Source organism: Bacillus cereus group sp. N6 (genome assembly GCF_016483705.1).
GTDB classification, from domain to species: Bacteria; Bacillota; Bacilli; order Bacillales; family Bacillaceae_G; genus Bacillus_A; species Bacillus_A wiedmannii.
Genome location: NZ_JAEHBI010000017.1, coordinates 1 through 98,494, shown reverse-complemented (window position 1 = coordinate 98,494; position 98,494 = coordinate 1). Strand labels below are relative to the sequence as shown.

Genomic DNA, 98,494 nt, shown 5'->3' with positions numbered 1-98,494 from the left:
CCTTCGTAAATTTTGTCATACAAAAAACTGCACCTCCAATTGTTAGACTGTGTCTAACAATTGGGGTGCAGTTCATTCAAGTAGCTTTTTTATTACTCTGCTAAATACATAAATCCGATTGCACCCGGACCTGTATGAGTACTAATAATAGGCGTTGTAAAGAAAATTTCTGATTGAGCAAATCCACTCACTTTTTCAACAGCCGCTTTTACATTTTCAGCTAAAGGAATTGCTTTCGCATGCGGAATTGCAACAGCTTTTACAACTTTTCCAGCTGTATCTTCCTCAAATAACTTAGCTAACGTTTTTACAATTTGACCTTGGCTACGCACTTTCGTTACAGGGTTATAAACACCATCTTCAAGGCTAGCAATTGGCTTTATATTGAGTAGCGAACCGATAAACGCTTTTCCTTTACCGATACGCCCACCCTTCACTAAATTTTCTAATGTATCTACTACTACATATAAACGAGTATTCTTTCTCACTTCATCTACACGTTTTAAAATTTCTTCTAGTGAGCGTCCTTCATTTGCCATTTTTGCAGCTTCTATTACTTGATATGCTAAAGCATGTGTAATAAATTGAGAATCAACAACTGTTACTTTTGTGTCGGTCATTGATGCAGCACTATTGGCAGTTGCCACAGTACCACTCATTCCACTTGTCATATGAATGGAAAGTACTTCACTTCCATCTTCACCTAACTTGTCATACATTTCTACAAATGTACCCATTGCCGGTTGTGATGTTTTTGGTAATTCCTCTGATTTGATCATTTCTTCAATAAATTCATCAGGTTGTAAATCAACGCGATCTAAATATGTTTGTCCATTTACAGAGATTGATAATGGTAGCACATGAATGCCATACTTTTCGATTACATCCTGCGTTAAATCTGCAGTTGAATCTGTTACAATTTTAATTTTTTGCATATTATATTCTTCCCTTTCCAATACGCTCTCCTTGTTATTATACTAGCATTCCCTGTGCTTTCAACAATTTCGAACAAATTTCACCAAATTAATTATATTTTTATACCTAAAATGAAAAAGACAGAGTTTACTAACCCTGTCCATACTTTGTATCATGCATTTTTTTCAAGGGTATTTGTTTTATATACATTTAAATAATCATTCCACTTCAAACAATTTTGCAAATATTCACGGAAAGAATACGAAAATCTTGGGTGCTTTTGTTTTTGAATTTTTGCAATAAATAATTGAAGACGAGACTGAATTAGAAACGATAATGGATGCTGTGCCTGTAGGACAGGGATTTCGAATATTTTAATACAATCCCCTGTTGAATGAGTGAAATAAAAACTTTTCGTAATCACAATATCAATCCTCTTTTTCATTGGATTTTTGAACTTCCTCTACTTTACGCTGTAACACGTTGTTTAAAGTGGAGACTTCTATGAATACAAAAGTATCCTTAGTCAATCCCTGTAGTCCTTTTGGTTAGAAGATTTATACTCTATTCATCCTCCATCCTAAATATCCGATCAGACAGGAATCCCGCTATCCGTATATTGCTTAATAATTTTAGTATAAACTTAGCAAAGCGCAAAGTTTGTCTAAATTTTGGAGATTCTATAATTTTTTTCTTCTATATATTGTATACGTTTATGTCTAAAGTATAACAAATAAATAAAAAAAGTGCCTTTATAACGAGGCACTTTTCGACTGTATTTCTTCTTCTCTTTTCTTTTTCCGCTTACTGACAATCTTTGATAAAGCGATACTAATTTCATAAATACAAATAAGCGGTACCGCTACTAAACTATGTGATAAAAAATCCGGCGGTGATATACACGATGCAATGATAATCAATGCTACGTAAGCATACCTTCTTATTTTTATTAGCAATTCCGCCGTTAACAGTCCAATACTCGTTAAAAACATGACAACTACAGGTAATTCAAAAATTACAGCAAATGGAACTGTTAAATTAAGAACAAAATGAAAATACTTTTCTGTCGTAAACATCGTATTAAACATTTCATTACCTATCGTAGTTAAAAAATGAAATAAAAACGGCATTACAACGAAATATCCAAAACATAAACCTGCAATAAATAATATAGACAATACCGGTATATACATTACTGTCATTTTTTGTTCATTTGGATGTAAACCCGGTTTTACAAATAACCAAATTTGTATAGCAGCAAAAGGAATTGTACAAACGATAGCAAATACTGTAGCAATCGAGAAAAAAATCCATAATACATCACTTGGACCGAGAACAGTTAATTTCATTGGTAAATCTTTTACTAGCCAAAAATAAATATCCTTCGTAAAAGTAAATCCGATAATTAAAAATAGGACAAAGGATAGTACTGTATATATTACTCGTTTGCGAAGCTCAACAATATGTTCTACTACGCTCATTTCCCGATCTTCCATCTCGTTCACCACACTTTATTTATCCATTTCGAGGAAAATTCATTACATTTTTTCTTTCTTTTCCTTCTCTTGAAATGCATCATCAGTCAATTCTTTCGTTGATTTTTTGAATTCTTTTAACGTTTCCCCTAAAGCCTTTCCGATTTCCGGCAATTTTTTCGGCCCAAACAAAATGAGTACAGCTACTAAAATTAAAATTAATCCTGGAAAGCCAATATTTGAAAACATTTCTCCATCCCCTTTATTAGTAGATTCCTTGTCCTACTATTGCATAATTTTATTTTGTCAAAAAAGTTTGAAAACGTCAACAAATCCATTGCCTTTTGTCAAAAAAATTCAAAAATATAATCAATTATACAAATTTCATTTTCTATTGCCCTTGTGTATGATATGGTAAGGGAAGTGACATATTATTTTATGATAGTAGAAAGGATTTGCATTATGACTGAAAAAATGACACGAATGACACATTTTGTGAAAGAAGAAATTGCAAATGCAATTACACATGGTATCGGTGCCATTTTAAGCATCCCTGCCTTAATTATATTAATTATTCATGCCTCTAAGCATGGTACCGCATCTGCTGTAGTTGCATTTACGGTTTATGGTGTAAGCATGTTTTTACTGTACTTGTTTTCGACCTTGTTACATAGCATTCATCATCCAAAAGTAGAAAAATTATTTACTATACTAGATCACTCAGCCATTTATTTATTAATCGCTGGCACATATACTCCTTTTTTACTTATTACGCTTCGCGGACCATTAGGCTGGACGTTACTCGCTATTATATGGACACTAGCACTCGGAGGTATCATCTTCAAAATTTTCTTTGTACGTCGCTTTATTAAGGCATCAACATTATGTTATATCATAATGGGATGGCTCATAATCGTTGCTATTAAACCACTTTATGAAAATCTAACTGGACATGGTTTTTCACTACTTTTAGCAGGCGGAATTTTATATTCTGTAGGGGCTATATTCTTCCTTTGGGAAAAGTTACCTTTCAATCATGCCATTTGGCATCTTTTCGTTTTAGGTGGTAGTGCGATGATGTTCTTCTGCGTACTCTTTTATGTCTTACCTACAGCATAAAAAAAGGTTTCAGCTTATATTAAGCTGAAACCTTTTTTTATTACTTATGTAATTGTGATGCGATAACATCCTGTGTATGCTTCGTTAATTCTTTAATATCCATATTCGCATACTCTTCAGCTGTAATCGGCTTAGAAATTGTTACTGTTGCATGAGCTGGTTTCATACGGTTTCCATTCGCTTCAAACATTTTATATGTCCCATCTAATGTTACAGGTAAGATTGCTACACCAGATTTTACTGCAAGGTGAAAACTCCCAGCCTTAAACTCTCCAATTTCGCCACCCTTACTTCTCGTCCCTTCTGGGAAGATTACGATTGAATGCCCGTTCTTTAACAGCCCAATTCCATCTTTAATCGCTTGAAGAGATTGACGACGATCATTACGAACCATAAATACACAATTCATAAGTTCCATCCAAGTTGGTACAACTGGAAACTTCTTAATCTCTGCTTTTGAAACAAATCCAATTGGTTTATTTAAGTAACCTAGTAAAACAGGAATATCCATATTACTCTGATGATTACTTACAACTAGTACCGGCTTATCTTTTGGAACATTTTCCAGTCCCTTTACTTCAACTGTCCCACCAGCTACACGTACCATTTTCTTACCAAACCAATTTGTCGTTTTATACACAACATTATCTTTTTCTTGTGGCGACATCGTATTTACTTGTCTTTTCAGACGCCACATTCTCGGTGTAATCGCAATTACGATTAAAATTAAATAAAAGATTTTAAAAAACGTTTGAATCATACAGAACCCCCACCTATTATCATTCCGACCTTCATTATACTAGACAAACGAAGGAAAAAGAAGAAAAAATGTCCAAACAGCAAGTGCTTGGACATTTTCAAGTATTCTATATTAGAAACGTTTTGCTAATTCACGAGCATTAGCAATTGCTGCTTCTTTAATTTCTGGTGCTTTTTCAGGGTTTGCATTCATACCTTCAACTGCAATGTATTCAGTTTCATTTACACCAATGAATCCTAATACTGTTTTTAAGTGATTGCGGCCGAAGTCTACAGCTGCGTATGCTCCTTCAGAATAAACGCCACCTGTTGCTTGAATGTGAAGTGCTTTTTTGCCTTCTAATAAGCCAACTGGGCCATTTTCAGTATACTTGAATGTTTTACCTGCGATTGCTAAGTTATCTAAGTATGCTTTTACTACTGGTGGATAGCTAAAGTTCCACATTGGAGTTACGAATACATAACGATCCGCATGCATAAATGTTTCTAAGTTTGTGTTCATTGCTGCAACTTTTTGTTGTTGAACTTCAGTTAAAGTTTCAAAGCCTTCACCTGCTGCAAATTTACCCCAAGCAGCAAATACATCCGCATCGATTGCTGGTACTGTAGTGTTGAATAAATCAATTGTTACAACTTCGTCTTGTGGATGTTCGTTTTTATAAGCTTCGATGAAAGCTTCTCCTACTGCCATTCCGAAAGAACCTTCTGCTGAATTTGGATTTGCTGTAATAAATAGTACTTTTGTCATTGTATTCTCTCCCTTTTACACATCTTATCTTTAATTTGAGATTTATAATTCGAAAGTAAATAACTTACCTTATGTAAGTATAATACAAAAAGTTATGTTCAATGTCAATAAAAAATAGCTACTTTTTTTTCGTAAGTTAATAAACACTATCTTTTCAATATGTTTTTGGTGAAACAAAAAACTACCTCCACATTCCATGGAGATAGTCTTCATCATTTTCTATTTTTGAAACACATGTTTCACTTTTTCAGCTGGAATATTACTTCCGCCTCTACCTTTTACATCTTCAATCATCATTGTAATGACCATATCTGGTGAATTTAAATCAAATGCAGCGAACCAGCCTAGTTCTTTTCCTTCGGCCTCTTTTGATACTTTTAATTCCGCTGTACCTGTTTTTCCAGCAAGAGTCATTCCATCAATTTTAGCAATTTTCCCAGTACCATCTGGATCATTAATTACTTTCGTCATAGCAGTTTTTAATATATCCTGATTTCCTTTTGAAATGACATTCTCTTTCCAAACTTTCGGTTGCTTATCTGTTTTAATAATATATGGAGAAGGTATGTTTCCATCATTAACAATTGGTGCGTACGTTAACGCTAGATGGAGTGGCGTCATTAATACTTGCCCTTGTCCATAACCTGTGTCTGCCATTTGAATATCATTTTTAATACCACCATTTGCGATTTTAGAAGCTGGGAATCCATATTCAATTGGTAATTTCTCATCGAATCCGAACTTTTTCGCTTCACTCATAAATTTATCTTTTCCGATTTTTAAAGCCTCTTGTGCGAAATAAATATTATCCGAGTATTTCATTGCCTTATCAAAATCAATTGGATTTGCATCTTTTACACGTGTTACATAATAATTACCCCAAGAAGAATCTTTCGTCCATTTTAATCCTTCAATTTTTAACTCTTCTTTTGGATCAATTGTTTTCGTTTCAAGACCGATTGCAGCTGTAATCGGCTTAAATACAGATCCTGGAACTGATAATTGTGTAAATCGATTCGTCATCGGTTTTTTCGGATCATTATATACCGCATCACGTTGCGCTTTTGACGCCCCTCTTGTAAGGGTATTTGGGTTATAAGCTGGTGTGCTCACTAGTGCAAGTGTTTCTCCAGTCTTTGGATTAATTGCTGCACTTGACCCTACCTCATTTTTCATTTCATTATAAATTTCGCTTTGAACTGCACTGTCAATCGTTAAAGTTACATTTTCTCCATCAACAGCATCTGTTTTTGCTAAATTTTTAATTTCTTTTCCTTGTGCATCTTCTATGAAGACACGGCCGCCTTTTTTACCGCGTAGCTTTTCTTCCAGTACTTGCTCTAAACCAGCTTTACCTACTGGATCATCTGCTTGATAGCCTTTTTTTTGTAGCGTTTTTAAATCTTCAGCATTCACTTTTCCAATATAGCCAGTAAGATGTGCTGCTTCTTCTCCTAATGGATATGAACGAATATTGACTGGTTTTGTTGCAACACCCGGTAAATCTATGTACGTATTTTGTGTTGCTCCTTCAGGCAATATTCCCATTGGTACAAGGTAATTTGGTTTTACCCATTTAGCTGCTAGTTTTTGATCAATTTCTTCTACAGACATATTTAGCAACTTCGCTACCGTTTCTTTCGTTTGCGGAGCAGCATCCCCTAACTGTTCAGGAATCAATCCGATTTCAGAAGCTTTACCATTTACCGCAAGATATTTACCATTGCGGTCATATATTTCTCCACGTTTTGGCTCTGTCGTTTGCATGCGCACTTTACTATCTTTTGTCATCCCTGGGAAGATAAAATCAGGAGTCCAATCTATTTTCCAAGATTCTTTATCTCCATCTTTTTCTTTCACCATTTTTGCTTCATGACCAAAAGTGATTTTACCGCCAACTGTATCCATACTTACTTTAAAAGGAACAGGACCTTCATCTTTTTTATCTTCTTTTACTTCCCCTGTTTCTACTTTTAAATCTTTCACTTCAATGCCAGCATAAATTTTTTCATATTTCTCAGTGAAATCTTTCTTTGAAATATCTTTTTTTGCCTTTTCTGATAATTGATCATACATTTCTGCAAATTTTTGTTTATTCCATGCTTTTGCATATGTATCAAACGCTTCTTGTGGTTTTTCTTCTTTACCACATCCAACTAACATGAATGTTAAGCAAAGAAAAAGAATCCCCCATATCTTTCTCAATCGATTCTCCTCCTCTTTCTACATCAATACTTTAGAAAATATTAGCATTTTTACATGCTACCATTCATTATAGCACTATCGAATCTCATCTATAAACCTATATTGATGGATACAAATAAAAAGATTGATGCGAATATTCACATCAACCTCTATTATTATTGTTGCTTTTCATATACATGATAATAGTACGTATACGGATTTTTTTCATCCGTTAACCCTTTTTCAACAAAAATTTCTTTCCAATTTGCCATATCGATTTCTGGGAAGAATGTATCTCCTTCAAATGCATGATGAATTTTTGTTATATATAACTTGTCTACGTATGGTAAAAAGAGATCATAAATTTGCGCTCCGCCAAAAATAAAAATCTCTTCTTCATTTTTGCATAGCTCAAACACTTCTTCTACAGAATGTGCTACTTCACAACCTTCAACATGATACCCTTCATTACGAGTTACAATGATATTACGTCTTCCAGGCAGTGGTCTACCAATCGCTTCATAGTTTTTTCTTCCCATAATAAGCGAATGACCCATCGTTGTTTTCTTTACATATTGTAATTCACTCGGTAAACGCCAAGGTAAATTATTATCTTTACCAATTACTCTATTCTCGTCCATTGCGACCATAAATGAAACTATCATCTTTTCATCTCCTCTACAATTACACTGCAACCGGTGCTTTAATTGCTGGGTGTGGATCATATCCTTCAATCGTTAAATCTTCCATTTCAAATTCAAACACAGATTTCACATCTGGATTTAATGCAAGTTTTGGGAACGGACGTGGTTCACGTGCCAATTGCTTTTCCACTTGCTCAAAATGATTCGTATAAATGTGTGCATCTCCAATTGTATGAACAAATTCTCCCACTTCAAGTCCGCATTCATGTGCAATTAAATGTGTTAGTAGTGAGTAACTTGCAATGTTAAATGGGATTCCAAGGAATATGTCACCACTTCTTTGATATAACTGACAAGAAAGTTTGCCATCCGCTACATAAAACTGGAATAGCGTATGACAAGGTGGTAATGCCATACTTGGTACATCTTCAGGATTCCAGGCAGAAACAATTAGGCGACGGGAGTCTGGCGTTTTTTTAATCATTTCAATTACATCTTTTAATTGATCAAGCGTCTCACCAGCTGTCGTTTTCCAGGCACGCCACTGCTTTCCGTATACATCTCCTAAATAACCATATTTATTCGAGAAATCATCATCTTCTAAAACGTTCTTTTTAAACAATTCCATTTGCTCATCGTACTGCACTTTAAATTCCTCATCTTGTTGTGAGCGAAGACCGAAATCAGTCATATCAGGACCAGTATACTCATCGCTTTCTACCCAGCTCTTAAATGCCCATTCATTCCAAATATTATTATTATGCTGCAATAAATAACGAATATTTGTATCACCTTTCATAAACCAAAGCAGTTCACTTGCTACAAGGCGAAACGGCACTCTCTTTGTCGTTAATAAAGGAAAACCTTTACTTAGATCAAAACGCATTTGATATCCAAATACAGATACAGTGCCTGTCCCTGTACGATCTTCTTTCTTCGTACCATGCTCCATTACATGGCGGCATAAATTTAAGTATTCATATTCAGCATGTTTCATATGTAGTAAAACCTTCTTTCAATCTTATATGAAATTTATCATAACATGAAAAACAGTGAATTAAATAATCCTAATGAATAAAAATATATTTCTATATAAACAGAATTCTACTTCAATATATTTTTACAAAATGTAAATTTATAATCACCTGATCCTAAATCCCTTCCAACGTCATGTTCTGCTTTCCATTTTGTTTCGTCTATCCGTAATGTAGCGCTTGTATTAGCTGGTACAGAAATATATAAAAAGGCTTGTTCCTTTTCTACACGCCACTCAATCTTAATTTCTCCATAAGCTGTCTCACGTTTTACTTTAACCCATTCTATATTCGAATCAAAATGTGGTTGTACATAAAAATGTTTATATGCAGTTTTTGTCTCATCCATTTCTAATCCAATAATATATCGGTATATCCATTCAACAATAGAGCCATATGCGTAATGATTATAAGAATTCATGCTATCATTCCAAAGTGTTCCATCCTCTTTCACGCCATCCCAATGTTCCCAAATCGTTGTGGCACCTTTTTTCACTTGGTATAACCATGATGGATAATCTTCATAAAATAGAAGCTTACAAGCAAGGTCATGCCGGTTAAACTTGCTTAATATTAAATTCAAATACGGTGTTCCTATAAAACCTGTTGTTAAATGATTTTTATTTTCTTTTAATAGCTCAATTAAGCGATTAAATACTTTCTCATTCACATCATCTTTCACTAGTTCAAAAAGAAGTACTAATATGTGAGCTGTTTGTGTATTTGAAATTAACCTACCATTTGGTGTAACGAATTCATTTTGAAATGCTTGAACAATATTCCCATGTAACTCTGCATATAATTTAGCATCTGTATTTTCACCTAAAATCTCAGCAATCCTTCGTAAAAGCGATGTAGAATAGGCATAATAAGCTGTCGCAATAAAATGCTTGTCTGTTCCGCCTTCATATACATCTGGTTTCGTATCTAATGCGAGCCAATCCCCTAAATGATAGCCTGTATCCCATAAATACTCGTTCTCACCTTGTGAACGTATGTAATCTATATACTTCTTCATACTGTCATATTGTTCTGTTAAAATCGATACATCTCCGTAATGTAAATAATGAACCCACGGGCATATAATTGCTGCATCGCCCCAACCACCAGAAGTATGTAAATCAAAATCCGCTCTTTTCCCAAAAGCATCTGGAATAACTAAAGGCACAGCTCCATTAACATTTTGATCTAATGATAAATCTTGGAGCCACTTTTTAAAGAATAATTGTACATTCATAATTTGCGTAGCTGTCCCAATGAACATTTGTGCATCTCCGGTCCATCCAAGTCGATCATCTCGCTGCGGACAATCTGTTGGCACATCAAAAAAGTTCCCTCTTTGAGACCATTCCACATTATGATGAAGTTGATTGATTAATGGATTAGACGTTTCAAATTCAGTCGCTTTTTCCATATCCGTATGTAATACAACCCCTTCAAAATCTGCTATTTGAGGTGGCTGGGTTAATCCACTTATTTTCACATACCTAAAGCCTTGATATGTAAAATGAGGTTCAAACGTTTCCTCTCCTTCTCCTTTTGCTATATACACTATTTTTTGTTTTGCCTTTCGGAGATTTCCGGTGTAAAAACTACCGTCTTTATTCAATATTTCAGCATGATGCAATTCTATCTTTTGGCCAATATAAACATGACGGACTGTAAATTGAACCCAACCTACCATATTTTGCCCCATATCAATGAGCCATTCGTGATTCGGTAGTTTTGAAATAGAAATCGGTTTAATAATTTTCATTTTACGAATTGCTTCGTTTTCTTGCGCAACAATTATTTGTTTGGAATGCTCAATTACTTCAACATCTTCTAGCCCTTGCCTACTTTCTTCTATCCTAGCGTCGTAAACCTCCCCTTCATAAATTTCTGAATACAAAATTGGGCTTGGAGTTACCTTCCATGTTTCGTCTGTTACAATTTTTTCTTTCGTTCCATCTTCATACGTTATATGTACTTGAGCAATTATCACACGTCTTCTACCGTAATAATTACGTACATGATGCATGGTAAGTGGTCCCTTATACCATCCATTACCTAGCAGAACCGAAATAGTATTGTGCTCACCCTTTAATAAATGCGTTATATCATACGTTTGATACAGTACTCTCTTATCATAACTTGTCCATCCAGGGGTAAAATAACAATCTCCAATGCGCTCTCCATTTATAGAAGCCTCGTATAATCCTAAACTTGTGATATATAAACGCGCTTTTTTAACTACTTTTTTAATAGTAAAATTTTTATTAAAGGACATAACTTGCGCTCGTTCTTTTTTCGCGGCAATCCAGTTCCCGCTCCAGTTATCTTGCCCTTGTAATCCAGTCTCCCAAAATGCTACTTCTGACCACGATGATTCTTCTCCGTAATTATCCCATACCTTTACCCGATAAAAATAACGCGTTTCCGCTCTGTATGAAAATGAATTGATTGGTATATGTAAACTTTGATCTGTTTCTACTTTTCGCGAATCAAACATTATAATTTCAAAATCTCTATCTTTCGCAACCTGCAATTGATAAGCAAGTTGTTTTACATTTCGGTTACTCGACTCAAGCAGCCAACTCATTTTAACAACTTTTGAATCTATACCTATCGGATTTTTTTTATTGTCGCAAAGCACTCTCTTTATTGTTAGCACACTTCTTCACCATCTTTTCTATATCTTAATTTAAATTAATTATAATAAAATTAAAATTCTAAATAAATAATAACTTTATTCATTCTTACAAAATTATTAACTTTCCAAATTTATAAAGGTTTTCATTTTCTATTACCGAAAGTATAGTGCGGTAGGATAAAATTTATATTTGGAGGTTAGAAGTATGTCTAAAATTGAAACTCCTGTTATGACTTCTTTACAAACAACGGTTGAAAAAATGATGAAGGATTTAAATGTTCCTGGCACTGCTATAGCTGTTATAAAAGATGGTGAAGTCATTATTTCAGAAGGATTTGGCTATCGTAATATAGAGACAAAAGAGGCTGTTACACCGAATACTCGGTTCGCAATCGGTTCCTCAACGAAAGCTTTTGGTACACTTTCATTAAGCTTGTTAGCACAACAAAATAAGTTTAATTGGGATACTCCTGTCCAGACTTATATACCTAACTTCTCTTTATCTGAACTACTTGCTAGCTCACAAGTTACCGGACGAGATTTAGCTTCTCATCGAACTGGTGTAAGCCGTCATGAGGCTCTTTGGTATAGCTCTTCCTTATCTCGAAAAGATCTCGTTGAAAAAATAAAACATTTACCACTTGATGCTCCGTTTCGTACAGCATTTCTTTATAACAACTTAATGTATGCGACAATTAGTTATATTGTAGAAAACATTACGAATCAAACATGGGAACAATATGTTGCAGAACATATTTTAGAGCCTTTAAATATGAATCAAACAAACTTCTCTGTTACAGACTCACAAAATACAGCTGATTATGCATTACCTTACGTTGAAAATGACGGGAAAATAAAAGAAGTTCCATTCCATAACATCGATACAGTCGGCGCTGCTGGGTGTATTAATTCTACAATTGAAGATATGGCAAATTGGGTCCTTCTTCACTTAAACGAAGGGAAATTTGGAGATCATGAATTAATCTCCTCTGAATTATTACAACAAATGTATACACCACATAATTCCATTCCAGATCAACCAGTTTTATCACTTCCGGAATCTCCATTAAATAGTTACGGTCTTGGTTGGTTTATTAGCGCTTACCGTGGTAATAAGGTAATTCATCATGGCGGTAATATTGATGGGTTTTCAGCACTTGTTTCATTCATACCAACAGAAAACATAGGCCTTGTTATTTTAACGAATGCTGGAGGCACATTACTACCTACTTATCTCGCTAATCAAATTTATGACGAACTACTTGAATTAGAATCCATTGATTGGCATAAACGTGCTGTAGAAGATACTGAAAAAATGAAGGAAATGATGAAAGAAGCAACTGAATCCATTCCTGAACAAATTAAAGGGACTACACCTTCTCACAAGTTAGAGGATTATACCGGTACTTTCGAGCATCCTGCATATGGAACATTACAAGTATACAAACGAGATGATTCGTTATATGTACAATTTATGGAGATGGATATTCAATTAGCTCATCATCATTACGACATCTTCTCTGCAAAAGTTGATTTATTCCAAATGAAAATGAGTTTATTATTCGCTTATGAAATGAATGTAAGTGGTGAATTCCCATCCCTTCAGTTACATGTACCAGCTATGTTAAGTACGCAGCCGCTTGTATTTAAGAAAATTAAATAAATATTTTAATAGAGGGAAGATAACACTTCCCTCTATTCCCCTTTTCTCTATGCAAAAAAAGGATAATACGTAAAGGATACAGAATTCTATTATTCAACTAATTAAATTATCAGGAGGAAAAGCTGTGTATACAGAAATTTTCAAAGAAATTGTTTCGATCACTCATCACGATTATTCAGGTTGTATAGATAAGAAAGGATGGGACGATCCTACTACATATTTACAGACAGTTGAGAAACTAGAGAAACAAGGAGAACTAACACCAATACAATTTACTGAAATTGTACGTGATTACTTACTAGACTTTAAAGATAATCATATGTTTTTCAAAATGAACTCTAACAATCAACCACTTAACAGTGCTGGCTTCCAAGTGAAAAGATACGAAGACCGCCTATATATTACATCCACTTCACAAGAAATAAGAGTGAAAAAAGGGCAGTCTATTCTAGCATTAGATAATATGAAAATCCCTGAGTTAATAATAAAATATAGGAAATATTTAAATGCGAATACATATGAACGTGAAAAATGGGATTATGTTTTATTACAATCATCAACTTGTACACTTATAAATGAAGATGGCGTAATCAAAACCATTACTTTACAAAAGTATAAACAAAATGAATACACGCCTATTTATTCATTTAAACAGCATAATAAAGACACACTCTTAATTACTTTGACTGATTTCGCAAATACTGAAGCGATTAATAAATTATTAGACTCACACAAAAATGAGCTTAATTCTTTTCCGAACTTAATTATTGATGTGCGTTTGAATCGTGGTGGAAGTGATGATGCATTTTTTAAATTACTTCCTTACTTATTCGAAGACAAAGAGATCTCCCTTTTAGATTCTTCAGATACAATGCAATTAAATCATACAGAACGAAACTTTCATTTACGTATGAAAGACATCAAAATGGAAGATTACGATTCTTTAGACGAACTTTCCAAATTATTCACTGATATATTTATTCAAGATTTAAAAAAGAATTATAAAAAAGGATTCGTTACATTTGATACTTCTGAGTTACCAAAAGAACTTCAATCATTAAAAATACACGGGAGAAAATCACCTAATAGAGTAGTTATATTAACAGATGTTACATGTGGAAGTTCTGGTGATTCTTTTGTAGAAGTTGCAAAAAAATCATTGAAAGTAAAAGTAATAGGTCGTCCTACTGCTGGTTTAAATGATTATTCTAATTTAGCGGTAATGGAATGGGCTGATACATTCGCACTTTACTACCCTACTTCACGGCTCTCTATTATAGATAAAGGCGAAGGAATGTCCGGAATTGGTATACAGCCGCATATACATATCCCGTGGACTCCGGAACATATACAAGAAGATGTTGATTTAAAATTAGCATTACAACTGCTTCAAAACGAAGAATGGTAAAAAATAAAGGTAGATGTGAATCACACCTACCTTTTCTATTTCATCTTAATCTTCTCTGGTTGAAACCAAATTGGCTTTAATGACTCAAAGTCTTTATGATCTTCTAAAACGATAGTAAGACGCTCTAACGTATCCTCTAACATATGTGGTGCTGCTCGTAAGGACCACACAACTGATGAGAAAACTGTCATGCCAACGTACAACGCATATAAGTTCCAGAACTCCTCTGGTATTCCCCCATTAAAGTAGCCTTCTATTTGTCCGATTGAATACGGAATACTAATGTCTCTTGCAAATAGTGCAATTTTTACGAAATCATGAAGTGGGTCACCCCAATCATAACCATTAAAATCAACAACACCTACATATTTCGCATCACGTACAATTATATTTTCTAAATGAAAATCATCGTGTTGAAATCGATTTGGGCGGTTCTTTAAATATATTCCATTTTCGTCTATAAACTTTATGATTTTATCATCATTTTTTATTTTTATTCCACATGTTTTATATGCCTCTACATATTTTCGATGTTTTTCCATTGCTCTTTCATACCATGGAAGGATATCCTTAGGAGCTTCATATGTATGCATTTTTGCTAAATCTTTTCCTGCTTCTATACCAATATCATATTGTTCTTTTGGTGTATATGTAGGCAATAGTTTCTTCGCATCTTCCCCTTCTAAATATGAAAAAATACCATAGCATAAGTCTTCCTCTGCCAATAAACCCATTTCAATTGGTTTTTGAGCTTGCACACTACGTTTTTGCATTTCATTTAAAATTTGAAACTCTATTTTCTTTCTTTCATACTCTTTTATATCGCCTGTCCGTAATAAATATTTTTCATTATTCGCTTTCGTAATGATATATTTCTTATCAGGTGAGAAACCTTTAGAAATTTCTTCAATATTAACTGCATCTTTTACTATCTGTATATTGTTTTGCCATGCTGTAATTGTTTTCATTTTTATTCCCCTTACATTTCTACATTTGGTGTATACGCTACTTCTACAATAAACCCATTCGGATCTTAAAAAGAAATGGACTCCTCTAAATCCGATACCCAAAATTCAATATGATGAATAGCTGATTGAAGTGTATTCATATTAAGAATATGCCCCTTGTACTATTTGCACAATTTCCATTGGTGTATTGACCATGTAATCTGGTGCATCTTTTTTCACTGTTTCAATAACATCATATCCCCAAGATACCCATATTACATTCACCCCAGCCTTTTTACACGCTGCTACGTCTCGCTGTTCGTCACCGACGTATAACATATCTTTCTCTGTTATTTTTTTCGATTTTAAAAATCTTTTTATCATTTTATCTTTACCGAACAAATTTTTAGAACAATATACCTCTTGTATATTTTCTATATCATTATTGTGTAAAAATGCCCGAATATGCTCTTCTGAGTTAGAAGATATAACGGCAATTCCGTATCCTTTTTTATGCAGTTCATCTAATACATCCTTCATCCCATGAAACAAAATAAGATCTTTTATAGCGGGTTGATACAATTTATAAAACTCCAGCGCTAATATCGGTAGTTTATACAATGGTACATCAAGTTGTTTACATCTCTCTGGCATCGTTAATTTACGTAAATACTCAATTTCTTCTTCCCTTACCGTTTTATATCCGTGCTTTTCAGCAATTTGATTATAAATTGGTACAAATATATTTTGTGAATCTACTAATGTGCCATCAAAGTCAAAAACAATATATTTTTGCATCCCCATACTCCCTTTGCTTCTTTTTCTAAACCTATCTTATTCAACACCGTAGTTGTCTAAACCTTCTATATACATAAAAAAGAACAAGATTTTCTCTTGTTCTTTTTAAGAAAGCCACTTTGGCGGTATATTCGTATTCCAATAAATATTCCCTAATTCATGGTGTCCTGAGTACCCATCATCAAAACGGTGATAGTGGAAATTAAAATAATAACCATCTTGCGGTGGATGATCTCTTCTTACATGAAATCGCAATAAGTCATTTCCTGATTTCGTGTCATACACATGAAAAATCTTTTCATTATTTCCGCCAGCTGGTCTTTGAGAAATCGCTAATGATTGCAATGACTCCTCTGACACATCACTTGCAAGCTCAGCAATTGCCTCTTCAATTTTCGGTAATATTACATCTTTAAACTCATCTTCAATTACTGGACCAATTTTAGTGCCAAACTTTTGCATTGACTGCTTCTCTGCTTCTTGCATTGCGTACGTAATAAAAGTATCAGTGGTTAACCTGTCATTCGTTTCTTCATATGTATAGGACGTACTCTCCAAATTTTGTTGCCCAGCTGTGCTCGTAGGCTTGTCCGCAGCTTTGGCATTATCAAGCAATATGGAAGGAGGCGTCACTAAACCAAATGTAAATACGGTAATTAATGCGACTAAGGTTTTTCTAAACCAATTTGGCATGTATGTTCCCTCCCCTTTCACTCATTATATTTTATATAACGGTTGTTCCTTCTATTATACAAAATGATTGTAATTTTTGCACTTTACAATTTTGTTAACGTTCACATATTTTTCACTTGAATATGAAATTGTAAGATTTCATACAATATAAATACAACAACAATGAGGAGGCAATCCGATGACTTTAGATGTCATGTATTCCGCCGCAAGCATACTCGTTTTGGTATATTTTCTTTATCAATGCGTAACAGATTAAAAAAAGAGCCATTTTTCGGCTCTTTTTCTATGGTAAAAATACAATCCAACCAATCCATACTATAAAAATAATCCCGGCAATTACAGCTAGTAATAAATAAAAATGAGAAAGTATAACTATTCCATACAAAAGCAGTACTGGAAATAATAAATAGCGATCGGCCTTCCATCTTAACAATAATAATTTTCCTTCATCACAATATAGATGGAGAAACATTTTTTTCGTAAATTCATTCCAATAATCGCGCGCATAACGAGAAATTCCAACTAAAGCAAATGCAAGAATAATAGCTGCAATCCACCTCGGACTCATAATAATACTGACGGTGCTTATACATACAATTTGAATATAAAATATTCGTGCACTACTTGTACGGAAAAATTCTTTTAAAAAGGATTCAACAATACGAGATTCCTTTTTCTTCCCTAAAAACTTTTTAGAACGCGGAAACATCCACGGTTTTTTATTCGAACTACTCGGTTTAGCTGTATGACCACCAACTTGCATAATCCCACTCGTCCAGCGCATACTTTCTTCTTTCTCTTTCTCAACTTCTTTAAAAAAGCAATTTTTATAATTCAATTTTTCTTTTCTCAACCCGATAATTAGAAAAACTGCTAGACCGATACTTAGTATAGAATAAACTGGATTTGTATAAATAAGAAACAGACTCAATCCAAAAAAGGTTAAACTTATAGAAAAAATTACATTTTTTATAATCCATAGTAGCCATCGTTTCCCCACACGTACATGAATAAATCTCGTTAATAACGACAACAGAAATCGAAATACAGTAAAAAATAGCCAAAATAATACGACTTGTATTTTCGTCACTCCGATGCTTTTCATCAACACTGGTAACATAGTAACTACTACTATTACATTCGTTATAGCTATTCGAACAAACGTATATGTCATACCATACTGGATTAACTTTTGCATGTGAGCGGGATACGAAATTAAAAATAAACTATCTGCTTGTTCAAAAAATGAACGAACTCCTCTTGAATATGTAATCACATAAAATGCGAATAGACCTAATCCGAAATAAACTGTCTCTCCCATCGATAATTCTTCTATCCATAGTGAACGATAATAAATCCCCATAAATATAAGTGCTGGAATAATAATATATAGCGCAACTGTCCAATCAGTTATAGAACGTATGGACTTCCATTTACGCCTCAGTTCATGACGCAATCTTTTATAAAATTGTTGTTTAATCATGCTGTTCACGCCTTACGATTACATCAAAGCAGTCTAATAATGAACTCCCTGGCATTTCTGCTAACGCTTGGATAGATTCTAGATTTCCATCTGCGACTAATGTACCTTGTGAAATGAGTAAAAATCTCTCACAAATTCTTTCAGCTGTGTCTAATACGTGCGTACAAAGTAATATACCTGCGCCACCTTCTTTTTCTTTATATAAATAACTTAAAAACTCTTTCGTAGCTACTGGATCTAAACCGATAAAAGGTTCATCAATGATATAAAAATCTGGTTCAGTTAAAAATGCCAAAATGAGCATCGATTTTTGTTTCATACCTTTTGAAAACTTTGATAAATACTCATGTTTATGTTTATCCATTCGAAACATATGTAATAACTCTTCTGCTTTTCTTTCCCAGCTTCCTACTTCGTTCTCGCGAGCAGCCATTAATAGTTCGATATGTTCCCAAAGCGTCAAATAATCATAATATGTCGGGTGTTCCGGCACGTATGCATAAGGATTTTTCTTTTCACCAAATGATATTTCACCATTCATATTTACAAGTAAACCGAGCATCGTTTTAATCGTCGTACTCTTCCCGGCACCATTCGCACCAATAAGTGCAACTAATTCACCTTTTTCAATTGAAAAGGCAATATCATGAATTGTCTTTTCCCCTATATCATATCCGGCAGAGCGAATATTCACTTCTAACATACATTCCCCTTCTTTCCATTTCCAATACAATCAAGGAAAAGAATAACATATAACCATCTATATATCATTATAAAATATTTATTTTCATAGCAGGAATACATACTTTTTAACAGAATATTTAATGTTTGATTACATTTAATTGGAGTGGATAATATGTCTTTTCAGATTCGTGAAGCTACGATAGACGATATAGATGCACTTTGTTCTTTAACAACAGAATTAAAAGGTTCCTCTATTTCGTATGAAGATATGAACAACCGATTGCAATTCGTACAAATGAGTCCCTTTGATTTTTTATATGTTTATGAGGAAGAAGAAACCATATGTGGATTACTTGGGTTTCGTATTCGTGAAAATTTAGAAGATGTAACTCGTTATGGGGAAATTTCAATTATTAGCGTTGATTCTACAATACGACGAAAAGGCATTGGGCAAGTATTAATGGATTATGCTGAGCAATTAGCAAAGACACATAATTGTATAGGCACATGGCTAGTCAGTGGAACAAAAAGATTAGAAGCACATCCTTTTTACAAAAAATTAGGATATGAAGTGAATGGATATCGATTTGTGAAACATTTTTAAACTACTTATAAATGGAAAGGACTATAACTATGACAAACATCGAAGCTATTTTTATTGATCGTGACGGTACAATTGGTGGTGACACTACAATACATTATCCAGGCTCTTTTACATTATTTCCTTTCACAAAAGCAGCTCTGCAAAAACTAAAAGCTCAAAATATAAAAATTTTCTCTTTCACAAATCAACCAGGTATCGCAGATGGGATAGCAACTGTAGCTGATTTTGCACAAGAATTAGAAGACTTCGGTTTTGATGATATATACGTATGTCCTCATAAACACGGTGATGGTTGTGAATGCCGTAAACCAGGTACAGGTATGCTGCTGCAAGCAGCTGAAAAACATGGGCTTGATTTAAAAAAATGCGCTGTAATTGGTGATCGTTGGACTGATATCGTTGCAGGCGCAACAGTACATGCGACAACGATATTAGTTCGAACAGGCGCTGGATATGATGCTTTACATACGTACCGAGACAAATGGGCACATATTGAACCAAACTACATTGCAGAAAACTTTGAAGATGCTACAAATTGGATTTTAAATCAACAATAATACAAATTAAAAGAGACGTTTTCACAATGAAAACGTCTCTTTTAATCTTATATTTTTTTAAAACGTTAATTCATAATGGAAATAACGATTATCTCTCAAATAACCATTTTCAGCATATAATCGCTGTGCTGATAAATTATCAATCTCCGTTTGTAATTTTACACCTTTTGCACCATTTTCTAATGCAAATTCTTTAGCAGCTTCTAATAATTTTTTACCTGTTCCTGCTCCGCGCTTAGTTGCTTGTACAAATAAATCATTTAAAATCCATAATTCTTTCATCGAAATGGAAGAAAATGATGGATATAATTGTGTGAAGCCAATATATTCGCCGTCTTCAACTGCCACAAAAATAACGGATTCTTTTCTCTCGATTCGACTTCGCAAAAATACTTTTGCTCCTTCTAAATCGGAATCTTGTCTATAAAACATACGATAGTTATTAAAAACTGATGCTAGTCCATCTAAATCTGCAATTGTTGCCTCATATATTCTCATTTTACTCCATTCCCCTTCCAATACTGTCTCATTATATCCGTTGCCCATTTAGGCTGTACAATTTCTTCTTTCGGCATAAACTCTTTCATTATCGGCTTTATATCCAATATAGGTGTGCCATCAATAGCATCTAACCCCTCAACAATAATTGATTTACCCTCTCTTTTGATCACCTTTACAATTGTTGCTCCTATGCGATTCGGACGATTTTTCCCGCGCTGTGCAAAAATGCCTACTTTAGGATAATCATTATTATTTCTAGGATGTCTAGCAAAATATTGAATTTGTTCATCAGTTACTTTATGAAAATAAAAAACAACTTCAATATGAGAAAAATCTTCAATCCCTTGTATACTTTCCTCAGTATATATTTCAGTTAAAGTAATATAGGATCTTACTTCTCCCCACTCATCATCTTTTATTTCCTTTCTTTCATTATGTACAAATGCGATTGGTTGAACTGAAAACATACGCATTCCCCCTTAAATGTAACCACTTACATTATAAAGTATTTTCAGAATGTTTTCCACAAACGTGAACTAGGTTACATAATATAATTATGATCTATTTCGTAAAGCGAAATTAACTGCTTTAACTGCTTCAACTGCATGTATATAAGTTGTGTCGAATATCGGAACTGATACGTCTTCCTGCTTTATTAATAATCCTATTTCTGTACAACCTAATATAATTCCTTGGGCCCCTTCTTGTACTAGCTCTTCTATAACTCTTTTATAATACTCTCTAGATTGAGATGTTATCTTTCCTAAACATAATTCTGTATATATTACTTCGTTTATCTTTTCTCTATCCTTTTCTGATGGAACCATTACTTTTATACGATTCTCTTCTATGCGTAATTTATAAAAGTCTTGCTCCATTGTATATTTAGTTCCAAGCAAACCAACCCTTTGAATATCTTTCCTTTTAATTTCTTTCGCAGTTGCATCAGCGATATGTAAGACTGGAATATGAATATTCTCCTTTATTTTCTCAACTACTTTATGCATTGTATTTGTGCAAATAATTATAAAATCTGCTCCTCCCCTCTGTAACGAATATGCCGCATTTCCTAATATTTCTCCTGCTCCATTCCAATCTCCGTTAGACTGGAATCGTTCAATCTCTTCAAAGTCCACACTATTAATCATACATTTTGCTGAATGTAATCCTCCCAATCTCTCTTTTATTTCTTCATTTATGATTCGATAATATTCAGAAGTTGATTCCCAACTCATACCACCAATTAAACCTATTGTTTTCATTACACAACACCCACCTTATACTGTTTTTTAAAACTAATCACAACATTTTATTATGTATATTATACACAATAAAACAAGACTTTACGTTTATAATATAAAGTCTTGTTTTAACTATTTCCAAGGAAATTTTATAAGAATATTCTGAAATTATTTTTTTGATGTTTTTATAAAATCTTCATATTGATAATGAAAACATTCTCGATACAACTGTTTAATTTCATCATATGATGGCACACGTGGATTATTTGCTGGACTTCCACTTTCAATTGCATCTGATGCCATTTTAGAAATAGCTGTTTCAAATTCAACTTCACCAATTCCGTATTCTTTTAAATTTGGAATACGAAGATCAAAACAAAGTTTTTTTATTTCCCTCAGCGTGTAGTCGGCTACTTCTTCATCACAATAGGAATACAAATCTTTATTTAAACAACGTCCAATATCCGCTAGTCTTTTTACTGCACTAATTTTTGTATATTGTAAAACTGTAGGTAATAGTATTGCATTCGATATACCATGTGGTACATGAAATAACGCTCCTACCGGCCTTGACATTCCATGAACTAACGTAACAGATGCATTGGAAAATGCGATTCCAGCTTGTAAGGAAGCAATCATCATCGCTTCTCTTGCCTCCATATTCTCTCCATCCTCATATGCAATACGTAAATATTTCATAATACTTTCAATAGCGGAAAGTGCAAGTACATCGGTAAGTGATTGTGAAACTTTAGAAATATATGCTTCGACTGCATGACATAATGCATCTATCCCTGTTGCTGCTGTAATATGAGGTGGTACCGAACGTGTTAATATTGGGTCAATAATCGCTACTTGCGGTGTGAAATTTGGATGCTTCATCATCATTTTTACATCTGTTCGTTTATTCGTAATTACTGCTACACTTGTTACTTCCGATCCAGTACCAGAAGTTGTTGGGATTGCAATTAGTGGTAGCGGATCGTTGTCTATTTCCATATCTTTTTGGACATAATCTTCCACTTCTCCACCATTTGTATATAACACCGCAACTGCTTTCGCTGCATCAATACAACTTCCACCACCAATACCAATAATAAAATCACACTTTCCTTCTTTACAAAGTGTTAACGCTTCTAACACGTGTATATTTGTAGGCTCAGCATTTACTTTATTATATGTACTAACAGTAATACCTTTCGTATTTAATTGTTGTATACACCTCTCAACATATCCTAAATTCTCCATAATTGTATCCGTAACTATAAACGCTCTTTTCCCCAACTTCTTAGATTGTTCCCCCAGCTTTTCAAGCGAATTTCTTCCATATAATACGGACTTCGGCATACGAAACTCAGCAACTTCTTGCAAGTACTCCACCCCTTCTTACCCTAATTAATGTTTTAGTTTATAAAATATCGACTTAATAAATTCCTGTTGCAGTATAGAATGCAATTACTAAAAATACGGCAACCGTTTTCAAAACTGTAATGGCAAAAATATCTTTATATGACTGTTTATGTGTTAAACCTGTTACTGTAAGAATAGTAATAATAGCTCCGTTATGTGGTAATGTATCCATTCCTCCCGATGCCATTGACACGATACGGTGCATTACTTCTAATGGAATATCAAATTGATTGGCCGCTGCAATAAACTTATCTCCCATCGCACTTAAAACAATTCCCATTCCTCCTGATGCAGAGCCTGTAATTCCAGCTAAAATATTCGTCGTTACAGCTCCATTCACTAGAGGATTCGTGAATGTGGCAGAAATGCCGTCTCTCATAATCGCGAAACCTGGAAGTGCTGCGATGACACCACCGAATCCAAACTCAGCACCTGTATTCATCGTTGCAAGTAACGCTCCACCAATACTTGTATTCAATCCAGCTTGAAACCCTGTTACTACTCGTTTCCAATATAATAATAACGTTGTTACAATACCTATAATAAGTGCCAATTCTACTGACCAAATTCCAACTACTGCACTTAATTCTACTTTTCCAAATGCTTTCATACCAATTGCAGAAAAATCAAAACCATTCGGATACCACTTCGGTATCATAATAGTGAAAACTTTATTCATTACACCTACTAAAATAAGTGGTATAAAAGCAATCACTTGTTGAACTCTTGTAATTTCAATGCTTTTCAGTAATGGCATATCTTTTTGTTCTACTTGCACTTGCAAAGAAGCTGCCATTTCAGTATCCCCATCGTTAAAACCAAAATACCCTTCTCCTGCCGCCTTCGCCTTCTTACGTCTACTCTCTAAATATAGTAATCCTAACGTGAGTACAAAAATTGCCCCTACAATACCAAGTATCGGTGCAGCATAAATGTCCGTTTTAAAAAAGGTTGTAGGTATTACGTTTTGAATTTGTGGTGATCCAGGTAGCGCATCCATTGTAAACGTGACCGCTCCAAGTACAATCGTTCCAGGAATTAAACGCTTCGGAATATTCGCTTGTCGAAACAGCTTAGCTGCGAACGGATATACCGCAAACACTACTACGTACACACTAACGCTACTATACGTTAAGATAGCACCCATTAATACAATCGCTAAAATCGTACGTTTTTCACCAACTAACTCTATAATTGTCTTTGCAATCGAGTCTGCAATTCCTGACATTTCTACTACTTTTCCAAATATTGCCCCAAGTAAAAATACAGGGAAATATAGTTTAATAAAACCTACCATTTTCTCCATAAAGATATTCGAAAAGAAAGGTAATACAAAACTAGGCTCTGTTAAAAATACCGCAAATAATGCAAATATCGGTGCAAATAAAATAACAGAAAACCCTCTATATGCTACAAACATTAGTAAACTAAGTGCTAATAATATAATAACTAGCTCCAATTATACCCCTCCTTTAAACAGAAAATTCAAACTTTTATAAATAAACTTCTACTAATCTTTTGATTCTGACATCCCTCCTCTTATTCATACAAATTTTTCATGCTAAAAATGTCTAATTATACATATTCGATTACATATGAAAAATCCCTTTAAGCAGAAACGATTTCATCGTCATACATTATAAAGGGATTGTTAGTCTCAATATTTACTTCTTTATCAAACTATTTTCTAAACAAAAATGATGTAGTTCGTTTACATCGTTTACTATATGAGTCGCACCAACTTCAGTCAACTCTGTTTTACTACCATAGCCATATAAAATACCAATAGAAGGCTTTTTCATGCCTACCTTTTACTATACTATCATTATTTATCTTTTCGAAAAATTATTTCTTCTATGTCACATACTTTCAGTTACAAAGTGTAATACATATGATAAAGTAAAAAAGTTATAATTATTTTAATAGAAACTGGTGAATCTAATGTCAATAACGTTAATTGTTATAATGGTTTTCACAATTATTATTCACGCGGTTGAAACAAGCTCTTATAGTATTCGATTAGCTGGAGTACGTTTAAAGCGAATTGCTGTTGCTTTGTCTGTCGTAGGCATGGTGTTACTTATATCAAGAACATCTAACATGCTACAAGCCTTTTTAATTGGCGGGATTGTCGATGAGGCAAAACGAGACGCTTCCATTAATTTAGAACATACTATACGGCTCGTTCTATTATCCGCCTCTGTCGGTACTTTACTTGCGATTATACTGTATCCAACTTTGACCAAATTATTTGGATACGTCATTCAAAACTTTGAATCAGATGGTTCTTTCATTCGAATGATGAAAACAAATAACATTCAAAAATTAAAGTACACAAGAAAATACGTACGCTTTCCAAAATTAGAAATGATTCATAGACTGCGTATTGGTGGTATTCCAAAACGTATTATGCTTATCAATATGTTTGCTACTGCAATTTATACAGCTGGTGTTCTTTCAGCCCTATACGCTTCTTTTTTACTTCCAGCTTACGCAACAAAAGCTACTACAGCTTCTGGCCTTATTAATGGTTTTGCAACTATTTTATTAACAGTGCTGCTCGATCCACGTATCGCTCTTTTAACAGAGCGAGCTCTTCAATCAGAAGAAGGTGCAGAAGCAATGAGTAAAATGTATGGTTGGCTAATGATTTCTAGACTTTTTGGTACGTTATTAGCACAACTGTTATTCATACCAGGTGCTTACTGGATCACATGGATTATTAAACTGATGAATTAGTCCTCTATAAAAATAGTAGGTGGGATAACAAATGACTATACAAACAGAGCAAGATATAATTCGCTTAATTGAAAACGACGAATGGATGATGAACGTATTACAAATGGCAAAATCACTAAATTTACCTGATTGGTGGATTTGTGCCGGGTTTGTTCGCTCTAAAATTTGGGATACTTTACATAACTATGAAGCTAGAACAACCATGCCTGATGTTGATGTAATTTATTATAATAGTTTACATAAAGACGAGATATACGAACAATCATTAGAAACGAAATTAATGAATATTGATGCTACGATCCCTTGGTCGGTAAAGAATCAAGCTCGTATGCATGTAGTGAATAATATGCCACCGTATTCTTCTTCAGTTGATGCTATTTCTAAATTTCCTGAAACAGCAACGGCTTTAGGGGTTACATTAGACGAAAAAAACAATGTTATATTAACAGCTCCGTGTGGTATTGAAGATGTGCTTTCATTACAAGTGAGACCAACAGCTCATTTTCTTGAAACAAAAGAACGTATTCTTATGTACAAAAATAGAGTCCATAAAAAGAATTGGCAAATCAAATGGCCTAGTATTACAATCACTTATCCCAAAATCTAAAATAAGGAGCTTCGTATTATACGAAGCTCCTTATTTTATTTCAAAAACTGAATGACTATTTCAGCAAATCTATCTGCTTCTTCATAATGCGGTGTATGACCACTCTCTTCGAATACAATATAATCCCCATTTCGAACATCTTTATTAAATGTTTCAATTTGTTTTTCACACGTTACTACATCATGTTTTCCTACAATTAATAACATTGAATTTTGCACTTCTTTTATTTTAGATAATAATGATGTATGACATGCTCCCTCTAATTTTAATCTATCAAAGTGAATTTTGGAGCGATTTGAAAATACTTCCCACTCTTCATCACTATATAAACTTTCGTCAGTTTCATCTTCCTTATAATTGTAAATCTCCATTCTTTTTTCTTCTAATTCAGTGCTTAATCTTATATAAGCTTCTAATAACTCTTCTGAACTAGAATTACTAGATACATAAGCGACGCACTCTTCTACCGCTAATTCTTTTCCATACTTTTTTAATAAATCCCCTGTCTTTTGTAACAAAGCTCTACTTGTTAATGCAAAATCGAAAGTTGGTCCTTCAAATATGATTTTCTCTATTGAACTTGGATATATCGACGCATATAACAATGCTAAATATCCACCGAAAGAATGTCCAATGACAGACCATTTCTCAATTTGTAATACTTTTTTTAGTTCCTCACAGTCTTCAATCAAATCATTTAATCCAAAAGCTTCGTCCTCAGTAATTTCTTCTGAGCGACAAACACCTCTTTGATCTATCATTATTACATATAAAGAATCTTTTAAACGTTCCGCTTGATGAAATGAAAAATCATAGCAACTTTCTCCTGGTCCACCATGCAAGTATAGGACTGGTTTATTTTTAGGATTTCCATGCGTTTCAACGTATAGTTTTTTCCCTCTAATATTCATATATTTTCCTACTTCTATCAAATTCGCTTTTATGACCATCACCTTCTTTTTTTACTGAATATTATAACATTTAATTTTAAATAATCCCTATTACATTTAAAAAGACGATGATTATTGCAAGTGGTGCTATAAATCGAAGTGAAAACGCCCAACAAATAAATACTTTCTTTCCATAATTTCCACCTACAAAAAACTCTGCTTCTAGTACCTTCTTTTCCATTTTGAATGAAACGAAAATACTAATAAATAGTGCACCAAGTGGCATTAGTATATTACTAGATAAGAAGTCTACTGCATCAAAAATATTCTTTCCGAAAATCGTAATATCACTCCATACTCCAAATGATAACGCGGATGGTATACCTACTAAGAAAATGCCGAAACCGATTATCCATGATAATTTCGTTCTTTTTTCTTGTTCACCATTTGCTAATGCTGAAACAACTGTCTCTAGTAGAGAAAATGCCGATGTTAATGTTGCAAATGTAAATAGTGCAAGAAATACTGTTAAGAACAACCCACCGAATGGAATTTGACTAAATACAGATGGTAATACGATAAATAGTAATCCAGGTCCTTCTGTCGGCTCCATTCCTAATGAAAATACGGCCGGAAAGATAGCAAGACCTGCAAATAATGAAACAAATAAATTCAATCCAACAATTGTAACTGCTGATTTTGGTAAACTTTCTTTTTTATTTAAATACGAGCTATAGGTAACCATAATCGAAATCCCGATACTAATCGCAAAAAATGATTGTCCCATCGCGAATAAAATACTTTCTGAAGTAATCTTTGAAAAATCTGGTTGTAAGAAAAACTTCACACCTTGTATTGCATTATCAAGTGTTAATGAACGAATAATAAGAGCAACGAATAAAACAAACAATGCTGGCAACATATATTTACTTGCTTTTTCAATTCCATTTTGTACACCCTTTGATACAACCCAAATCGTAATGAACATAAAAGCGAAATGTCCCATAATCGCCCAAGCGGGATTTCCAATTGTTTCAGTAAATAACGCTCCATAATTTTGTCCCGGAGTAATAAGTTGTCCCGTTATTCCTCTGAATAAATAAATTAACACCCATCCACCTACAACACTATAAAACGAAAGTAGTATAAAACATGTTCCAACGCCAAGACGTCCAATCCAGTGCCATCCTGTATTAGGTGCGATACTTTTAAATGCTCCAACTGCTTGTTTCTGTGTACTGCGCCCAATCATAAATTCAGCTATAAGTAGTGGTAATCCAATTAATACAGTAAATAATATAAAGATTAAAAAGAATGCCCCTCCCCCACTCTTCCCAGCGATATAAGGAAACTTCCATATTGCGCCAAGTCCAATTGCTGATCCTGCTGCAGCCATTATAAAACCTAATTTCGAAGTCCATTGCTCCGTCTGTTTCATCTTATTTTCCTCCTAGATAAATTACTTTATATAAATAATTAAATTTTATAAACCAATCCGAATAAACCCTCCATTTCTATTTCCATAAAATAAAAAAATGGCTCAACGTCTCTATATAAAGAGACGCTAAGCCATTTACTTAACGCGGTACCACCCTTATTGATTCCATTATGAATCCACCTTAGTAGTAATCGTTTGATTACAAACCTAATATCGAAGGTTAACCGTTAAGATTTACTAAGAATGTGATTCCGTTCCACCTTACTGCTCCTAGGCGAGTTCAGGATGTCATTTGACTATGTCACACCAACCCATAGCTCTCTGTACAAATACACGACCTTACTACTCCTATTCAACACATTTAAATATTTAGAATATATTTTCTTTTGAAATTAATATGAAGTATATCGGTTATATTTGTAACTGTCAAGGGATATATTAAAATTTGTTGAGAAACCTTTTTTATTTTCGTTATCCATCATCATTATCATCACCGTGATCATTAGTACCTTCTTCTTGATTATTGTCATCTTGTTGTTGTGAAGACTCTTTTTGTTGAATAGCGTTATTTACCGCTGTAGTAGACGAATCCACCTGTTATTGGATGTACTCTTACATCAACCGTTAAAACGTACTTTACGATGACTTCAAAACATAATACACCCCTTTATGTTTCCCTCTACTATCGTCATACACTGTAAAAAGCCATTTCAGTCTATTAAATTAACACTTAATACATTTAATTATACGTGTACCAACTTATTTCTACGCTAAAACAAAAAAGCACTCGTTGCCTTTAGTTGACAATCAAGTGCTTTAAGTTCATATGTTTTTAAGTAGCATTAAATTTGTAAGTTTTATAATAACAGTATGACACCTTTTATAAGTCATAACAACTACTACGTTAATACTTACGAGTTTATACGAGTTCATTAATTTCATATACATTCCATGTGTTTATATTCATCGCCCAGTAAAATGGCATCTCGCCTAAGCTCGTACTTCTTTTTCTATTCTATCATTGCACGTAATACTCTATGATGGTACAACCATCATGAAGTACTTACTTTCAAACAATTATTTCTTTTTCTAAAACACTAACCTTTATTCTGCTGCAGGATTATAATCAACCTCTACATTTTTTAGTCCTTCTATTACTTTATTTATTCTTCTCGATAAGTCTTTTATTTCTTCTAAAGTTAATTCATCTCCTGCTTCTTGTGGATTAAACATGCTTAATCTCTTTGTTATACCTTCAATGCGCCCAACAAAAACTTTCTCATGGCCGATTGCAATTTCTCCAATAGCAGTATCAACAATAACATCTTCTATCTTACCTAAGTTATCAAATTCACCCGCTAGTTTTGCTATAGCATACCTATATCCCCTGTCTTCATCTAACAACTCTTCATATGTCTCCTGAATCGCATCAAATAATTCATTATACTCCCAGTCTTTCATCAGTCTTCCCCTCCAAAAAAATTAAATTTAAGGAATAATTCTATTACCATTGTTGTGTATGACTTCTAATTCAATATTTTTATATTTAGTAGCAAACTCTGCTATGACTTTACTGCAACTGTCGCAAATATCCAATTCTGTAAATAACTTAATTTTTCCAGTAGCTTGTGTATTCTCTCCAAGCCTAGAAGCAATATCATTTAGTATTTTATACTCCGTATCTGTATTCCTTAAATAACTCTCTCCCTCTTTACCAACTGCTTCTGTAGCTTTAAACATTGGATTTTCAGGTTGTAAAGAAATATCAGGCACCTTATGCTCAAGATTTCCTTTAAGTTCATTTATGCTACTTTGAGCATAAAATTCAGATTTACTTATCCCACTGACATCCACTTCTGCAACAGCAAAATTACCAGATTTCTTATACCTACTTGTTAAATTCCCTCTTATTTCTTTCACTCTATCAATTATATGTGCTTCTGTTACTGAATCTATTTGTCTCGTTGGATACACTTTTCCCGTACCCTTATTTAAAACCAAAAGCGATAATTGGGTTACCAATTATCGCTTACTAAGTCAAAGCATTTGATGTACTATAAAGTAACAAGTATTTTATTATCTATGATAGTTCTAAATTTGGTGTAATTTCTCATCATGTTATTACCAGATGCACTAACTGCTTCATTACCATACACCATACTTTCATAGTTATCTTTAAATTCTTTTTTTATTGACTCTTCCAAACTGTCATAGTATCTTTTGATAGCTTCCTCTGCCAATTCACGTGACCCGTGCTTTAATATAAAATTAATATCTACCATATAACCCTTTTGAGGATAAAAACCTCTTTCAACAACCTCTTTTACAAAATTGTTCAAATCATTCGTGCACCTTTCTACAATTGGCATAAATACACTATTTAACCAATTGATGAATTCGTTAACTGTCCGCTCCCACTCTTCCTCATTTGCTATGTTCCAATATAACTGATTGCTTGGTAGATTGTACTGACGTGTATTAATATGCAATATTTTATCTTTAGATTTTAAAGGAAGAATTGCGCATGCACCATAAAATACTACATTTTTATCAGATATATTATTCCAACTTGTATAAAAGAATACCTTATAAATGAAATTTTTATCTTTTTTACTCATCCAATGACCCGACTTAGAATATTTCCAACCATTATCTAAATACTTTTCAGATATTAGATTACATACGCACTCAAATGCTTTATTCGCTTTCATATTACATCTCCAATTCAAACTACCTAAGATTCATATATTTTAAACTCAATCCTTAAATCTTGAGTATTCTTCCTAAAAGTCTCCAGTCATCTGCAACAACGTGCAAATTTGATTTCTGTAATATTTCATAAAAACGAAATCTTTTTTCTTCATTCTGTAAAGCTTCCACTAACACCTCATCTAATGGACAAATTTCTAGTAAACTCATTGAACTTCACTCTTTATGTGAAATAATTTCGCCACCTTACTTAAAGTAAGATGGCGAATGTTAAATCCGTTATTTTTGAATATTGATTACTGGTACTTCATTTGTATTATTAGTTCTATTTACTAGATTTAGGTAGAAATGCGATACTGTAGTAGTATAATATGGCGAAATCCAAAGATATGGGAGATTTAGGGTAAATATTCCCACCAATGAACCTAAAATAAACCATCCAATGAAACTTAGCCAAGTGATAAATAAATCTAACTTATGTCCTTTCATCATCATTTTACTTTTTTTAATTGCCTCACTTGCTGTACATTCTGGATCCTCTAACATAATGTAGTAAGCCATAGAATAAGAGAAAAATTTAATAATACCTGGAACTATGAACAAAAGACTCCATAAGCTAATAAATATTGTTTGTAAGATACCTAGTTTCATAGCTCTAAATATATTCTTTGAATTGAAACCCGCAAACAGATCACCTATTGTGGTAGATTCATTTTTCGCTAAACCTAATGTGATTGTATAATAGCCGTAACTCATAACACTCTGTACAACAATATAAAGAATAGAAATAATAACCCATACAATAATTTGAGATAAAATTAATCCAAAATTAATTTGAGGTTCGCCATATGAATAATATACAAAGTTCTCAGGTCCTATAACATCTATAAACAAACCAAAAATTAGAAATACTACTATACCAATGATATACATACTTGCTACGGGAATGAGATAATTAAGAAACGTTGAACCTACCCCTAATCCCCATCGGCCTTTCAATGAGGCTAATGCTTCCCTTTTTAAATTGCTAATCATCTTTTTTCCACCTTTCAAATTCTTTATTATGCATAGTGTGGCTTTAATGAATAATTAATGAGTTTAGTAAAATTTAAAATTCTACTAAACTCATTAATATTTACTCCTTATACGAAATAATTTCGCCATCTTACTCAAGGTAAGATGGCGAATGTTAAATCTAATTATTTTTTAACGTTCATAGATTTAATTTTATCTACCTCCACTTTTGCTTGTTTCGTTATTTCTCCATTAATAGCATTTGCATATTTATCACGACTTAAAAATTCAAAACATTTATATGCATTATTCGTGTCAGTTGCGGACATATATCCTGCACCTTTATTAAACATTTTTAGAGCTACCGTATTCATCCATTCTTTTGCATCTGCTTCTGGATATCCTAATTCCATAGAACGATAAGTTAATTCAATTGCTGAAGCTAAATCTTCAATCGTATCTTTATTCCCGCTTGCCTTTGCAGCTTCAAATGTACTCAAATACTCAATTGCCGCTTTTACCCCCTCTTTAATTCCTAATTCTTCAATACCTGGTGTTTTATATAAAATTTGATAGTTGTTTAACGCTGATTTATATTGCGTTTTTTCTAACTGTTTTGCTTCTTTAATTACAAGACTAGCAACATTAGAAAATCCTGTTTTGTCAACAACACCACGAGAAGCTGCTTGACCATAATAATGTAAAGCATTATAAAGGCTCGTTTGCCCTTCTTTATTTGCTTCATCACCTGCTAACTGAATAAGTTGAATTCCCTCCATTTTTTTGGATGCATTATCAATCATATTCATACCACTAATTTGGCCAATCGTTTTATCAATATCCTTTAACTGTGCAAGTAATGTGTATGATGGTAATAAGTTTTTACTTACTTCACTTTGCCATCCTGTCGTTCCATTCATTTTATTCCATTCATTTTCTGTATCTGTCCATAATTTATTCGCATAATTAACCATTTCTTCTCTTGAGCGTTCCAATGGGTGCTTTGTACGAATTGCATTTGCAATATTTAATACCGCTGTATAATATTCTCCATTATTTGCAGCATCGTTTGCTTTTCTTTCAAACATTAACGGCATTAATAACTGATGAGATTCATCTTGAACAGATTTTTCTACTCTTGCAGTATTTGCTAATAAATTCGCTTTATTTATAGCATCTTCGACTTTAAAATTAGAATCTTTAATTTGTCCACGAAGTCCCTCTACAGCCGCACTAAATTGCTTTTCTAATTTTTCTTTTTGTTCTCCTGTTGCACCGTCAATACACTGATTTGCTAATAGTAAAGCATTTTCATATTGAGGATTCACTGGATTTAAATATGTTTCTATTTGCTCGATTTCTTGACTAAATGGTTCAGATTTTACTTGTGCTTTTTGAGTACTTGAATCGATATTACTTGTTTTCTCGTTATTTTTGGCACCTTCAGTCTTTTCATCTTTTTGGTTTTTCTCAGTTGTTGTACTTGTTGCCTTATTATCTTCTGTAACTGCTGTTCCTTCATTACTGCTAGTATTTTCTTTTACGGGGCTTGTTTTTCCCTTTGCCTCAGTTGCAGACAGCACTACTGATGTTTGGATATTAAGGTTCTTTAATTCTTCTTGTAATAGCTTGTTGAAAATATCTTCTACATCTTGATTCGCTTTTTCTACTAATGCAGGATCTACGCTTTCAAATACTGATGTAACTAAATAAAATTTACTTAATGCTTGTTCTAAAGATGCTACATCCCCTGTATTTGACCACTCTCTTTTTTCTTCTGTTGCTGTTTGATAAACTTTTTCTGCTACAGATTTAATATAATCTTTCTTATTTTCACTTAAATATCTTTGTAACTCTTCTTGTGTAGTAACCGATTCATTTAATACATTCATTTGATTACGTAAATAGAATAATGCTCTCTCATTTGAATATTCACCACTTGTAAGAATTTGTTCTACATTATCTAATGCTAACTTATGTTCTGCTATTGATTTTGATTTTGATTTTGATGGTGTATTCAATTGGCTAACGAGCGTCCAGTCTTCTTTTTTGCTATAGTAGTTCGTTAAATTATTTAATGCATTTTCATCCAGTTCTTTTTGACTCGTATAAAAATCATTAAAGAAAACAGATGAGTAGTATTTTCCATTTCCAGCGTACCACTCAACTAAAATGTCACCCGTTTTTGGTGATACTGTAATTGTTGGGTGTGTTGGTGTTGGTTCTGGATCTGGTTTTGGTTTTGTATCTGGTTTTGTATCTGGTTTTGTATCTGGTTTTGTATCTGGTTTTGTGTCTGTGTCTGTGTCTGGTTTTGTACCTGTATCTGGTTTTGTACCTGTGTCTGGTTTTGTACCTGTGTCTGGTTTTGTGCTTGTATCTGGTTTTATGTCTGTATCTGGTTTTGCATCTGTATCTGGTTTTGTGCCCGTATCTGGTTTTGTACCTGTGTCTGGTTTTGTACCTGTATCTGGTTTTTGTCCGTCTCCTTCTTGTACAGTTAGTTGCTGTTTATTATCATTCGCTTTTCCTGGCTCTGCCACAGGTCCAACCATATTAGTTGGTAAATCTAGTTTCTGTGGAGTTGGTGCATCCGATAATTTGATTTGTGGATCTTTCTTTTCCACCGATACTTCATCTGGTTTATATGTTACTGGCGTAATTGGTGATTTATTATTCCCAATTAAGTCTGCTAAATTAATAGTTGGTTTTTCACCGGGTTTTTCATCTTTTTTTGCAGGATCAGCGACTAAATTTGGGAACATAGACTGTAAATCGCCCCCTGTAATACGATCATCTTTTTTCTCTTCTGTATTACTAGCTAGTTTTACTTGTTCTTTTCCTGCTGTCTTAAAGCCTTTGTCATACACAAGATATCCTGATGTTCCTAGTAATGCTACCGACATTACGGATATAGCGACTTTTTTCCCTAAGTTATTATTGTTTTCCTCCATGTCCTTTTCCCCTTTTCCTATCTTTATTGAATCCAACCGTTTGTTTTCATTTCTGTTAGTTTTTCTTGCGCAGCTCTTACTTCGGATTCATTTTCATTTGCTTGCACTGTTTTTCTTAAGAAACGACTTGCTTCCTCGTATTTTTTCTGTTTAATTTTAAACATCCCGAATGCAAAATTCACATGTGGATTTTCATCGTTTTGTGCGTATGCTTCTGTGAAAAGCTTCTCTGCTTCATTCCCTTGTCCCACTTTATCGTATAAAATCCCTATATTTACAAGCGTATTTATGTCGCGTGTTCCACTGCTGACAACTCTATTGTAAGCTTCTAACGCTTGCTGATATGCAGCAGTACTCTTTGCACCATCTCGCGTTTCATAAAATTGACCCGCTTCGTAATACACAATTCCTAGTTGATTTAACAACTCAATATTTTTCATATCTTTTTGAATCGCTACTTGTAAAATGTGAGATGCTTGTTGATAATTCATTTCTTTCTTCGCACTATCAATTAGATTTGTTTTATTCCAAAGCACATATAAATTTGAAAGTTCAATTGTATATATGGCATTCTTTGAATCTTGCATAATAGCTTCTTTAAAGAAAGATTCTGCTTTATCTAACTGTACCGTTGCGGTTGATAATTGACCTTTTAAATACGAAACAATTGCTTTATCTTCATTTGTCTTCGTACTCATTTTGACAATAACATCTTCCGCTTTTTCAAATTCTTTCATTTTCATATGACTTACAGCTAAATCTCGCATCGCATCTTTTTTGTATGCTTCAATTCCTTTTGCATTATTCGCTAGCGCTTGTTCAAAATTTTGCACTGCTTCTTGATATTTTCCAATGCGGAAATTCGCTGAAGCTAATAGATAAGCAGCTTCATTATTTTCTTTATCGATTTCTCTATCTTTTATTAGTTTTGTAATATAATCGATTGCAATTTTATTTTTTCCTTCAGCAACGTAAATCGTTGCTAATTGGAGATATGCCTCGTCTTTCCCCTTCACAGCAATTGCCTGTCCAACAGCTTCTTCTGCTTTTGTATATTTTTTATCATCATAAGCTTGTCGTGCTTGTTCCATAAACTTTTGATATTTAGCATTTGTTGTGTAGAAATAAAACAACGTCGAACCACCTATTACAACAACTGCAGTTGAGCCAATAATCAAAATCCGTTTTTTATTCTTTTTCCACCATTTAGAAAAAGGTGACGGTTCACTTTGTTCATGCGCTACTGTAAGTGGTTGATTGGATGCTTTTGCATTTAAAATCTCATCATCTATATCATATTCCACTTGTTTTTTCGTTTGTTTTCGGCTCTGTAGAATGCTATTTGGCACTGTAATTGTAGCTGCTACTTCTTGCTGCGACTGTGTTCCTTGCTCTTCTTCTATCTCTTTAATAATGCTTTCAATTTCCTGTTTTAACGCCTGATCAATGTTTGGAAATTGTACGATTCGTGAATAGACGAAACAAGCAAATGCTGCATTGTTTTCTCGTTCCAATTCAGTAGCTAATTCCAAATAATGTTGTAGGACCATTTTATTATTTATTTCAGGCTCTTGACTCTCCATAGTTTGAATGATATATGCGAGTTCTTTTTGCAGAGCTGTTGATGGATTGAGTGAATTGAAAATTATTTTATATTCATATAATGCCGCTTGTTTAAATCCTCTCTCTTCTAATAATCTTGCAATTTCCAAACATTTTGATACAAAAAGAGAGTGTTCTTCTGCTGACTGCCTTTCCGCATCAATTTTTATTCTTTCTCTCGCGCTATTAAATACATCGTACCACTGTGCAAAGCTTGGGCATTCTGCGAAAGAATTACTACTCCATGCCTGCTTAAATAATTTTGCAATTTCCCCGTTCCATTGATTATGTAATACTTGCTGAAGTAACGTATACCTTCCACATTCTGTCTGCATTTCTTCCGTTTTAAAGTAGCTTGCATCCGTCCATTTTTCATTTCGAACTTCTTCACTACACCAACTTAATATTTCTCCCAATAAAATAGCGCCTGCAAATCGATCGGCTTCTTTTTGCCATACTCCACTTTTTAAATACATTGGTGCGTAACCCGCTGAACCTGCTGGCAATAACGAAGGTCTTTTCGTTTTTGGGCCATACATTTGCTCAACATCAACAAGTTCGATATAGTGTTGACCTTCAATTGCATTTTCACTTAAGAAAGGTACGAGTACGTTGCTAGACGATAAATCATTATGAGCAACTTCATTTTCCTCCATCATTTTAAGTGTTGTAAGAAATGCTTCTGCAATAAAGAAACATTGTTCTTTTGATAACACTCGTTGTTCTTGTAAAATATCAGCCCAAGTTGGACCTTCAATCCAAGGCATTACAATACTATTAGCAAGATCTTCTGATTTTTCGATAGCAGATGTATGTTCTTCTTTAGTAACGATATAGCGCGAACATACTTTCAGACCCACTAAGGAAGAAAGTGGTTTCAAAAATGCTAGTTGATGTTTTTCCTCACGATAGCGTTCCTTAAAAACTTTTAATGCAATTCGTTCTACACCATTTTCCTGTTGTAATTGATAAACTGTTCCTTGTCTTCCCTCTTGACCATAGGGCATCTCAATACCAATTACAGCTGGGTGTTTCTCAAAACGATAAACATCTTTATTAAGATTAATTTTTTCTCCTACTTCTGGTCGGAATCCCATTTTATCCCCTTACTCTCGTATAACAATTTTTCAAAAAAAAGACCAGGAACAATAGCTCCTGATCTTTTGCAATTGTTCTATTCTTAGTATGTGTTATCTGTACTACGGAATTTCTCAGCAATACGTTTTAGATCTCTCGAAATTCCTTCTAAAATAGGAATGTATTGTTGCATTTTTTGTTTAGAATTTTCAAATTCCCCTCTGAATTTCGCTTGTGTTGACCCAGCCCATTGACCATCTAAACTTTTAATATCGCCTTCAAGTCTATTAACTTGACTTTGCGCTTCCGCAGCTGCGTTATTAAAGTTATTAGAAATTCTTTCAAGGTCTTCTGGTCTAATTTTAATTTCTGTCATTTTATTAATTTCCCCTTTCAAATCATAAATGATACAACAATTAGATTATAAACTATATTCATACAATTTTAAAAGAGTTAAATTGCAAAAAAATTCTATTTTATAGTAATTTAACCCTATTTTAATATTATTTCACTTTTAATTCAGACCATTTCACACTAATTTTGTCTGTCATCGTGCGCAGTAAATGTAACGGTGTATATGCACATTTTATTTTTATTGGCTTTCTACGTATGCAATATCCATCCCCACTTAATAATTCTTGATCGATTTCAGCATGTGGAAGTTTCATATTAAAGAAATATACATCGTTATTGTGAGTCGTTCCTAATAAATAACCAATACTTCTCTTTCTAATTTCCGCAAACCATTTTTCATGTGAAAAGTTATTTACACTAGATGTTGTAGCCGCCGTTAAAAAATGAATCCCTTTATTTTTACAATTTTGAACTATTAGTTCCATTTTATTTTTCGCCTCATAATCAATAGATAATACAGTTAACATTTGATCAATATCATCAATTGCAATGATTATTTTCTTATATGGAAACTCCACTGTTACGTTTGGATCTATAGAAGGTACTACTGCTTCTCTATTATTTATTAGCTCTAACAATTCATCTAACATTTCTTTTAATTGCATATCATCTGTAACTTTCTTCTTCACATGAGGTAAATCTCCAAGAGCTAATATGCCAGTAGGTCTTTCACCAAGGTCTACTAAGTATAGCTCAACCTTTTCTGGAGAGTATTGGTATGTAGTAGTGAAAAGAAGTGTTTGTAATAATGATGTTTTTCCACCTTCTATTCTTCCACCGATAAATATATGATTCATTTCGTCCAATGAAAAATTTTGCAAACGGATATCGTCTGTTTCAACTCCTGCAGAAATTTGAGTTGGTTCTAATTGCTCAACTAAATCTTCTACAAATATTTCTTTAGGAACCATTGGAATCTCTTTTGCTTTTTCACCATTCCATTCACTGCCCATTTTTTGAATAATCGTTTTTAATTGCTGTGAGTATTCTAATTCACTTTCACCTATAAACGGTAGTGCTGCTTGGAACAATTCCGGTGATTGACCTTTCATTAACCCACGGCCAGTAGGAACTTCAATTAACGGGAAATTCGGTCTACCAACTAAACTAGGATATTCAGCTCTATCTTGCAATTCAAATGTAATTGCCATCGGTATATTATTACGAACACGATCAAACATATCAATTGTTTGATTAAGTGAGAAATAGAAGTACACGCCATATGTGCTTGATTCGCGTAATAATATTTCTAATACTTCATTCTCTTTTTCGAATTCATTTTTAAATCTTATATAACCATCTACCATTACAACGATAGCAGGAATTTTCTTTCCAACCATTCGATTATACATAGAGAATGACTTTGCACCGATATTAGAAAAACTCTCTTTTCTATGCGTGATTTCCTTCTTTAAAAATCCGAATAGACGTTTCATTTTTTCATTTTCGTCCTCTTGTACAACCCCGCCTACATGAGGTAAATCTCTAAAATCTAAGAACATACGACCAAAATCAATAATATAAAAATTCACTTCTTCTGGTGTATGAGATACTGCTAGGGACATAATAATTGTTTGTAACATCGTTGTTTTTCCTGTTCCTGGCATACCATAAATATTTAAATGTCCTTCTTGTAAATCTAACTTCAGCGGAAATTGCGCTTGATTTGCAACATCATCAATTAATCCTACTGTTACTTGTAAATATTCTTTTGATTTATTCCACTCAGCAATTGTCCAATCTTCCATAGCATAAAATTCTTTTAACAATAATTTTTCCGGTAATGGATCCAGCCAAGGTCCTGGTAATGCTTTAATATTTTCTTTTTCTGATACGCTCTGTACATATTGAATAAAAGCTTGTAGTTGTTTTGGACTATTTGTCATTGGTTTTGGACGCTTTTTCACTTTTATTCTTTCACCCGAGAGCTTAACTTCTGTAAAATCAACAATATCAAGAACTTTCTCTTCATCTGGATTATAAGGTGCTCCGCTCCATGCTGATTGGAATAATTCCAATACTTCATTGCTACCAACTTGGAGATACCCTCGTCCTGGTACATTGATTTTAGAGGCATCTGGAATCTTTAACATTTCACGACTATCCGCATCATCTTGGACACGTAAACAAATTCGAAAACGCGAGTTACTCCAAATCTTGTCATTTACAACCCCCGAAGGTTTTTGAGTTGCTAATAATAAATGAACTCCTAATGTCCTTCCTATTGCAGCGACACTAATTAGCTCGTCCATAAATTCTGGTTGTTCCTTTTTCATTTGAGCAAACTCATCAATAACAATAAATAAATGTGGTAAAGGTTCTTTTTCACGCCAGCTTGTTTCATAATATTCATCTAAATGCTGAACATTTCCAGCCTGAATGAATAATTTTTGTCGACGCTCTAATTCTGCTTTTAATGAAATTCTGGCACGCTCAATTAAATTTGGATCTTCTAAGTTCGTAATAGATGCAATAATGTGCGGTAATCCCGCAAATGTATTTGACATTCCACCACCTTTATAGTCGATAAGCATAAATGCCATCTCATGAGGATGATAGGTTGCCGCTAACGCCGCTATTATAGACTGAATCACTTCACTTTTTCCGGATCCAGTTGTACCAGCCATTAGACCGTGCGGACCATGCCCTTTTTTCTCTATTTTATCGTGAATATTTAGAAAAACAGGTTTACTTCCTTCTCTTACACCAATTGGAACCGGTAATGAAGTCGGATATCGATTTTCTTTCCATCTCTCTAGCACTTGTAATTCTTCCATGTTTTTAGCTTGAAACAAGTCTAAAAATGTTAATACTTTCGGAATGTTGGCTGCTGTAGAACTTTTCATTCGAATTGGAGCAATGCTTCGCGCTCCTAGTTCACATCGTTCGAATGAAAGTCGATCTACTTTAAAACTAGCACGCGTTGTCCCACTATTTTCAGCTGAACTTGAAAACGTTTCTACTAACTCACCATCTTCTCCATTTAAACTTATTACAAGATCACATTCCATCGGTAACCTTTCCTTTTGTTCCGCAAAAATAAATGTAGAAGCTCCTACGCTTTCACCTTCTCTAAGTAACATTGGAGTTAAAGGATCATCTTCTAAAAATTCTCTCGCTGATAAGAAAAAAACATACATCGGAATTAAAGGAACTTTTGCATCCGCTTGCGCAGAAGAATTATAGATTCTACGCATGTTAAGTGGGGTAAATAGTACTTCAGCTAGTTTCTGTGCATCTTGTTGATTTTCAGATAAAAAGCGCATACTTCTCTGTTCATCCCATACGTGAGGAAGCCACCTCATCCAATCCCACTGCTTTTTCTCTTTCTCATGATAAAATGCAGCTATTTTCACTTCATTTGGTGCATGATGCGTCATAATTTGCGTCGTTACAATTCGAATAAAGTTTAGTCTATCTTCTTTATTTCCAACTACACCAATCACATCGTTTTTTTTCAAAGAAATGGAAATGTGTCCATTTGGTATCGTATTGAAATCCCTTTTCACATTTTGCGCTTCTGTAACTAATGGATTTTCTTCATAACCTTTCTGTTCAGGCACCTTCAATTCTACAAGAAATGGTCTTTCTCCTGTACCAATACGAATATCTAAAAAGTCTGGACTTTCAGGTGTTCTCTCCCATAAATTACTTTCCCGATTTTCAATTCTTTGTACACTTTTTAATGGGCTTGGATTTTGTGTAATTAAATATTTTGCTTGTTCAACCTTTAATGTATCTAATTCCACTCGATGCTTTTGAATTTGCTCTAAATATCTTGTTTGTAATTGTTCAACCATTTGACGATGTTCTTTCTTTTTACGGAAATGCCCCATCGTTGTAATTATATATGATCCCAACATCGGAATACTTGAAACCATCATTAATGGCATATAACTTGCATTCATCTTCATAAATTTCATCATTACAAAATATAATACCAATGTTAAAACTGTCATCATTGCAGGCAGTAACATTGTTTCAATTGAAAACTTCGGCTCCTCCGGTATGTTCGGTGGATCATGAATAATAACATCCCCTGTTGGTATATCTACTTTCACACGCGGAGAGCGTTGAAAATACGGTGATTTTTGCACAAAACATTTCTCCTTCCCCATCCCAAAACTATTACTCAATGATTTTCCATACATAATCTTCTTCACTAGAAGACATATCTTGTTTAACAGGTTCATTATAAACTTCTTCTGCTGGCATCATTTCAAAAGAAGGGATAATTGCTCCTTTTTTATGTAGCATTACATATTGTCCATCCCACACATCATTATCGCGCAACGTTTCATCATTTCGAATAGAATGCCACTCTTCTTTATCTTTTGCTACTCTAATTTCATAGATTCCGCTTAATGCTTCATCTATTTTTTCATGATGTAAAATCGCTTCAATAATTTGCACCACTTTTACGTCATTTGGAATTGCAATATCAATTTCTTCATTTGACTGTTTTATGTATGTCACAATAATCTCTTCCACGTTTATTCACCTTTTTTCCATCATGTTTGTTACCAAGAAACATCTAAAAATGAAATATCATCGCTTGTCGGAGAGTTCTGTGCCCTCTCAATTTCTTTTAACACTTCCTCAAAGTTATACTGCTTAAGTGGCAAAAGTCCGTCTGAGTGAATAACTATCCGATTAGCTTCTTGTCTAGATAATACCTTTGAAAAAACCGCCAATTCCCCACCAATAATGCCTCGCTGTGTAGACCATCTTTTCTTTATATTTCTCTTAAACTTCATTACATTCGAACAATTCTCCTTATCTTGAAACAATTGTACAAATGAATCGCCATGTGTAACTATCGTTATTTGTACTTTATCTTGATTTGGAATGAGTTCTATTTTCCCGCCAGTAAACATCGCTTCACTACCTTTTTTTCGCTTTTCTTCCAAAACATCGCGTAGTAACCACGGTGTTTCTTCTGGCAATCGAAATGCACTCACTTCCTCTGAAGCTTCTTCTATCCAATTATTTAACTGTTCATTTAATAATGTAGCAATATCCAGTCCACTTTCTTGACATGTATCAAACAAGTTTACTAACTTCATACCAAGAAATTCCGCAGCAATTTCACCATGAAAAGATAGCCCTACACCATCACATAAGGCAAATACGAAACTAGTTCCATTATCTAGAAATACTAGAAAGTCTTGTCCACTCTCGTTTAAATCCTGCGTTTCTTTTGCTCTTACATAACTATATCTATAAGTAAAATGTTTCGTTTCCTTTTCTTGCAATACCGTTTCTTCCTTTTGCGATAGGGTATATTTCACCTTACTCCCCCCTCCTATCGAACCGGCGTTGCAGCAGACATTTGAAATCCAAGTGATACTAAGTCCGCATTTGTCCCAGGAAACATCATCACAGCACCATCTGCAATATGAAACCCATGTTCCGTCATCATCTCACGATAGCTTTGAGGTATAGGCGATGAAAGTCTTTGCAACTTTGCACCATATTCATCTGTAATCTCTGTATTTGGCATAATCCCTTCCCACTTCTTTATATTAGAAATTTGTTCTTGCATAATTTCATCTGAAATAAAAATATTTTCAATTAGTACGTTTCCATCAGGTACAGACATATTCATAATTCTTCGTACAATTAATTCTGGATCTTCACCAGTTGATGCCCCATCTGTCATATGACAAACAACAGGAGCTGGTCCATCTTGTAAATTTGGTAATTCCTTTTGCAATAACTTCTCCACTACAGAGAAAGCTTTTGCTGTATCAGTTAAACGATGCGTTTGAATTTTTTCTAATGGACGCAGTCTTGCTACCTCGTCTATTGTTTTCACACCACCCAATAAATCAAAAACATGATCGCTATAGGCTAAAATAGATAACTTATACCTTGGAAGCAAGCGACTACCTTTTGTTGAACGAAATACCATTTGGCGAATCGCTAAAGAAAGAGCATCCGTTACAATATCAATTCTTCTTTTTTCTTCTCCGCCTGCATCCATCATTTGGTTCATTGATGCGCTTACATCAAGAAGATAAATTATATAAGCTGGTGTTTGTTGTGTTGCTTGAGTTTGATATAACATGTTTCATACCCTTCCATACATTATTATATGAACTTTTTTTATATTCATATTTCATTATAACTTATGAATTTTCTTTTTCTCAATTCATTATAAAATGTTCTTAATATAATTTACATATTTTCACACAAAAAATTATTCCTTTTAACATGTGTTGAAAGGAATAAGACGCGTACAATCTCTCGGAAAAGCACTCGCCTCTCGTACATTTGTTAATTCCAATAGTTTGTATACAACTCTCTCTAATCCAATTCCAAAGCCACCGTGCGAGGGACAACCATATCGGAATGTATTTAAATAAGATTGAAACGTATCTGGATGTAATCCTTTTTCTTTAAAAGAAGTGAGTAACATTTCGTAATCATGAATTCGCGGCGCCCCTGAAGTTATTTCTAGTCCTTTATATAGTAAGTCGAACGAATCAGTAATAGATGGATTCTCTTTATTTGGCATCGTATACATCGGCCTAGCTTCTTTCGGATAATGTGTAATGAAAACAAACTCACTCTTATATGTTTCCTTCACATATTTCCCTAATAGCTTCTCACCTTCTGTATCTAAATCCCCAATTGGCGATTCTTTCTGGTACTTACTTTTCAAAATTTCTTGCGCTTGTAACAATGTAATTTTCGGTATTTCTGTAATAACAGGTACTTCTATTTGTAATAGTTTTAGTTCTTTTTCACAGTTTTTTGCTACTTGTTGAAACATATATCGTAAAACATCCGTTTCTAGTTGCATCACTTCATAAAAATCATGAATAAATCCAAGTTCTACGTCTAACGATATATATTCATTCAAATGACGGGAAGAATTATGATGCTCCGCTCTGTAAACAGGTGCAACTTCAAAAACACGTTCTAACCCTCCAGCTACCATCATTTGTTTATAAAACTGAGGTGATTGTGCTAAATAAGCTTCTTTTTGAAAGTATGGAAGCTTAAAAACATTTGCTCCTCCTTCTGCCCCTTGTGAAACAATTTTCGGAGTAAATACACGTGTGAAATCGTTCTCTATAAGAAATTCACTAAAGCTCTGAACGAGCGTAGATTTTACTTTAAATATCGCGGCGGTTCGCTCATGTCTTAATGATAATACTCTCTCATTTAGAAGTTGATCTAAGCCAACGTGCAATTTCTTTTTATTTATTTCAAATGGAAGTGGTTCTGCGCCGTTTAATATTTTCACTTCATGAGCAAGCACTTCCACCCCTAATTCTGTTTTCGAAGTCTCTACTATTTGACCAACTACTTGCACAACACTTTCCACATCTACTTTAAATCCAGCTAACTCATTTTCTAGTACACATTGCATAACTCCTGATCGATCCCTTATTAATAAAAAACTAATATTACCTAGATGACGAATTTTTTTTACCCATCCTTGAAGTAATACAACCTTGCCGCCTTGCTCCGTACATTCTTTTGTGAGTGAACGCTTCATTACATTTCCCTCCAGTAATTTTATATTTATTTACGTTATTGTTGTTGTCATCGTCATCATCCACGGTCACTCACCTCCTTTCAAAGAATACAAAAATCCGCCCCTATAAATAGGGACGGATTTTTCCGCGGTACCACCCAAATTGTCATAATGACCATCTTAGCCCTGATAACGGTAGGTACCGTTTGCTTTTACTAATTATCACGTTCAAAGCAACACTCACAGGTGTCTTTCCATCATGCGGTATCGCAATCTTCTCAGCAACCGATTGCTCTCTGTAGACCTTTGCATTATGTACTTTTCCTGATCCTCACTTTTTATATTTACAGAGTATTCTATCTCTTTGTTTTATAAAACGCAAGCCTTTTTAAATATATTTTGATCTTTCATATCCAATTTTGTACAATCTCCTCTAAAGCCATTCCACGTGAGCCTTTCAATAATATGATATCCTTTTTCGTTATAACTTTTAATACTTCCTCTGCTATCTTGGCTTTACTATTAAATGACTGTACTTTTCCTATATCATATTTCTTTCTCGCTTCTTCCACTACAATTTCAGCTAACTCTCCATAAGTGAATACATATTGAATGCTCTCTTGATTTAACATTTTACCAATTTCTCTATGATATGTTTCAGCATTCTTCCCTAACTCCAACATATCCCCAATTACTATCATTTTTTTCTTATAGGCATTTAATGTCTGTAACGTTTCAATTGCGGCCTTCATTGAAGAGGGACTGGCATTCCATGCATCGTTAATAATTGTAAAACCTGTTTTAGCAGTTAAAAATTGAAAGCGCATATGAGTAATATTTACTTGTCGCAATGCTTTCTGTATTTTTTCTGTGGGGACATTATAAAATTGACCTACGGCGATTCCGACAATCGCATTTAAAATATTATGTTTTCCATGCAAGGGAACATCGTACTGTATTTTTGAATCATTTAATTTAAAATGAACACCATATTCATCTAATTGCACGTTTGTTGGAAACAAATCATTTGTATACTTTTCACCAAATGCCTTACAAGTTATACTCGATAAATTCTTATTTTTCAAAAGCAATGGCTCATCACCATTATACAAACATAATCCTTCATCTTTTAATCCATCAATAATTTCTAATTTAGCCTTCGCAATTTCTTCTTTTGATCCAAGCGTCTCTAAGTGAGAATGACCAATCATTGTAATGATCACTACATCTGGCTGTGCTATTATTGATAAGTTTCGAATTTGTCCTTTTTCACTCATCCCCATTTCAAGAATTAAAAACTCTGTATCTCGTTTCATTTCTAAAATAGTTAATGGTAAACCGATTTGACTATTAAAATTTCCCTTTGTTTTATGCACACGACGAGTTGTACTTACAATCGTGCTTATTATATCTTTTACCGTTGTCTTGCCATTACTACCTGTAATTCCAATTACTTTTACATTTAGCTCTTTCCGATAAAATTGTGCCAATTGTTGCAAAGCAAACAAAGTGTCATCTACAAATATAATTGGCATCCCTTTTGGCGGAGTGCTGTAAGACTTTTTCCATAAGGAAGCGACAGCTCCATTATCGAATGCCTCTTTCACATAATCATGTCCATCTTTCACCCTAATGATTGGAACAAATACATTTCCTTCTTTAATGCTTTTGGAATCTATGCAGACACCATGTATCTCTATGTGATGAAACGATTCTTGTAACCCTTCACCGCCTACTACCTCTTCAAGTTTTTTCAAATTCATTTGAATCAAAGTATCACCATTTCCATTTTATTACATAATTTCCGTTTTATTTACGCATATTGATAAAGTGAAACTTTAATCAGTGGGGATTTTGTTCCTCCCCACTGATTATCAGCCCTCACCAATCGGGCTTTTACGGTAAGCCCGCCCCCCACCTAACTTCTTTGCTTTCCCTGAATTTTGAGGTGGAGGGTCTTACTGCCCGGCAAATAGCGGGATAAAAATTTTATAGCGAGGTGTTTATATGAAAAAAGCGATTAGTTTCTTTCTTCTTTTGTTATGCCTAATTGCAGTGAATGAAACATACGCCTATTCACCAAAATCTTTACCAATCTCCCAAAACTCTGATCAATGGAAAGTGAATATTGATGAACCGAAGAACATAGGTAACAATATGCTTCAAGCTAAAGAAGATGAATTTAAAACATATCAATTTTCAGTAAAAAATGTTGGTAACAGTGAAGTATATAACGTACAAGTCGAAGTATTCCGCAACGAGCCAAAAACGAAAACGAAATATGAACTTTTCTCACGAAAGGAAAGTCGCTTAGCAAGTGGAAAAACTAGATTTGAACATGCTAATTTTCCAGTTGCTACAAAAGCAGATGAAGTTGATGTAATCATTACTTGGCAAGAACACCCTTTCCGCTCCATGAGAAACGGTCAAAAAGTTGAGTCTAGAAAATTTAAAGAGCATTTTGTTTTTAAAGACGAAAAAAACAACTAGAATGCGGATGAATTTACATTAGCATTCATATAGCTTACTTTACTAGTACCAGTTCTTAAGCAAATTAAAAAGTCGTGGCTTATAAACGCCACGACTTTTTATATTAATTCGTACTAATTCCTCTTGCTGCCCAAATACGATCGATATCAGCAGCATGTTGTCCGCCATATAAAAGAGCATCCGCTTGCTTAATCGCTTTTGCTCCATCACTGAATTTAGAGTTTGGTGTTAATGACCAGTGTGATTGTAAAATAATTTTCGTTGCTACATCACGTCCAAAAGCTTGTGCCATCTCATATTGACCTTGTGCCCAAATTTCCCCATCATCATGTACCTCATTTGTAACATCTTTCGGATACACTTTATTCGTATCTAATCGGCGCAAGCACGTCGGATCTGAACTAGAATAAGCTGTCGCATCCCATTCTCCAACACATGCTTTTCCGTAGCCTGTTGTCGATACTGCATCTTCATACGTAGCACCTAAGAAGTCACCAAATCCTTCTCCCATCGCTCCGCCTTCTGCAGAACTACCAAAGCCAGGCACTTGGTTATCTTGAATTGAATGCCCGTATTCATGTGCGATAATACCAGCATCTTCTGCATCATCTACTCCGCCAGTACCAAAAGTTAAAGCTTTCGTTGTCGGAGAATAAAATGAGTTATCGGCCGTCGTTCCATTCACATTCACTTTAATAGAGCGATTATTAATATTTTTAAATCCTAACCCTTGAATGTAACGTTGTAATGTATCGATATGATAATACGACATAACATCTTCAAAGCTATCATTTGCACGTGTATAGTTAAATTGTAAATTTGTAGATTTTGTTTTTGCTTTTGAAGAAATCGTTACATACTCTCCAATTAAAAATCCTGTCCCATCTAAACCTTTTAACGTAACAGTCTTCAATTGATTCGTTAACGCTGTTGAATCTGCATCGTTATTATCTTTTAAGCCTACTTTACTACCGCTAGATACGACTGGGTTAGGTAAAAATACTTTTCCTGTCCCTTCAGCTTTTCGGTTTATATCAACCTTTTTAATTAACTTCCCATTTTCCGCATCAATAAATGTTTCCCATGCACCAAATGGATTATTAGAATGGACTACCACTTTATATACTGGACGAGCAATTCCCTCTTCAACAATATATCCAAATTCTTTCTCTGTAGGAGCCCATAAGTTTTGCTCACTTGCTTCTCCAACATACGCCATTGATTTTTGTATTGCATCTTTTTCACTAATTTTTGTCGTTACTTCCTTCACACCTTTGACGGATTGATAATCAGAAACAGCAAGTACGCCCTTTCCCTCTCCGTTAAGAGTAACTGTAATTTGTTTTGAAAATACAGGTGCACCATTAACAACTTGCTGGAACCTAACATATGAAGCTACTGACGTTTCTGTTGTAGAAATATATTGCAAGTCTGAAAGGTCTGTTTTTAATCCATACTGCGCAGCATTTTCTTTTAAATATTCAGTTGCTTTTTTCTGCGGCGAATAAGCTTCTAGCTTTACTTGCTGCTGTTTTTCCAATGCCGAAACCGTAGAAATCGTCCCCATTACTAACGGCACAGTCATTGCCATTGCCACCATTTTTTTATTAAACATAGAACCACTCCCCCTAATAAAGTAGCTCAACCTTATCCCATTACCACTAGGCAATCATTCCCCACAAAATGGGGGGATAAAAATTGAATCTACGAGTAATTCTCTATAAACAATTCTATTACCTTTCCATTTAGGTTGAGTGAAATTTTCTCAATATTTATGTATAAAATGAGAAAAATACTGTAGAAATATATTTCTACAGTATTTTATTTAGTGTGCTATGAAGAAAGACATTTACTAGAGGACCTATCGAACGGATTATGAGGAAGTTAGCCGGATAAATTTCCATCATACAAAAAGGAAGTTGGAATGATTCCAACTTCCTTTTTTCTTTAATGAGCCGCGCTTAATTTAATTCGAACTTTCGCTTCACCTAAAGATAGTTCATCGTCTTCATTCGTTAAGTGATCAAATGTAAATCGCTTAACGAGTAAATTTTCTTCCAATAAATCTTTATGGTTCGTTAATGTTCGTTGTAGCTCTTCCTCTGTATCAAGAATAACATCTACTCGTAAATTAACCGGTAAATTTAACTGCTTACGATATTCTTGAACCGCTCGAATAAATTCACGCGCCACTCCTTCTTGTAACAACTCTTCTGTTACATTCGTATCTAACATAACTGTATATTGTCCGTTAGTCGTATTAGAGAACCCTGATTTCGCAACTTTCTCTACTACTACATCTTCAGCCGTTACAACTACTTCTTCTCCTGGTGCAGTTTCGTAAACTGCTCTTTCTGTAGATACAAAGTGTTGTACTTCTTCTTTTGATAATTGTTTTAACCATCCATTTATTGCATTCACATTTTTACCAAACTTCGGCCCAGCTGTTTTAAAGTTCAACTTTAATTGATAGGACGTGTATTTCGTTTCATCGAGTTCAACATGAAACGCTTTGACATTTAGCTCATCCATGACGATATCATGATAAGATTCCCAATCCATATCATTTTCATTATGCGCTAGTAATACAAGTTCCGCTAACGGCTGTTTTACTTTTAAAGAATGTTGATTACGGTTACTTCTTCCTAGTTCAACAACTTGTAAAACAGCATCCATTTCCGCTTCTAGTTTCGGCTGAAGTAGTGATTCATTTACAACTGGATAATCCTCTAAATGAACGCTACTTCCAGTTAAATTTAAATGAATATCTTCAGCGACAAACGGTGTAAATGGTGCAATTAATTTACTAATTGTCACAAGCACTTCATGAAGTGTCTCATACGCAGCTGCTTTTTCAGCATTCATACCAGATTCCCAGAAACGATTACGTGATCGTCTTACATACCAGTTACTTACTTCATCTACAAGCGCCGCGATTTCACGAGCTGCATTCGTAAATTGATAATCATCAAGTGCTGTTCTCACTTTTTTCGTTGTGCTATGCAATCTTGATAATACCCATTCATCCAATTTCGTCCGCTTTGCGTCATACGTTTCTTTCGGATTATACTTATCTAAATTTGCATATAAAACGTAGAAGCTATACACATTGACTAATGTATCTACAAATTTAGACTTTGCTTCCAGTACTGTTCTTTCCGAGAAACGTTTCGCATTCCACGGAGCACTGTCAACGAGTAGCGCCCATCTTAATGCATCTGCACCAAACTGATTTACTAAATCAACTGGATCTAGTGCATTCCCTTTACTTTTAGACATTTTCTGTCCTTCTTCGTCTAATACATGCCCTAGTGATAACACTCGTTTATAAGGCACTTTTCCTGTATATAGTGCTGATACTGCTAATAAACTATAAAACCATCCACGTGTTTGATCAATGCCTTCTGCAATAACATCCGCTGGAAACTGTTCTTCAAATAACTCTTTATTTTCAAATGGATAATGATATTGCGCAAATGGCATGGAACCACTATCAAACCAAACATCAATTACTTCTGGTGTACGATTCATTGTACTTCCGCATTTTTCACAGCAAACTTGCACTTCATCTACATATGGCTTATGCAATTCCAAATCTTCCGGTGTTTCTTTTGTACTATGCTTTCTTAAATCAGCAATGCTTTTCGGTGCGAATTGATGATCGCAACTTTCACATTCCCATACGTTTAATGGTGTTCCCCAATATCTATTTCGGCTAATATTCCAGTCCACCATATTTTCTAAAAACTTACCAAAGCGTCCATGTTTCATATGGTCTGGATACCAAGTAACAGAATCGTTATTTTGCAAAAATGTATCTTTAATTGCAGTTGTTCGGATTAACCAACTCTCTCCTGCATAATAAAGAAGTGGTGAATCACAACGCCAGCAATGTGGGTAGCTATGTTCATACTTTTCTTTATGATATAGTAAGCCTTCCTTCGCTAAATGACGAACAATATCCACGTCACAATCTTTTACAAATTTCCCTTTCAAAAATGGTACTGCTTCTGTATACTCACCTTTCTCATCTACAACATGCAAGAATGACAATCCTTCACTTTGAACGACTCTATAATCGTCCTCCCCATATGCTGGAGCGATATGAACGAGTCCTGTACCACTATCTGCCGTGACAAAATCTGCTGCGATAACGTGATAGCCATTTGTAACTTCTTTCATTGGAAATGGCGGCATATAAGATGTGTTTACTAATTCTTCACCTTTATGAACAGATAATACTTCATAGTCTTCTTTTAATACATCTTGTACACGTTCTTTCGCAACAATGTATACATGACCTTCTTGTTTCGCTTTCACGTATTCCATATTTGGATGTACAGCGAGCGCAACATTCGCTGGAAGTGTCCAAGGTGTTGTTGTCCACCCTAGGAAATATTCATTTTCACTATCTTTCACTTGAAACTTAACTGTTGCACTTAAGTCTTTTACTGTTTTATACCCTTGTGCAACCTCATGTGAACTTAGTGAAGTTTGACAACTTGGGCAGTATGGTGAGACTCTATGCCCTTTGTACAATAATCCTTTTTCATGAATCGTCCCTAAAATATGCCATACACTTTCGATATATGGATTCTCTAGCGTAACGTATGGATCATCCATATCTACCCAATAACCGATGCTTTCAGTGAATTCACGCCACTGCTTCTCATATGTGAATACACTCTCTTTACACTTCTGAATAAATGGCTCAATTCCATACTCTTCAATTTCATGTTTACCAGAAATACCGAGTTGCTTCTCAACACCTAATTCTACAGGTAAACCGTGTGTATCCCATCCCGCTTTTCGTAGCACTTTATAACCAGCCATCGTTTTATATCTCGCTACTACATCTTTAATTGTCCGTCCAAGTGCATGTCCGACGTGTGGTAAACCGTTCGCCGTTGGTGGTCCTTCATAAAATACGAAAGACTGTGCGCCTTCTCGATTCTGAATTGATTGCTCGAAAATACTTTGCTCGTTCCACTGCTTACGAATACGTGTTTCTCTCCCTACAGCTGACTCTTTTACATCTACTTTCTTCATCTACAATCACTCCTTTTGAATATTTTAAAGCACACAAAAAACCCGTCCCCATGAAGTAGGGACGGGTTTAACCGCTTTACCACCCTAATTCTATTAGCTCTTCGCTAATAGCACTTAGCAACGTACTATCATACGTGTTCTTTGTAACGGTAGACATCCGTCCGGGCTTACTTATTTCAGCCTCGGCTCCTCGGAGATGATTTTCAAATAACGTCTGCACACCGGCTTTCAGCTATACACCGGCTCTCTGGGGAACAATTCATTATTTTACTCGTTCTCGTCTTCAGATTTGTATACTTTATTAAAAGCTATTTTATGCCATTGGGCAATAAATTGTCAACTAATTCTAAATATATATTTAATTATACCCTTTTTTCACAATTCCTATACAATTATTTCTTAAATCCTTGTATTCCAGCTAAATCTTCATCTTCTTCAATAAGCTCAGCAAAGAATCCTGATTCATCCTCACGAAGAACAATTTCAAGCTCTTGCTTCGCCTCTTCAATTCTATTTAACTGTGCTAAATAACAAGCGCGATCGTATCTTGCTAACAAATCACTCGCATCTATTGTTAATACATCATTTGTTATTTTTTCGGCCTTTAGTGTTTGTCCGGCACCATGATACGAAGATGCTAAAGAAAGAAGAATTGCTGCTTCATTTGGATGATGTATAGAAGCATTTTCTAATACATGAATTGCCTCTTCAAACCTTTCTTGACTTTGATACATTTCTCCTAAAGCAAGAAACGCTCTACTTACAAACGGTGTTTGCTCCGTTAATTGTAAGGTAATCTTTTCTGCTTTTCTTTCTTCTCCTATTTTAAAGAATACTTGTGCTTGTAAAAGAAGCGTATCATAATCATCTGGTAACTCTCGAACCATTTGCTTCGTTAATTCTGAAGCATCCCGTAACATATCTTCATCCTCACACGCCATGAAAAGATTTACAAGTTGCTTCGCTATATCGTAATCCCATTTATTTTCTAACGATGTTTGCAATACATCTATCGCCTCTTTATACATCGCCACATTCTCGTAAAATAGTGAAAATCGCTGCGCTGCCATACTATTTTTTTGATTTAACTTTAACGAAATTTCATACAAATCAATGATTGTAGTAATAATCGAAATTTCTTTCGCACGGTTTTTCATACGATAAAAAGCTCTCGTAATTATAGATTTTTTCGGCTGTTCATTTTGTTGACGTTCAATCCATCTTTCCGTCACCGCAGATGCAGCATACATAAATGCCATACTTCTTTCTGCCTTCTTCACCTTTAATGTATGAAGAAAATCTCGTATGTTAGACAATTTCTTATGTTGTTCTATCGCTTTTACATACACATCAAATATTCGTTCATTATTTGCATCTTTTTGTATAACTTTCATTACAATTTCAATTGCTTTTGCATTTCTTTTTTTCACTAACACTTTGGCATAATGATATAGAACTTCTATATGCTCACTATCTAATTGAAGCGCCTCTTCAATCTGTGCTTGTTCTTTATCTATTTCATCCATCGCTCCATACACATATGCAATCGCATCTAATCGCCATATTTCAGGTGCTTCGTCCGCTAATTGTTCTAGTTCTGTCAGTAACTCTTCCTGAAGACTCATTTCTACTGAAAGCTGTGCCAAATATTCTATATTAATATGCATCGGCTCTTCTTTCATAGCCTGAACCATATGACTTTGTTCTTTAGAACGATTTTCTTCTTTTTCATATATTTCTGCAAGCTGTAAATGCACACCTACGAAATTCTCATCAAGCTCTAAACATGTTTCATACGCCTGTTTTGCTTCCGTCAATTGCCCTAATGCCATAAGTATTTCACCAATTCGGTAATACGGTAATGCCGTTTCCTTTTGTTCTATCGCCTTATTATACCTTTTCATCGCTTGGCCGTACTGCCCAATAGATTCATATAAAATACCTGTATAACAACCGTATTCGCTTATTTCTTTTCTTTCTTTGTGTAACGTTCTTAAGAATGCTATACCTCTTTGTACAAATACCGTTCCTTTAATTCGATTCACATATTCATCTAACGCACTTGCCACATTATATTCACTCTGCTTTATACCACTCTCTAACTTAGACAAAGCTACTTTAAACCCTTCTTCATTTCCACCAAGTTCAACCTCAGCATCCCATAGAACCATTCCCGCATTCATAAGAAAATCTTGGCTCTTTTCAATTTGTTTTTCAATACCGAGAATATATTGTTTCGCTTCCTTGTATTGTTCTTTCGCCATATAAACTTGCGTAAGTCCAAAGTGAGAATAAACATCATCATGATTTTCTTCTAAAGCACGATTATACAATGTTTCTGCTTCTTCCAGACTATCATTTTGAAAATGATAGTCACCGAGTTTTACGTATAGAGGTGCCTTATCGTCACAATTCTCAATACCTTTTAATAAAATTTCTTTCGTACTTTCCTCATCCTTCAAATCAGACTCGTATATTTCCGAAAGTTTCGTATAGATGTAGGGTGCATTACTATCCAAATAAATCGCTACTTTAAGCCCTTTTATCGCTAAATGTAATTTCCCTAAATGATGCGCACATCTCGCGCGCTCATACCATACATGTGCCTCATTTTTATTCTCTCTTAATAGGTCATTAAAAATTTCATACGCTTCTTCATATCTTTCCAAATCTATTAATATTAATCCGTGATTCGTTAAAGTGAATCTTTCTGGACTACGTTCTAAAGCAACTTGAGAAAACTGCAACGCCTTTTCAGATTGATCGATATACATGTATGATAGAGCGAGAAAACTCCAAGCAATCGGCTGATCTGCGTCTAATTGTAATGATGAACGAAAACTTGAAATCGCTTCTATATAACTTTCCTGTTCAAAAGCATATCTTCCGTTTATTAAATGATATAAAGCACGATTATTTTTCTTCTCAACACTTGTCAGCATTTGCCCGGCTTTTTCTAATTCTTGAAGGCGAATAAAGCACTGCGCACCATGCAATTTAACAAAATCTGAGTTCGGAAACTTCTCCATTAACTTTTCAATACAACATATAATAAACTCATTATCTACTTCAACATCTAAATGCTTAACTGTATATAACCACGTATTCGGATTATCACTCGTCTCTTTTAAAAATTGTACTAAGTTATGAATCCCCTCTTTATCATGTTCATCTAGATGATCCGTAAGAGAAAAAATAGATTTAAAATAATGATTTTCTTCTTCATTTAAAAATGCTAATTGCTCCTTCTTTTCTTTCGGAACAAACGTAATCGCTAAACAACCTGTGTAACGATATTTTTCTTGTAACTTACTATATTCCACAATAACTGGTTCTATAAAGTTCGGATCTTGAACATAAAAAGCTTGTAACGTATCATCATATCCAGATAGCACTTGTACATGTGAAGCATGCTCAATATCTATACTTAATAAAACAGGAATCCCTTCATCCAGCAGTCTCTTATAATTTTCCTCATTCCCTTTAAAATAACGATATTCATAACCTAATTCTTCTAAATAAGAAACAGTATCTGAAAACTTTGAGCCTGTCATATCAAAAATAAACTCTGCTATTTCATCTTGTGTACGTTTTTCTCCCCATAACTGCAACATCATTTCTAAACTTGTCGGAACACAATAATTATCCTTTTGTACAATAGGAACTATCGGTAAATGCACCTTTTTTCCATCTGGATTTTTTTCTAAATTATGATATAAAGACTCTTTTAAACTTTTTTCTTCTTTTAATAACTGTTGTAAATCTACAAGTTTATTCATTTTGTAAAGCGCTTCTGCACGTAAATGTACAAAGTAAGCTTTATACGCATGATAAGGAAGCTGATTATTTATGTTATCTATTACCGCTAACATTTCTTCATACTTCCTTAAATCTAATAAATATTTTACCTTTTCAAAATGAAAATATGGTACTTGCGGGAACTTTACAATCGCATCATCAATTAGCTGTAATGCACGTTTTTGTTCTCCTTGATTCGCATATAATTGTGATAATAAATAGGTAGATAGCTCTTCACAATCTTTATGCTGCATGCCGGCTATAAATTGTTCTTCTGCTTTCTCCCATTCACCTGTATGCATATAGACGTAGCCCCATTTATCAAATACGGCACGTGAACTGTACTCCTCTGCCTTTTGCATATAGATTAGGGCTTCTTCATTTCGTTTCATTTCCAACAAACATCGTACTAATGTAAAATATGTTTTCGCTAAAAGATCAGCTTCTATTTCTTCTTTACTTACCTCTTCTAATGAGTCTTTTAACACCTGTTCTACTTCAAGTATTTTCCGCTCATCAATTAACTCATCACAATATAAAGAGAGCGTTCTCATATTTGGGAATTTTTTGTAGGCGTAGCGAATGAGGAATGAACTGTATTGGTGCATAAGCCCTTCATCAGTAAGACGTATTAATATGTCAAACTCCTTATGTGAAGGAACACTAGCAAGCCAACTCTTCAAATAAGATAAAGTATTCTTTTCTTTTATATATGAAATTTCATTATTTATTTCCTGTAATCCATCTATAAATCTCTTGTCTTTCAAACAAGCATCTAACTGCTTAAAATCTAGCATGTATTCACCTCGAATATTTATTTGTACTGCTACTTGCTTAGATTTTACACATCATATTGTAGGTATTCAACTAAAATCTCTTATAATGGATGGTATTAATTAATATTATTCAAATTTATAACAAAATATAGTAAAAATGATTGTTTTTCTCCATATTTTGTTTAATTAAATGGAATAACGTAACATGAGGATTTTATCTTTTGGAAGCTGAAATCCGTACATGAAATTATATCGGCGATAATTTAAATATATCGACGATTTTCAAAATATATCAGCGATTATACGGTGGATATCGACTTACCGACAAAAAATGACAATCCTCAATAAATCGCTATCTTTCAACATACTATTTCACCAAATGTAATTTTCATATTCGGAGCATATACTAAAGAAGAATGTAGATGAAATGCCTTAAAAAATCGGAGTTCAGCTTCATATTGAGCTAGCGCATCATCATATGTTAATCCTCTAGCCATTAAACGTTCTATAAAATGCTGTTTATCACCCGGATCCCCTGCAATCCCCTCTTCTTTTAATGAATGATACAACCTTTGTTTATCATTATAGTGCATATTAGAATCTAAAAAGTTCACTTTATCACTTACTCTACATTCAATATTTTTTACGCCTAGTTCACTTAAACACATCGGTATTTTCATACCAATATTTCCATCTTTTCCGCTTCTCTGCATGTCATTTTCAAATAACTTCTGCAAAGCACCTAGCCTAATAATTTCCGATTGATTCTCTCCATCTAAAGAGTATGAAGACATATTTGATATCCAATGTGGTTCAAAACAGATTATTTTTCCGCCCTTTTTAATTGAATGTATCATTTTTTTTAGCATCATTTTTGGCGAACTCATATGTAATAAGAAAGCATGACAAATTGCTATATCGTATGTATCTTTCAATTCAATTTCTGTAGCATCTCCCTCAAGAAATTCTGTCTCATACGGAAGTAAACGAAACAACTCTCTCGCTTCAGATAATAATGTTTCTCCACTATCAATGCCTGTATACTTTGATCCTTCTGGAAGTAAAGGCATTAATACTAAGCCTAAATAACCATATCCACAACCATAATCAACAATATGTACTGGCTTAGTAATCTTCCAAACCATATTTACTAAAAAGCTTACATAATCGTCGTTGTAATATAAATCTCTTGTGTTTTTTAAATATGCTAGTTTACTGTTCCAATCGTATGTTTCCAAGTTTAACGCCTCCTTTATATATATGACATTACAATTCTCCATTTAATAAGGACATTCCTACACTTGAAACAATTCTAGAAAAATTTAGATTTAATAAAATAAAACTTCTGCTTTCACATTTTCTATAAAAATAAATAGGCATACATATCTACTATGATACGTATACCTATTTGTTTCACATCTCCTCAGGTGCCTCCACCCCAAGTAAACGTAATCCCTCTTTTAATACAACCGTCACAGCATACACTAATGCGAGTCTGCTGTCTTTCTCTTCGCTCTCTTCTAATATACGAACATTACCGTAATATTTATTAAACGATTGTGCTACATCCAATACATATTTTGAAATGATTGATGGCTCATTTTTGTTGAAAGCTGCTTCAATTATTTGAGGGAATTTATTCAGTAATTTTACAACGCTCCAGCTATGATCATCTTTTAATGCAAACGTACACGTTTCAAATTCTACACTTTCTTTTCTTAAAATAGAGCAAGCACGTGCATGTGTGTACTGTACATACGGTCCTGTTTCACCTTCAAATTTCAGCATGTTTTCTAATGAGAATTCGATATTATGCATACGCTCGTTTTTTAAATCGTGAAAGATAACTGCGCCAACACCGACTTGCTTCGCTACTTCTTCTTTCTGTTTTAAGTTTGGATTTTTCTCTTCAATATTTTGTTTTGCAAGGTCAATTGCTTCTTCAAGTACTTCTTCAAGTAAAATAACTCTTCCTTTACGTGTCGACATTTTCTTACCATTTTTTAAAATGAACCCAAACGGTACATGTTCCATGCCGTCAACCCAATTGTAACCAAGCTTTTTTAATACAGTGAAAAATTGATTAAAATGTAAACTTTGTTCTGGGCCAACTACATATAACGCTTTATCAAATGCATATGTGTTTTGACGGTATAACGCTGCTGTTAAGTCACGTGTTGCGTAAATCGTTGCACCATCGGATTTTCTAATTAAGCAAGGCGGCATTCCCTCTTCTTCTAAATTAACGACTAACGCACCTTCTGACTCTTCAAGCAAATCATGTTCTTCTAAAATCCCAATAAAATCTTCCATTAAGTTATTATAAAAGGCTTCTCCTTGAAAATTAGTAAACTCAACACCGAGAAGTTCATAAATACGAGAAAATTCTTTTAAGGATTCGTGACGGAACCAATTCCAAAGCTCAACAGCTTCTTCATCACCTTCTTCTAATTTCTTAAACCAAGCGCGTCCATCTTCTTCTAATTCTTCATCGTCTTTTACCTCTTCATGAAATTGAACATATAACTTAAATAGTTCACGTATTGGATCCTCTTTAACTACTGCTTCATTTCCCCATTTTTTATAAGCGGTAATTAACTTTCCAAACTGTGTGCCCCAGTCTCCAATATAATTAATTCCTACAACTTCATAACCACATTTTTCAGCAATATGTTTCAGTGAATTTCCAATCATTGTAGAACGTAAATGCCCCATTGAAAAAGGTTTCGCGATATTAGGAGAGGAATAATCGATAACTACCGTTTTTTCACAACCAAAGTGATTTTGACCGTACTCTTCTTTCTCCGCTAAAACCGTTTTTAATACATCATCACTTACCGTCTCACGATTAAAAAAGACATTTACATAAGGACCAACAGCCTCTACTTTCGTAAAAAATGGATCACTTAATTTTCCTGCAACTTCCTTTGCGATAATAGCTGGTGATTTTTTATATTGCTTCGCAAGTGAAAAACATGGAAATGCCGCATCTCCGAATTCATCTTGTTTCGGCGTTTCGATTAAATCTAAAATTTGATTTTGCGTTAATTCATTCGTAAAAATATCGGATAAACTTTCCGCAAACTGCGTTTTATAATCCATACTATATAACCTCCTTATTTTTTCAAACACAAAAAACTCGTCTCTAAAAAGAGACGAGTTTAAACCCGTGGTACCACCCTTGTTGTTCATTACGAACCACTTTCCCGTTTATAACGAGGACAGGGGGCCTCGGCTTACTCTACTATTCGTTCAAGAAGCATCTCCGAAGTGCGCTTCATCTTTTCCTTCCGCACTAGGCTCACACCATCCCTAGCTCGCTTTCCTTCTAAAAAAGACTACTCTCTTCATCACCGACAGTATATTTAATTAATTATTGCTTATTATACATCTTTTCAAACAATTAGCAAGGGTCAATTACACCAAAATGAAACTTAGCACTTCTTCTTTTGTATACATGAAAATTATGTTTTTCAAATCTAGAACTACGGAAATGATCTTTCAGAACGACACGCTTTCTCGCCACACGCTTCGCTTCTGCAATTGTTTCGTTAGTAATATCATGATACAAAGCGAAGTGTTTTAATCCTTTTATTCCATCTGATTCTATAACAGTTTCTTCAAACATCGGATCAAGGTACACAACATCATAACTATTGTCTTCACATTGTGTTAAAAATGCGTAATGCTCCGTTTGCTTCACATCGATTCGTTGCATTGCCTCATCAATTTCAGAAACAGTTGAAGACCATGTTTTCAAACCATTTTCCATAATATAAGCCATATACTCATTGCCTTCAAGTCCCGTTACTTTTCCGCTTTCACCAACAATATAACTAGCTACAATACTATCTGATGCCATACCGAGCGTACAATCTAATACTGTCATTCCGCTCTCTAATTGCGCGGCTTGTACAAACGGATCGTGTTCTCCGCGCATTAACCTTTTCACACGAAACATCGCTGAGTTTGGATGAAAGAAAAATGACTCTTCCGTTCCTCTCGGATAAATAGCTAATCGGTTTTTCCCTACAACAAGTACATCTTGTTCATACTGCTCATGCAGTTTATGTACTGGTACGTCATTACGTTTAACGAAAGAACGATTTAATTCTGCCGCTACCTTGTTTGCATAATCTGTCATTTCTTTGTTTGTTCTTCCTGCTGTTGTTACGATCATTGTTTCACCTCTATATAAAGAAAAGAGGGAGATTTACTCTCCCCCTTCTTTAGCAATTCTTTTCGAAAGCTTGTTCTAAGTTCGTAATAATTTCGTCCATAGTTGCACCTTCAATTTCATGACGGTGAATGAAGTGAACAACTTCTTTTCCTTTTAATAATGCCATAGATGGTGAAGATGGAGGAATTTCTCCGAAGTATTCACGCATTTTTGCAGTAGCATCTTTATCTTGACCTGCGAATACAGTTACAAGATGATCTGGCAGTTTTTCAGCACGAACAACTGCTTGACCTGCTGATGGACGTGCTAAACCAGCTGCACAACCACAAACTGAGTTTACAACTACTAAAGTTGTACCTGCCGTGTTTTCCATAAATTCTGTTACAGCTTCTTCTGTAGTTAACTCTTCAAACCCAGAACGCACTAATTCTTGACGCATTGGGATTACCATTTGGCGCATGTATTCTTCATAAGCATTTGACATCGTGTAATCTCTCCTTCAACTTTCATTCCAAATTCATCATATCACGCTCTATTACTAGGTGCAAAAGAAAGATAACGATGATTTCATTTTTTTGTAGGGATTTCACAAACCCCTTCACGGCAATGTCCAACTGGGACAAGTTTTCTATTGTTAGCGATATAATCGTATACTTTACTTCCAAATCCGAGTACGATAGATAGTTTTATAAAAGGAACGGCAAACCAATAAGATGGAACGGCCTTTGCTAATACATGTATGCTATGAATTCCGGCATACCACTTATTATTTTTTAAAATATACAATCTTTGTTCCATCTTACTTTGTAGTTCTTGAGAAAGTTCATACTTCTCAACTACATCTTCATCTCGAAATGAAACAAATTCCATCTTACCCTTTTTATCTAGTTTTTTCGTACGTTCTGCAACCGCCGTACACATCGGACACCAACTATCATAGAAAACAATCATACATTACTCCCCTTTACGAGACTCCGTCATTTGTTTCCATACAGAACCTTTTGCTTCTTCTCCACCTTCAATACGCTCTAATGCTAGACGCGCTTGCATCGCTACTTCAAACTCCGGATCATCTTGCGCTGCTTTTAATGCAGGAATCGCACTTTCATCTCCAAGTTCAAATAAGAACATAGCTGCACGCCAGCGTACTAATTTACTTGAATCTTTCAGAGATTTAATCATAACGAACATCGCTGCTGGATCACCTACGTCTGATAAGCAATCACCCGCTGTACGGCGAACACTTACTGAACGATCTAATAACGCTTTATATAATAACGGCAATACCCCATCACCTTTTACCATACCTAAATACGCTGTTGCTAAACGGCGGATTGAAACTTTTTCATCATCTAACGCCATCTTCAACACTGGCATATCCTCTTCAGTAGGATCCATTTGCTCTAATGCTGCAAAACGATTTTTCCAGTCAGCATCTTTCATCATCTCTACTGTTACTTTATATGGCTCACGCTTTTGAATCGTTACTTCAACAGTACCTGCCTGGTTTAATAATTCTTTAACTGTTTCATTTACACGTTCTTCTGAATAAGCAGCAACAATCTCTTCTACTACTTCTTTCCCGATTTCTTCAAAATTACCGTAACGTGTACCTTGTTCTACCCATTTGCGCTCTTTCACAACGTTTGGTGCAGACATTTGAACTTTCATAATTGATTCTTTAAAACGATCTGGTAAACCAACACGTTCTTCCGATGTTCCATCTGTTAACTTTACTTGCATTGGAATTGTAAAGAACATTTGAACAAACACTTTCACTTCCCCAAAATGAGCAAGTTGTTGTTCTTCACTTTCTTCTACTACCTGTTCGCCGAAAACAGCACGAACTTGTTGTAATAAAACTTTCCAGTCAAACTTCGCATTTCGCTCCACTGCTAAAAAGTCGGCTACATGATATACACCTTTAATGCCTTCAATTTTCAAAATTTCTTGCACTTGCATTGGTGCTTGTTCTTTATTTTCATTTGTATAATTATTTCGCGCTCCTGATGGTAATACTTCATTCAAAATAACTTTCATTGTATTTGGACTTGGCGTCGGTTCAATTGCTTTAATCTTCACGTAAAAAACTCTCCTTTATTGCGTGTTCTTAGCTGTATTGTAACATGTTATCACTCTATACTCCTACTCGGATGCTTAATTTTGCTAATTCCTTTTCTACATTTCTTAGAAGTTTCATTCATTCTATTTTCACCTAATCGTTCGAAAACTAAAGTTAAAAGTATAATTGACAATACCAGAAAAGGGATTAACCTTAACTCATAAAATGACTACGGTCATTTTATGGTCAAAGTCACTCTAAGTTGGAGGGATATCAAATGAATAATGTCATAATTATTGGTGGCGGTATTGCTGGACTTTGCGCAGCAATTTCCTTACAAAAAATAGGATTAGATGTAAAAGTATATGACCAAAATACTGAACCTACTGTTGCTGGTGCAGGTATTATCATCGCCCCAAATGCGATGCAAGCACTTGAACCATTCGGAATTTCTGAGAGAATAAAAAAAATTGGCAACGAAAGTGACGGCTTTAACCTTGTATCCGAAAAAGGAACTATTTTTAATAAATTGACCATTCCAGCATGTTATCCAAAAATGTACTCCATTCATAGAAAAAATTTACATCAATTACTACTTTCTGAACTAAAAGAAGATACTGTCGAATGGGGAAAAGAATGCGCAAAAATAGAAAAAAATGAAGAAAACGCCTTAAAAATATTATTCCAAGATGGTAGTGAAGCACTTGGTAATATACTCATTGCTGCTGATGGTATTCATTCTGTCGTTCGAAAACAAGTAACACAAAGCGATAATTATCGTTATGCAGGATATACGTGTTGGCGCGGCGTAACTCCTACTAATAACCTTTCTTTAACAAACGATTTTATTGAAACTTGGGGAACAAACGGTAGATTTGGTATCGTCCCTCTTCCCAATAACGAAGTATACTGGTATGCGCTCATAAACGCTAAAGCTAGAGATCCAAAATACAAAGCTTACACAACAGCAGATTTATATAATCATTTCAAAACTTACCACAATCCCATCCCATCTATTTTAAATAATGCATCGGACGTTACTATGATTCATCGTGACATTGTAGACATTACACCAATGAAACAGTTTTTTGAAAAGCGCATCGTATTTATTGGGGATGCAGCTCATGCACTTACTCCTAATTTAGGTCAAGGAGCTTGTCAGGCAATTGAAGATGCGATTATTTTAGCTGAATGTATTAAGAATAATGCCCATTATCGTCAAGCATTCATAGAATACGAACAAAAAAGACGAGATAGAATTGAAAAAATCTCAAATACTGCTTGGAAAGTTGGAAAAATGGCGCAAATAGAAAGTACACCTTTAACTATAGTGAGAAACGAAGTAATGAAACGTATTCCGAAATGGATTTCTGAAAGGCAAGCACATGAACTATACAACTTTCAGTTATAACAAAAATGAGAAACAGCATTCTCTACCCTTCTTTCAATTACATTAAACTTAATCATGAAGTAAGATTTTATTTAAGATTATCTATTAAACAGATATAATTGTTTGTGTTAGGAGTAGATAAAATGCTTAGAGAAACGAGAAAAAAAGAATTAAAAGAACTTATATTCCTAAAAGCAGTACAACTCTTCCAAGAACACGGGTACGAAAATGTAACGGTTCAAGATATTACTACTGCATGCGGGATTGCAAAAGGAACTTTCTTCAACTACTTTCCGAAAAAAGAAAACATATTATTATTTTTAGGTGATTCTCAAATTGAGCTATGGAATGAAAGTTTAAAAGCATATGAAAATGTGGAACATCCAAAAGAAAGAATCAAACTTGTTCTAGGAAACTTACTAGAACGTTTTACTGGACATGGTGATTTAATGCAGCATGCCGTCTTTGAGATTATTAAGTCTAACTACTTAGTAGAAAATGAAGTAAAAAGCATACAACAACTACAAGAAGGTTTGTCTTCAATTATTGCAGAAGCAAAAGCGACAGGAAAATTAAACAGTAAATGGGATATACATATTATCACCTCTACAATTATGAGTACTTATTTTTATACATTAATGTCCCATTCACTATTACATGCTAATGAAATAAACGCGAAAAATATACTCAATCAACAATTAGATGTTGTTTGGGAGGGTATCAATCAAAAGTGATAGAGGGCTATACTACTAAGCCCTCTTATTGTGATGCCCCCTCCCGCCTTTTCTCCAAAAATGTAATGCTCTCAATCAGAACTTCCGTTATATATATTCTCTTTCCTTGATCATCTTCGTAATTCCTCGTATGAATACGTCCGGTAATTCCAACAAGTGACCCCTTCTTACAATATTCAGTTACATTCTCAGCCGATTTTCTCCAAACGACACAATTAATAAAATCTACTTGTTGCTCACCTAAACTATTTCGAAAACCTCTATTCACCGCAACACATACTCGTGCATAAGCGACACCTTGCTTTGTGTAGTATAATTCTGGTTCCTTTGTCAATCTACCAATTAATACAACTCGATTCATCATATGTTATACCACCTCACATATTTTTCTTCATTGTAAAGAAAAATGTATGAAGGGTAAAAAGCGTAAAATAATATATTTTAAAGTAAAAAATATTATTTTATATGCTGTAAAAGAAAAAAAGAAACCTTACATATATTAAACATGTAAGGTTTCAAAATTTATACTTCACTACAGGAAATGTAATATCCACCGCGAGCCATCTTTATCTCAACACGATACATTACATTTTCTAAGTAAAAAGTAATCGGTTTAACTTTACTCTCAAAATTCAATTGTTCCTGACATTCAACCGCATACCTTTCAATAGCGGAAATAATAACTTCTGATGATGGATACGTTAAAGCATCTTCTAGTTCTATGAAAAAACTTTTAGAAAATAGTTTTTTCATAATCCCTTTCTTCTCTTTCATCATATTCCATCCCCCTTCAATTTGAATTACCAACAACCATATTATACCATTACCGAAATTACCCTGCATTAACAGGCAGTATAAGCCTCACTGATTAAAATTTCACTCTATCTTTGAAAATAAAAAAATCCTGCATTTTTCATGCAGGATTTTTTATTAGTCATTTTTCGTAAAGTAAGAAACGAAACGAAGAATTTCTAAATATAACCAAACTAATGTAAGCATTAGTCCCATCGCAGTGTACCACTCCATATATTTCGGAGCTTGACTACGTACACCATTTTCGATTAAATCGAAATCTAGTAATAAGTTTAATGCAGCAACTACGATAACAACTGCACTAATAATAATACCAATCGTACCGCCTTGGTGAATGTACGGAACAGTTACACCAAACATGTTTAGTAGAAATACGACTAAATACATAACCATAATTCCAAGTGTTGCTGCCATCACGCCTGTACGGAATTTATCCGTTACCTTTACTACACGCGTTGCATATAACACTAACATTGCAAATAGAATTGAGATTGTTAGTAATACAGCATTTAAAACGATAGAATCGCCAAATTTCATTGTATAAACTGCTGAAATACTACCTAATACAACCCCTTCTACCGCCGCATAGATTGGTGCACCAAAAGGTGAAATACGCGGAAAGAACATAGACGCAAATGCGATGATTGCCGCAACGATTAAAGCACCAATTAATACCGGCATCTTCATCGTCCCCTGCATCATCTGTATGTATGAATAGACAGACGTTGCAAGTAGCAAGATAAGCATAATAAACGTTTTGCCTACTGTTCCGCCAATCGTCATCGCAGAAGCGCTTGCTCCCTCTTTACGGAATGCCTCTTTTTTCAACATTGGATTAGATGTTCTCATTTTTTCCCTCCTAAAATAGGTTCTACCAATAGTGTAAAGTTTTTCTCTTTACTTTTCAATATATGCAGCTTGTTTTTATTTTAATCCTTCAACGATGTCTGATAGTTCACTCCATCTTTCCATCGTTTTTTCTAGCTCTTCTTCTGTTTTCTGCTGTGCTTCAGATAATTCTTGTGCCTTTGTGAAGTCAGATCCAACTTTCGCAAGTTCTTCTCCAATTGACTCAATTTTCTCTTCTAGTTCGGCAATTGTATCTTCAATTGTTTCCCATTCACGCTGCTCTTTGTATGAAAGTTTACGTTTACGTTGTTGTTTCGGAGCTTCTTCTACTACTTTTTTCTCTTTTTGAACTTCCGCCTTCTCAATAAGTTCTTTCGTCTTTTCCATTTCTAAAAAGTCCGTATAACTACCTAGGAATTCACGCACTTCGCCTCCGCCACTAAAGATGAACAATTCATCTACTACTTTATCTAAGAAGTAACGGTCATGCGATACAGTTAAAACGACACCTGGGAAATCTTCTAAATAATCTTCCAGTACTGTTAATGTTTGTGTATCTAGATCATTCGTAGGTTCATCAAGTAATAGTACGTTTGGTTCTCCCATTAAAATACGTAATAAATATAAACGTCTTCTTTCACCACCAGATAGTTTACCAAGCGGTGTACCATGTGAGTGCGTCGGGAATAAGAAACGTTCTAGCATTTGAGATGCACCAATTACTTTTCCGTCTGTCGTATGAATAACTTCTGCAATCTCTTTAATGTATTCAATCATACGCTGATTTAAATTCATCTCTTCATTTTCTTGCGTATAATAAGCAACTTTTACAGTTTGTCCTACTTCAACTTCACCACTATCAGGAGCTAACTTGCCTGCAAGCATATTTAATAGAGAAGATTTTCCGCTTCCATTCGCTCCAATGATTCCGATACGATCTCCTGGTTTCACAATATGATTAAAGTTGTGTAATACCGTTTTATCACCGAATTTTTTCGTTACATCTTTTAACTCAAGTACTTTTTTGCCAAGGCGACTCCCGCTAAGCGCAATATCAACTGACTGTTTTGCAGCTGGTCCTTCTTGACCTTTTAACTCATCAAATCGTTGAATACGTGCTTTTTGCTTTGTCGAACGAGCTTTTGCACCGCGGCGGATCCATGCTAGTTCGCGGCGATATAAGTTTTGACGTTTTGATTCTTGCGCAATTTCTTGTTCTTCACGAAGTGCTTTCGCTTCTAAAAATGTACTATAGTTTCCTTCGTAACTATATAGTTTACCATTGTCTAATTCAAAAATGCGGTTTGTCACACGATCTAAGAAATAACGATCATGGGTTACAAGTAATACCGCACCAGTATATCTTGCTAAATATTCTTCCAACCATTCAACTGTCTCATGGTCAAGATGGTTCGTAGGCTCATCCAAAATTAATAAATCAGGTGTTTCAATAAAACATTGCGCCATTGCAATACGCTTTTTTTGTCCACCAGATAGGTTTCCAACAGTTGCTGTAAAATCAGTAATTCCTAATTTCGTTAATAACGATTTTGCATTCGCATTTGCTTCCCATGCACTCATCGCATCCATACGTTGCTGCACTGCAAATAATTGTTCCTGTACTTTTTCATTACTTGGATCTTTTTCGATATTTAATAACGATTGTTCATAATCACGAAGAAGACGAATTAAAGGTGTATCACCATGGAACACTTGTTCTAATACTGTTAGTTTTTCATCAAACTCTGGTTGCTGTGATAAATAACTAATTGTATAACCACGTGAATGCGTCATATCACCTGTATCAGGAGTTTCTAACCCTGCAATAATTTTTAATAATGTCGATTTACCAGTACCGTTTACACCAATGATTCCGACACGTTGTCCTTCTGTAATACTACATGATAATCCATCAAATAACGGTTTTTCTCCGTATGATTTCGATAAGTTTTCCACAGTTAACATTTTCATATTTGTGCATTCCACTCTTTCATAAATTGTTCAATAAACTGTTCCATATAACGATGACGAACTTCAGCCTCTTGTTTTGCTGCGTTCGTGTTCATTAAGTCTTTTAGTTTTAAAAGTTTTTCATAGAAATGATTTAAAGATGGATCGTTATTTTTTCTATATTCATCTTTCGTCATCACTTCACGCGGAGGAATAGTTGGATCATACATTAATCTCCCTTTCGCTCCACCATACGCAAATGTGCGAGCTATTCCAATTGCTCCAAGAGCGTCTAAGCGATCCGCATCTTGAACAAGCTTCCCTTCAAGTGAATCCACTTTACCGCCATGACCACCTTTATAAGACATATTGGCGATGATATGAAGAACATGTTTACTTTCCTCTTCTTCAACATGTAACTCTTCTAACCAATCAGAAACTTTTTTCATTCCTGCTTCTTCACTTTCATTTAACTTCTCATCTGCCACATCGTGAAGTAATGCTGCCATTTCAATTATAAAACGATTTCCCCCTTCTTGCTCGGATAAAGAAATCGCCAGTTTATGTACGCGTTCAATATGATACCAATCATGCCCACTCGCATCTTTTTCTAAAATATGTTTTACAAAAGTAATTGTTTTTTGAATCTTTTCTTGTTTTGTCATTTTATCTTCACCCAGTTACTTATTGTAACACGCCCGCATTTTTTCATCACATATTTTCTTGTCCGCCCATACACTGAGTGGTAAGCATCATCATGGAGGAGGAATAAATATGTTCTATAATAATCAACCGCCTTATCCACAACAACCATTTTACCCTCAGCAACAGGACCAAAGATACACAGAACAATATGAAGAACAAGAGCAACAATATGAACAAAACCCATACGAAACACCGCAAAACCAAGAAGCTAATTATCAACAAAGCTCATACGACACACGTCCTAATTATGAATATCCTCAAAACCCATATGCAGCACCGCAAAATCAAGAACAACAATATCAGCAAAATCCATATGCAACAACGCAAAATCAAGAAACTGAATATCAACAAAATCCATACGACTCACGTCCTAATTATGAATACCCTCAAAATCCATATGTAGCACCACAAAATCAAGAGCAACAATTTCAACCAAATCCATACGCAACTCAGCCGCAACAACAAATGTACCAACCAAACTACAACGCGCGTGTCTCACCGCCTAAACCACCAACAATTGATCCAACACAACCACAAATTTTACCACCAGGACCAACACTCGATATTACACAACCGCAAATCTTACCGCCTGGACCAATTACAGAACCAACACAACAACAAATTCAACAAGTTGTCGGTACACAGTTTTTACCTTTAAAGAAACCTGTACTAGATTTCGTAAAACCTTGGGTAGATTACGGTTTAAATGAAGCAAAACATACATCACACAAACACGCTTTAACAGAAGTTGCTGCGATTATGTTTTTAGTTGGGAAAGGGTTCAACCCGACGATTGCACATTATATTGTGGAATCTTGGGAGAAGAATGAGCAGTTTTAGAGGTTTTTATTCTCACAAAACTATAAAAGTGTCACAAATGCCTATTTCATAAGCATTTGTGACACTTTTTGTTTGTTATGTTAAATGTCATTTCAATACTGAATTACTGCAGTTACCTTTTCCTTCTAGGACCTACAATTAATTTAATCGCCGTTCTTTCTTGATCATTAATAGTAACCTCTTGAAATGCTGGAACAAAGGCCAAATCAATACCACTTGGAGCAACAAATCCTCTTGCAATTGCAATTGCTTTAATCGCTTGATTTATAGAACCTGCCCCAATCGCTTGAATTTCCACATTGCCACTTGTTCTTAGTACACCAGCTATTGCACCTGCTACTGAATTTGGTTTTGATTTTGAAGATACCTTTAATATATTTTCCATGTAAGTTGCTCCCTCTATTATTTAATCGCTCTTTTGTTACGGTTTAAAATATTTCAACGTATCTTTTATTACTATTCACACCAAAAGCAAACAATGCTACATATGTACATTCATTCGATACTTTTCGTCTTCTTCCTGCCCCACTACGTAAATAAAAGATAATAACCATAAACTCTAATATACAAACACAACAAAATAGACATTCACTTAAACGATCACATCATTACAACTGAGGATAATGGTTTTACTTTCACATGTAAAATATGCGTGCCCGCTTTACTTCAATCTTTCAAGATATTCCACTGATATTTCCACCAAAACATCAACCTTTTCTTCTTCAAAATCGTTACAGCTACTATTCTATTACTATATTTCATCGTATTAGCACTTTATACTCCAAATCTATCACCTTTTATATAAGACAAGCATAAAATACTATGAGTATACACTTCATTCATAATAGGAGGTAATATATTGGGTTCATACTATCATTCTTCAAATTCAAATAAAAAATGTTCATGTAACTCTTCTTCCAGTTCATATAAAAAATGTTCATGCAACTCCTCTTCTAGTTCCTATAAAAAATGTTCATACGACCATTCACATAAAAAAAGCTGTCCAGCATACGGCACTTTTTGGCAAACTGAGTTTATAACTGTTCCTTTTGGAAATCCTTTTCCATTTAATCACGTTGGCCCTATAGCAGGAGGAGTTTCCTTACTAAATCCTACTACTATACAATTTAGTCAAGCTGGTGATTATAGAGTTTCTTTCATTTCAACGATTAACACTACTTCAAATCCTGTATTTCCACATATTCCAGTCATGACTATATTTTTAAATAATAATCCACTTGCTAATAGTCAAGGTGATTTCGCTTTCCAAATGAATACTTCATCAAATAACGAATGTCTTCAACTAGCTGGCGAAACGATTGTTACAGTGACAGCTAATTCCACTCTTCAACTGAAAAATAATAGTGGTTTTAATCGTCAAAGTATTGCAACTTGTGATAATGGTATTAATTCAGTTGAATTAACAGTTATAAAACTAAGTTAATAATCCTCTTCACATTCAGATGCTATTTCAGCATCTTTTTTTATTGAATAATGCTCTTTTGATTCCTATAATCAAACATAAATTCCATTGTACGTTTCTGTTAATCTAATAAACATGAAAAAAGTACCGAACTCTTCTACTACAAAAGTTCGGTACTTTTTATATTAAAAACTTCTCATTCTTTCTTACTTCTCCACATAAACCGACTTAACAATTGTACGATTATACGGTTGTCCTTCTTTATTCGTCCCTTTTATATCCATCGTAACGTTATATACTCCTGGTTGCTTTATGTCCTTCAAAGCACCAGTAAACGTATTGTTATTACCCTTTTGTAATTCATTGTATTCAGAGACTAGTTTCCCTTCTTTATTAACTACTCTTACTGTTATAGAAAGATCCCCTTTCATTTCAGGTGCCACAGGTGATTTTTTCAGTTTATACTCAGATTTATTCACTTTAACTTTTGTAGGCATTTGGAGAACAAATGGTGCACCACTATTGTAATCGCTTACAATTAAAAATGCATCTTTCGACTGCTTCGCCATCATTTTAACTTTCCATTCTCCTACATCCATTTTATCAAATTTAAATGTTCTAATTGTCGCACCACCAAAGAAAGATTCACCTTCACCAGTAGTAATAACGCTATCCTTATTTGTATACATTTTTCCTTTTGGAGACATCATTTGTACTTCTACATCAGAAGACGCTGTTAAGATAGAAACTATTCCTTCAGCTTTTTTATCAACCATAACAGTTTGCTCTATCCATTGATTTTGTGGCAATTCTCCTCCTAAAATGTTTTGATTTGAAGTTGTATTTAGTTGTTCTATATTTTCATTTGAACTAGTGCTGGATGCTACTAAAGCTGGTACAGCTACATTTGATGTACGTAAATATGGTTCAATTCGAGAGAAAACAGCAGATCCTTTTCGTATATTATCATGATCAAATCTGGAATCTGTAAATAAATGCGTTCCATACGGTAACTTAGCACTCCACTCATTTACTAGTCCATCATTTGAACCGTATGATGACAAATAGAACCCGCCCATAGATAGCGCAGAAAATACTGGTCCCCAGCTAGTCCCAGTAGCCGTATAGTAACGGTTTAATTTAGCTGCTGGATTATTATCAATCGTTGAACGAAATTTTGCCATTTCGCCCATTTGTAATGAGTACGTACCATCATCTTTTTGACCTAAAATAGAAGCAAGCCATCCTGCCCACCAACTATATGATAAGTCCGCTAAATTTGAGCCATGATGTGGCGTCGCAAGCGTAATAACATTTCCTACAAATCGATTTGCACCATATCCTACTAATGCAGCCTGTGTATCGATACCGCCTTTACTATGTGCTACAATATTAACTTTTTTACCGAAATGATTATATATTTCTTCTAACTTTTGTGCTAACAATTTTCCGTTGTCCCACTGACTAGCTGACCCTTTCCCAGCAGCATCATATAATTGTATAAATACTGTTTGATAGCCTGCTTTCAAAGCATAGTCATACATATCATTTATATCGTGATACACTGTCTTTCCATACCAACTATCAGCATTCCCATTCCTTCCTTGTACAAAAAGAATTGGAGGCTTATTCTCATCATAATTAGCAGGTTTTTGACCTAAAAACCATTCTCCAGGTGTAAATACTTCTGTATTAGGAAATCCCTTTCCAAGCTCTTTTACAACTTCTGCCCGTACATTCGTGCTAATCATTGGAGCCATAATTAAAAATACAATCAGTAAGGCAACACATCTTCTCATCAATCGCATGTTACTCCCCCCACTTTTTTTGAAAGAAGGTGCTCTTTGTAATATTTTTTTATCTTCTCTCTTAATACTAGATAATCTTTTTACTTAAACAAAATCTTGTCCCTATTTGCAAAAGATTACTAGTACACCTTCTTTCTTAACTCACGTTATTCTCTTTGTTTCTATCTCTTCCTTTTGAGAGAACACTATAAAAAAGTTTCTCAATAATTGTTAACCGTACTAAATCCAAATATCTCTAAATCATTATTGTCTATATAAAGTATACAAATCTTGAAAAAACTTTAGGAAAAAAACACTTTATTACCACCTAGTTATAAAAAAGATTAATGAAGATATGTACTTTTATTTAATTTTATACAAAACAAACGAATAGAGGCTTATACTGTAAGACTTTCCTACCATTAAATTTTAAACTGAAATTTCCGAATAGAAAATAATATTTCGAGAAACATATATTATGATAATTTTCGCAGACTTGAATTAAACTTTTATAAGTACTAACCTATCGGTGAGCAGAAGAAAATTCTGTAAAAAGAAAGGAGAATGCTTTATGATGACCAATTTACAAAAGGAGTTTTTTAAACGACTAAAAATTCCTGCAAAAGAAATAACATTTAATGATTTAGATGAAATTCTCTTGAAAATGGGCTTGATTCTCCCCTATGAAAATCTCGATATTATGGCTGGTACTATTAAAAACATCTCAAAAAATAACTTAGTAGAAAAGTTACTAATTCAAAAACGAGGCGGTCTTTGTTATGAATTAAACTCCTTATTGTATTACTTTTTAATGGATTGTGGGTTTCAAGTATATAAAGTAGCTGGTACTGTTTATGATCTTTACGATAATAAATGGAAACCCGATGATGGTCATGTCATTATCATATTAAATCATAATTATAAAGATTATGTTATAGACGCAGGTTTTGCATCTCATCTACCTCTACATCCCGTCCCTTTTAACGGAGAAGTGATTTCTTCTCAAACGGGAGAATATCGAATTCGCAAACAAACTACCCGAAAAGGTACACACATTTTAGAAATGAGAAAAGGAGCTAACGGGGAATCTACAAATTTCTTGCAATCTGAACCTTCACACGAATGGAAAATAGGCTATGCTTTCACTTTACATCCAATAAATGAGAAAAAAGTGAATAACATTCAAAAAGTGATTGTAGAGCATAAAGAATCGCCTTTTAATAAAGGGGCTATTACTTGTAAATTAACTGATTATGGTCACGTATCATTAACAAATAAAAATTATACAGAAACCTTTAAAGGCACAAAAAATAAACGACCAATAGAATCAAAAGATTATGCTCGCATTCTTCGTGAATCTTTTGGAATAACACAAGAAAAATATGTAGGAAAAACACTAGAAAGAGGATAGTTGACTAGAAGTATTTCATAATAAAGCAGATTCCATATTTAGAATCTGCTTTATTTTATATTTTGTTATAAAGAATTTTTTTGCTGGTATCCTTTAATTTTCAATGATATACTCATCATCATATTTATCATATTGGAGGCCTGATCCTATTTTTGATTCCGTAACTTGATCTCTTAAAAACGGTGCAGCTTCCATTTTGCTAGTTGCAATTTCAATTCCATATTTTTTCGTTAAATGGGCTAATTCTATTAAAAACCACTCTCTTCGCAATGTAACTGGAATATCCAATGTTCTTCTTTTCATATATAATAGCACCTCTTTAATTTCATAACTTAATGAACATTACTACATGCACGTGTGAAAACTACCTTTCATCACTAACATCCAATGAAACATTATAGTATATGCATGTCCATTTTAAACGTGCTATTACAAAACAATATTTTAGTTTACATAATCATATTATGTAAGAGTAGAAGAGAAAGGTATATCCCTTCCCTTCTACTCTAGAAACTTAAATTAAGAACATCTTGGTACACCTAAAGCTAAGAATAAACCTGCTACTCCCGCAGTAATCGGTACTTTTAACGTAATAACATCGTCTACTTTCGTTACTAAAAAGAAAGCATTACCTTCTTGTAATATACAAGTTACCAATAATTGAAATTCCATTTAACCCCCCTCCTTTCAATCGTTATATTACACTTTATGAATTCTATTTAAAAATGTAATAGGAAATATATCCATTTTTTCCTTATATATGAAATAAATGTTTATAAGTCTATTAAAAATACTAATTTTCTAAATCTATATAAATCGTGTAATATCCAATAAGTTCCTATATAATCAATAGTGAAAATCTTACAAATGGCGGTATAAAAATGGCGATTTTGAGTAATATTGGTGCAGCTTTATTTTTTATCGCTTTTATTCTTTTAATACTATGTATCATTTCATTCTTTAAGAAAAATGGAAAAGCAAAACAATATGGTCGTCCTACTGTTATTCTTTTTATGATTTCAATTCTCTTAATAGGAATGGGCACTACAAAATCTGAACACCCAGTCATCGATTTTTTTGCTACTTTAAGTTTAATTTTATTTATTTTTTTCCTTGTTCTAGCAATCTTATCCGTAATTAAAAAGACAGGTGTAGCAAAAAAACAATTTATTATCACTGCTATTTTATTTGTCATTTTTGGTGCGTTATCAAGTATTTCAGCTCCTTCTTCTGAAAAGACGACAGCAACAAATAAACAAGTCGCTTCTAATAATGCAGAGAAAAAAGATGATAAAAAGAAAGAAGCGGACGAGAAAACTCAAAAGCAAGAAGATGAGAAGCGTCTAGCCGATGAACAAGCTCGCAAACAACAAGAAGAGCAAAAACGCCAAGCCGAAGAACAAGCTCGCAAACAACAAGAAGAGCAAAAACGCCAAACCGAAGAGCAAACTCGCAAACAACAAGAAGAGCAAAAACGCCAAGCCGAAGAACAAGCTCGTAAACAACAAGAAGAGCAAAAACGCCAAGCTGATGAACAAGCTCGTAAGCAACAAGAAGAGCAAAAACGCCAAGCTGATGAACAAGCTCGTAAACAACAAGAGGAACAGAAAAAAGCACAGCAAGCTCAAACACAACCTGCCGCAAGTAACAATAGTAATGTAACTTACGCAAATTGTGCCGCAGTTAGAAGTGCTGGGAAAGCTCCTTTATATAGAGACCAACCAGGTTATAGCTCTAAACTTGATGGTGATGGAGTTGCATGTGAAAAATAGTATAAAAAAGAAGCTTCTAGTAAGCTTCTTTTTTTATCAAATAGTATTGCGACTAATTACCTCCTCTCTCTCTTCCATTTATAACACTCCTATTATTCTCAAATCAGACACATAATAAGTGATTTCAATCACCACATTGTTTTTCATTTATCGCTATTCTTAATTTAGATATTACATTTAAACTTTATGGAGGCATTCATATGGAACATACATTTACTGAAACTTCAATTGTTGGTGAGATTGTTACACAATTTCCGAAAGCTAGTGATCTTTTTAAATCTTATAGAATAGATTTTTGTTGTGGTGGTAATAAGCCGCTTATTGATGCAATTCATGAAAGAAATTTACCAGCTTCTGAAGTAATTACAAAGTTAAATACACTTTATCATAATACGAAACGATTAAATGAATCTGAAATTGATTGGAAAAATGCTTCTTATCGTGAATTGATTGATTATGTAATTCATAAGCATCATCGTTATTTAAATGAAGAGTTACCGCAGTTAAGTCCATATGTGACGAAAGTATTACGTGTTCATGGAGTAAATCAGCCTCATTTAGCTCAAATTCATAAGCTATTTCATGAACTTAAAATGGAATTAGAACAGCATTTAATTAAAGAAGAAACGGAAGATTTTCCATTAATTTTAGAATTCGAACAAAATCCAACTGATGAAAACTATGAAAAGTTAAGCAAGGTAGTAGATGAGTTGGAAAATGAACATAGCCACGCCGGAAATATTATAAAAGAACTTCGTAAAGTGACAAATGACTTTACTCCTCCAGAAGGAGCTTGCGGCACTTATCGACTTGTTTATCAACGCCTCGAAGCGCTAGAGTCTGATTTATTTGAGCATATTCATTTAGAAAATAATATTTTATTTCCGCGTGCCATTACAAGAGCGTAAAATGAAACTATAATAAGTGGGGCGGTTTTGTTCATCCTACTCATTATTAGCCCACACTTAACTTCTTTGCTCCAACCGAATTTTGAGATAAAAGTTTTACTCCCGGCAAATAGCTGAATAAATAAGTCACAGGACATGAATAACAATGCTCATGTCCCTCTTTTTCATTGTTTAAAAAATATTGATACTTCTCCACCCTCTCTATCCATATAACTAAATTTCCTATCCGCTTCTCTTTTCATATAAAACGAGAAATCATTATTTACCATATTGCCCTAAGTTACGGAAACAATTATACTAGATGTAATCGCGATAAATAATCTGAATATTCTCAGAATTAAAGATAGAATCTTTACTGCCCGCAATTAGACGGATACATTCTATTTTTCACTAAATAGATTAGAAAACGATAATAAAATTAGGAGGATTACGATGCACCAGCTTGATTCATTACATCCCATTATAGAAAAAATAATTAACAATATTGAAAAGTTAATGGTCGGAAAGCGAAAAGAAACGATCTTAGCTTTGACAGCTCTCTTAGCTGAAGGTCATGTACTATTAGAAGATGTGCCTGGCGTTGGGAAAACAATGTTAGTACGTGCACTTTCTAAATCAATTGATGCTGATTACAAGCGCATTCAATTCACACCTGATTTACTGCCGTCAGATGTTACAGGTGTTTCTATTTATAATCCGAAAGAGCTCCAATTTGAGTTCAAGCCTGGACCAATCATGGGGAATTTTATACTTGCTGATGAAATTAATCGTACATCTCCAAAAACACAATCTGCCTTACTTGAAAGTATGGAAGAAGGCAATATTACAATAGATGGCATGACAAGACCGTTACCAAAACCGTTCTTTGTAATGGCTACGCAAAATCCGGTCGAATATGAGGGAACATATCCTTTACCAGAAGCACAGCTCGATCGTTTCTTATTGAAACTAAAAATGGGATATCCTACACAAGAAGAAGAATTTGAAATTTTAAACAGGATGGAAAAAACAAATCCCCTCTCCCATTTACAAGCTATTACAACAATAGAAGAATTACTTTATTTACAACAAAGCATACGGGAAGTAAGCATGGAAAAAGCAATCAAGCATTACATTGTAAAGCTTGTTAGTCAGACTCGTTCTTATAGTTCTATTCAACTAGGTGCAAGTCCACGTGGCTCGATTGCTTTAATGAAAGCTTCACAAGCTTATGCATTCATCCATGGTAGAAATTATGTTATTCCAGACGATGTTAAATTTTTAGCTCCCTACGTGTTAGCTCACAGACTCATTCTAAAAATGGAGGCAAAATTTGAAGGAATAACAGGAGAACAAGTTATCGCAAAAATCGTTGCGCGAACTACCGTACCTACTCAAAGGAAGATGAACCTTTGATGAAACGGATACTACGAGCACTCTATCATTTTACTAAGTTATCACTCATTCCGTTATGCCTAGTCTTAACATTTGTATACGCTATGCTTCAAGGAGGATTTGTAAGTTGGTTTTTGTTTTACAGTGCGATTCCTATTGGCCTTTATTCACTATTGCTTCCCTTCTTTGCTTTACGGAACGCCGAGGTAAAACGAATAACAAATCAAGACGAATATGTAGCAGGAGAACCATTTTTAAGTACGATTACAATAAAAAGAAGTTTCCCTTTTCCCTTACTTTATTTAATTATAGAAGATGAACTGCCATCACAATTTACAAATTGTAAACAAACGAAGATGAATAAAGTAATACTCTTTCCAGGATTGAAACGAAATATTTCGTTTCAATATGCAATTGACACAATCCCTAGAGGAGAGCACTCTTTTTCAAGCGTACGTGTCAAAACTGGCGATCTATTCGGTATGATGGAGAAAGAAGTAACTTTTTCAGTTCCAGATACATTTTTAGTCTACCCTCAGTATGTAGATATAACATATCGACAAATGGAAAATCATTTCGAACAAGGAGCACTTTCAGCAAATATAAATTTAGTAAAAGACTCTACCATTTCTGTCGGTGTCAGGGAATATAAACCTGGTGATCGTTTTTCGTGGATTGATTGGAAAGCAACTGCACGAACAAACAACATTATGACGAAAGAGTTTGAACAACGGCGCAGCCATAATATTATGATATTCATGGACAGAACCCCATCCCCTCTATTCGAATCAGTCGTCACATTTACTGCCTCTATTGTCAGGTCTGTCTTGAAGCAAAATTCACCGGCGTCATTCGTATCTGTCGGAAAAGAACGAACTTTTTTCCCTTTAGACAATGGAGATAGTCAGTTACATCAAATCTTTTGTCATTTAGCGAAAGTACAAGCAGATAGTGTATTCCCGCTCTCCCGGAGTGTAGAAATGGAATTAAGAAAAATTTATGAGCCCGTCACGATTATACTCGTGATAAGCGATCTTTCTCCCGATATTCAAAAGGCGGCTGACTTTGCTGCTATAAAAAATAGAAAATTAATGGTGTTTGTCGTAAAAGAAAAAGCAAATGAACTCTCACACCGAGAACTCAGTATTCTAGAAACTCTACAAAAACGACAAATATTTGTAAATGTGGTTTATGGAAACCAGTATACAAACGTGTTTTTTGAGGTGAGCAAATGATAACATTACAGGCAAAAAAACAATGGGATATGACTAGATTTTTCATGCATGCATGCGCATTTCTACTTTTACTAGAATGGCTAAGGCCCCTCGTAGGTATTACAAACGTAGGTAGATTAGATGTTTTCGTAATATTTATAGGGATTTGCTTCACTCTCTCTTTTTTTCAAATAAAATGGCAGATTCCAATAAAGATCATCACGATTTTATTCATCATTCATTTCCTATATTATAAAAATGCTTTTATAAATCCATCTTGGCTAACGAAATTTTCCACTGATATTTCTCGAAATTCCTCCCTGTTATTTCAGGGGAATTTGCTGGATATCTCTCCAGTTTTTCCAACACTTTTATTTTTTTTATCCTTTTGGTTTTTGAGTGCTTTCATCTCTTTTTGGATGATTCATAAAAAACGTGGGTTGTTATTTCTTATATTGACTATTATTTATATCACCGTTTTTCATAACTTACATTTATATCATGCAAACTACGCTATTATTCGTACTGTTGTCATCGGCTTTTTTATGCTTAGTCTTCTCCGCATAGAACGAATAAAAGAGATGGAACACTTACAAAATTATGCTAGAGAAATCTCAAAATTACTTAAACCTCTTACAATATTTATTGTATTGTCAGCAACTATCGCATACTTTGCTCCAAAATTTGGCCCTCAATGGCCAAACCCAATGGATTTTTTAAAATTCAACACATCCGAAGCAAGTAAAAAACAAGAAGTTTCTAAAATTGGGTATGGTTTAGATGACTCGCGATTAGGCGGTCCTTTTAAGGCAGATCCTACAATTGTTTTCACAGCACAAACGCAAAATAAACAATATTGGAGAGTCGAAACGAAAGATTTTTATACAGGAAAAGGCTGGGAAGTTTCTGAAAATCAAAAAAAGGTTTCTTTTAAAAATAAAAACGACGTCGTGAGCTGGTACGAACAAAATACAAAAACGGAGACAACTAAGGCAACAATCAACATGCAAAAAAGATATCCTCATCTTACCTATCCAGCAGGGTTAATATCAGTTGAGGCTTCTTCAGATGTATCATACAGCGTTGACCCATTTTCTGAAAAAATCTATACGATGGACGGAGGTTCTTCTACTACTTTAAATTCATATAAAGTAACATATGGGGTCCCGGAGTTTTCCATAGAAAACTTGAAAGCTGTAAAAACGAATGAAGGTCAAGAAACAAATCCTTATTTCATGACAAAGTACACGCAACTTCCCGAATCATTACCGCAGCGAGTAAGAGACTTAGCTGTTAATCTAACAAATGATAAAGACAACCGATATGATAAAGTATTAGCTATTGAAAATTACTTCACCGACCATTCTTTCGTATATGAAACAATGAATGTGTTGTTCCCTGCCAAAAATCAAGATTATGTTGATCAATTCCTTTTTGATACAAAAAGCGGCTACTGTAATAATTTTTCGACATCTATGATTGTGTTACTTCGTTCTGCTGGGATCCCTGCTCGATGGGTAAAAGGTTATACAGAAGGAACTCTTGATAACACACTAGTTGGTGCAGAAGGTGAGGATGTATATAAAATTGCGAACGATAACGCACACTCTTGGGTCGAAGTATATTTCCCAGGATACGGATGGATTCCATTCGAACCAACAAAAGGATTTACCAATCCCTATAATTTCACAAATAATACTCCTGCTCCTACTTTACAAAATAGCGAAGAAACTAAGTCTCAAAATACGCAAATGCACCAAAGAAACAATGAAGCAAAGCTCAAAAGTTTAATTGAAGATACAGAAGACGCTCCTACTAAAAAGCTTACAAATTCTAAAAATGAACTTTCTTGGTGGTACGTATTCCTCTCTACGATACTAATTAGTATTATAGGATACACTCTCTTCGCTACTAGAATGCAATGGATTACATTTTTTATTATTCTTTTCTACAAATACCGAAAAGATGATGCTGTTTATAGCAAAGCTTACGGTGCACTTTTAAAACAATTTAGCAGAATTGGTATACCACGAGGGGACAGTCAAACATTCCGAGAATATGCTCTCCACATTGATACACTTTACAACTCGGCTCATATGCAACAACTTACTTTCAGTTATGAGAACGCTATGTATCAAAAGGGACAGGCCGTAGCAGAATGGAAGAAATCCGTACACTTATGGGAAATTCTTATGAAAAAAGCAGCCTCTCCGCCTAAATCAAATGACTTCCATTCAGCGATTTAATCTTGATAATGTGAGTTGATAGAAAAAGCCTCAAAGAACTACATTGTTCTTTGAGGCTTTTTTAATAAAGTGAAACTTCTAGTTATTCTCCAAGTACCTGCTCAATCTCAACCTCTAAATCCACCGGCTTCGTCTGCGGCGCAAAACGCCCTACTACTTTCCCGTCTTTTCCAATTAAAAACTTAGTAAAATTCCATTTCACTGCTTTCATACCGAGTAAACCTGGAGCTTGTTCTGTCATGTATGTATACAGAGGATGTGCCTTATCACCTTTCACATCAACCTTTGCAAACATCGGGAAATTCACACCATAGTTTAATTCACAAAAACTAGTAATATCTGCTTCTGTACCTGGTTCTTGTCCTCCGAATTGGTTACAAGGGAAACCGAGTATTTCTAGTCCTTGGTCTTTATATTTATCATATATTTCTTGTAAACCTTTATATTGCGGTGTAAAACCACACTTGCTAGCTACATTTACAATAAGAAGTGCTTTTCCTTCGTAATCTTTTAACGATTTACCTTCTCCTGTTATCGTTTTAGCTGAAAAATCATAAACTGTCATTTTCCTTACCCCTCTCTTCACTATCATTCTATGTTTATACTATACTACATTCATTAATATACAGCTCTTATTACGTACTTACACCCCAATATGATAGCGCTTTATTTCTGTTCAAAAATTCGACACAAACTACTAGACTTTTATGATGGAAAGTTTTACAATTAAATTGTGAACAAAATGTGACAGTTTATATTCCATTATAAAAGAAAAGGATGGTGTTCATTATGAAAACTGCACAACATGAAACGATTTCAAATCGCGAGTTTTATTTCGTACTATATATGATGTTATTGTATGTGATTGGCTGGGTAATCGATGTAAATGGTTTATTTTTAAGCTCCTACTTTAATTTAGCAGGAGAAATTATGCTTCCAATCGTTGGTGGCATAGTTGGACTGTTCGTTATGTCTATCAATAAAGAACAAACGAAATAATAACACTTTAAAAAGGCAGAAGACGAGCTTTCGTTTTCTGCCTTTTTTCTATTTTAGCGTATAATAGAAACATACAGTAACTAAGGAGTGGTAATGATGAAAAAAGTAGAGCAATTATCTTCTCACCTATATCTTATTGATGATTTTGATTTACAACATAATGAACGAACTGGTACGTACGTTTTATTAGGTGACGATATTACTTTAATTGAAACTTGTGCAGCCCCTTCTCTTCCGTATATTTTAGACGGCTTACAACAATTACATATTGATTTAAACGAAGTTAAAAACATTATCGTTACACATGTTCATTTAGATCACGCCGGTGCTGCTGGTTTAATGATGGAAAAATGCCCAAACGCTACTTTATATGTGCATTCTCGCGGTGCTCGTCATATGATTGATCCAACAAAACTCATTTTAGGCGCAAAAGCTGTATACAAAGAAGATTTCGATAAACTATTTGATCTAATTCTTCCTATAGAAGAAGAACGTGTTCATATTGTACAAAATGGTGATACGTTAAAAATTGCCGCAGACCGTACACTTACATTTTACGATACACCGGGACATGCTAAGCACCATACTAGCATTCACGATTCATTAACAAACGGCATTTTTACTGGCGATACAATTGGAATTTATTATAGAGAACTCGCAGACCTTGATGTCGAACTATATTTACCATCAACGTCCCCTTCACAATTCCAACCAGATGCGATGATTGCTTCTAAAAATCATATTCAAAGTATGAATGTAGATACTATTTATTTCGGCCATTACGGTGCATCATCCAATGTTACAGAAGTATATAACCAACTGGAACATTGGCTACCTATTTTTGTTCATACTGGTAAAGAAGTCTTTGAACAGTATAATGATTTCGATGAAGCGACTAAAGCTTTACACACTGTATTAATGGATAAGATCTCTTCTCATCTTACAAAGTTAAACGTTCCATCAGATCATTCTGTTTACAACATTTTACATTTAGATATAGAAATTAGTGCGATGGGCATTATAGATTATTTCACGAAGCAAGAAAAAGCAAACTCCACTATTAAATAACCGTAAAAGAAGAGATATACAACAGTAGTTATTGTATATCTCTTCTTTTTTTGAATATATTTTGAGTAAAGGATGGTGGAATGTAATGCAAAAAGTGATGCTATATCTCTGCTTCACCTTATTTATCGTCTTATTATTATTTGTCGGAGTGAAAATTCAATTTTATTTAGATACAGACGCACAGGTGAACTTTAACGTTTATCCAAGATTATTCTACTTTACAATCTTCCCTCTTATAGTTGGCATATTATTACGATTCCTTCAATCGATTAATCGCGAAACGAGTAAACAAAACTGGAGCTTTCAACCGGATAAGTTTATCGCTATTACAGTGCCTACAATATTAATTTCCTTTTCCCCAGCTCTACTCTTTTCACCACTTGGCCAATACTTACCTTATTTAGCTAATATTATTCTTATAAATACAACTTTTGTTACGATAATTAGTTTAATAGCTGGTTATTCACTTTTAGATTGTTTTATACAAAAAGATACTGCAAATATGAAAAAATATAATTGATAACCATTTTTTAAGTGTTGCTAATTAGGTCAGTTTGTTTATAAATCTGATATTACTTGTAAAAGCCGATATAAACAAAAAGGGGAATTATGTTAAAATTAAATTGGTTGTATTTAGATCACAATGCATTTTATCCAGAGGAGACTTATTATGTATAAATTAGGTGCTTTCTCGTTTCTAACGTTTCTTGCAAGTATATGTTCTTTCTTTATTTTAAGAGGACCTAATGCAAATTTAACTTTAATTATTGCGATTCTAGCTATACTTTCATTACTCGGTATTCTTTTTGCAATCGCATCAAAGAATTGGTTATTCGGAATAGTTGGTACAGCATTAAATGCAGTAATACTAGTATTTGTATATTTCTTATCGCTAGCAAAAGGAATAGGTGGTTAATAATTTTACGTTTCAATAAAAAAGCTCTCAGCTTAGGCTTTGAGCTTTTTACTTATCTCACCTTTTCATCTACATACTCCATAAACTGCTCCGCATTAATAAATCTTTCTTTATACGCCTCAGGTACTTCTTCTACTTTCATCCCACCAGTTGATTTTGTCTTTACTTGTACGATTTCATATGTCATTAAAGCTTCCACATAACGGTCAAACTCTTCTTGTGTTAATACTTCTTTACTAGATTTATGACCATTTAATCTATCAAAGTATGGTTGAAGGCTCATACTTAAATTTTTCATTTCTTCTCTTTTTCCTGGTGATAATTGATCATAATTAATATTACCGTTCGAATCCCCGTACGCAAGCTTTGCATTTGTTAATTTCTTTAGTTCTTTTGTAAACTCTTCATATTCCTTCGCACCCATTTCGTCTTTCGCTTCTGATAACTTTGCATTAAAACGCATATACGCTTCTAATGTCATCGCTCCGGCATGTTTTTTTAAGTTCTCAAACGACCCGTATATACCATCCGCCATAATAGATTGGTAAGCAAAACCAGTCGTTGGGATTAAAAATGCTGCTGCAAGCACTCCTGCAATAAGGCGTCTCTTCATCTTACTCCCGCCGTGATTCATTTTTATTTGAACGATTACCTTTTCTTTTAACTCCGGCGGGGCAACAATCCCATTCGCTTCCTCTTGTATAGATTCTCTAATTCTGCAATCTAAACTCATTTCACATTCCCTACCTCTCCTAAAAAGATTTCTTCTACTTGCTCTATTTGACGTAGTTTTTTTAATGCTGCGTGAATTCTAGATTTCACAGTACCAATTGGAATATGTAATATTTGTGCTACTTCTTCTTGTGAATAATCGTGTAAGTATCTTAAGATAATAACTTGTTTCAATTTATACGGTAATTTATGAATGAGTTCGATTAGTTTTTTGTTTGATATTTTACTTACAACATCGTTAGAAAAATCAATTTGTTCCGGTTTTCTTTGCTCTTCTGCTTTTTTTATAATTCGTAATCGCATCCACCTCTTTCTTCTATAAGAGTGAATTTGTTTAATCGCAAGTCCAATTAGCCAAGGGCGAAATGGTTTCTTGCTATCATACTTACGAAGCGATTCATATAACTGTATGTATATTTCTTGAACGACATCATCTACATCCGTTTTATCTTCAACTAAAAAATGTGCTGTTTTATATACTTCTTGAATCGTTTTATCATACAACTTGCTATATGCTTCTTTATTGCCTGATAAAGTTAATTGGATCAAATCTGTATACACTGTTTCAACCTTCATATACCATCCCTCCTTTGTCTTACACTATATATTGGCAAGTAATTGACATTTCGTTCGATTTTTTCAAAAGTTTTTTTATATAGATTAATATAATGATTCAATATGTTCATAAGCTTCACTTATAATCACACATAACTATTATATAATTTTCCAATTTCTAATGAACATTTAAAATGATTTATATAGTCAAATTTAGGAGGATATATAATGAAAGCTATCATTGTAACGTCGTTCGGTGGTCCTGAAGTAATGAAATATACAGATGTGGATATGCCGGCTATTTCAGAAGATCAAGTTTTGATTCGCGTTGTTGCTACTAGTATAAATTTCGCCGATATTAAATCCCGTTATGGTAAAAAAGGAAATAAAGCACTACCTTTTATACCAGGGATAGATGCCGCTGGTGTTGTAGAACGAGTCGGTTCTCATGTGAAAAATATTTATCCTGGACAACGTGTCATTGCTTTTCCTCAAGATGGCTCTTACGCAGAATACGTTGTCGCAAACGAAAACCTTACTTTTACTTTGCCTGATGAAGTCGATTTTCAAACTGCAGCTGCTTGTCCGATTGTATCTTTTACAAGCTATAATTTACTCGCAAATGTAGCAAGGCTTCAACAAGATGAGTCTGTACTCATTCATGCAGCTGCTGGTGGGATTGGTACGACAGCAATTCAAATCGCTAAACTATTAGGGGCTGGAACTGTTATCGGTACTGTCGGAAATGAAGCGAAAAGTAAAATCGCTTTAGACGCTGGAGCTGATTATGTTATATGTCGTCAAGATGTAGATTTTGTAGAGAAAGTCAATGAGCTGACCAACGGTGAAGGGGTTGATGTAATTTTAGATTCTATTTCTGGAACGGTTTCGGAAAGAAGTTTAAAATGTCTTGCTTATTATGGTCGCCTCGTTCATTTCGGAAATGCAAGCGGTGAAATTGGTAACTTCCAAACGAAAGATTTACACGCAAGTTGCCGCTCTATACTCGGTTTTAGTTTTGGTACTACACGAAAAAAACGTCCTGAACTACTCCAAAAAACTGCAAATGAAGTTTTCCGTTATTTACGTGATGGCCGTCTGAAAATGAAAGCTGCGAAATCTTTTCCACTTCAAGATGCAGGGAAAGCACATGAATGGGTCGAAAGTAGAAAAAGTACAGGGAAAGTAATACTAACTGTTCAGTCCCCTTCCTGAAATGAATACTTGAAACCGAGGTGTCATTCATGGGATCACGAATTATGCATGCTATTATCGCTAACAGGATTGCCGAGAAATTATCTATTCAAGATAAAACTTCTTTTATACTTGGAGGCGTAGCCCCCGATGCTGTGCATTCAAAGATAGAAAAAGTCACCTCACATTTTTACGCCGGCTCAACAAAAGACTATACGAGACGAATTGATTATGGATCATTTATTCATAAATATAAAGATTATATGGAGTCCCCTTTTCTCCTAGGCTATTGCACCCACCTCATTGCCGATGATAATTGGCTAAGCGGCTTTTTTCTACCTTGGCTTAAAAACAGAATCGAAAATGACGAAACTATCGCGCCTATGTACTACAACGACTTTAAATTATTGAACGCAAAATTACTTTATCATTACGATAAAGAACAACGGCTCTTCTCTCTTCTCAATCAAGAGGCTCACATTATAGATATTGAAGAGGTTTCTAAAGAAAACGTTTTAGCTTTTCGAAAGTATCTTTTTGAAGATATGTTGTATCCAGAGCAACATTTACATGAAAACTTACAAGTATTTACGTTCGATCAAATCGTTGGTTATATTGAAACAGCTATTGAAAAAGGGGCATTTTTTATTAATCAACTCTCTAATGAAAAATCCACTTCAAACATGTAATCCCCCTCAATATATTTGAGGGGGATTTTCACATAGCAATATTATTATTTGTTCTTTTCCATAACCGCAAAATAATTCTCTTCACTATCAGCAAAGTTAAATACTTTACCAGAAGGCATTGTTACCATTTCACCAACAGTAACATTTTTATTTTTTAAATCTGTATATAATTGATCAAGATTTTCTGAGAAGAACATTAAAGATGGTGTACCAAGATTTAATTCTGGGCTCATCTTAGAAATCACTTCTTTATTATGTAATATAATGCTCGTTTCTGCACCGCTAGTCGGAGCAATCTCAGCCCATCTCATTCCTTGCTTATTATCTTCCTCTGCAACTACATGAAACCCTACCTTTTCCGTCCAAAAATGTACTGCCTCATCTTGATTATTTACATACAGCATAATTTGTCCAACTTTATGGATCATTTCATTTCCCCCTAATGGTTTTTATATTCTATGTAGGTTTCTACAGGTACTATTATTATTCCTCTTTCATTCAATTACAAACAAAAAAGACGTAACTACAAATAGTTACGTCTTTCTCTTTATTTATCTAGGCTTTTTCTTCCCAGTAAATGCTGGCTTCTTTTTCTTTGGTGCTTTCGGTTTCGTTTCTACAAATGATCCGTTGAACATTTCTTGCTTCGTAAATACGATGCCTAGTTTTTTTGCAAATTGAAGTAATTTACGCTCTTCTTGTTGTGTTACAAGAGAAACGACTGTTCCTTCTTTACCCATACGTCCTGTACGTCCTGAGCGGTGAATATATTGGTCTACTGTGTCTGGTAACTCCAAGTGGATTACATGTGTTAAATCATCGATATCAATACCGCGTGCTGCAATATCAGTAGCAAGTAGAATTTCTAATTTCCCGCCGCGGAAAGCACGCATCGTTGCTTCACGCTCTTGCTTACTTGCCTCTGCATGAAGAGCCGCTGCTTTCATTTTACGGAATTGCAATTTCTGAGTAATTTCATCTAAACGGAATGGGTCATTTAAGAAAGCAACTGCTTTTACATCGCCCATATGCATAATTCTTCTTACGTAATCATTTTTTTCGCGTCGCTCACAAATGATATACGTATGCTCAACTAAGCTTTTTGACTCTGCACGTGTTATACGTACTAATTGTGGTTCAACTGCTAAATCACGTGCAGCATCTTCTGCCGCTTTTGTAATTGTCGCCGAGAAGAATACTAATTGACGATCTCGCATTGTAGATTTAATTACATCTTGTACTGCGCCCATCATCTTTTGTTTTACAATTTGATCAAACTCATCAAATACAATCGTTTTTACTTCATGCATCTTTAGCTTTTTCATTCGAATTAATTCTAAAATACGTCCTGGTGAACCGACAATTACTCTCGGGTGTTTCTTTAATTTTTCAACTTGGCGCTTAATATCTGCACCACCAATTAAAGATGCCCCTGAAATTTCAGTCCCTGCTGTAAACTTTTGAACCTCTTCGTGAATTTGCATTACAAGCTCACGTGTTGGCGCTAAAACAACAACTTGTGGTTGTTTTACTTCAGGATTAATTTTATGTAAAAGGGGTAATAAGTACGCTAATGTTTTTCCTGTTCCAGTTGGAGATTCAGCTATAACGTCTTGTCCTTCTAAAATAGTTGGAATCGCTTGTTTTTGAATTTCAGTTAATTCTTTAAAACCAGCCTTCTCCCAAGCTTGTTGTAAAAATGGTTGCATATCTTTTATCATTTGTTTTTCTCCTTTATCTCTATTTTTGAAGAAAATGTTGTATTGTTCGCACCGTTTCTATCATGTGTGAAATAACAGCTATTAAATCATCAACATGGTCTTCTGTAATCGCTTTTTGAAATATAACCTCTACCTTATTATGATATGAAATCGCTCGCTTATTATATTCGTATGAAATTTTCTGCGTAATCATTCTTTCTTTTCCCCATATAGAATGCATGAAATTTTCAATTTCTTCACACACTACCTCTGGCTTTTCTATCGGGAATGAAAATGCTAACTTCATTTCACAACCTGGTGTAAATTGTGGTACTTCCAATATTTCACCAGACAAGTTCTTTGCATCTACAGATAGTGAAAATGTTGCTTTTACTACCGGTTCGAACGGTTCTGTTAATTGAAATGAAATATGGTATATACGACTTAATGAGGCAAGGTCCATCATATCTTTTCGATCTGTTACAAGAATATCTCCATGTAAATCAAAATCATAAACAGCACCTTCTACGATTACTTTTAAATTATCAAAAGCAGTTGGATCAAACATAATTTCCTCCAAAAAACAGGCGCCTTTCGATGGAAAGGCGCCACTTGATGTATATATAGTTTACAGATAAACGAGATGAATTACAACCTTTTAGAATAAACCTACTGCTTTTCCATCTTCATTTACATCCATTTGTAGTGCTGCTGGCTGTTTTGGAAGGCCTGGCATTGTTAACATTGTTCCTGTTAACGCAACGATAAACCCTGCACCAATTGATGGTTTTAGCTCACGAATTGTAACGATAAAGTCAGACGGACGACCTAATTTTGTTGCATCGTCAGAAAGAGAGTATTGTGTTTTAGCCATACAAATTGGTAGGTTACTCCATCCTTCTCCTTCATATTGAGCTAATTGCTTACGTGCTTTCGGAGCAAATTCAATATCTTTTGCACCATACACTTTTTGAGCAATTGTACGGATTTTTTCTTCTAATGGTAATTCTAATTCATAAAGTGGTGCGTAGTTGTTCTCACCTTTTTCAATTTCTTTTAATACTTTTTCAGCAAGGTCAACTCCGCCTTGGCCACCCTTCTCCCAAACTTCCGTTAAGGATACTGCATAGCCACGCTCATTGCACCAATCTTGTAAGTATGCAACTTCTGCATCTGTATCTGTAATAAATTTATTAATTGCAATTACGAAAGGCACACCGAAGCTTTGAATTGTTTCAACATGCTTCTGTAAGTTTTCCATACCTTTTGCTAATGCATCTACATTTTCTTCTTTTAATTGATCTTTTGCTACGCCGCCATGCATTTTAAGCGCACGAATAGTCGCAACAATAACAACTGCTTCTGGTTTAATGCCAGCTGCACGAGCTTTAATATCTAAAAACTTCTCTGCACCTAAATCAGCACCAAATCCAGCTTCTGTAATAACATAATCACCTAATTTTGCGGCCATTGTTGTAGCGATAACACTGTTACAACCGTGAGCGATATTCGCAAATGGTCCACCGTGAATGATAGCTGGTGTATTTTCTAACGTTTGCACTAAGTTTGGTTTTAATGCGTCTTTTAATAATAGTGTTAACGCACCTTCTACACCTAAATCTTTAACCGTTACAGGTTGATTTGCAAAGTTATAAGCAACTACGATGCGAGATAGACGAGCTTTTAAATCTTGAATATCTGTTGCAAGGCAGAATACGGCCATAATTTCAGATGCTACTGTAATATCAAAACCGTCTTCACGTGGTACACCTTGAACTGGTCCACCAAGACCAATTACTACGTTACGTAGGGCACGATCATTTAAGTCAACACAGCGTTTCCAAACGATTTTACGCGTATCAATTCCAAGTGTGTTCCCTTGTTGGATATGATTATCAATAAACGCCGCTAACGCGTTATTAGCAGTTGTGATCGCATGAATATCTCCAGTAAAGTGAAGGTTAATGTCTTCCATAGGTACAACCTGTGAAAAACCGCCACCTGCTGCCCCGCCTTTTAGTCCCATCGTTGGTCCAAGAGATGGTTCGCGAAGTGCAATTACTGTTTTCTTACCAATTTTATTAAAAGCTTGACCTAAACCAACTGTTACTGTTGATTTACCTTCTCCAGCTGGAGTTGGGTTAATCGCTGTTACTAAAACAACTTTACCGTCTTTCTCATCCTGTAAGCGCTTAAAAATATCAAGAGATAACTTACCTTTATAATGCCCGTATGGCTCTAATTCATCTTCTAAAATATTTAATTCAGCTGCAATTTCTTGAATCTTCCTCATACTCGCTTCTTGCGCGATTTCAATATCGGATTTAACTGTTGTAGTAGTTGTCATATACCCTAGTCCCCCTTTAATTGGTTCTGATGATATTGTATCAGTTTTTTGTATTTTCTGCACTTATTTACCTCCTAAAAATTCTTTCATTTCTTTATGCGTTTTTTAACATAAATACCCATAAGAATGTTAACGATTGTTGTAACTCGATAGGTAGTTGACCTAGCATCTTCTCATTTACTCCGCGCTTATATACACCGATGCCATCTACAACTTCAAAACCTTGTTCTTTCGCTAACTGTTCAAACTCCCAAGGCATCATCGTATTACAAACAACGTCTTTGCCATATAAACGAGGATAACTGTTCTCTCGAGGCTTTGCTGTCGGTCCTAAAATTGCAATACATGCATACCCATCTCTTTTTAAAACGCGCTTTATCTCATTTAATGCTCGTAATGGCTCCTCGGTCCATTCTAAAGAATTTATTGCCATAATTGATTCAAATTGCTCATTTTCAAATGGTAAGGAAGAAAGATCCCCTTTTATAAAAGATAAATTCGGTCCTTCTCCACGCTCCTTCCCTTTTTGAATCATCACTTCTGATAAATCTACTCCAACTGCTTTATAGCCCGCGCGACTTAATTTATATGTACCATATCCATCCCCACAACCAACATCGAGCACCTGAGCTTCTTTCTTCACATACTGTTCAAAAAATGGAATAATTGTACTCCTACTCCCGCTGTCCCACATCTCTTGACTATTTTGATTCCAAAATTCTGCACTACTATCCCATTTTTTCTCTGCTGATTCATGCCAATTAAATTTCGTCATACATTCCCCTGCCTTCACGTTTTATCATTCATTTCATTCTACATCATTTTCCAAAATTCCTGTTTATCTTCATTAGGAGATGTACAAGCTAATAATGGAATCTTTATTCTCCAATTTTTGCTTTACTTGGGTTTAACTCATACTCATGTTCTTCTCTTTGTGTAAGATACTATAGGTACACCCAATTGAAAGAGAGGGATGTACATGCGAAGAAAGAGAAATCATCATTTTAAAAGTGGTGAAAAACACGAAGAGTATGCAGCTGAAATATCACCAGCTGGCATACCAATTAGACATAAGCGTAAAGAAATTGCAAATGAAATAGAAGGTACAAACACCGGTGCAATGGTAGGCTATGTCGCTTTATTTCTTTCGCTTTTCTCAATTGCATTTTATCCAGTTACACTCGGCTCTCTTGCGATTTTAGTCGGCTTATTAGCTGTCAATTTCGGAGCAAGAACACTTGGATATACAGCAATTGGTTTTGGTAGTTTTTCTGTTTTATTTACTTTACTCTATCCGCTTTCTTTGTCAGCATTTTAAAAAAAACACACCAAGTTATACTTGGTGTGTTCATTCGTGATACAACATAATATGACCGCATCCACAGCAATGTTTCGCTGTAATTTCTTGAAACACTGGATAATTTTCTTCATCCCTATGTTCAATAAACACCTTTTCAAAACGGTACATGTTTGGCGCATATGCCCAATCTTGTTTCGTACGTGCATACAAAGTTGAGGAAAAAAACTCCTCACCACCGCAAACGATACATGTATTCTTCATTACTATCCCTCCTATGCTTGTCTTACTTCATCTATATGAACATAAGCATAAGAAAAAGACCTTCTATTACTAGAAAGTCTTCTCTGAAACAAAAAGAAATGTACCAAACATTCCTACTCCACTATATTCTTTCGTAACACCAGCTTCTGTTTTAAATGTTTGCTTTGCAGTCATAAAGAATACACCATTTCGTGCATCTGTACTTTCAAATTGTAATTTTTCTTTTTTACCATCTACATTTTGTGTGCATTCAAAACTACTCTCATCACATTTCAATGCATACTTATCCTCTACATATACTTTAAAATCCGATTCTTTCGGACAAGTAATAAGTAAAATCGCTACGAGAATAATACTTACAATACCCACAATTGTATAATATTTCTTCATTTGTACTCCTTTCAAATGACAAGAAAACTTGACTTCATGCGCCAAGTTTTCTTAGTCCACAACCCATTGCCATTCTTGTTCTTTCTTATCAAAAATAAGCCAGCCTGTCTCTGTTGCTTCTTCTTTCAATTCATCGATATTATCTAGCACCTCATCCGTACTTTCATACGAACCAACTACATATACCGGAATTTCAAGACCTCTTCTTGACTCAATTTTCCCTGCTAGATCAATATAAAGACCATCCTCCATTAATGGAAGAAGCCCCATGATCACTTCTTTCGAAATTGCTGGGAAAATTTTTGATTTTTGGAACAAAGAAAAACGTTTCTTACCAAAAGCACCGAGTTTATAAGGAATGACTTTACTTAACATCCCTACAAAGTCAGCAATTCTACGATAATACACTTTGTTGTACCATCCGTCATCATGTGAAAAATAAACAAATCTATTTTTCAATAGCGGAAAGAATGTTCTTGCAAGTGGTTCTTTTTTGTGAGCCAAATATAAAAGCTCTGCAATTTCTTTTGGCTCTAATTCATCTAAATCGCTTGCATCATCAAAATCTACCCAACAAAATTCATCAAATTCATCAATCTCTGCTTGAATTAGCTTATGTATATTTTCTTCCTCAACATATTCAAATAAAGTATGATAATGAAAATCTGTCCATTCAAAGTTATGCTTCAAAAGCAACACTTGATGAAGCGGTGAAGGGATGTTACTTGCAAACTCTTTAAACGTAATTCCTGATGTAATAAAACAATGACCCCGACGATTACCATTAATATATATCATATTTTTTACTTGGTCAGATCCTCCAGACAAAGCACCTAGCCACCTTCGTTTTATATGTTTCAATTCTATAGCATATTTTAACATGAAAAATTTTAGAAACATAGAAAAAAATTCAAAAACTATTTACAATTTCATGTGTTTTATTACATAGTGATTACAAGAAAAAACACCTGCTCGTGAGCAGGTGTTTTTAAAGGATTTCATCTGGGTTTTGAGGATGATGATTTCCCTCTTTCTTTTCATCTTTTTGGAACATCGATTGAATTTTATCAATTGTTTGTGGAGCTAATTCAATCATTTTTTCTGCTAAATGTGTCGCATTTTGTAGATGCAGAATATTTACTCCATCTTTATTCACTACAAGAAATGCTACTGGTGTAATAGAAACACCACCCGCGCTACCGCCACCAAATGCAGGGTTACCGTTCGCTCTTTGGCCATCATTCGTTTGGAAATCAGAACCTCCTGCTCCAAAACCGAACGCTACTTTAGAAACCGTTAACACCACACCACCGTCAGCCGTTTGAACAGGCTCTCCAACAATCGTATTTACATCGACCATTTCTTTTAAATTTTCCATTGCCGCTTTCATTAACCCTTGAATTGGATGATCCACCGTTCATAACCTCCTTTGTCATATCTTTCCTAGTTTTTCCGAAAGTTGGTGAACTAAACATAAAATTTTATATTGATTGCAAAAAACTTAAGTTGTAATATTTAGAAAAATAAAAAAAGAGGTAGATTCGTTATGATGCGAAAATTAACAATGAAGGATCATGAACAAGTATTCGATTACCTAAAAGAAGAAGCAGCCCTTAACTTGTTTATTATTGGGGATTTAGAAGCTTTCGGTTATGAAACAGACTTTCAAGAATTATGGGGCGTATTTAAAGAGAATGGAACATTAAAATCGATTTTGCTCCGCTTCCATGATGCATTTATACCCTATAGTAAAAAAGAATTTATTACCATTGATTATGAGGCACTTATTTCCGCCTATAAGCCGCTTAAACTCTCTGGCAAATCAACTATTGTAGAAAGATTTGAAACCGCTCCGAGCATACAACTAGGTGTCAAAAATGAAATGTATTTTTGTGAATGTCTAAATGACAACAACTTACCTATTACACCTGTCCAAGAAACAATTAAACTTGCCACACTAGATGATGTAAAGCGAATAATGCAATTACGAAGTAACATCGTTGAATTTCCGACTGCTAATGAATCAGAGAAAATTGGTACTATGTCAAGAAAATAGACAAATCAAACAGAGACATTTTATTCGTTAAGCAGCTTGAGATTGTTGCTTTTCATAAAACTTTTTTTCAAATTGGATCGGTGA

90 protein-coding genes, 4 pseudogenes and 4 other annotated features are annotated in these 98,494 nt (G+C 34.4%); of the genes and pseudogenes, 26 read left to right on the top strand and 68 right to left on the bottom strand.

Annotated elements, in window-relative coordinates:
* Window positions 1–92: 92 nt before the first annotated feature.
* The 4 genes from JDS99_RS14465 to JDS99_RS14450 all read right to left on the bottom strand — a co-directional run bounded on the left by JDS99_RS14465 (window position 93) and on the right by JDS99_RS14450 (window position 2,639).
* Complete coding sequence (locus JDS99_RS14465) at window positions 93–935, bottom strand: DegV family protein (RefSeq protein ID WP_033657798.1); 843 nt, start codon at window positions 933–935, stop codon at window positions 93–95.
* A gap of 152 nt (window positions 936–1,087) precedes the next feature.
* Complete coding sequence (locus JDS99_RS14460; protein WP_000629012.1) at window positions 1,088–1,339, bottom strand: DUF2535 family protein; 252 nt, start codon at window positions 1,337–1,339, stop codon at window positions 1,088–1,090.
* Window positions 1,340–1,667: 328 nt separating this feature from the next.
* Window positions 1,668–2,411, bottom strand: a complete 744-nt coding sequence (tatC, locus tag JDS99_RS14455) for a twin-arginine translocase subunit TatC (RefSeq protein ID WP_000390128.1) — start codon at window positions 2,409–2,411, stop codon at window positions 1,668–1,670.
* Window positions 2,412–2,453: 42 nt separating this feature from the next.
* A complete protein-coding gene (locus JDS99_RS14450) occupies window positions 2,454–2,639 on the bottom strand; it encodes a twin-arginine translocase TatA/TatE family subunit (protein WP_000492443.1) in 186 nt (61 codons plus the stop codon).
* Between the two features lie 213 nt (window positions 2,640–2,852).
* Between JDS99_RS14450 and trhA the strand changes: the two genes are divergently transcribed.
* On the top strand, window positions 2,853–3,509 hold the full coding sequence (gene trhA, locus JDS99_RS14445; protein ID WP_000136880.1) for a PAQR family membrane homeostasis protein TrhA: 657 nt from the start codon (window positions 2,853–2,855) through the stop codon (window positions 3,507–3,509).
* A 40-nt stretch (window positions 3,510–3,549) separates the two neighbouring features.
* On the opposite strand, the gene JDS99_RS14440 is transcribed toward trhA, so the two are convergent.
* The 6 genes from JDS99_RS14440 to JDS99_RS14415 form a co-directional block, all read right to left on the bottom strand.
* Window positions 3,550–4,269 carry a lysophospholipid acyltransferase family protein gene (locus tag JDS99_RS14440; RefSeq protein ID WP_087982533.1) on the bottom strand — a complete coding sequence of 240 codons (720 nt, stop codon included), beginning with the start codon at window positions 4,267–4,269 and terminating at the stop codon, window positions 3,550–3,552.
* 111 nt (window positions 4,270–4,380) lie between these two features.
* The gene (locus JDS99_RS14435; protein WP_048541201.1) at window positions 4,381–5,016 is read right to left on the bottom strand and encodes an FMN-dependent NADH-azoreductase; all 636 of its coding nucleotides are present in this window, start codon (window positions 5,014–5,016) and stop codon (window positions 4,381–4,383) included.
* Window positions 5,017–5,235: 219 nt separating this feature from the next.
* Window positions 5,236–7,221 carry a penicillin-binding protein 3 gene (pbpC, locus tag JDS99_RS14430; RefSeq protein ID WP_087982535.1) on the bottom strand — a complete coding sequence of 662 codons (1,986 nt, stop codon included), beginning with the start codon at window positions 7,219–7,221 and terminating at the stop codon, window positions 5,236–5,238.
* A gap of 155 nt (window positions 7,222–7,376) precedes the next feature.
* A complete protein-coding gene (locus JDS99_RS14425; protein WP_061679531.1) occupies window positions 7,377–7,865 on the bottom strand; it encodes a dihydrofolate reductase in 489 nt (162 codons plus the stop codon).
* Between the two features lie 19 nt (window positions 7,866–7,884).
* Window positions 7,885–8,841 (bottom strand): thymidylate synthase, encoded by a 957-nt coding sequence (locus JDS99_RS14420; protein ID WP_088063252.1) that lies wholly within the window; start codon window positions 8,839–8,841, stop codon window positions 7,885–7,887.
* Between the two features lie 107 nt (window positions 8,842–8,948).
* Window positions 8,949–11,531, bottom strand: coding sequence for a family 78 glycoside hydrolase catalytic domain (locus tag JDS99_RS14415; RefSeq protein ID WP_199695265.1), 2,583 nt, complete (start codon window positions 11,529–11,531; stop codon window positions 8,949–8,951).
* Window positions 11,532–11,715: 184 nt separating this feature from the next.
* Between JDS99_RS14415 and JDS99_RS14410 the strand changes: the two genes are divergently transcribed.
* Entirely contained in the window at window positions 11,716–13,173 is a 1,458-nt protein-coding gene (locus JDS99_RS14410) for a serine hydrolase (protein WP_199695264.1), read from the top strand.
* A gap of 124 nt (window positions 13,174–13,297) precedes the next feature.
* Window positions 13,298–14,581, top strand: a complete 1,284-nt coding sequence (locus JDS99_RS14405; RefSeq protein ID WP_199695263.1) for a S41 family peptidase — start codon at window positions 13,298–13,300, stop codon at window positions 14,579–14,581.
* Window positions 14,582–14,616: 35 nt separating this feature from the next.
* Here JDS99_RS14405 and JDS99_RS14400 read toward each other — a convergent pair whose 3' ends face one another.
* The 5 genes from JDS99_RS14400 to JDS99_RS14380 all read right to left on the bottom strand — a co-directional run bounded on the left by JDS99_RS14400 (window position 14,617) and on the right by JDS99_RS14380 (window position 19,205).
* Complete coding sequence (locus tag JDS99_RS14400; protein WP_199695262.1) at window positions 14,617–15,549, bottom strand: aminoglycoside phosphotransferase family protein; 933 nt, start codon at window positions 15,547–15,549, stop codon at window positions 14,617–14,619.
* A gap of 141 nt (window positions 15,550–15,690) precedes the next feature.
* Window positions 15,691–16,326, bottom strand: a complete 636-nt coding sequence (locus JDS99_RS14395; protein WP_141540980.1) for an HAD family hydrolase — start codon at window positions 16,324–16,326, stop codon at window positions 15,691–15,693.
* Window positions 16,327–16,431: 105 nt separating this feature from the next.
* Entirely contained in the window at window positions 16,432–17,019 is a 588-nt protein-coding gene (locus JDS99_RS14390) for a YpjP family protein (RefSeq protein ID WP_199695261.1), read from the bottom strand.
* A 283-nt stretch (window positions 17,020–17,302) separates the two neighbouring features.
* Window positions 17,303–18,502 (bottom strand): ABC transporter permease, encoded by a 1,200-nt coding sequence (locus JDS99_RS14385; RefSeq protein WP_199695260.1) that lies wholly within the window; start codon window positions 18,500–18,502, stop codon window positions 17,303–17,305.
* A complete protein-coding gene (locus tag JDS99_RS14380; protein WP_088063245.1) occupies window positions 18,495–19,205 on the bottom strand; it encodes an ABC transporter ATP-binding protein in 711 nt (236 codons plus the stop codon). The genes JDS99_RS14385 and JDS99_RS14380 overlap by 8 nt, the downstream gene beginning before the upstream one ends.
* Before the next feature lie 153 nt (window positions 19,206–19,358).
* On the opposite strand from JDS99_RS14380, the gene JDS99_RS14375 reads away from it, so the two are divergent.
* Window positions 19,359–19,790 (top strand): GNAT family N-acetyltransferase, encoded by a 432-nt coding sequence (locus JDS99_RS14375; protein ID WP_088063244.1) that lies wholly within the window; start codon window positions 19,359–19,361, stop codon window positions 19,788–19,790.
* Window positions 19,791–19,819: 29 nt separating this feature from the next.
* A complete protein-coding gene (locus JDS99_RS14370; RefSeq protein WP_060488621.1) occupies window positions 19,820–20,347 on the top strand; it encodes an HAD-IIIA family hydrolase in 528 nt (175 codons plus the stop codon).
* Between the two features lie 57 nt (window positions 20,348–20,404).
* Here the strand turns inward: JDS99_RS14370 and JDS99_RS14365 are convergent, their stop codons facing one another.
* From JDS99_RS14365 to JDS99_RS14340, 6 genes and pseudogenes are all read right to left on the bottom strand, one after another.
* Window positions 20,405–20,845 (bottom strand): GNAT family N-acetyltransferase, encoded by a 441-nt coding sequence (locus tag JDS99_RS14365; protein ID WP_048540883.1) that lies wholly within the window; start codon window positions 20,843–20,845, stop codon window positions 20,405–20,407.
* Window positions 20,842–21,315 carry an SAM-dependent methyltransferase gene (locus JDS99_RS14360; RefSeq protein ID WP_087982557.1) on the bottom strand — a complete coding sequence of 158 codons (474 nt, stop codon included), beginning with the start codon at window positions 21,313–21,315 and terminating at the stop codon, window positions 20,842–20,844. Before JDS99_RS14360 ends, JDS99_RS14365 begins: the two co-directional genes overlap by 4 nt.
* Window positions 21,316–21,402: 87 nt before the next feature.
* Complete coding sequence (locus tag JDS99_RS14355) at window positions 21,403–22,110, bottom strand: aspartate/glutamate racemase family protein (RefSeq protein WP_199695259.1); 708 nt, start codon at window positions 22,108–22,110, stop codon at window positions 21,403–21,405.
* 147 nt (window positions 22,111–22,257) lie between these two features.
* Complete coding sequence (gene eutG, locus JDS99_RS14350) at window positions 22,258–23,460, bottom strand: alcohol dehydrogenase EutG (protein WP_088063241.1); 1,203 nt, start codon at window positions 23,458–23,460, stop codon at window positions 22,258–22,260.
* Window positions 23,461–23,512: 52 nt separating this feature from the next.
* Entirely contained in the window at window positions 23,513–24,958 is a 1,446-nt protein-coding gene (locus JDS99_RS14345; RefSeq protein ID WP_199695258.1) for a GntP family permease, read from the bottom strand.
* Window positions 24,959–25,163: 205 nt separating this feature from the next.
* A pseudogene (locus tag JDS99_RS14340) lies at window positions 25,164–25,289 on the bottom strand (HAD family hydrolase); the annotation flags it as partial.
* A gap of 151 nt (window positions 25,290–25,440) precedes the next feature.
* Between JDS99_RS14340 and JDS99_RS14335 the strand changes: the two are divergent.
* Complete coding sequence (locus JDS99_RS14335; protein WP_000028921.1) at window positions 25,441–26,238, top strand: lipid II flippase Amj family protein; 798 nt, start codon at window positions 25,441–25,443, stop codon at window positions 26,236–26,238.
* Window positions 26,239–26,269: 31 nt separating this feature from the next.
* Window positions 26,270–26,845 carry a nucleotidyltransferase family protein gene (locus tag JDS99_RS14330; protein WP_000155290.1) on the top strand — a complete coding sequence of 192 codons (576 nt, stop codon included), beginning with the start codon at window positions 26,270–26,272 and terminating at the stop codon, window positions 26,843–26,845.
* 35 nt (window positions 26,846–26,880) lie between these two features.
* On the opposite strand, the gene JDS99_RS14325 is transcribed toward JDS99_RS14330, so the two are convergent.
* From JDS99_RS14325 to JDS99_RS14245, 17 genes and pseudogenes are all read right to left on the bottom strand, one after another.
* A complete protein-coding gene (locus JDS99_RS14325; RefSeq protein WP_199695257.1) occupies window positions 26,881–27,795 on the bottom strand; it encodes an alpha/beta fold hydrolase in 915 nt (304 codons plus the stop codon).
* A 37-nt stretch (window positions 27,796–27,832) separates the two neighbouring features.
* Window positions 27,833–29,173 carry a sodium-dependent transporter gene (locus JDS99_RS14320; RefSeq protein ID WP_199695256.1) on the bottom strand — a complete coding sequence of 447 codons (1,341 nt, stop codon included), beginning with the start codon at window positions 29,171–29,173 and terminating at the stop codon, window positions 27,833–27,835.
* A gap of 116 nt (window positions 29,174–29,289) precedes the next feature.
* Window positions 29,290–29,538 (bottom strand) — a binding site (T-box leader).
* A gap of 106 nt (window positions 29,539–29,644) precedes the next feature.
* Window positions 29,645–29,804 (bottom strand): annotated as a pseudogene (locus JDS99_RS32380) (PepSY domain-containing protein); the annotation flags it as partial.
* A 473-nt stretch (window positions 29,805–30,277) separates the two neighbouring features.
* A complete protein-coding gene (locus JDS99_RS14310) occupies window positions 30,278–30,634 on the bottom strand; it encodes an Imm3 family immunity protein (RefSeq protein ID WP_199695255.1) in 357 nt (118 codons plus the stop codon).
* A 27-nt stretch (window positions 30,635–30,661) separates the two neighbouring features.
* The gene (locus JDS99_RS14305; protein WP_141499179.1) at window positions 30,662–31,147 is read right to left on the bottom strand and encodes a deaminase domain-containing protein; all 486 of its coding nucleotides are present in this window, start codon (window positions 31,145–31,147) and stop codon (window positions 30,662–30,664) included.
* Between the two features lie 80 nt (window positions 31,148–31,227).
* Window positions 31,228–31,884: a hypothetical protein gene (locus tag JDS99_RS14300; protein ID WP_199695254.1), complete on the bottom strand. Its 657-nt coding sequence runs from the start codon at window positions 31,882–31,884 to the stop codon at window positions 31,228–31,230.
* A gap of 91 nt (window positions 31,885–31,975) precedes the next feature.
* Window positions 31,976–32,092, bottom strand: a pseudogene (locus tag JDS99_RS14295) (SseB family protein); the annotation flags it as partial.
* A 69-nt stretch (window positions 32,093–32,161) separates the two neighbouring features.
* Complete coding sequence (locus JDS99_RS14290) at window positions 32,162–32,917, bottom strand: DUF975 family protein (protein ID WP_097889501.1); 756 nt, start codon at window positions 32,915–32,917, stop codon at window positions 32,162–32,164.
* Between the two features lie 164 nt (window positions 32,918–33,081).
* A complete protein-coding gene (locus JDS99_RS14285) occupies window positions 33,082–35,850 on the bottom strand; it encodes a hypothetical protein (protein WP_199695253.1) in 2,769 nt (922 codons plus the stop codon).
* Between the two features lie 23 nt (window positions 35,851–35,873).
* Window positions 35,874–38,549 (bottom strand): tetratricopeptide repeat protein, encoded by a 2,676-nt coding sequence (locus JDS99_RS14280; protein ID WP_097889499.1) that lies wholly within the window; start codon window positions 38,547–38,549, stop codon window positions 35,874–35,876.
* A gap of 83 nt (window positions 38,550–38,632) precedes the next feature.
* On the bottom strand, window positions 38,633–38,905 hold the full coding sequence (locus tag JDS99_RS14275) for a WXG100 family type VII secretion target (RefSeq protein ID WP_000136048.1): 273 nt from the start codon (window positions 38,903–38,905) through the stop codon (window positions 38,633–38,635).
* Window positions 38,906–39,032: 127 nt separating this feature from the next.
* Window positions 39,033–43,040, bottom strand: coding sequence for a type VII secretion protein EssC (gene essC / locus JDS99_RS14270; protein WP_199695252.1), 4,008 nt, complete (start codon window positions 43,038–43,040; stop codon window positions 39,033–39,035).
* A gap of 31 nt (window positions 43,041–43,071) precedes the next feature.
* Window positions 43,072–43,434, bottom strand: coding sequence for an EsaB/YukD family protein (locus JDS99_RS14265; RefSeq protein WP_000391141.1), 363 nt, complete (start codon window positions 43,432–43,434; stop codon window positions 43,072–43,074).
* 29 nt (window positions 43,435–43,463) lie between these two features.
* On the bottom strand, window positions 43,464–44,234 hold the full coding sequence (locus JDS99_RS14260; RefSeq protein ID WP_097907629.1) for a PP2C family serine/threonine-protein phosphatase: 771 nt from the start codon (window positions 44,232–44,234) through the stop codon (window positions 43,464–43,466).
* A 14-nt stretch (window positions 44,235–44,248) separates the two neighbouring features.
* Window positions 44,249–45,013, bottom strand: a complete 765-nt coding sequence (locus JDS99_RS14255; protein WP_044792564.1) for a vWA domain-containing protein — start codon at window positions 45,011–45,013, stop codon at window positions 44,249–44,251.
* Window positions 45,014–45,154: 141 nt separating this feature from the next.
* Entirely contained in the window at window positions 45,155–46,453 is a 1,299-nt protein-coding gene (gene aspS, locus JDS99_RS14250; protein WP_199695251.1) for an aspartate--tRNA(Asn) ligase, read from the bottom strand.
* A gap of 108 nt (window positions 46,454–46,561) precedes the next feature.
* Window positions 46,562–46,773, bottom strand: a binding site (T-box leader).
* 66 nt (window positions 46,774–46,839) lie between these two features.
* Window positions 46,840–48,195 (bottom strand): UDP-N-acetylmuramoyl-tripeptide--D-alanyl-D-alanine ligase, encoded by a 1,356-nt coding sequence (locus tag JDS99_RS14245; protein ID WP_199695250.1) that lies wholly within the window; start codon window positions 48,193–48,195, stop codon window positions 46,840–46,842.
* A 244-nt stretch (window positions 48,196–48,439) separates the two neighbouring features.
* Between JDS99_RS14245 and JDS99_RS14240 the strand changes: the two genes are divergently transcribed.
* Entirely contained in the window at window positions 48,440–48,922 is a 483-nt protein-coding gene (locus JDS99_RS14240) for a hypothetical protein (protein WP_088609112.1), read from the top strand.
* Between the two features lie 103 nt (window positions 48,923–49,025).
* On the opposite strand, the gene JDS99_RS14235 is transcribed toward JDS99_RS14240, so the two are convergent.
* The 9 genes from JDS99_RS14235 to JDS99_RS14195 form a co-directional block, all read right to left on the bottom strand.
* The gene (locus JDS99_RS14235; RefSeq protein ID WP_046959291.1) at window positions 49,026–50,537 is read right to left on the bottom strand and encodes a M36 family metallopeptidase; all 1,512 of its coding nucleotides are present in this window, start codon (window positions 50,535–50,537) and stop codon (window positions 49,026–49,028) included.
* Window positions 50,538–50,869: 332 nt separating this feature from the next.
* Complete coding sequence (gene ileS / locus JDS99_RS14230) at window positions 50,870–53,971, bottom strand: isoleucine--tRNA ligase (protein WP_199695249.1); 3,102 nt, start codon at window positions 53,969–53,971, stop codon at window positions 50,870–50,872.
* A gap of 54 nt (window positions 53,972–54,025) precedes the next feature.
* Window positions 54,026–54,264: a binding site (T-box leader), on the bottom strand.
* Window positions 54,265–54,363: 99 nt separating this feature from the next.
* Window positions 54,364–58,566 (bottom strand): bacteriocin-processing peptidase family protein, encoded by a 4,203-nt coding sequence (locus JDS99_RS14225; RefSeq protein ID WP_199695248.1) that lies wholly within the window; start codon window positions 58,564–58,566, stop codon window positions 54,364–54,366.
* A 338-nt stretch (window positions 58,567–58,904) separates the two neighbouring features.
* Window positions 58,905–59,825, bottom strand: a complete 921-nt coding sequence (locus JDS99_RS14220; protein ID WP_199695247.1) for a class I SAM-dependent methyltransferase — start codon at window positions 59,823–59,825, stop codon at window positions 58,905–58,907.
* 133 nt (window positions 59,826–59,958) lie between these two features.
* Window positions 59,959–61,647, bottom strand: coding sequence for an arginine--tRNA ligase (argS, locus tag JDS99_RS14215; RefSeq protein WP_199695246.1), 1,689 nt, complete (start codon window positions 61,645–61,647; stop codon window positions 59,959–59,961).
* Window positions 61,648–61,693: 46 nt separating this feature from the next.
* Window positions 61,694–61,908 (bottom strand) — a binding site (T-box leader).
* Between the two features lie 40 nt (window positions 61,909–61,948).
* Window positions 61,949–62,725 carry a class I SAM-dependent methyltransferase gene (locus JDS99_RS14210; RefSeq protein WP_087982606.1) on the bottom strand — a complete coding sequence of 259 codons (777 nt, stop codon included), beginning with the start codon at window positions 62,723–62,725 and terminating at the stop codon, window positions 61,949–61,951.
* Between the two features lie 49 nt (window positions 62,726–62,774).
* Entirely contained in the window at window positions 62,775–63,209 is a 435-nt protein-coding gene (locus tag JDS99_RS14205) for a BrxA/BrxB family bacilliredoxin (protein ID WP_199695245.1), read from the bottom strand.
* 83 nt (window positions 63,210–63,292) lie between these two features.
* A complete protein-coding gene (locus JDS99_RS14200) occupies window positions 63,293–63,676 on the bottom strand; it encodes a thiol-disulfide oxidoreductase DCC family protein (protein ID WP_199695244.1) in 384 nt (127 codons plus the stop codon).
* A 3-nt stretch (window positions 63,677–63,679) separates the two neighbouring features.
* Window positions 63,680–64,807 (bottom strand): virulence factor, encoded by a 1,128-nt coding sequence (locus JDS99_RS14195; protein WP_199695243.1) that lies wholly within the window; start codon window positions 64,805–64,807, stop codon window positions 63,680–63,682.
* A 242-nt stretch (window positions 64,808–65,049) separates the two neighbouring features.
* Here JDS99_RS14195 and JDS99_RS14190 point away from each other — a divergent pair, with 242 nt between their 5' ends.
* Entirely contained in the window at window positions 65,050–66,198 is a 1,149-nt protein-coding gene (locus JDS99_RS14190) for an FAD-dependent monooxygenase (RefSeq protein ID WP_255543207.1), read from the top strand.
* Window positions 66,199–66,320: 122 nt separating this feature from the next.
* On the top strand, window positions 66,321–66,911 hold the full coding sequence (locus JDS99_RS14185; protein ID WP_199695241.1) for a TetR/AcrR family transcriptional regulator: 591 nt from the start codon (window positions 66,321–66,323) through the stop codon (window positions 66,909–66,911).
* 25 nt (window positions 66,912–66,936) lie between these two features.
* Here JDS99_RS14185 and JDS99_RS14180 read toward each other — a convergent pair whose 3' ends face one another.
* The 5 genes from JDS99_RS14180 to JDS99_RS14160 all read right to left on the bottom strand — a co-directional run bounded on the left by JDS99_RS14180 (window position 66,937) and on the right by JDS99_RS14160 (window position 71,188).
* Window positions 66,937–67,275, bottom strand: coding sequence for a single-stranded DNA-binding protein (locus JDS99_RS14180; RefSeq protein ID WP_048540931.1), 339 nt, complete (start codon window positions 67,273–67,275; stop codon window positions 66,937–66,939).
* Window positions 67,276–67,433: 158 nt separating this feature from the next.
* On the bottom strand, window positions 67,434–67,688 hold the full coding sequence (locus tag JDS99_RS14175) for a DUF4318 domain-containing protein (protein ID WP_000975142.1): 255 nt from the start codon (window positions 67,686–67,688) through the stop codon (window positions 67,434–67,436).
* Between the two features lie 153 nt (window positions 67,689–67,841).
* A complete protein-coding gene (locus tag JDS99_RS14170; protein WP_001260655.1) occupies window positions 67,842–68,573 on the bottom strand; it encodes a Bax inhibitor-1/YccA family protein in 732 nt (243 codons plus the stop codon).
* 75 nt (window positions 68,574–68,648) lie between these two features.
* Entirely contained in the window at window positions 68,649–70,544 is a 1,896-nt protein-coding gene (locus JDS99_RS14165; RefSeq protein ID WP_087982620.1) for an ABC-F family ATP-binding cassette domain-containing protein, read from the bottom strand.
* Window positions 70,541–71,188, bottom strand: coding sequence for an HD domain-containing protein (locus JDS99_RS14160; RefSeq protein ID WP_087982623.1), 648 nt, complete (start codon window positions 71,186–71,188; stop codon window positions 70,541–70,543). The genes JDS99_RS14165 and JDS99_RS14160 overlap by 4 nt, the downstream gene beginning before the upstream one ends.
* A 109-nt stretch (window positions 71,189–71,297) precedes the next feature.
* Here JDS99_RS14160 and JDS99_RS14155 point away from each other — a divergent pair, with 109 nt between their 5' ends.
* Window positions 71,298–72,068 carry a hypothetical protein gene (locus JDS99_RS14155; protein ID WP_088609104.1) on the top strand — a complete coding sequence of 257 codons (771 nt, stop codon included), beginning with the start codon at window positions 71,298–71,300 and terminating at the stop codon, window positions 72,066–72,068.
* A gap of 112 nt (window positions 72,069–72,180) precedes the next feature.
* Here JDS99_RS14155 and spoVS read toward each other — a convergent pair whose 3' ends face one another.
* Window positions 72,181–72,453: a stage V sporulation protein SpoVS gene (gene spoVS / locus JDS99_RS14150; protein ID WP_000427790.1), complete on the bottom strand. Its 273-nt coding sequence runs from the start codon at window positions 72,451–72,453 to the stop codon at window positions 72,181–72,183.
* A 474-nt stretch (window positions 72,454–72,927) separates the two neighbouring features.
* On the opposite strand from spoVS, the gene JDS99_RS14145 reads away from it, so the two are divergent.
* Complete coding sequence (locus JDS99_RS14145) at window positions 72,928–73,512, top strand: preprotein translocase (protein WP_088063174.1); 585 nt, start codon at window positions 72,928–72,930, stop codon at window positions 73,510–73,512.
* A gap of 185 nt (window positions 73,513–73,697) precedes the next feature.
* Here JDS99_RS14145 and JDS99_RS14140 read toward each other — a convergent pair whose 3' ends face one another.
* A complete protein-coding gene (locus JDS99_RS14140; protein WP_199695240.1) occupies window positions 73,698–75,299 on the bottom strand; it encodes an esterase/lipase family protein in 1,602 nt (533 codons plus the stop codon).
* Window positions 75,300–75,849: 550 nt separating this feature from the next.
* On the opposite strand from JDS99_RS14140, the gene JDS99_RS14135 reads away from it, so the two are divergent.
* Window positions 75,850–76,689, top strand: a complete 840-nt coding sequence (locus JDS99_RS14135; RefSeq protein ID WP_097907125.1) for an arylamine N-acetyltransferase family protein — start codon at window positions 75,850–75,852, stop codon at window positions 76,687–76,689.
* 93 nt (window positions 76,690–76,782) lie between these two features.
* Here JDS99_RS14135 and JDS99_RS14130 read toward each other — a convergent pair whose 3' ends face one another.
* Both JDS99_RS14130 and exsG read right to left on the bottom strand, forming a co-directional pair.
* Window positions 76,783–76,992 (bottom strand): hypothetical protein, encoded by a 210-nt coding sequence (locus tag JDS99_RS14130; protein WP_000830261.1) that lies wholly within the window; start codon window positions 76,990–76,992, stop codon window positions 76,783–76,785.
* A 216-nt stretch (window positions 76,993–77,208) separates the two neighbouring features.
* Window positions 77,209–77,361 (bottom strand): exosporium protein ExsG, encoded by a 153-nt coding sequence (gene exsG, locus JDS99_RS14125; RefSeq protein ID WP_000395678.1) that lies wholly within the window; start codon window positions 77,359–77,361, stop codon window positions 77,209–77,211.
* A 209-nt stretch (window positions 77,362–77,570) separates the two neighbouring features.
* On the opposite strand from exsG, the gene JDS99_RS14120 reads away from it, so the two are divergent.
* The 5 genes from JDS99_RS14120 to JDS99_RS14100 all read left to right on the top strand — a co-directional run bounded on the left by JDS99_RS14120 (window position 77,571) and on the right by JDS99_RS14100 (window position 84,203).
* A complete protein-coding gene (locus tag JDS99_RS14120) occupies window positions 77,571–78,461 on the top strand; it encodes an excalibur calcium-binding domain-containing protein (protein ID WP_199695239.1) in 891 nt (296 codons plus the stop codon).
* Between the two features lie 200 nt (window positions 78,462–78,661).
* Entirely contained in the window at window positions 78,662–79,369 is a 708-nt protein-coding gene (gene ric, locus JDS99_RS14115) for an iron-sulfur cluster repair di-iron protein (RefSeq protein WP_199695238.1), read from the top strand.
* Window positions 79,370–79,801: 432 nt separating this feature from the next.
* A complete protein-coding gene (locus JDS99_RS14110) occupies window positions 79,802–80,764 on the top strand; it encodes an AAA family ATPase (RefSeq protein ID WP_131933037.1) in 963 nt (320 codons plus the stop codon).
* Window positions 80,764–81,978: a DUF58 domain-containing protein gene (locus JDS99_RS14105; protein ID WP_199695267.1), complete on the top strand. Its 1,215-nt coding sequence runs from the start codon at window positions 80,764–80,766 to the stop codon at window positions 81,976–81,978. Before JDS99_RS14110 ends, JDS99_RS14105 begins: the two co-directional genes overlap by 1 nt.
* Entirely contained in the window at window positions 81,975–84,203 is a 2,229-nt protein-coding gene (locus JDS99_RS14100) for a transglutaminase TgpA family protein (RefSeq protein WP_199695237.1), read from the top strand. The genes JDS99_RS14105 and JDS99_RS14100 overlap by 4 nt, the downstream gene beginning before the upstream one ends.
* 82 nt (window positions 84,204–84,285) lie before the next feature.
* Here JDS99_RS14100 and bsaA read toward each other — a convergent pair whose 3' ends face one another.
* On the bottom strand, window positions 84,286–84,768 hold the full coding sequence (gene bsaA / locus JDS99_RS14095) for a glutathione peroxidase (RefSeq protein WP_199695236.1): 483 nt from the start codon (window positions 84,766–84,768) through the stop codon (window positions 84,286–84,288).
* Between the two features lie 224 nt (window positions 84,769–84,992).
* Between bsaA and JDS99_RS14090 the strand changes: the two genes are divergently transcribed.
* The 4 genes from JDS99_RS14090 to JDS99_RS14075 all read left to right on the top strand — a co-directional run bounded on the left by JDS99_RS14090 (window position 84,993) and on the right by JDS99_RS14075 (window position 87,186).
* Window positions 84,993–85,202, top strand: coding sequence for a DUF3925 family protein (locus JDS99_RS14090; RefSeq protein WP_002127081.1), 210 nt, complete (start codon window positions 84,993–84,995; stop codon window positions 85,200–85,202).
* A 96-nt stretch (window positions 85,203–85,298) separates the two neighbouring features.
* Entirely contained in the window at window positions 85,299–86,270 is a 972-nt protein-coding gene (locus tag JDS99_RS14085) for an MBL fold metallo-hydrolase (protein ID WP_199695266.1), read from the top strand.
* 85 nt (window positions 86,271–86,355) lie between these two features.
* On the top strand, window positions 86,356–86,790 hold the full coding sequence (locus JDS99_RS14080; protein WP_088063147.1) for a hypothetical protein: 435 nt from the start codon (window positions 86,356–86,358) through the stop codon (window positions 86,788–86,790).
* Between the two features lie 150 nt (window positions 86,791–86,940).
* Window positions 86,941–87,186, top strand: coding sequence for a hypothetical protein (locus JDS99_RS14075; RefSeq protein ID WP_199695235.1), 246 nt, complete (start codon window positions 86,941–86,943; stop codon window positions 87,184–87,186).
* A 52-nt stretch (window positions 87,187–87,238) separates the two neighbouring features.
* On the opposite strand, the gene JDS99_RS14070 is transcribed toward JDS99_RS14075, so the two are convergent.
* Both JDS99_RS14070 and JDS99_RS14065 read right to left on the bottom strand, forming a co-directional pair.
* On the bottom strand, window positions 87,239–87,919 hold the full coding sequence (locus JDS99_RS14070; protein WP_000050663.1) for a DUF3600 domain-containing protein: 681 nt from the start codon (window positions 87,917–87,919) through the stop codon (window positions 87,239–87,241).
* Window positions 87,916–88,494 carry a sigma-70 family RNA polymerase sigma factor gene (locus JDS99_RS14065; protein WP_199695234.1) on the bottom strand — a complete coding sequence of 193 codons (579 nt, stop codon included), beginning with the start codon at window positions 88,492–88,494 and terminating at the stop codon, window positions 87,916–87,918. The genes JDS99_RS14070 and JDS99_RS14065 overlap by 4 nt, the downstream gene beginning before the upstream one ends.
* Window positions 88,495–88,701: 207 nt before the next feature.
* On the opposite strand from JDS99_RS14065, the gene JDS99_RS14060 reads away from it, so the two are divergent.
* Window positions 88,702–89,688 (top strand): quinone oxidoreductase family protein, encoded by a 987-nt coding sequence (locus tag JDS99_RS14060; protein ID WP_199695233.1) that lies wholly within the window; start codon window positions 88,702–88,704, stop codon window positions 89,686–89,688.
* Between the two features lie 29 nt (window positions 89,689–89,717).
* Window positions 89,718–90,356, top strand: a complete 639-nt coding sequence (locus JDS99_RS14055) for a zinc dependent phospholipase C family protein (RefSeq protein ID WP_088063142.1) — start codon at window positions 89,718–89,720, stop codon at window positions 90,354–90,356.
* Window positions 90,357–90,400: 44 nt separating this feature from the next.
* On the opposite strand, the gene JDS99_RS14050 is transcribed toward JDS99_RS14055, so the two are convergent.
* The 5 genes from JDS99_RS14050 to JDS99_RS14030 all read right to left on the bottom strand — a co-directional run bounded on the left by JDS99_RS14050 (window position 90,401) and on the right by JDS99_RS14030 (window position 95,178).
* Window positions 90,401–90,784, bottom strand: a complete 384-nt coding sequence (locus tag JDS99_RS14050; RefSeq protein WP_199695232.1) for a VOC family protein — start codon at window positions 90,782–90,784, stop codon at window positions 90,401–90,403.
* 123 nt (window positions 90,785–90,907) lie between these two features.
* Window positions 90,908–92,077 carry a DEAD/DEAH box helicase gene (locus JDS99_RS14045; RefSeq protein WP_000588608.1) on the bottom strand — a complete coding sequence of 390 codons (1,170 nt, stop codon included), beginning with the start codon at window positions 92,075–92,077 and terminating at the stop codon, window positions 90,908–90,910.
* A gap of 19 nt (window positions 92,078–92,096) precedes the next feature.
* Complete coding sequence (locus JDS99_RS14040) at window positions 92,097–92,624, bottom strand: hypothetical protein (RefSeq protein ID WP_142310395.1); 528 nt, start codon at window positions 92,622–92,624, stop codon at window positions 92,097–92,099.
* Window positions 92,625–92,714: 90 nt separating this feature from the next.
* On the bottom strand, window positions 92,715–94,403 hold the full coding sequence (locus JDS99_RS14035) for a formate--tetrahydrofolate ligase (RefSeq protein WP_087983223.1): 1,689 nt from the start codon (window positions 94,401–94,403) through the stop codon (window positions 92,715–92,717).
* A 94-nt stretch (window positions 94,404–94,497) separates the two neighbouring features.
* Entirely contained in the window at window positions 94,498–95,178 is a 681-nt protein-coding gene (locus JDS99_RS14030; protein ID WP_060488566.1) for a class I SAM-dependent methyltransferase, read from the bottom strand.
* A 204-nt stretch (window positions 95,179–95,382) separates the two neighbouring features.
* Here JDS99_RS14030 and JDS99_RS14025 point away from each other — a divergent pair, with 204 nt between their 5' ends.
* Window positions 95,383–95,721 (top strand): hypothetical protein, encoded by a 339-nt coding sequence (locus JDS99_RS14025; RefSeq protein WP_060488565.1) that lies wholly within the window; start codon window positions 95,383–95,385, stop codon window positions 95,719–95,721.
* Window positions 95,722–95,751: 30 nt separating this feature from the next.
* On the opposite strand, the gene JDS99_RS14020 is transcribed toward JDS99_RS14025, so the two are convergent.
* The 4 genes from JDS99_RS14020 to ytfJ form a co-directional block, all read right to left on the bottom strand.
* Window positions 95,752–95,964 (bottom strand): hypothetical protein, encoded by a 213-nt coding sequence (locus JDS99_RS14020; protein WP_000798747.1) that lies wholly within the window; start codon window positions 95,962–95,964, stop codon window positions 95,752–95,754.
* A 69-nt stretch (window positions 95,965–96,033) separates the two neighbouring features.
* Window positions 96,034–96,354 carry a hypothetical protein gene (locus JDS99_RS14015; RefSeq protein ID WP_048540982.1) on the bottom strand — a complete coding sequence of 107 codons (321 nt, stop codon included), beginning with the start codon at window positions 96,352–96,354 and terminating at the stop codon, window positions 96,034–96,036.
* Between the two features lie 51 nt (window positions 96,355–96,405).
* On the bottom strand, window positions 96,406–97,182 hold the full coding sequence (locus JDS99_RS14010; RefSeq protein WP_000014094.1) for an oxalate:formate antiporter: 777 nt from the start codon (window positions 97,180–97,182) through the stop codon (window positions 96,406–96,408).
* 160 nt (window positions 97,183–97,342) lie between these two features.
* Window positions 97,343–97,768 (bottom strand): GerW family sporulation protein, encoded by a 426-nt coding sequence (ytfJ, locus tag JDS99_RS14005; protein ID WP_000349987.1) that lies wholly within the window; start codon window positions 97,766–97,768, stop codon window positions 97,343–97,345.
* Between the two features lie 132 nt (window positions 97,769–97,900).
* On the opposite strand from ytfJ, the pseudogene JDS99_RS14000 reads away from it, so the two are divergent.
* Window positions 97,901–98,389, top strand: a pseudogene (locus JDS99_RS14000) (GNAT family N-acetyltransferase); the annotation flags it as partial.
* Window positions 98,390–98,494: the final 105 nt, after the last annotated feature.

Bases quoted from the DNA above. Each gene is read 5' to 3' on its own strand.
- JDS99_RS14165 (WP_087982620.1), bottom strand. From the start codon at position 70,544: ATGAAAATGTTAACTGTGGAAAACTTATCGAAATCATACGGAGAAAAA.
- JDS99_RS14020 (WP_000798747.1), bottom strand. From the start codon at position 95,964: ATGAAGAATACATGTATCGTTTGCGGTGGTGAGGAGTTTTTTTCCTCA.
- JDS99_RS14285 (WP_199695253.1), bottom strand. From the start codon at position 35,850: ATGGAGGAAAACAATAATAACTTAGGGAAAAAAGTCGCTATATCCGTA.
- JDS99_RS14090 (WP_002127081.1), top strand. From the start codon at position 84,993: ATGAAAACTGCACAACATGAAACGATTTCAAATCGCGAGTTTTATTTC.
- JDS99_RS14275 (WP_000136048.1), bottom strand. From the start codon at position 38,905: ATGACAGAAATTAAAATTAGACCAGAAGACCTTGAAAGAATTTCTAAT.
- ileS (WP_199695249.1), bottom strand. From the start codon at position 53,971: ATGAAGAAAGTAGATGTAAAAGAGTCAGCTGTAGGGAGAGAAACACGT.
- JDS99_RS14210 (WP_087982606.1), bottom strand. From the start codon at position 62,725: ATGATCGTAACAACAGCAGGAAGAACAAACAAAGAAATGACAGATTAT.
- JDS99_RS14395 (WP_141540980.1), bottom strand. From the start codon at position 16,326: ATGCAAAAATATATTGTTTTTGACTTTGATGGCACATTAGTAGATTCA.
- JDS99_RS14355 (WP_199695259.1), bottom strand. From the start codon at position 22,110: ATGAAAACAATAGGTTTAATTGGTGGTATGAGTTGGGAATCAACTTCT.
- JDS99_RS14385 (WP_199695260.1), bottom strand. From the start codon at position 18,502: ATGATTAAACAACAATTTTATAAAAGATTGCGTCATGAACTGAGGCGT.
- JDS99_RS14030 (WP_060488566.1), bottom strand. From the start codon at position 95,178: ATGACGAAATTTAATTGGCATGAATCAGCAGAGAAAAAATGGGATAGT.
- JDS99_RS14105 (WP_199695267.1), top strand. From the start codon at position 80,764: ATGAAACGGATACTACGAGCACTCTATCATTTTACTAAGTTATCACTC.
- JDS99_RS14440 (WP_087982533.1), bottom strand. From the start codon at position 4,269: ATGATTCAAACGTTTTTTAAAATCTTTTATTTAATTTTAATCGTAATT.
- JDS99_RS14180 (WP_048540931.1), bottom strand. From the start codon at position 67,275: ATGATGAATCGAGTTGTATTAATTGGTAGATTGACAAAGGAACCAGAA.
- JDS99_RS14035 (WP_087983223.1), bottom strand. From the start codon at position 94,403: ATGACAACTACTACAACAGTTAAATCCGATATTGAAATCGCGCAAGAA.
- JDS99_RS14025 (WP_060488565.1), top strand. From the start codon at position 95,383: ATGCGAAGAAAGAGAAATCATCATTTTAAAAGTGGTGAAAAACACGAA.
- JDS99_RS14135 (WP_097907125.1), top strand. From the start codon at position 75,850: ATGATGACCAATTTACAAAAGGAGTTTTTTAAACGACTAAAAATTCCT.
- JDS99_RS14175 (WP_000975142.1), bottom strand. From the start codon at position 67,688: ATGATGAAAGAGAAGAAAGGGATTATGAAAAAACTATTTTCTAAAAGT.
- JDS99_RS14365 (WP_048540883.1), bottom strand. From the start codon at position 20,845: ATGAGAATATATGAGGCAACAATTGCAGATTTAGATGGACTAGCATCA.
- JDS99_RS14390 (WP_199695261.1), bottom strand. From the start codon at position 17,019: ATGCCAAATTGGTTTAGAAAAACCTTAGTCGCATTAATTACCGTATTT.
- JDS99_RS14225 (WP_199695248.1), bottom strand. From the start codon at position 58,566: ATGCTAGATTTTAAGCAGTTAGATGCTTGTTTGAAAGACAAGAGATTT.
- JDS99_RS14320 (WP_199695256.1), bottom strand. From the start codon at position 29,173: ATGAAACAGACGGAGCAATGGACTTCGAAATTAGGTTTTATAATGGCT.
- JDS99_RS14085 (WP_199695266.1), top strand. From the start codon at position 85,299: ATGAAAAAAGTAGAGCAATTATCTTCTCACCTATATCTTATTGATGAT.
- JDS99_RS14325 (WP_199695257.1), bottom strand. From the start codon at position 27,795: ATGGTCATAAAAGCGAATTTGATAGAAGTAGGAAAATATATGAATATT.
- JDS99_RS14200 (WP_199695244.1), bottom strand. From the start codon at position 63,676: ATGATTGTTTTCTATGATAGTTGGTGTCCGATGTGTACGGCGGTTGCA.
- JDS99_RS14245 (WP_199695250.1), bottom strand. From the start codon at position 48,195: ATGAATTTGAAAAAACTTGAAGAGGTAGTAGGCGGTGAAGGGTTACAA.
- JDS99_RS14255 (WP_044792564.1), bottom strand. From the start codon at position 45,013: ATGTTATATCAAACTCAAGCAACACAACAAACACCAGCTTATATAATT.
- JDS99_RS14185 (WP_199695241.1), top strand. From the start codon at position 66,321: ATGCTTAGAGAAACGAGAAAAAAAGAATTAAAAGAACTTATATTCCTA.
- JDS99_RS14235 (WP_046959291.1), bottom strand. From the start codon at position 50,537: ATGTTTAATAAAAAAATGGTGGCAATGGCAATGACTGTGCCGTTAGTA.
- JDS99_RS14290 (WP_097889501.1), bottom strand. From the start codon at position 32,917: ATGATTAGCAATTTAAAAAGGGAAGCATTAGCCTCATTGAAAGGCCGA.
- JDS99_RS14155 (WP_088609104.1), top strand. From the start codon at position 71,298: ATGTTCTATAATAATCAACCGCCTTATCCACAACAACCATTTTACCCT.
- JDS99_RS14220 (WP_199695247.1), bottom strand. From the start codon at position 59,825: ATGGAGAATTGTAATGTCATATATATAAAGGAGGCGTTAAACTTGGAA.
- JDS99_RS14100 (WP_199695237.1), top strand. From the start codon at position 81,975: ATGATAACATTACAGGCAAAAAAACAATGGGATATGACTAGATTTTTC.
- JDS99_RS14240 (WP_088609112.1), top strand. From the start codon at position 48,440: ATGAAAAAAGCGATTAGTTTCTTTCTTCTTTTGTTATGCCTAATTGCA.
- JDS99_RS14055 (WP_088063142.1), top strand. From the start codon at position 89,718: ATGGGATCACGAATTATGCATGCTATTATCGCTAACAGGATTGCCGAG.
- JDS99_RS14075 (WP_199695235.1), top strand. From the start codon at position 86,941: ATGTATAAATTAGGTGCTTTCTCGTTTCTAACGTTTCTTGCAAGTATA.
- aspS (WP_199695251.1), bottom strand. From the start codon at position 46,453: ATGAAGCGTTCACTCACAAAAGAATGTACGGAGCAAGGCGGCAAGGTT.
- ric (WP_199695238.1), top strand. From the start codon at position 78,662: ATGGAACATACATTTACTGAAACTTCAATTGTTGGTGAGATTGTTACA.
- JDS99_RS14330 (WP_000155290.1), top strand. From the start codon at position 26,270: ATGACTATACAAACAGAGCAAGATATAATTCGCTTAATTGAAAACGAC.
- JDS99_RS14045 (WP_000588608.1), bottom strand. From the start codon at position 92,077: ATGATAAAAGATATGCAACCATTTTTACAACAAGCTTGGGAGAAGGCT.
- JDS99_RS14160 (WP_087982623.1), bottom strand. From the start codon at position 71,188: ATGACAAAACAAGAAAAGATTCAAAAAACAATTACTTTTGTAAAACAT.
- tatC (WP_000390128.1), bottom strand. From the start codon at position 2,411: ATGGAAGATCGGGAAATGAGCGTAGTAGAACATATTGTTGAGCTTCGC.
- JDS99_RS14140 (WP_199695240.1), bottom strand. From the start codon at position 75,299: ATGCGATTGATGAGAAGATGTGTTGCCTTACTGATTGTATTTTTAATT.
- JDS99_RS14280 (WP_097889499.1), bottom strand. From the start codon at position 38,549: ATGGGATTCCGACCAGAAGTAGGAGAAAAAATTAATCTTAATAAAGAT.
- JDS99_RS14080 (WP_088063147.1), top strand. From the start codon at position 86,356: ATGCAAAAAGTGATGCTATATCTCTGCTTCACCTTATTTATCGTCTTA.
- trhA (WP_000136880.1), top strand. From the start codon at position 2,853: ATGACTGAAAAAATGACACGAATGACACATTTTGTGAAAGAAGAAATT.
- JDS99_RS14375 (WP_088063244.1), top strand. From the start codon at position 19,359: ATGTCTTTTCAGATTCGTGAAGCTACGATAGACGATATAGATGCACTT.
- JDS99_RS14380 (WP_088063245.1), bottom strand. From the start codon at position 19,205: ATGTTAGAAGTGAATATTCGCTCTGCCGGATATGATATAGGGGAAAAG.
- JDS99_RS14360 (WP_087982557.1), bottom strand. From the start codon at position 21,315: ATGTTTTCAGTTCAACCAATCGCATTTGTACATAATGAAAGAAAGGAA.
- spoVS (WP_000427790.1), bottom strand. From the start codon at position 72,453: ATGGAAAATATATTAAAGGTATCTTCAAAATCAAAACCAAATTCAGTA.
- JDS99_RS14410 (WP_199695264.1), top strand. From the start codon at position 11,716: ATGTCTAAAATTGAAACTCCTGTTATGACTTCTTTACAAACAACGGTT.
- JDS99_RS14170 (WP_001260655.1), bottom strand. From the start codon at position 68,573: ATGAGAACATCTAATCCAATGTTGAAAAAAGAGGCATTCCGTAAAGAG.
- JDS99_RS14205 (WP_199695245.1), bottom strand. From the start codon at position 63,209: ATGTCAAATGCTTATGAAGAATACATGCGCCAAATGGTAATCCCAATG.
- JDS99_RS14130 (WP_000830261.1), bottom strand. From the start codon at position 76,992: ATGAAAAGAAGAACATTGGATATTCCAGTTACATTGCGAAGAGAGTGG.
- JDS99_RS14120 (WP_199695239.1), top strand. From the start codon at position 77,571: ATGGCGATTTTGAGTAATATTGGTGCAGCTTTATTTTTTATCGCTTTT.
- JDS99_RS14370 (WP_060488621.1), top strand. From the start codon at position 19,820: ATGACAAACATCGAAGCTATTTTTATTGATCGTGACGGTACAATTGGT.
- JDS99_RS14335 (WP_000028921.1), top strand. From the start codon at position 25,441: ATGTCAATAACGTTAATTGTTATAATGGTTTTCACAATTATTATTCAC.
- JDS99_RS14435 (WP_048541201.1), bottom strand. From the start codon at position 5,016: ATGACAAAAGTACTATTTATTACAGCAAATCCAAATTCAGCAGAAGGT.
- exsG (WP_000395678.1), bottom strand. From the start codon at position 77,361: ATGGAATTTCAATTATTGGTAACTTGTATATTACAAGAAGGTAATGCT.
- JDS99_RS14110 (WP_131933037.1), top strand. From the start codon at position 79,802: ATGCACCAGCTTGATTCATTACATCCCATTATAGAAAAAATAATTAAC.
- JDS99_RS14015 (WP_048540982.1), bottom strand. From the start codon at position 96,354: ATGAAGAAATATTATACAATTGTGGGTATTGTAAGTATTATTCTCGTA.
- JDS99_RS14050 (WP_199695232.1), bottom strand. From the start codon at position 90,784: ATGATCCATAAAGTTGGACAAATTATGCTGTATGTAAATAATCAAGAT.
- JDS99_RS14420 (WP_088063252.1), bottom strand. From the start codon at position 8,841: ATGAAACATGCTGAATATGAATACTTAAATTTATGCCGCCATGTAATG.
- argS (WP_199695246.1), bottom strand. From the start codon at position 61,647: ATGGATTATAAAACGCAGTTTGCGGAAAGTTTATCCGATATTTTTACG.
- JDS99_RS14040 (WP_142310395.1), bottom strand. From the start codon at position 92,624: ATGTTTGATCCAACTGCTTTTGATAATTTAAAAGTAATCGTAGAAGGT.
- JDS99_RS14310 (WP_199695255.1), bottom strand. From the start codon at position 30,634: ATGAAAGACTGGGAGTATAATGAATTATTTGATGCGATTCAGGAGACA.
- JDS99_RS14450 (WP_000492443.1), bottom strand. From the start codon at position 2,639: ATGTTTTCAAATATTGGCTTTCCAGGATTAATTTTAATTTTAGTAGCT.
- JDS99_RS14465 (WP_033657798.1), bottom strand. From the start codon at position 935: ATGCAAAAAATTAAAATTGTAACAGATTCAACTGCAGATTTAACGCAG.
- JDS99_RS14300 (WP_199695254.1), bottom strand. From the start codon at position 31,884: ATGAAAGCGAATAAAGCATTTGAGTGCGTATGTAATCTAATATCTGAA.
- JDS99_RS14425 (WP_061679531.1), bottom strand. From the start codon at position 7,865: ATGATAGTTTCATTTATGGTCGCAATGGACGAGAATAGAGTAATTGGT.
- JDS99_RS14400 (WP_199695262.1), bottom strand. From the start codon at position 15,549: ATGAAAACAATTACAGCATGGCAAAACAATATACAGATAGTAAAAGAT.
- bsaA (WP_199695236.1), bottom strand. From the start codon at position 84,768: ATGACAGTTTATGATTTTTCAGCTAAAACGATAACAGGAGAAGGTAAA.
- JDS99_RS14070 (WP_000050663.1), bottom strand. From the start codon at position 87,919: ATGAGTTTAGATTGCAGAATTAGAGAATCTATACAAGAGGAAGCGAAT.
- JDS99_RS14065 (WP_199695234.1), bottom strand. From the start codon at position 88,494: ATGAAGGTTGAAACAGTGTATACAGATTTGATCCAATTAACTTTATCA.
- JDS99_RS14060 (WP_199695233.1), top strand. From the start codon at position 88,702: ATGAAAGCTATCATTGTAACGTCGTTCGGTGGTCCTGAAGTAATGAAA.